Below are 111,902 nucleotides of genomic sequence, written 5' to 3' on the forward strand. Positions count from 1 at the left end.
GCTGGCAACAGCAAGCACTCGATCACAGCCCGGTAACCGACAATGTGCTGGCCAGCATGGCCGAACGCTTGCAGGCCCTGCCCGAAGCCAGTCGCGAGTGCTTGCAGCTGGCTGCCACACTGGGCAAGCACTTTTCGCTACCGCAACTGGCAACCATCAAGCAGCAAGCCCCGGGGCGCATCCGCCGCCTGTTGCAAGCGGCAGTGCAAGCCGACTTGCTGGCACTATCGCGCGACGACGAGGACGGCACCTTCTATCATTTTGTGCATGATCGTATCCAGCAAGCCGCCTACACCCTGTGCGATGACACCGAGCGGCAGCAGCAACACCTGAAGGTTGGCCGCACACTGTTGCAACAACAGGCAGATGATCCGGAACAGCTGTTTGCGGTACTGGCCCACTACAACGCGGCAGAGCTGGTACTGGACGACCCGGCCGAACGCGTGCTGCTGGCCCGGCTTAATACCGAAGCCGGCCAGCAGGCACTACGCACCACGGCCTTCGCCGCAGCGCTGCACCACTTGCAAACTGCCTACCGCTTATTACCGGCAGACAGCCCGCCAGCAATGCAGCGGCCAACCTTGCTGGCACTGTGTGAAGCCGCCAGTTTGTGTGGCGAATGGGCACTGAGCGACAGCCTCTACCCGCAGCTGGATGCACTGGCGGCCAGCCCCGGCGAGCATATCGCCGGCTACCTGATCCAGAGCCGGCAGTACCTGCAACAAGGACGTTTTGCCGAAGCACTGGCCTTGCAACACAAAGGTCTGGCACTGCTAGGCATCCGCCTGCCGCATGACACCGCCAGCCTGCAAGCCAGGCTTCAGCAATCCCCCTTGCTACAACAGGCCGCCGCACCAGACCTGGCGGCACTGCACAAGCTGGGTGACATGGACACTGCCGCCTGTCGCGACGCGATGTCGCTCTTGTTTGGCGTTTGCCACGCCGCCTACCTGTCCGGCCAGCAGGCCCTGGACGCAGTGGCAATCCTGCAGATGACCGAACTGTCTCTGCGCCACGGCCACGATGACCACAGCAGCTTTGCCTACGCCATGTACGCTTTCCTGCTATACGAGCACACGGCACAGCACCACATCGCCCGCCAGTGGGGGCAGTTCGCCCTTGAGCTGGCCAATGCCCGCCCCCACGTCGGCATGCGCGGCGTCACCCAGCTGCTGTTCGCCGCCCTGCTGGGGCACCGGCAACAGCCACTGCGCGACATGCTGCCGCACTACGCAGCGGCCTTGCGCGACAGCAGGCAGCATGGCGACATGCCTAACGTGGCGTATATCTTGGCCATACGCGACGCCGAACTGATCATGCAGGGCGAATACTTGCCCGCTCTGCTGGAACAGGCCGAGCAAGACCTGCACTATCTGCAAGCCCACCATCAACTGCACATGGGTGACTGTATCCGCGTCAGCAGCATCCAGCCGCTGTGCTGCCTGATGGGGCTGACCTATCATTGCCATAGCCTGGACGACGAATCGTTCAGCGAGCAAGACTATTTGGCGCGCTATCAAGACAAGCCACTGCACCTGGCCTACTACTATCACAGCAAGCTGATGCTGGCCTGCCTGCTACAGGCACCGGATACGCTGGCGTTGACCGCACAGCTGGGCCTGATCGCCAGCAATCTGGCCGGCCAGTTCAAAGTAGTCGAGGCCGGCTTTTACTGCGGCATCCTGTTGGCAAGGGCCATTCGCGCCCAGCCGCAAGATGGGCAACAGCCACAATGGCGGGCAGCACTGGCAGCCCGAGTCGATGCGCTGGCGACACGCCGCCAGCTATGCGAGAGCAATATTGCCCCCCGACACGCCTTGCTACTGGCCGAGCAGGCGCGCTGCGAAGGGCAGGCACTGGCGGCCCAGCAGCACTATCAGCAAGCCATCGATCTGGCCAGCCAATACGGTTACGTCCATCTGGCGGCGCTGGCTAACGAATGCTATGGCGACTACTGGCTGGCTGCCGGCCAACACGCCATAGCAAAGCTGTTCCTGCAGCAGGCATGGCAGGGCTATCAGGCGTGGGGGGCCGCCGGCAAATGCGAGCAGCTATTGCAATATGTGCAGCAACGAGGCCTGACCTTGGGCACCACACTGCCGCCGGCCGCGCCCGGCCAGAGCGATAGCCCACCGCCCGCCGGCAATCAGGATGCACTGGACCTGGCCTCCATCCTCAAGGCTACCCGTGCGCTATCCGGCGAACTGGGGCTGGAACGGGTTCTGGCGCGGCTACTGGACATCGTCCGCGAAAATACCGGCGCCCAGTTTGCCCGCCTGCTGCTGCAATACCAGGACCACTGGCTGCTGGAGCAAGGTGCCGGCAAGCCGGAACCGGTACTGCTGGACGCCAGACAACACCCGCTGCTGCCTCTGTCGCTGGTGCGCTACGTGATCCGCAGCGGTGAGACCCTGCTGGAAGACGACCTAGTGCACTCGCAGCGTTTCAACCACGACCCCTACGTCGAGCAACACCAGCCCAGCTCGGTACTGTGCCTGCCTATCTTGCGCAAAGAGCAGGTGATTGGCGTGCTGTATCTGGAAAACCGCCTGATCAGCCATGCTTTCAGCCACGAACGGCTGGCCTTTCTACGCATGCTGGTGCTGCAGGCGCTGGTGTCCATCGACAACGCCCGCCTGTACGACAATCTGGAACGCCAGGTACAGGAACGTACCGAGCACCTCAACCGGGTGCGGCTGGAGCAGCAGGCCATTCTGGATAATGCGCTGGTGGGCATTGCCTTCGTGCGCGACCGCATCATCCTGCGCTGCAACCGTGGCTTCGAGCAGATGCTGGGCTACGACGAAGGCGAACTGACGCAGCAGCCAACGCGACGGCTCTACCTGGATGAAAGCGACTACCAGTTGGTAGGCCACCGTACCCGGCAACAACCGCTGGCAACCGATATGGCCTTGCAGCACAAGAACGGCCACAGCGTGTGGTGTGCCATCCACGCCAAACTGGTTAACCCGGACGACGCCGGTGCCGGCATGGTGGTGGTGATCATGGACATCAGCGCACGCAAGGCGGCCGAGCAAGACATGCTGGCTTCACGTCAGCGAGCTGAAGAAGCCACCCGGACCAAATCGCTGTTCCTGGCCAATATGAGCCATGAAATCCGCACCCCGATGAACGCCATCCTGGGCATGGCCCGGCTGGCGCTGCAACGCGCGCCGGACCTGCAGGTAAGCCACTATCTGCACAAGATCCTGTCCTCCGGCGAAGGGCTGCTGCAGATCCTCAACGATATTCTGGATTTCTCCAAGATAGAAGCGGGCAAGCTGGCGCTGGAAAGCGTGCCGTTCGCGCTGGACGACGTGCTGGAACGGGTGGCAGACGTGCTGCTACTACGCACGCAGGACAAACCGGTAGAGCCGGTATTCCACATTGCGGCAGACGTACCGCAGCGTCTGATCGGCGACCCGCTGCGTCTGGAGCAGATCTTGTGCAATCTGGCCAGCAACGCCGCCAAGTTCACCGAACGCGGACAGATCGTGCTCGATGTCAGCACCTGCCAGCGCGACGCAATCAACGTCACGCTACGTTTCGACCTGCACGATAGCGGCATCGGCATCGAACCGACACTGCTGGAACACCTGTTTCACTCTTTTACCCAGGCAGACGGCTCGGTGACCCGCCGTTATGGCGGCACCGGCCTGGGCCTGGCTATCTGCAAGCAACTGGCCAACCTGATGCAGGCCCAGCTACTGGTAGAAAGCCGGCCCGGTGAAGGCAGCTGCTTCAGCCTGCTACTGACACTGCCATGGCAAGAGCATGCGGCCAAGCTGCCACTACTACCCGCCAAGCGGGTACTGGTGGCCGACGATCACCCGCAAGCCCGCGCCGCCCTGTGCACCATGCTGCAGCAATGGGGCATGACCGTGCTGACATCACACGACGGTATCAGCACCCTGGGGCAGCTGTACCAGGCCGAAGAGCAGGGGCAGCCAATAGACTGGCTACTGCTGGATGCCGACATGCCCGGCTGGACCACCAGCGATACCGTGCAGCGCATCCGCGACGTACCATGGCGCACCCGCCCCGGCATCGTTTTGCTGCAACAAGGGCAACTGCATACCGACAGCGAACTGCACGCCAGCCTGCAAGGCACGCTGTGCAAGCCGGTGTTACCGGCAGCCTTACTGGCCCAGCTGCAAGCACTGGCCGGGCAAGTCAGCACCGCGCCCCCTGCCCCCGACAGCACCCGGCAGTTGGGGCAGCAACTGGCCAGCCTCAGTAGCGTGGCAGGCGGCCGCATTCTGCTGGTAGACGACAACGCCATCAACCGCGAAGTAGTACTGGGCCTACTCGAAAACAGCGGCCTGCTGATCGACGTGGCCGAAAACGGCATTGACGCCGTAGATGCCGTCAACAGCAGCCACTACGACCTGGTACTGATGGACATCCAGATGCCGCTGCTCGATGGTTTTGCGGCCACGCGCCAGATACGCGCCAATCCGGCGCACGCCAGCCTGCCCATCGTGGCACTCAGCGCCCATGCCATGGTCAGCGACCACCACGCCAGCGAAGCAGCCGGCATGAACGATCATCTGGACAAACCCATCGTACCCGAGGCGCTGGTCGCCACTTTGCTGCGCTGGTTACCCGCCCACCCCGTCGCCAAACCGGGTCCGCTACACCTGCCGTCACGACCGCACAACCTGCTACACCGCCTGCAACACCACTTCGTCAACAGTTACCGCCAGCTACCGGTCAAACTGCCGCTGCTGCGCGAGGCGGGAGACTGGGCAAGCATTGAGTACCACACACACAGCCTGAAAGCTGCCGCTGCCTACGTTGACGCACCGCAATTGGCCAATCTGGCCAGCACGATAGAAAGCGCGTTGCGCGACCATCAGCGCCTGAGTGCCGAAGCATTGCTACCAGAAATGGTGGACGAACTGGAGAAAACCCTGCTCCGGCTACAGTGCACCACGGTGCAGATGGTGCCGCCGGCGGCTGGCCCCAGCTCCGGCGCCGAGCAGACACGGTTGATACTGCACCTGCAAGAGCGTATCAAGCACGCCGACTCTCGCGCCGACGAAGCCTTGCAGGCGCTGTTCCATGCCCTACCGCGGGAATGTCATGATCAATTGAGTAATATAGAAAAACTACTCGACCAGATAGAATATGATCAGGCTTACCGACAGTTGCAAACTTTGATCAACACCTTGGACTTGCCCATCGGAAGTAGCACGTGAAGCATCAACAAAAAATCCTGATCGTAGATGATGTGATCATCAATCTGCATCTGCTGGACGGTTTGCTGAAGACCGACTACACGGTACTGATGGCCAAGAACGGCCACCAGGCCATGCTGCTTGCGCGCGAGCACCAGCCCGATCTGGTGCTGCTGGACGTAGTCATGCCCGAAATGGACGGCTTTGCCGTACTGCAGGCACTACGCAACGATGCCCGTACCAAAAACATTCCGGTCATTTTCATTACCGGCCAGGACCGGCCGGAGGACGAAGCGCAGGGTTTGCTGCGCGGCGCAGTGGACTACATTACCAAGCCGCTGAACGAAGTGATCGTCAAGGCGCGTGTGGCCACGCACCTGAAGCTGGAACGCCAACGCCGCATGCTGGAAAGCCTGGCCAATATCGATGGCCTGACCGAGCTGCCCAACCGCCGCCAGCTCGACCAGGCTTACCACGGCGAGTGGGAACGCGCGCGCCGCAACCAGCTGCCGCTGTCGGTGGCCATCCTCGATGTAGACTGCTTCAAGCAATACAACGACCACTGCGGCCATGCCATGGGCGACCGCGTACTACAGCAGCTGGCGCAAGCCATTGCCAGCAACCTGGGGCGCCCGGGCGACCTGGCAGCCCGCTATGGCGGCGAGGAGTTCGTGGTGATCTTGCCGGCTACCCAGCCGCTGGGTGCCTGGCAACTACTGGAAAGCATGCGCCGCACGGTGGAGGCCATGGGCATTCCACACCCGGCTTCCCAGGTCAGCCCCTTCGTCACCATCAGCGCCGGCGTGGCCAGCCTGCGCGCCGGCATTGCCACCCCCGCGGCCTTGCTGCAGCTGGCCGACCAGCGCCTTTACCAGGCCAAACGCAGCGGCCGCAACCGCATCATCGGCGACAGCGGCGTGGAACTGCACCATGACCTCAGTCTGTAGGCCGGACGGGCAAGCGCCTGGCCTTGTGTCGTAAAAACTACAACAGTCGCTCGCTGCGGCGGCGGTACCAGCCTGTTACCGACAAGCGCTGCTGCCGTGCCGGCAGCACCTCGTGCCAGAAGCGGTCCGACAAAAACAATACCAGCGTGCCAGCCTCCGGCGTCACGTCGATGTGGCTCTGGCAGTCCAGGTCCAGATACAGGCGAATCTCGCCGCCCGCGTCCTGCGGCCAACCTTCATTCAGGTAGAACACCGTGGTCAGCGTGCGCGCGTCGTCATCGCGGAAGCGATCGAGGTGCTTTTTGTAGAACGCGCCGGCTGGGTAGACGGCAAAGTGCGACTCCAGCTCGGCCAGGCCCAGATACAGACCGCGGTTCACCGCGTGCATGATGTCGTCCATCGCCGCGTTATAGGCCAGCACCGCAGGCTCGGCTGCTACCTGATCCAGCCACAGTACCGAGTCGCTGCGGATCTCGGCGCGGCGCGCTTGGCCGCCGGCACGGCCGGTGGCGGCCTCGTGAAAGCGGCCGGCGTCCCATACCTGCAGGCAGGTATCGCGCAGCTGCTGCACCAGCTCGGCCGGCAGCGCGTGGGGAATCACCACCCAGCCCTTGTCGGCCAGGGTATCTAGAACGGCATCAAGGTCGAATTGCAGTGCACTCATGGCAAGTTCCGGCAAACACATCAAGGCGGGCTTTGTACCACGCCGGCCCGCCGGCGCCAATGCGCCAGATCAAGTTGCCCGGCTTGCCCACCAGCCATGCAGGCCGCCACCGGCCAGCATGCCCAGCAAAGCCAGCCCCAGCGCCCCGTCGCCGCCGCCCAGCCCGGCCAGTGCCGGTGCCGGGCACACGCCGCACAGCCCCCAGCCGATACCGAACAGCACACCACCGGCCAGCGTGCGGCGCGTCAACGCAAACGGCCGTTGCTGATAGCTGCCACCCAGCCACGGCTGCGCTCGCCAGCGTGGCCATAACTGGAACACCAGCAGGTTAATGCCCACGGCTGCACCCAGTACCAGCAACAGGCCAAGATCACGAAAAGTCAGGAAATCCAGCACGGTTTCCGGCCGTGCCATGCCCGACACCATCAGGCCGGCGGCAAACAGCCCACCCGCGGCCAAGGTGCACACTGCATCGAGAACCTGCTTGTTCATCATCAGCCCCCCGCCTGCATCAGCTGCGCCGTGACGATGGCGCTAGCCAGAAAGGTCAATACCATCACCAGCGAACCGGCCGACAACGATGCCATGCCGCAAATGCCGTGGCCCGAAGTACAACCACCACCCAGCCGGGCACCGAAACCGGCCAGCAAGCCGCCCAGCAATAGTTGCCAGGGCGCCATGGCGGTTGCCGGCAAGCCCCAGCCGGCCAGTGTCAGCAGTGCCCCGCCAGCCAGCATGCCCAGCGCGTACAACAAGCGCCAGTGGCGGCTGTCACGCTGCGCAGGCTGCTGAAAGAACGGCGCCTGGCTGACATAGCTCCAGATAGTGCTGAATACACTGCTGGCACCGCCCTGACGACCGGTGGTGATATACAGCAGCGCGACACCGCTGCCAATGAGTGCACCACCCGCCAGATAGCGCACCATGCCATGGGGAAAATAGAGATCAAACATGAAGGTTGGCCGCAGGCAAAATACCACTATACCAAAATCTTAAGTGTCTGCCGGTACCAGCATGCGCGCCTTTTTTGTTTGCCAATCGGGAAACTGCCGATGCCAGGGCCGATATGGCGTGGCCCGGCTTTGCCGGGTTCGGGCGGTGACAAGCCCTAGTAGTTTTCTACCACCTTGTCGTAAGCGCCCTGCAACCAGGCCAGTACCTGCGGAAAATGGTCGTGCACCGCGTCCGGGTGCGTCAGCAGGCTGACATGGTTGTAATCATGACGATAGCCGGTGCGCCGTGCCAGCAGGTGCACGCGCGACAGGTGGGCGCCGCTCTCGTTGCGAAAATGCTTCACGTCCAGCGGGTTGCCGCGGCACGGGTCGTTCTGCGCCGCCAGGTACAGCGCCGGCGGCAGCGTGTGGCGGCGGGCAGCGGCGGCGTAATCGAAGCCGTCGTCGCTGTCCACCCACGGCCGCACCTTGGCCCAGGCCTTGCTCTGGCGGTGGCTTTTATCGGTTTCGTCGTCGGCACCCAGGCCAATGCGCCGCGCCGGCAGGTAGCCCACGCTGCGGCACAGCAGCCGTGCCACACCGTTCCACATCAGGTCCACTTCCAGCAGCTTGTTCAGATTGCGCGCCCGCACGCTGCGTTTGCTGCCGAAGTACACCAGGCTGGCCACCTCGGCTATTAGCTCGGGGCGGTACAGCAAGGCGCTGTTCATATGCACCCCACCCCAGGAGTGCGCCATCCAGTGCACGCGCTGGCCACCGCTGAGCTGCCGCGCCAGCGCGTGCAGCGCCGGCAGGTCCTCGCGGATGATTTCGGTCTGGCCGTGGCGGCTATCGCGGCCGATGCGCGGCGTGCTGCGGCCGCGACCGCGCAAGTCGGCCACGTACACGTCGTAGCCGTGGCGCGCCAGCCAGTGCGCCAGCCCCTTGCCGCTATCGGAATAAAAAATGCGGCCATTGGCCATCACGCCGTGCACCATCAGCACCGGCTCGCCGTCGCGTTCCGGGTGGCGGATGCGCTTTACATACAGCGTGTCGTGCACGGTAACGGGCAAGAACAGGTCTTCTTCGCGGTTTTTCATGGCAGATGGCAGCAGGCAGCGTTTATCGAACAAGCGCTTGAATGATCAACACCGTCTGCGCTGCCGTCAACCCTGGCGCCACCACAGCGTAGGCTGGTTACCACAGCACAAACCCCGTAGACTGCGCGCTTTACCCCGCAGGCCCGCCTTCATGTCCTTTACCCACCTGGCGCTTGACCCCGCGCTGCAACGCGCGCTGGCCGACGCCGGCTTCGATACCGCCACCCCCATCCAGCAAGCCGCCATTCCGCCGCTGCTGGCCGGCCACGACGTACTGGCCACCGCCCGCACCGGCGCCGGCAAGACCGCCGCCTACTGCCTGCCGCTGCTGCAACGGCACCTGCAGCCCGGCGCCCGCCGCAGCACGCTGATCCTGCTGCCAACGCGCGAACTGGCACAGCAGGTGGGCGATACGCTATGGCAGCTGTCGGCGCACCTGAAACGGCCGAAGATCGTGGTGGCTTATGGCGGGGTATCGATCAACCCGCAGTTGCTGGCGCTGCGCGGCGGTGCCGACTTCATCGTTGCCACGCCGGGCCGCCTGCTGGACCTGATCGCCAATAACGCCGTGCCGCTGGGCGAGATCGGCACGCTGGTGCTGGACGAAGCCGACCGCCTGCTGGCGCTGGGCTTTGCCGACGAGCTGGGCCGCATCCTGACCTTGCTGCCGGCACAGCGGCAGACACTGCTGTTTTCGGCCACCTTTGCGGCCAACGTACAAAAGCTGGCCGCCAGCCTGCTGCGCAACCCGCAGCGGATTGCCATTGCCGATGAGGCGGCACCGGCCATTACCCAGCGCGCCATCGACATCAACGCCGCCGACCGCCGCGCCGTGCTGCTGACCCTGCTGCACAGCGGCGACTGGCCGCAGGTACTGGTGTTCGTCAACAGCAAGCACGACGCCGCCGAGCTGGCGCAATGGCTGCAGCGCGAAGGCATTCGCGCCGCCGCGCTGCACGGCGAACTGGCCCAAGGCCGGCGCGAACGGGTACTGGCCAACCTGAAAGATGGCACCTTGCAGGTGCTGGTAGCCACCGACCTGGCCGCCCGCGGCATCGATATCACCGCGCTGCCGCTGGTGATCAACGCCGAGCTGCCGCGCTCGCCGCAGGACTACACCCACCGCATCGGCCGCACCGGCCGCGCCGGGCTGGCCGGCACTGCCATCAGCCTGATCGACGCCGACAGCCGTGCCCACTTCCGCCTGATCGAAAAACGGCTGGGGCTGAAGCTGGCACGCGAACAGCTGGCCGGCTACCCCGCCACCGATACGCCGGCGCCAAGGTTGGCCGCCGCCGACGACAACGGCGGTATCAAAGGCAAACGGATGAGCAAGAAAGACAAATTGCGTGCCGCCGCTGCCGCAGCCAGCGACAGCAAGCCCTAGCGCGGCGCCGAGTGCTTAGCCGGCGGTGGTAGCAACTGACGGATGTCCAACAGCCGCTCGAAGCTGTCCGCCGTCATCGGGGCACCAAACAGATAACCCTGGAAGCGGGTACAACCGCGCTGTAGCAGGCAGGCGTGCTGCGGCGCGGTTTCTACGCCTTCTGCCAGCACCTCCAGCTGCAGGCTGCGCGCCAGTGCCAGCACCATATCAACGATGGCTGCATCATTGCCTTCGTCCAGCGCACCCTGCACAAAAGAATGATCCAGTTTCAGCTGGTCCAGCGGCAACTGGCGCAGATAGCTCAACGAAGAGTAGCCGGTGCCGAAATCATCCAGCGCAAAGCGCACCCCCAGCCGCCGCAGTGCACGCATCTTGTCGATGCTGTGCACCATGTCGTCCATCAGTACGCTTTCGGTCAGCTCCAGCAACAACTGCGCCGGTGGCGCACCAGTGTGCGTCAGCATGTCCTCGACGCGGGCGACAAAATCTGCCTGCCGCAACTGGCACACACTGACATTGACCGACAGCACCAGACCGGCAGTTTGTGGCTGCGCGGCCCAGCGCACCAACTGGCGGCAGGCTTGCTCCAGTACCCACTGGCCGATGGGCAGGATCATGCCGCTTTCTTCTGCCAGCGGTAAAAAGACGGTCGGCTGCAGCTCGCCCAGCTCGGCACTTTGCCAGCGTAGCAGTGCCTCGGCCCCCAGCACGCGGCCATCCGCCCCCACCTGCGGCTGGTAGTACAGCTGCAGCTCGTCGCGCTGCAGCGCCTGGCGCAGCGCCTTTTCCAGCCGGGCGCGGGCAGTGACGCTGTGTTGCATGGCGGCATCGAAAAAACACACGGCATTACGGCCGGCCGCCTTGGCACTGTACAGCGCCAGATCGGCACGTTTCATCAGGTCTTCACTATGGCGCGGGCCATCGGCAAACAGCGAAATGCCGATGCTGGGCGTGCAATGGTACTCGTGGCCCGCCAGGTCATACGGCTGGTTCATCGCCAGGCGCAAGTTTTCGCCCAACCGCTGCGCCCGCGACGCCGCTTCGGTCAGGCCGCTACCCAACGCCGGCAACAGGATGACGAACTCGTCGCCGCCCAGCCGCGCCACGGTATCGTCTTCCCCGACTTCCTGCAGCAACCTGCGGCCAACCTGCTGCAACAGGATGTCGCCCATATCGTGTCCCAGGGTGTCGTTGAGGGTCTTGAAGTTGTCGAGGTCGATGAACATCAACCCGCCCTCCAGCCCCGGCTGGCCGTGACGCAGGGCTTGTTGCAGGCGCTCCAGCAACAAACGGCGGTTGGGTAGCCGCGTCAGCGGGTCGTAGTAGGCCAGATCGCGGATTTCCTGCTCCTGCGCCTTGCGCTGGGTGATGTCGGTGAGCATGGCCACATAGTGGCTGACCTGGCCGTCCTGGTCTTCTACCGCGGTGATGGTCAGCCATTCGGGGTATACCTCGCCGTTCTTGCGGCGGTTCCACACCTCGCCGCTCCAGCTGCCGTGGCTAAGGAGGTGATGCCACAACTGGCGGTAGAAGTCGGCGTCGTGGCGGCCGGAGCGCAACAGGCGCGGCGTCTTGCCCACCGCCTCGGACGGCCGGTAGCCGGTAATGTCGGTGAAGGCACGGTTGACCCGCAGGATGACACTGCGGGTGTCGGTGACAAAGATACCCTCTTGCGATTCAAAGGCAGCCGCCGCAATGCGCAGGTCTTCTTCGTCACGGGCGCGGGCGCGGGCCAGACGTTCAAAACGCAGGTAGTACAAAGTGGCCAGACCCAGCAACATGGCCAGGGTAATGCCGACGACCAGGGCGGTGCGCCATGCCTCGCGCCGCCAGTCGGCCAGCGCCACGGCCTCGTCCAGCTGCACGCTCACCACAAACGGGTAAGCGCGGGAGGCACGATAGGCCGTCAGCCGGGCCGGGCCGCCAGCGCCGGCAGCTTCGCGATAGCTGTCGGCGTCGGTTTGCGCCAGCCGCGACAATAGCCGGCTGGGACGTAGCGGCAGACCCGGCAACGCATCGGGATCGGTACTGAGCAACAGGCTGCCGTCATAGCGCAGCAGCGCCACACTGCCTTGCTGCGGGCTGATGTGGTTACCGTAAAAGTTGAGAAAATAATCGGTGTTGAGCGCGGCCAGCACGGTACGCCAGCCTTGGTTCGGCTGCGCGACGTCCAGCGCCAGCGGAATGAAGCTAAGACCGTGCAGGGCGCGCGACGGCGGCAGACTGGCGTCGGCAAAGTCACGGCCAACCGTCAACGGGCCGGTACGTAACACCTCTAGCGGGGCGGTGCTTTGCGGCATATAGGCCTGCATCGACACCGGCACGCCCAGGTTGGCCGCACTGCTGCTAACGCGGATATAGCCGTGCTCGTCCAGCAGCGCCAGGCTGCGCAGATACGGCGCCTGCTGCAGGAAGCTTTGCAGGCGGGCGTTATCTGCGCCACTGCTGCCTGCCAGCAGCAGGGTGCGCTCCACCACATTCAGGCTTTGCGTCAGGTGGTCTTCCAGCGCCCGTGCCGTTAGCGTAGCCAGCGCAAACTGGCGTGTTATCGCCTCGCTGCGCAGCCGCCACAGTACCGAAGCGGTGGCAACCGACACGCTGGTGAGCACCACCAGCACAATCAGCAAGAAGGTGGCGCGGTGGCTCAGGGGCGTCAGGCTCTGCAGGCTGGACATGGCTGTGCTGGCTTATCGCTCGGCAATCGGGCCCAACTTGTGACGCTGAATGGCTGCGGCCAGCGTACCGTCCTGGCGTGCTTGCTCCAGAAAACGCGAGACGCGCTGGAACCAGGCATCGTCGCCCTTCTTCATGGCGTAGGCGTAATGGGTGAGGTGATAGGTTTTGGTCGGTGCCACCAGCCGTGCCCAGTCGGTGGTTTCCAGCATGCGGCGGCTGAACGGGTAGTCGGTCATGAACACGTCGGCACGGCCGGCCTGCACCTCCTGCTCGCGGCCTTGCGGCGTGTCGGTGACCAGCAAGGTGGCGTGCTTGAGGCGGGCGCGCATCACCGGCTCGTGCAAGGTGCCTTTGGCCACCGCTACCACCATGCCGGGCTGGTCGATATCGGCCCAGCTTTGCACGCGGCGGTTGCTCTTGGTGGTAATGGCGTAGATGTCGCTAATGAGGTGCGGGCGGGTAAAGCGTAGCTTCTCGCTGCGCTGCGGGTTGATGCCGATGGCGAACATGGCGATGTCGCAACGGTCTTGCTCTACGTCGTCGATCAGGGTGGCAAACGAGCTGTCCACAAACTTCACCGCCACCCCAAGCGACTTGCCCAGCGCCTGCGCCATGTCGATATCCACACCACTGAGCTGGCGGGTTTTGGGGTTACGGTAGGAAATGCCGTAGTAGTCCGGCCAGATGCACACCCGCAGCTCGCGGCTGGTCTGGATGGTATCGAGACGGGCGGCACCAGCCGCCAGCGGCAGGGCCAGCAACAGGCTGGTCAGCAGCTTGCAAGGGGTTTTCATGGTGGGGTTTGTCCGGTGGGGCGATTTCTGACGGCCTCAAACTCGCCAAGCATAGCGGCTTTATCAAGTCAAAACCAGCAGAAATACGCACTTATCATTAATAAATACTATCAAATGATAAACAGTGTTGCCCCCGCCTACCCTGCATCAGATCAAGCTTTCCGACAGTGCTTACTGCCCCCAGCGCGCCTCGCGCCAGATCGCCATTTCTTCCTTGTCCAGATACGTCCACGCCACCACGCGGCTGATCTTGTTGCCTTGCGCCATGTCCAGCGTCACCACGCGGCGGGCGTCGCACATTTCCAGCTCGCGCTGCAGGCCGCGCACGTTGGCCGCCTTGGACACCAGCGAGCTGAACCACGCCACCTGGTGGCCGTAGCTGACGCTCTCGCGCGCCATGGTGGCCAGGAACACTTCTTCGCCGCCATCACACCACAGTTCGTGGTGGCGGCCACCGAAGTTCAGCTCCACATTGCCCATGCGCTGGCCGGTGAGGTTGGCCACCTTGCGGCGCGCGGCGGCGTCGGCCTCGCTGGCCGAGCCGTGGAACGGCGGGTTGCAGATGGTGAGGTCGAAGCGGTCGTCGCGCTTGATGATGCCGTCGAAGATGCTGGCTGGCGTGGTCTGCTGGCGCAGCTTCAGCCCGCTCTTGAGCTGCGGGTTGGCGTCCACGATCAGGCGCGCCATGCGCAGCGCGTCGGCGTCGATGTCGCTGCCGACAAAGCGCCAGCCGTACACGTGGCGGCCGATGATCGGGTAGATGCAGTTGGCGCCCACCCCCACGTCCAGCACGGTGGCGCGCTTGGGGATGGTGCCCTGGTTGCTCTTGGCCAGCAGGTCGGCCGCATGGTGCAGGTAGTCGGCGCGGCCGGGTACCGGCGGGCACAGGTAGCCGGGCGGAATGTCCCAGTACACCACGCCGTAGTGGTGCATCAGCAGCGCACGGTTCAGCGCTTTTACCGCCGCCGGGTTGTGGAAATCCACGGTCTCGATGCCGTGCTCGTTGTGGCGCACGTACTCGGCCAGCTCGGGGTTGGCCGCAATCAGCGCGGCAAAGTCGTAACGGTCACGGTGCAGGCTGCGAAAATGCAGGCCGGGTTTGCCGTCGCCGGCAGGTAGCTTGATGGTCATGGCAGATACCGCAAAATCAATCGGCGGATTGTACGGACTTATTGCAATGAAGTGGGAATGGCTGCATTGGCTGACCGGCCTTGTGCTTTTGCCCTGCTGGTACTCAGGCGAAGATGTCGATGATGTTACCGGCCACCTTCAGGCCGTTGACCACGCTCTCGCCGGTGGCTGACACCGTCTCGTACACCACTTCGGCTGCCTCGACGGCGGTTTCCGCCGCGCCGGCGGCCAGGTTGAAGGCGCCGCCGGCCAGCTCGACCCCGGCTTCGCCCAGGTCGAGCGCCGCCTCGCCGAAATCGGCAGAGACTGCGTCCACCACCGCTTCACCCGCGTGGTACACGCCCTTGCCCAGGCCGACCACCCCTTTCAACATCTGGCTACCGCCCACTGCCATGCCGCTGTAACTCATTTCGCTCTCCCGGATTGCTGCATTCCCGCCGTCAGCATGCCGGGTTGCGGAGGGCAATAGGTAGCCGGATTGTTGCGCTTGGCAACAAAACGCTTACAAACCACCACCAACCTGGCCGGGTAACTGCGTTTCGAACTTGGCCCACACCCGCCGCATGGCGCGGGCCGAGGCAAAACCGCCGCCTTCGGCCGCCCGCTCTACCGCCACGCCTTGCTGCAGCAGCTGGCGCACCAAGGCCACGCGCAGGCGTTGCTGGTATTCCACAATGCTGACGCCGGTCTGCTGGCGGAACAGCCGCGTGAGGTGGCGCGGGCTAAGGTGCACGCGTTCGGCCAGCGCGGCCAACGGCCACGGCTGCGCCGGGTCGCGCGCGATGGCGTCCTGCACGCGGTGCACCGCCGGGTGCAGGTGGTTACGGTAGGCCAGCCACGGCGACAGCTGGGCGTCGTCGCCGGCGCGGCGGCTGTACAGGACCATGCGCCGCGCCACCCGTGCCGCCACGTCGGAACCGGCATGGCGCTCGATCAGCGCCAGCGCCAAGTCCATGCCGGTCGTAATGCCGGCCGAGGTGGCGATGTGGCCATCTTCCACAAACACACGGTTGTCCAGTACCCGCGCGCGCGGCGCAGTGGCGGCCAGCTTGGCCACAATGCTGTGGTGCGTGGTACAGGCGCGGCCATCCAGCAGCCCGGCCATGCCGGCCAGCAAGGCGCCGGAGCACACCGTGGCCAGCGCCACCTGCGGCCGGATGTGCTGGCGCAACCAGGCCACCAGTTGCAGCGCCTGGGGCGTGGCGTAATCGGCGTCCTCATCTACCGTCCCCACCACGATCACCAGGCTGCCGTCGGCCACCGCATCCGGCAGCGGCGCAATGCGCGACACCAGCCCCAGCGAGCAAATGCACTCGGTGGCCGGGCCGGCAATGTGCAGCCGAAACGGCGCGCCCTCGTCCAGCGCCATGCGGAAGGCCTCGGCCGGGCCGACAAAATCCAGCGCCAGATAGCGCGGGGTGAGCAGGAAGTAGATGTCTTTCATGCGGCCAACCTTGTCTGCGGATAGCCGCTTACAGCTCGCCCAGCTTGATGTCCGGCTGGTAGTCGCCGTCCACTTCCTTGACGATGGCCTGGCCGGCGATGACGCGCTCGCCGTTGAAGGTGAGCGTGGGCGCGCCGTGCAGCTGCCAGCCACGGTTCAGCGCCTCGGTGACACGGTGGCAGAAGGCGCTGTCGTCGGGGCCGGTGAGCAAGCGGTACAGTTTCATGGTGTGGGTCCGGTGGTCAGAAGGTATGACGATACACGACAAAGCCGGTCTCCCGCGCCACGCGGTCGTACAGCTGGCGGGCGGCGGCGTTGTCGTGGCGGGTATGCCAGTGATAGCGGCAAATTATCGCTCATGCGGCCAACCTTACGCCGGCTGCGGCTTGCGCCACAGGGCCAGCAGGCGCGGGCCGAACACGTTCACCGCCAGCCCGCCCAGCAGCAGCGCGCCACCGGCCAGCTGCCAGAAGCTGAGGCGCTCGCCCAGCACCAGCGCCGCCGACAGCACGCCGAAAAACGGCACCAGCAGCGAGAACGGCGCCACCACGTTGGCCGCATGACGGCTGAGCAGCTTGCTCCACTGGCCGTAGCCGAACAGCGTGGCCACCAGCGCCAGGTAGGCAATGGCAAACAGGCTTTGCGGCGTGGCCACCTGCGCCCATACGATACGGTCGGCTTCGAACAGGCCGGACAGCGCAAAGAACGGCACGATGGGCGCCAGGCTGCTCCACACCACCAGGCCCAGCATGTCCGGCTTGTAGCCGGCGGCCACGATGCGGCGCACCACCACGTTGGACAGCGCCCAGCTGGCGGCGCCGCACAGCGTCAGCACAAAGCCGGCCAGCGGCAGGCTGGCCGCGCCCAGGCCACCGATCAGGTACAGCCCGGCGCTACCGATCAGCAGGCCGGCCAGCTGCCACGGCGTAAAGCGCTCGCCCAGCCACAGCATGCCGATCAGCAAGGTAAAAAACGCCTGCGACTGCAGCACGATGGACGCCAGCCCGGCCGGCATGCCCAGCTTGATGGCGGTAAACAGACAGGCAAACTGCCCCAGCCCCACGCTGAGGCCATACAGCGCCAGCCAGCGCCACGGGATGGCCGGCCGCCGCACGAACAGCAGGCCCAGGCCGGCGGCAGCGCTGAAGCGCAGCGCCCCCAGCAGGAACGGCGGCACGCCGGCCACGCCCCACTTGATCACCACAAAGTTGAAACCCCATACCGCAACGATCGCCAGCGCGATCAGCCGGTCTTGCCAGTTCATGGCCTGCTCCCCAAGGTTGGCCGCACGCGGCCGGTGGTCAATGACATCGAGCTTACGCCAGCCGGCACGCGCCAGACAGCAACAGTGCGTTCCGATTGACGGGATACAGCTGCCGTCAGCGCCACTCGGGTGGCAAGCCGTCCTGCGCCGCCAGCAGCGCGGCGTGGGCGGCCAGGTCTACCGGCCGGTAGGTGACGGTGCTGGTGGCCGGGTGTACCGCCAGACCGGTACAGCCCACCCATTGCCGCGCCGGGCGGATGGGGCGCGGGGCGAAACCGCCGCCGCAATTGGGGCAGACGTTGTGCAGCACCGCCTCGACACAGCGGGCGCAGAACGTGCACTCGTAGCTACAGATGCGGGCGTCGGGGCTGTGAGGCGGTAGCGGCATGTTGCAGTGTTCGCAGCTGGGGCGCAGTTGCAGCATGGCGTGTGTGCTTTCAGAGGGTGGCCTGGTTGGCCGCATCGGCGTCCAGCCGCGCCAGCACGCTGGCCACGGTATGGATGTCGGCAAAACGGCCGGCCAGCACCAGCTCGGTCCGCTGGCGGATGTCGTCGGCGCTGAACACGCGACCGCTGTGCGGGTGGGTCATGGCAAAGGTCAGCGTGGCCTCGGTAACGTAATCGACGCCAAAGCCCAGGTCGCTGCCGACGCGGGTGGTGGTTTCGCAGCACTGCTCGGTGCGGATACCGCTGACGATCAGGCGGTCGATACCCCGTGCCGTCAGCCACGCCTGCAGGCCGGTATCGGTAAACGCGTTGTGGACGTGCTTGGTAAAAGTGACGTCCGGCGCCGGCGGCAGCCAGGCCATCGGCTGCACGTGGCCGCTGGCGGCGGCAAACGGGCCGTCGCCATCTTCGTGCAGCACGTACACCACCGACACGCCACGGGCGCGGGCGCCAGCGATCAGCGCCAGCAGCGCCTGGCGGAAAGCCGGCAGTTCTCGCTCGTCCCAATACGGGCGGTGCAGGAAGGATTGCTGGACATCGATGACGAGTAAGGCAGAACGGGACATTTCAATACTCCGGGCAGCTGGGTAGACAATCCCTATTCTGCTTGCCGCCAGCAGTAGTGACGAGGCAGCAGGCAGCCAGAATGGGGACCGATCCGGCCATGCTGCGCCATGGCATGGCGCTTTGTATCAAAACCCTTACAAAACCGACAATACCCCTACACAGACACTATCGATACTGACAGCATCGCCAAGAGCGCATGGCACCGGTCTGGCCCAAACGGGCGCAGCCGGTCGCCTGGACAGCCTGCAATGCCGGGCTGGTGGCCCGCCCCGTGCGGCGCCATCCGATAATAAAAACGGAGCCTATCGATGAAGACCTCACTGCTCACACCGGTCTGCGTGTTGCTGAGCCTGGCCGCGCCGCTAACGGCGGCGGCCAACCCTACCGCGCCCCTGCCAGACCCGCAGACGCTGTTCGCCTTGCTACCCGAGACCGATGCCGACGCGAGGCCGACGCAGCCGGTAGCTTTCCGCTGGCCGGCTGCCGTCAAGCTCAACCTGCCGCAGGCACTACGTGCCACCAGCCTGGCAGCACCGTCGCTGCAAGCACCGGCCGAATGGCTGGCGCACATGCAGCGCCTGGGTCGCAGCGACAGTACGACCCCGCCGGCTTCGCCCGATAGTACGCGCCACCCGGTAGCCGTGCCGGGCTGATCCCCCGCTGTGCACGCAAGCAGCATGCGCCCACTTGCGTCAGAATGAACATGACGCCGACCCCGCTACGGGCAACCCGGCGTAGCCAAGGAGCTTTCATGAACGAACACAGCATCCATCTGCTGATCGTTGACGACGACCCCGATATCCGCGACCTGCTGGCGCACTACCTGCAAAGCTACGGCATGCAATGCCTGTGTGTCGGCAATGGCCAGGCCATGCGCGACGCGCTGGCGCACACCAGCTTCGACCTGATCATCCTCGACCTGATGCTGCCCGGCGAAGACGGCCTGTCGCTGTGTCGTCACGTGCGCAGCGTCGGCGATACGCCGATCATCATGCTCACCGCCCGTGGCGAGTCGGCCGACCGCGTGGTAGGCCTGGAGCTGGGCGCCGACGATTACGTGGTGAAACCGTTCGACCCGCGCGAGCTGGTGGCGCGCATCCACACCATCCTGCGCCGCGCCCGTGGCAGCAGCACGCCGGGCGAACAGGACACGGTTCAGTTTGCCGGCTGGCGCCTGAGCCACCTGAAGCGCGAGATCACCACCCCGGCGCAGCTGGTGGTGCCGCTGTCCAACGCCGAATACCGGCTGTTGTGCGCGTTTCTGGAACGCCCGCAACGCATCCTCAGCCGCGAACAGCTGATGGACGCCGCCCGGGGCCGTACCGTAGAAGCCTTCGACCGTAGCATCGACCTGCTGGTATCGCGCTTGCGCCAGAAGCTGGGCGACGACCCGAAACAGCCGCAGTTGTTGAAAACCGTCCGCGGCGAAGGCTATCTGCTGGACAGCAAGGTAGGCTGACATGCGCTGGCGCCCGCGCGATACCCTGTTTACCCGCCTGTTCTGCCTGGTGCTGGCCGCGCTGCTCTGCAGCCACATCATCATGACGCTACTGTTTGCGCTGTTCGGCCCTGGGCCACCAAGCGTGGCAGAGCCGCTGCCCAAAGGGGCCATCACGTCCACAGAGGTAGTGATGATGCCTGCGCCGCAAGACCTGCCGCCTGGGCTGAGGCCAGCACCGCAGCCCAGGCCAGCCCCGTTCGGGCCGGAACAAGGTAGCGCCATGGATGCGCGGCCCCGGATGCCACCGCAGCCACCGGGGCCACCCGGGCCTGGCCGTCTGCCGCCTGAATTCTGGTACGGCTTCGCCCTGCAACTGGTGGCAGTCAGCCTGCTGGCCTGGTACGGCGCACGCCGGCTGGCACGCCCGATCGAACAGCTGACCCGTGGTGCCCGCGAACTGGGCCGCACGCTGGACGCGCCGGCCATTGCCGAAACCGGGCCGCTGGAAACGCGGCAGGCGGCACGGCTGTTCAACACGCTGCAAAGCAAGCTGCGCCAGCAGATGACCGAGCGTAGCCAGTTTCTGGCTGCGGTGTCGCACGACCTGCGCACGCCGCTGACCCGCATCCGCCTGCGCAGTACCCAGGTACAGGACCCGCAATTGCAAACGCGGCTGAACCAGGACATCGACGACATGGCCGACATGCTGAACGCTACCCTCGCCTACCTGCGCGACAACAGCCAGCAAGACGAATGGCAACAGCTGGACATCGAAGCCCTGCTGCAGGCCATGGCCGAAGACGCGCAGGAGCTGGGCCAGCCGGTCAGCTTCAGCGGTCATGCCGACCAGATCCTGACGCTGCCGGCCACACTGCGCCGCTGCCTGGACAACCTGCTGGGCAACGCGCTGCGCTACGGCGAACACGCCGACATCCTGCTGCAACAGAACGCCGACTACGTGGAAATCTGCATTCGTGATTACGGGCCTGGCATTCCGGAAAACCAGCTGGCGCGGGTACTGGAACCGTTTGTGCGGCTGGAAGATTCGCGTAATCGCCACACTGGCGGCACCGGCCTGGGGCTGACCATTACCCGCGACGGCGCACGGCGCATGGGTGGCGAACTGTTGCTGGCCAATGCGCCGCAAGGCGGCTTGCTGGCGACACTGCGACTGCCGCGCTAAGACCGCAGCGTTTGTATCGGCGGCGATACAAACACGATAAATGCCGCTTACAACATCGCCATAAAGTGATACGGCCCGCTACAGGCCGTATCACTTTTTTGTCATGGACGCGCTGCAGGCGGGCCTTTTTACCCCTACAGGGAGATCCATCATGAACAGCATCTCAAGCAGTAGCGGCAGTTATCAAACCGCCGTGATGCAAGGTATGGGCGGGCCGCGTGGCCGGCCCAAACCGGAGGCCAGCGATGTTGCCGCACAGATTTTCAGCAAGCTGGACACCGACAAACAGGGTTATCTGGAAGCCAGCGACTTCACCTCGGCCATTAGCCAGCTGTCCAGCAGCCAGCAACAGGCCAGCGGCGAAGAAGTGTTCTCCAGCCTGGACAGCGATAGCGACGGCAAGCTCACTCAAGACGAACTGACCACCGGCATCCAGGCCTTGCAAGACCAGCTGGACAGCCAGTTCAACGCCATGCGCGTGCAACAGGGCATGGGCGGCATGAATGGCATGCCGCCGCCCCCGCCGCCAGGCGGAGGCCGCGGGGGACAAGGCCAGGACGAAGGTTTCGACCAGGAACAGCTCAGCCTGCTGGCCAGCGCGGCGGAAGAAGCCGGTGACAGCCGTGGTGCCAGCATGTTCAGCGAACTGGCGGACAACTTCGACGAAGCCGACGCAGACGGTGACGGCAAGGTCACCTTCAGCGAAAGCGTGGCCTACCGCGAGCAGCAACAGCAGCAAGCCAGTAGCGAAGACAGCAGCAGCGACACCAGCACCGCCAGCGCCAGTAGCAGCACCAGCCTGAGCCAGGAGATGCAAAGCCGCATTGCCCAGCGCCTGATGGACATGATGCGCGCCTACGACGACAAGCCGCGCAACAGCACGGCAAGCAGCCGCTTTGCTGCCTGATCAGACCTAACCGTGCCAAGGTTGGCCGCAGCGGTGGGCGATGCAGCGCACTGCCAGCAGCTACCCGTAAAAAGCGACCCCGCCTGCCAGGCAAGCGGGGTCGCTTTATCAATGACAAAGACGGTTTACTGGATAGCCAGCGCCACAGCCAGCTGATACCCCTGGCCGCGTACTGCCTTCAGAGCACTGCTGTCACAGCCAGCTTGCACCAGCTTTTTACGCAAGCGTACCAGCTGCACTTCCAGATTGGCCTTGCTGTAGTCTTCCAGCCGCTTGCCCAGTAACTCGATCATCTGCCAGGTTTCCAGTTGCCGCCCGGGGGCGCGACACAGGCCGGCTAGCAGCGCAAACTCGGAGGCGGTCAGCGGTACCACGCCCGCCGGTCCGGAGAGCTGCTGCTGGTCGCTATGCAGCCACCAGGTACGCGCCGCCTCGCGGCTTTCGTGCAAACGACGCGCCAGCGAGCGCACTGCGGCCAACAGCTCTTCCAGCGAACAAGGTTTGGTGAGGTAGATGTCTGCACCGCTGGCATAGCCCTCAACCCGCGCCGCTATGCTATTACGCGCAGTGGTCATGATGATGCCGACCTCCGGCTGGCTGCTCCGCAAGCGACGCGCCAGGCTGATACCGTCTTCGCCAGGCAGGTTGAGGTCGATGATGAACAGGTCAGGCTGCACCGCCAGATCACCCAGTGCCTCGGCGCAATCAACACCATAAACGTGGTAGCCCTGCACACGCAGTGCTTCCATGGTCACTTCGCGCAGTACATCATGGTCTTCCACCACCACTACATTCAACGGATTGTTACGGGTAACCATACTTCAAATCTCACGATATCGGCTTCGGGCCGGTAGGCGATGCGACCCTGCAACAGCGTACACAGGCCCCGCACCAGATAGAGCCCCAGACCGGAACCAGTCTTGCTGTGCGCACCAGGACTTCGATAATACTTTGTAAATACCTTGCTTGCATCCGGCATGCCGGCAGCAGCGGGCTTATTGTCAACCGATAGCCACACACTACTACCGCTAACACCACATTTGACATGCACCTCGCTATTTGAAGGCGAATACTTCAAAGCGTTATCTATCAGATTTGATAATACGATGCGCAAAAGCTGCGTGTCTGTTTGCAACAGTGGCAGCGTCGCCGGCTGCAGTACCAGACGTGACGGCTCGCGGCAGGCCTCGCGGATGTCCGCCAGCAAGTCGGCCAGCACCACGGTCTGGCACTGCAGCGCTTGTTCACCCTGATCAATACGGTCTACCAGCGTACAGCGCTCCACCACGGCATTCATGTCGTCTACTGCGTGCTCGGCGTGCTGCAGCAGGCGCTGCTGGCCCAGTTGCAGCCGCAAGCTGCCCAGGGCCATGCGGATGACCGACATCGGCGTTTTCAGTTCGTGCGTGAGCATGGCCATGAAGCGGCTTTGCTGCTCGCGCTGCTGGCGCTCGATGTCGATCTGCTGCCTGGCCAGCTCCAGCTCCAGCGCGATGGCCCGCCGCTCCTGCCGCAGCTGGCTGGAGCGGCGCTGGAGCAGCACATAAGCCAGCGCACTGGTCAGCAAAGACAGCAATAACTGGCCGTAACGGTTCATTTCCAGCACGTCCCCCACACCCAGCAAGGGCAGCATGGTAATGGCCACCACGGCTATAGACAGCGTATAGAGCACGCGTAACAGACGCCGCAGCGGGTGCGGCGGCACTGCCCACGCAGTGACGGCCATCAACACCACTTGCAGCGTGGCCATGCTGGTATTGGTCTGCATCACGGGTTGCACCACACCTACAGCCAACAGTAAAAACAGCAAGGGGAAGTACACCGGCAACAGGCGCAACAACCAGGCCAGCGGCGCCGGTGGCGCAAAACCCAGCAACAGACGACGGTGAAACAACACACTGGCCAGACAGAACAACGTGGACGTCCAGCTGGTAGCCACATCGGCCAACTGCGGCCAGGCTTTCGGCACCAGCATGCTGTAATAACCCATGAACGCCAGGTTGCAGAGAATGGACAGCAACTGGTAAGGAATGAACAGGCCAACGACGCGGTCTCGACTGTGGCGATAATCGGCAATGGCCCATACCAGCAGCCACAGCAAGACGGCGTAATAGAAAATCTGCCAGCCAAAGTGCCGCGCGTCCTGTTGCAGGGCTTGTTGCAGACTTTGTGCTTCCACGCTCAGCAGGCTGGTACTGGTGGTTTGCAAGCGTAGGTAATACACGCGTTGCGGGCTGTCTTGCTGTAACAGGAAGGCCGGCGTGATGCCAGGATAACTGCGCTGGGCGTAAGGATAGCGATCGCCATCTGCCGCACTGTGCCAGCGCCCGTTGCGGTCTTGCCAGTACAGTTTCACATCATCCAGATAAGCTGGCCGCACGCGCAATACAAAAGGCTCGCTGGCCTGACCATGAGCCACCTGCAAGCGCAACCAGCTGACTTGCGAGGTATACCCGCGCGCCAGTACACCCGGCAACGGGGTGAAGGCTTGCTGCTGTACCTGCTGTACGCTGTAACTACCCAGCGGGTCAGACAGCAAGCCACGCGATAGCACTAGCGTCTGCGCTGCCAACGGCTGCCACAACAGCAACAGCAATACTCCCCACAAGCCACGCCACACGATCTTTGCTACCTCGTACAAAAGCGCGAGTATGGCACAGCAATGGAACTCCCGCTGCCGCCACCTCTCAGAAGCCTGTCGAATCTTGGCGAAAAGCACCATGAGAATACTATCGATACTACTAGGCGCAGTAGCACTGCCAGCATTAGCGGCGAGTAGTGGCCAGCTGTTTCATGACCCGAACTGTGGCTGCTGCGGCAAATGGGCACAGCATATGCAGGCACATCAACTATCGCTGACAGCACAGCCGCGTCAGGACATGGCGGCGCTGAAACAGCAACTGGGTATACCGGCCAACTTGCAAAGCTGCCATACCGCCCGCATTGGCAGCTATCTGATCGAAGGCCATGTACCCGCCGCAATAGTGCAGCGCCTGCTGAAAGAAAAACCGGCCGTTGCCGGCTTGGCAGTGGCAGGCATGCCGATAGGCAGCCCGGGTATGGAGGGGCCGGTGAGCCAGCCTTACAAGGTGATGGCCTTCACCCGTGACGGCAAGCAGTTTGTTTACGCCAACATCAAAGGAAGCAGTTGATGTCAATACGCAAGCGTATCGTGATGATGGTAGCCACGGTGGCGGCACGCTGGGTGTGGCAGAAGCTGAAGCGGCGTCTGTTGCGACGCTGAGCGTGTCACGTGTCAACAAGATTGCGGCCAGCCATGCCTATGCTGCGGCATAGGCTAGCCAGGTGGCGCTATCTTTACCGTAGTTGCGACAAACGGCGGTACCGCCAAACTGCGGCCGTAATGTAGCACGTACATGCCTACCATGGCGGAGCTGGCGTACCAGCCCCTGCCGAGCATAGATTGGCTATCGAACAGGCCGCAGGCCAGAGGAGACACTACAGCCGAAAGCGATCAGACAAATCAGCCAGCTCTTTGCTGGCCCGGCTGATCGCCTCGGCCATGCCGAGTGTTTGTTCGGTCGCTGCGCGGGTGGAGACCGAAATGCTGCTGACTTCGCGCAGGTCACCGCGTATGCCCTGGCTGGTATCGGCCTGCTGTTGTAACACCTGTTCTACGGCCAGCATCTCGCTGCACAGTGCCTCGGTACCACTGCGGATGGTACTGACCGCCATGCCGCCATCCTGGGCTTGCGAAATACCGCCTCGCAGTTGCTCCACCATCTCATCCATGCGCTGCTTGGTCAGCTGGCTGTTGCTCTGGATACTGCCGATCGTGCTGGTAATCTCCCCTGTGGCCTGACTGGTACGCTCGGCAAGCTTGCGTACTTCGTCCGCCACCACGGCAAAACCTCGGCCTTGTTCGCCGGCGCGCGCCGCTTCGATAGCGGCATTCAGGGCCAGTAGATTGGTCTGATCGGCCACGTCGCGGATAACCCCGATCACGGTGGTAATGCTGCCCAAACGGCCAACCAGGTCATCAATACTGGCTTGGGTAGCGCTGACCAAGGTGCCGATTTCATTCAGCCGCTCGATAGCACCGGCAATCACGGTCTGGCCATTGCTGGCATTGATACTGGCGTCGTCGCTCTGCATGCGGGCGGCGTGCGCCTGGCTGGCTGCGGCAGTCACGCGTTGACTGAACTGCTCGGTAGCGGCACGGATGCGTTCAGTCGCATCATTCTGCTGCTGCGCCAGCTGACGGCTGCTGCCGGCCTGCTCCACAATGGCGTTGCTGCTCTGGTTCAGTACATGCACCGACTGCGCCAGATCCCCCAGCAGGCGACGCAATGCCTGCCGCATTTGCAACACCGAGGCATGAATGCTGCCTTCCACCACCGCCTGACCATCATCGACACCGCGCAGGTCGCCTGCCGCTACTCGCTGCACCAGTGCCTGAACCTCGCTGGGCTCGCCGCCAAGCTTGCGTAACAAACCACGTACCGAGAGCAGGATGATGGCAGCGATGCCGGCTACCAGCAGCATCGCAATCAGTACCTGCCAGCGAGCGGTTTGCCAGAAGCGCTGATCAACCTCGGCAAAGCTGATGCCGGTGCCCACCACCCATTGCCAGCGCGGTGTGCGCTGCGCCACCGACAGCAGGTCGACTACCTCGCCGTCACGCACCGCCGTCCACCAGTACTCGGTCAGCTGGCCGCCCGAACGCTGCAATGCGTTACTGAGGATGGCGCCAACGCTGTTGCCATCGGCGTCCTTGAAATCGTTGAAGCTGGTGCCGTGCAGCTGCGGGTCCAGCGGGGTGGCGACAAACAGCAGCTTGTCGTCGGCAACGTACACGTACTCCGACGTGCTGTACTTGTTCTCGCGCAGCAGGCGGGTGGCGATGGCTTTGGCCTGGGCGTCGGTCAGTTGGCCGCTGGCGGCCAGCTGTTCCAGTTGCACGATGCTGGAATAGGTGCTGGACATCAATTGCCGGATGCGGGCGCGGTTATCCAGATCGCTCATGTGGCGCATGGTGTAGGTACCAGCCAGCGCGATGGCTAGCATGCTGATTAATACCAGTAGCGATATCAGCCAGGCTTTGTGTTTGACTTTCATGATTTGCTCCCTGTCGCTGCCAGCGGATGGCGGGTGATGACGAGTCACGATTCTGCCACAGAGGTCTTATATTGGTACTAATTTGGTATTAGCAACGGCAAACACCATGACTTCTATAGGGCTTTTTAGGTCGACAACGACATGGCAATAAAAAACCCCGCCGCAGATGCGACGGGGTTGGTGAAGTTGACCGCAGACCGGGCGTCAGGCTTGCTGCTTGGCGCGGGCGATGTCGGCGATCTTCACGCTCCATTCTGCCGGGCCGGTGTTGTGTACCGAGGTACCACAGGCGTCGACCGCCACGGTTACCGGCATGTCTTTCACTTCAAACTCGTAAATGGCTTCCATGCCCAGATCGGCAAAACCCACCACTTTGGAGGCCTTGATGGCCTTGGACACCAGATAGGCAGAGCCACCCACCGCCATCAGGTACACGGCTTTGTTGTCCTTGATGGCTTCGATGGCTGCCGGGCCGCGCTCGGCCTTACCGATCATGCCCAACAGGCCGGTCTGTTCCAGCATCTGGCGGGTGAACTTGTCCATGCGGGTGGCGGTGGTGGGGCCGGCCGGGCCAACCACTTCGTCACGCACCGGGTCTACCGGGCCCACGTAGTAGATGAAGCGGTTGGTGAAGTCTACCGGCAGCTTCTCGCCCTTGTTCAGCATGTCCACCATGCGCTTGTGCGCGGCGTCACGACCGGTCAGGATCTTGCCGTTCAGCAGCAGCACGTCGCCCGGCTGCCAGCTGGCCACTTCTTCCGGGGTGATATTGTCGAGGTCGACACGCTTGCCATTAGAGGCGTCGTAGGTGATTTCCGGCCAGTCTTCCAGGCTCGGCGGGTCCAGACGGGCCGGGCCGTTGCCGTCCAGGTGGAAATGCACGTGGCGGGTGGCGGCACAGTTGGGGATCATGGCGACCGGCAGGCTGGCGGCGTGGGTCGGGTAATCCAGGATCTTCACGTCCAGCACGGTGGTCAGGCCGCCCAGACCTTGCGCGCCGATGCCCAGCGCGTTCACTTTTTCGAAGATTTCCAGGCGCAGCTGCTCCACGCGGCTCAGCTCGGCACCGCTGGCAGCCTTGGCTTTCAGCTCGTGGATGTCCACGTGGTCCATCAGCGACTCTTTGGCCAGCAGCATGGCCTTTTCCGGGGTACCACCAATGCCGATACCCAGGATGCCCGGCGGACACCAGCCAGCACCCATGGTCGGCACGGTCTTCACGACCCAGTCGACGATGCTGTCGGACGGGTTCAGCGCGTAGAACTTGGACTTGTTCTCGGAACCGCCGCCTTTGGCGGCACAGATCACTTCCACGCCGTCGCCTTCAACAATCTCGAAGTGCACCACGGCCGGGGTGTTGTCCTTGGAGTTCTGGCGCTTTCCCGCCGGGTCCAGCAGCACGGAGGCGCGCAGCTTGTTGTCCGGGTTGTTGTAGGCGCGACGTACGCCCTCGTTCACCATTTCCTGTACCGACAGGGTGCTGTCCCACTGCACCTTCATGCCCACTTTCAGGAACACCACGGCGATACCGGTATCCTGGCAGATCGGGCGGCGGCCTTCGGCACACATGCGGCTGTTGATCAGGATCTGCGCCATGGCGTCTTTGGCGGCCGGGCTTTCCTCGTGCAGGTAGGCCTGGTACAGCGCCTCGATATAGTCTTTCGGGTGGTAGCAGCTGATGTACTGGAAGGCATCGGCAATGCTCTGGATGAAGTCGTCCTGACGGATGATGGTCATTATTGGGTTCTCCAGCGTAGGGGCTGTGTTGGGTTTGCCGCGCTATTTTAGGCGTTTCGCCCCCTGGCCGAAAGCCGCATTGCTGCAACGCGGGAACATAAAACCCGAACAATGCAAAACCGCCGACACAAGGCCGGCGGCTGGGCGAGGCAGATGGCGGCCAACGTTGGCCGCAACACGTCATCAGGCCTGGTGGTAGCCGGTAACGCGCGCCACTTCTTCCTTGGAGCCCAGGAACACCGCCACGCGCTCGTGCAGGCCGTTCGGCTGGATGTCCAGGATGCGCTGGTGGCCGTTGGTGGCCAAGCCGCCCGCTTGCTCGATGATGAAGGCCATCGGGTTGCCTTCGTACATCAGGCGCAGCTTGCCCGGTTTGGCCGGATCACGCGCGTCTTTCGGGTACATGAAGATGCCGCCGCGGGTGATGATGCGATGCACCTCGGCCACCATCGACGCTACCCAGCGCATGTTGTAGTCCTTGCCCAGCGGGCCCTCCTTGCCGGCCAGCAGTTCGCTGACGTAGCGCTGTACCGGGGCTTCCCAGTGGCGCTGGTTGGACATGTTGATGGCGAACTCGCCGGTGGTGGCCGGTACCACCATCTTGCGGTGGGTCAGCACCCAGGAACCCAGCTCGCGGTCCAGCGTGAAACCGTACACGCCTTGGCCAAACGTCAGCACCAACATGTTCTGCGGGCCGTACACGGCGTAGCCGGCAGCCACCTGGCGGTTGCCCGGCTGCAGGAAGTCGGCTTCGGTCGGCTGGGTGTTGCCTTCCGGTGCTTCCAGCACCGAGAAGATGGTGCCAACCGAGATGTTGACGTCGATATTGGACGAGCCGTCCAGCGGGTCGAACATCAGCAGGTAGCGGCCACGCGGCATGTGCCCGGGGATGGAGTGCGGCAGCTCCATTTCTTCCGACGCCATCGCGCCCAGGTTGCCACCCCATTCGTTGGCTTCCAGCAGGATGTCGTTGGCGATTACGTCCAGTTTTTTCTGGGCTTCGCCCTGCACGTTGCCGGTACCGGCATCGCCCAGCACGCCAGCCAATGCACCTTTGTTAACCGAGTGGGCGATGGCCTTGCAGGCACGTGCCACGGTTTCGATCAGCAGGCGCAGGTCCGGCGGCAGCGCGCCGTGCTGGCGCTGTTCTTCAATCAGGAAACGGGAGAGGGAGATACGGCTGCTCATTATTGTCCTCGTATCACGTAGGTCGCAAAAAGGGATGGCCAAGTTTACCACCCTGCCCCAGGCGTCTGGGGTGTTACCTGCGCACTACATGAATCATCCATGAAAAACGCCCGACCAGGGCAAAACGGAAGCCGTTTTGGCGAGTCGGGCGTGGGGCAGAAACGCAACGCTTAGGCGTTCAGTTCCTTGGCCAGGTACAACCAGGTTTCCACCACGGTATCCGGGTTCAGGGACACGGTTTCGATGCCCTCTTCCACCAGCCACTTGGCGAAGTCCGGGTGATCGGACGGGCCTTGACCGCAGATACCTACGTACTTGTCGAGTTTGCGGCAAGCCTGGATCGCCATATGCAGCATGGCTTTCACGGCTTCGTTGCGCTCGTCGAAGGTGGAGGCGATCGGGCCGCCGGAGTCACGATCTACGCCCAGAGTAAGCTGGGTCATGTCGTTGGAACCGATGGAGAAACCGTCAAAGTGCTGCAGGAACTTCTCGGCCAGAATGGCGTTGGTCGGCAGTTCGCACATCATGATCAGGCGCAGGCCGTTTTCGCCGCGCTTCAGGCCGTTGGCGGCCAGGATCTCGATCACTTTTTCGGCTTCGGCCAGGGTACGCACGAACGGGATCATCACTTCCACGTTGGTGAGGCCCATTACGTCGCGCACTTTCTTGATGGCGCGGCATTCCAGCTCGAAACAGTCGCGGAAGCTGTCGGCCACGTAACGCGCGGCACCACGGAAGCCCAGCATCGGGTTTTCTTCGTGCGGTTCGTACAGTTGGCCGCCGATCAGGTTGGCGTACTCGTTCGACTTGAAGTCGGACATACGCACGATCACCTTTTTCGGCGAGAAGGCCGCAGCCAGCGTGGACACGCCTTCGGCGATCTTGTCGACGTAGAAGTCAACCGGGCTGGCGTAACCGGCGATGCGATCGGTGATGGTCGCTTTCAGGTCGGCCGGCAGGCTGTCGAATTCCAGCAGCGCTTTCGGGTGGATACCGATCTGACGGTTGATCACGAACTCCATGCGCGCCAGGCCCACGCCTTCGTTCGGCAGCTGCGCGAAGTCGAAAGCCAGTTCCGGGTTGCCCACGTTCATCATGATCTTCACCGGCGACTTCGGCATCTTGTCGAGTTCGAGCTCGATGATTTCCACGTCCAGCAGGCCATCATAGATGTTGCCGGTGTCGCCTTCGGCGCAGGAAACGGTCACTTGCATGCCATCCTGCAGCAGGTCGGTGGCGTCGCCACAACCTACTACCGCCGGAATGCCCAGCTCGCGCGCAATGATGGCCGCGTGGCAGGTACGGCCGCCACGGTTGGTCACGATCGCGGCAGCGCGCTTCATTACCGGCTCCCAATCCGGGTCGGTCATGTCGGTAACCAGCACGTCGCCGGCTTTGACCTGATCCATCTCGGACGCGTCCTTGATCATGCGCACGGTACCCTGGCCGATCTTCTGACCAATGGCACGGCCTTCACACAGCACGGTGGAGGTGTTTTTCAGACGGTAGCGGCGCAGGGTGTCCTTGCGGTCTTCCTGCGACTTCACCGTTTCCGGACGCGCCTGCAGGATGTAGAGCTTGCCATCCAGGCCGTCGCGGCCCCACTCGATATCCATCGGGCGGGCGTAGTGTTTTTCGATGATCAGCGCGTACTGGGCCAGTTCGGCCACTTCGGCATCGGTGATCGAGAACTGCTTGCGCAGGTCTTCGGCCACGTCCACGGTTTTCACGGAACGGCCGGCTTGCGACGCGTCGGTGAATTCCATCTTTATCAGCTTAGAGCCCATGGTCTTGCGCAGGATGGCAGGACGGCCGGCTTTCAGCGTCGGCTTGTGAACGTAGAATTCGTCCGGGTTCACCGCACCTTGCACCACCGTTTCGCCCAGGCCGTAGGACGAGGTGATGAACACCACGTCTTCAAAGCCGGATTCGGTATCGATGGTGAACATCACGCCCGCAGCGCCGCTGTCGGAACGCACCATGCGCTGTACACCGGCAGACAGTGCCACCACATCGTGGGCAAAGCCTTTGTGCACGCGGTAGGAAATGGCGCGATCGTTGTACAGGGAAGCGAATACGTGCTTCATGGCGTCTTTGACGTTGTCAAGGCCACGGATATTCAGGAAGGTTTCTTGCTGGCCTGCGAACGAGGCATCGGGGAGGTCTTCTGCGGTTGCAGAGGAACGGACTGCTACGGAGATGTCGGCGCCGCCGGCGTCGGCGACCATTTTTTCCCAGGCGGTCTTGATGTCTTCATCAAGTTTGGCCGGGAAAGGCGTGTCGATGATCCATTGACGGATCTCTTTGCCGACACGGGCCAGCTCCGTTACGTCGTCAATATCAAGCTTCGACAACGCCGCATTGATGCGGTCAGCCAGACCATTATGCTGGAGGAAATCCCGGTAGGCATCTGCTGTAGTAGCAAAACCGCCCGGAACGCGCACCCCGGAATGGGCCAGCTGACTGATCATTTCGCCGAGGGAGGCGTTCTTGCCGCCTACTTTCTCGACATCGGTCATGCGCAGGTTCTCGAACCAGATGACGTAGTTCTCTGCCATCACTTCACTTCCTGTGTTGGATTGGACGATAGGGAAGCCCGCATTCTAGCCGAACAAGACCCGCTTTGCGTAGTTACTTTTGCATCGCACAACACAGGGCTTTCCCTGAATTATCAGCACACTGGATAAAAAATATTGTGTATCCCCATGACTTCCAAGGAAGAAATGTAATAGCGGCACTACAATGCCGGCCAGCGCTACAGGCACGGTATTGATCTGGCTGCTTGCCGTCGCCGCTAAAACGGCACAGACTGCTGACAGCCCAACAACCCGCATTACAGGACCTGCCATGCCGCACCGCCGCTCCGCCTTCTTCGTTTCCGACCGCACCGGCATTACCGCCGAGTCGCTGGGTAACACCCTGCTGACCCAGTTCGATACCGAAGAATTCAAACGCGAAACCGTCCCGTTCATCGATACCGTGGAAAAAGCGCAGGAACTGGCGCGTCGTATCGACGAAGTGGCGCAGGAAGACCACGAGAAACCACTGGTCTTCACCAGTATCATCAAGGCGGACGTGCGCGCCGCCCTCAACATCAACAGCGCGCTGGTGATCGACTTCTTCGAAACCTTTATCGGCGAGCTGGAAAAAGAGCTGGGCGAAAAAGCCACCCTGGAAGTGGGCAAGGCCCACGGCATGTCCAATGAAGAGAAATACGACCATCGTATCGAAGCGGTGAACTACTCGCTGAACCACGACGACGGCGTGAAGCTGAAAGACCTGGACGAGGCCGACGTGATCCTGGTGGGCGTGTCGCGCTCGGGCAAAACCCCTACCTGCCTGTACCTGGCGCTGCAATACGGCATCAAGGCGGCTAACTACCCGCTGACGCCGGAAGACCTCAGCAGCCCGACCCTGCCCAAGATGCTGCTGCCGTTCAAGAACAAGATCTTCGGCCTCACCATCGATCCGAACCGCCTGCACTTCATCCGCTCGGAGCGACGCCCGGACTCGCGCTACGCCAGCATGGACAACTGCCGCCGCGAGGTGAACGAAGCGGAATCGATGTTCCGCCACCATTCAGTGCCGTTCATCAGCACCACGCACAAGTCGATTGAAGAGATCGCGTCCACCATCATGCACAAGGCACACCTGGGCCGCCGTTTCTGACCGCGGTTGGCCGCAACGCACACGGGCGGTACGGCCACAATAAACAGGTGCATTTTTCCTGCATGGGTCTATGCTGAATTCAGGTTTGCCCCACCGCAACCCACCTGCAGGAGAAACCATCATGCGACTGGAACACTTCAACCACATCGCCAATCTGATCGGCCTGAAGAAAAAGTCCCGTGAAGCCGTATGGCTCATCGAGATCGACGGCATGACCGGTTACGCCGCATCGCGGCAGCTGGATATCAGCCAGTCTACCGTCTCGCGCGCGCACGCCCGTTTCCGCAAGGCGCTGCACCAGATCAACCAGCTGACACCGCACCTGCCACTATAGGCATACCGCACCACATCAAGGCGGCCAACCCCGGCAACGAGGTTGGCCGCCATGCTTTTACAAGGTCATTAGAAGGCCGCGCTGCGCACCACGCCGTCAAACGCCAGACAGTCGGCCACCCGCTGCCGTTGCACTGGCGACAAGTCATGCAGCGGCGAGTAACGCCAGGCCAGATGTTCGTCGCTCAGCGTCAAGCCGGCCCCCGCCGGCAAACGACAACGAAAGATGCAGGCCTGCGATTCGTACGCTGCGTGATAGTAGACCCCGGTCAGGCAATCTATCTGCACGGCAACGCCCAGCTCTTCTAGGCACTCGCGCTGCAGCGCCTGGTGAATGGTCTCCCCAGGCTCCAGCGCGCCCCCCGGCAAACCCCAGGCCTGCTTGCCGTAACTGGCCTGCAATAGCAGTACCTCGCCTTGCGCGTTCAAAATCACCGCGTGACTGCTAATACGGAAGCGATCGTCGAAAGCCATGCAAGCTCCTGTTTTTGTAGTAGGTTTTGTGTCAATTCGGCGACTCGCTGTCGCCAACCTGCAAAATACTGCCAGATTTTTACAAAAAGGTGTTGACACTCAAAGCGTCCATCCGTATAGTTCGCATCTCTCGCAAGACAACAGTCAAACGAGAACAGCGCACCCGTAGCTCAGTTGGATAGAGTATTTGGCTACGAACCAAAGGGTCGGGCGTTCGAATCGCTCCGGGTGCGCCACAATCTGTCCCCATCGTCTAGAGGCCTAGGACACCGCCCTTTCACGGCGATAACCGGGGTTCGAATCCCCGTGGGGACGCCAGCGCACCCGTAGCTCAGTTGGATAGAGTATTTGGCTACGAACCAAAGGGTCGGGCGTTCGAATCGCTCCGGGTGCGCCACAATCTGTCCCCATCGTCTAGAGGCCTAGGACACCGCCCTTTCACGGCGATAACCGGGGTTCGAATCCCCGTGGGGACGCCAGGATTCGACAAAAAAGCCACCGCAAGGTGGCTTTTTTGTTTTCAGCTTCCACAGCGCATTATGCGTCTGGTAACGCCGCAATCGCGTTGCGTACCGGCTGCAATGCCTCGACCGTCGCCGCCAGCGCCGCCGCCATCTCTGCAACCGTTGCGCCTTGCCTGACCAGGCTTTCCAGTTGCTCTGCCTGCTGGCGTACCGCTTCGGCGCTGACATTGCTGGCAGCGCCTTTCAGTGTATGTGCCAGCAACTGCACCCGGGCAATATCGCCCTGCTGCAATGCCACCGCAGCTTCGTCGCCAAATGTGGCCTGACTGCTGGCAAACAGACGCAACCACTTCAGATAGACCTTGCGCTTGTGCATGGCACGCGCCACGCCTTCATCCACCACCACGCCCAAGGCAACAAGCCGATCCCAAGAGCCAGCCTGGAGGTTGGCCGCATCAGACGACACCGGCAAAGAGGGCTGGCTACTGGTGGCAGACACCGATTTGAGCGCAGTGATACCCAGCTGCGCCAGCACGGCAAACAGTTTGTCAGGGTCGATCGGTTTGCTGACGTAATCATCCATACCGGCGGCCAGTGCTTCTTCGCGGCTGCCCGCCAGTGCATTGGCCGTCAGCGCCACCACCGGGATGGTCGCCCAGTCCGGGTTGGCGCGAATATGGGTGGTAGCGGTAAAACCATCCATTACCGGCATGTGGCAATCCATCAAGATGACGTCGGGGCGATAGCTGGCCAGCAGGTGCAGTGCCTCCTCGCCGTTGGCAGCGTAGCGCACCTCGGCGCCGGCATCCTGCAGGTAGGCGCCAGCCACTTCCTGATTGAGCGCAACGTCGTCCACGACCATCACCCTGCAACCAGCCAGTACCTGATCGATAGCCTTGGCGGCATGTTCCGGCGATGCAAGCGCGCCCTCCAGCAACCTGTGCACCCCCTGACGCAAACGCAACGGGGTCAAGGGTTTGGTCCATACCCCAGCCAGAGGCATGCCATCGGGACGCATGCGTGTCATCTCTTGACCACTGAGATGCCGCCGGCTGAGCAACACGCACTGCGCACCGGCGGGCCAGCTGACGTCCTGAAAAACGTTGGCCCAGCCAGAATGGTCACTATCGATCAACCACAATACCGGCGCTTCCGGCTGCATCAGCGCTGGCAGGGTGGCCTCCACGCCAACCAAGGAGTGACAAGGAATGGCCAGTGCTGCCAATTGCTGCTGTACAACGCGTGCCTGGCTGGGCCGCAAGCCGTAAAGGTAAACGGCAGCCAAACGGCTGCCAGGCCAGTGGACAACGGTATCTGTTGCCAGTAAGGGCAACACGAAACTGAAGCTGCTCCCCACCCCAGGCTGCGATACCACCTCGATACCGCGCCCGCCCATCAACCTTACCAGCTCACTGGAAATCACCAGGCCCAGCCCGGTACCGCCAAAACGGCGCTGGGTGGACACATCCGCCTGGCTAAAGGGCTGAAACAGTTTGCCCACCTGCTCGTCGCTCATCCCGATGCCACTATCGTGCACGCTAAACTGCCAGCCATCAGCGTGCGGCTGGATACTGAGCACGATTTCGCCTTCACGAGTGAACTTCAGTGCGTTACCTAGCAGGTTAAGCAGTACCTGTCCCAGCCGCAGCGGATCGCCCACCAGCACAGGCGGTACCTGTGGTGCCACGTCGAACACCAGCTCCAGCGGCTTGCCTTCCACCCGCATCGACAGCATGTCGGCCAGCGAGCCCAGTACGCTGTCCAGCTCGAAGCGGGTTTGCTCCACTTGCAGGTGGCCGGACTCGATCTTGGAGAAGTCCAGAATGTCGTTGATGATGTCCAGCAGGCCGCGCGCGGACGATAGTACCTTTTGCAGGAACTGCCGCGTACGTTCCGGCAACGCATCGCGCAAGGCCAGGTCCGCCATGCCGATGATGGCGTTCATCGGGGTACGGATTTCGTGGCTCATATTGGCCAGAAACGCGCTTTTGGTCGCTGCGGCAGCCTCAGCGGCCAACTTGGCGGCCTCCATCTGCTGCGCCAGCGCTTTCTGTTCGCTAATGTCTTCCTGCACGCTGACAAAGTGGGTCAGCCGACCGGCGCTATCGCGCATCGGCGAGATCATCTGCATCACCCATAGCGGGGAGCCGTCCTTGCGCTGATTCAGCATTTCGCCGTGCCAGCTGATACCGTTGCGTAGCGACTGCCACAAGCCTTTATAGGTATCCTTGCTGGTAAGCCCGGAGCGGAATAATTGTGGCGTTTGCCCCAGAATCTCTGCCTCGCTATAGCCGGTCATGGCCAGTAAACGGGGGTTGACGTATTCGATGACGCCATTGATATCGGTAATCAGCACTCCGGCCGGGCTTTGCGTGACCGCACGCGACATCTGCTCCAGCCGCGCCTCGCTGGCGCGCTGGGCGCTGATATCGCGGAAGTACAGCACCGCGGCCAGGTCGCCATGCCCTTCCGGCAGCAGGTTCAGCTGATATACCACCGGAAAACTGGCACGCTGCCGGCTACCGAACAGCTCCCACTGGCTGGCGCAAGACTGCCGCAATAGCAGCGCCTGCAACAAGGGGCCGGGTTCCTGATATGCGCGCCCATCCGGGCCGCTGTGGTGCAATACCTGCTCCAGCAACTGCCCTTCCAGCGCCGAAACATCCAGTGCCAGCAAGCTGGCTGCAGCACGGTTACAAAATACGATACTGCCGCTGGTGCTCAGCCCGATGATGCCGTCTTCGATGGCAGCCAGAATGGCCTGCGCTTTCGCTTCTGCATGGCTGGCAGCCAGCTCGGCGCGCGCCAGCCGCTCTTGCTCCAGTGCCTGCAAAGTCGCTGTTTTTTCTTCGAGGATGGATACGTAGTGCGACACATCCTGGATCACCGCCATGCGCCGGCTCAGGGCACCATCGGGCTGCCAGTCATGGCGGCCCATTTCCTGCACGTATTTCACTTGGTCGCCAAACAACAGCCGATAGTTGACGCGGTACTGCCCGACGTGGTCGTCTTCGTATACCGCCAGCACGCGGGCCAAATCCTCCGGATGCACCCGTGCGCGGAACAAGGCCTCACTGGCACCAAATGCCTCCGGATAGGCCAGTAGTGCCGACAACTGGCGCGACCAGGACACGGTGCCACCAAGATGATCGACGATGTAGTAACCCAGCCGGGCCATTTGTTCGGCGTCTTCTAGCTGCTGCTGGCGCTGCAGTAACTGGCCGGTATGCTCGGCCACTTTGGCTTCCAGCTCACAAGCATATTGCCATAGCCGCTTTTGCGCCTCGCCGATCTGCTCGGCCATCAGGTTGAAGCTGTGCCCCAGGCGACCGATTTCATCATCGCCCGTATTGGCCACCCGCACGCCAATGTCGCCGTTACCGAGCCGGGTACTCACCTGCAGCAGGGTATGCAACGGTTGCAGTAGCCGCTTGGTCAGCCACCAACCCAATAGCAGCACGCCTGCCGCAGCCGCGAGCATCAGCAAGAATATCTGCTGCTGCAATTGTCGCAGCGGCTGCATCGCTTCTTGCTGATCTATCTTCACCACCAGGCCCCAGCCCAAGCCGGGTACCGGCTCCCAGGCGGCCAATACCGGTTCACCGCGGTAATCATGGCGCAGGCCGGCCCCACGCCGGCCACGCAGCGCATCAAAAACCGGGTCGAGACGAGCCTCGTCAGCTTTCAGCCGTAGCCGGAATGCCGCTTGCGGCTGCTGACGCAGCGGCCCGAGCACCAGGGCGCGACCGTCGGCCTCGCGTCGTGCCAGTAGCACTTCGCCGGTACGGCCCAAACCAACATCACTATTGAGGATGCGATTCAGCGACTCGGCACTGAGACTGATGATGAAGTAGCCGGCCACGCTGCCGTCCACCACGATGGCCGACAGCCAGAATGCGGTTTCTCGTCGAGCAGGCGGGTAATAGTGATGCGGCACAAAGTAGGTACCCGGGCGCTGCGCGGCGTGGCGCGCCTCTTTGGCCAGGCGGGTGCCGCCAAGCTCGCCCTCGAATAACCAGGCACCAAAATCCAGACGCTGGCGCAGCGTGTAGACAATACGACCGTCCCGGTCGGCCAACAGCACATCATCCAGGCCATCCAGCACCGAAAAATCCAGCGTGGAGCGGCAGACATCGCGCTGACGACGGTACTCGGCCGACAACGGGCCTGCATCACGCATCACCCGCCCCAGCTGGCGGGCACACTGCTGTACCGCCGGGTTGGCCGCCAGCACCCGGACGTGATCCTGCTGGCCGCTTTTCCAGCTGGCCAGCTCGCGCACACGGTCATCTGCCAGCGACTGCACCTGATGAAACAGTGTTTGCTGCATTGCCTGATAAGCCTGGTGATAGGCAAAGTACACAATCAGCACAATGGGCAACAGGCTGCCCAGCAAGAACCACCACAGCAAGCGATGACGAATGGACATGACACTTCCTGTCTGAGCTAGGCGCTACAGCATGACGCCCCGACTCTGGCACGGTAATGGCTACAGATCGGGGAGCGAGGCCAAAGCCTGCTTCAACGCGTCCACACCTCGGGCATCACCACGATAAAGATCCAGCAGCTGGTAGCTGGTTTCTCGCAGTACCGCCATCAATTGTTCTTCCTGCATCTCGGTCAGCCCCAGGTGCATCAGGCTGCGCTCCACCCGGCTAAGCGAAGTTTCCAGATAGGTACTGGCGGCGACCCGATCTTCGCGTCGTTGGGTATCGAGCGCAGCAACACCATCGCGTACGCTTTGCAGCAAGGTATGCAGCTGTGCTTCGCGTTGATGAACGCGCTGTTGCAGGGCCAGTATTTTCAGCCGCTCGGACACCAGTTCGGTCAGCACCGCAAAATGATCGCGCAAGCGGCCGGCGCGGTCGTGATCGTCTACCGGCAGATCGCGAATCAATAGCGTGATACCCTCAAAATTGAACGCCACGCGCTTGCCCAGGCTGGCAAGGCGGCCGCAGTCGGCGATCAGCTGCAGCACCCCGCGCTCCATCTCGCTCACCTCGCCTTCCTGGCTGCGCTCGTAACGTTGGCCGGTCATCCACAGTGCTACGGCGCCGTTTACACCGAAGCCGGACAGCGTATCCAGCAACACCTGCGCTAGCTGTGCCAGCGTACCGCAGGCCATGGCGCGGCGCGAAAAATCTACCACCAAGCCCAGTTCGGCCGCATTGCTCATCGCCGTCATGGCCGTTGCCGTGGCGTAGCTGGCCTGGTTGGCCAGGGCGGCTTTTTCACGCTGCCGACGAAACAGTGCATCAACGCGCGATGACACCACGCTCAGATTCAAGGGTTTGGAGGTGAAATCCTCGCCGCCAGCGTCGTAAGCCGCCATGCGATCCTCCAGCGAGGTCAAGCCGGACAGGAACACTACCGGGATATCGCTGGTTTCGAAGTCGTCCTTCAAGCGTCGGCAAACCTCGTAGCCGTTCATTTGCGGCATGTTGATATCCAGCAAGATCAGCGCCGGCTGCAAGCCGCCCACCTCGGCCAAGGCCTGCACAGGGTTGCTGAAGCACTGCACACGGTACTGGTCTTCGAAACCGTCGCTAATCATCTCGCCGGTCAGTACGTCATCGTCGATCACTACAATCAGGGGCTTGTCGCTCATTTTTACCTGCCATCGTTATATGTTGAACGCGTACGACTGTTGTAGCTTTCATTCTAGTCATAGTTCTTTAAGTAGTAGCCGTTCTAAATCGATAAAAAGCACATGCATAGAACGCGCTATATTCCCGCTTTAGCACCAAAGCGCGCCATATATAGCATATAGATATATATATTCATTCTTTCAGGGAACCGCCCCTCTCCGGTACATTGGCGGTGCCCGGAAAGTCCGGCACGGCGCCTGCCCGGGTGCCGCGATGCCAACAGCCAGAGAATTGAGCGCAAAGATGAATATCAGTCAGGAGAGGCTGACTCACCTCAAGCAACTTGAAGCCGAGTCCATCCACATCATCCGTGAAGTCGCCGCCGAGTTCGACAACCCGGTGATGCTGTACTCCATCGGCAAGGATTCTGCCGTGATGCTGCGCCTGGCCGAGAAGGCCTTCGCCCCCGGCCGCCCGCCGTTCCCGCTGATGCACGTGGACACCACCTGGAAGTTCAAGGAAATGATCGCGCTGCGCGACAAGCAGGCCCGCGAATACGGCTGGGACCTGATCGTGCACACCAACCAGGAAGGTGTGGAAGCCGGCATCAATCCGTTTACCGCCGGTAGTGCCAAGCACACCGACGTGATGAAAACCGAGGCACTAAAGCAAGCACTGAACAAGTACAAGTTCGACGCCGCCTTTGGTGGCGCCCGCCGCGACGAGGAAAAATCGCGCGCCAAGGAGCGCGTGTACTCGTTCCGCGACAAGAACCACCGCTGGGACCCGAAAAGCCAGCGCCCGGAGCTGTGGAACATCTACAACGCCAAGATCAACAAAGGCGAAAGCATCCGTGTGTTCCCGCTGTCCAACTGGACCGAACTAGACATCTGGCAGTACATCCTGCTGGAAAACATCGAGATCGTGCCGCTGTACTTCGCCGCCGAACGCCCGGTGATCGAGCGTGACGGCACGCTGATCATGATCGACGACGAGCGTATCCTGCAGTACCTGAGCGAAGAAGAAAAAGCGCGTATCCAGCACAAGAAAGTGCGCTTCCGCACGCTGGGCTGTTACCCGCTGACCGGCGCGGTGGAATCGGAAGCTGGCACCCTGGCCGATGTGATTCAGGAAATGCTGCTGACCAAGACCTCCGAACGCCAGGGCCGCGTGATCGACCACGACTCGGCCGGCTCGATGGAGAAAAAGAAGATGGAAGGCTACTTCTAAGCCCCGCTTCTTCCTACTGAATATCCTGAGGTTGGCCGCATGCGGCCAACCTAGCTGATGCAAGGCATACGCTCATGGCACACCAATCCGACCTGATCGCCAGCGACATCCTGGCCTACCTGAAGCAGCACGAAAACAAGGACCTGCTGCGCTTCATCACCTGTGGCAACGTGGACGACGGCAAGTCCACGCTGATCGGCCGCCTGCTGCATGACTCCAAGCTGATCTTCGAAGACCAGCTGGCCGCCATCCAGCGCGACTCGAAAAAGTACAACACCACCGACGAGGAGATCGACCTCGCGCTGCTGGTAGACGGCCTGCAAGCCGAGCGCGAGCAAGGCATTACCATCGACGTGGCCTACCGCTACTTCAGTACCGACCGTCGCAAGTTCATCATTGCCGACTGCCCGGGCCACGAGCAGTACACCCGCAACATGGCCACCGGTGCCTCCACCTGCAACCTGGCGGTGATCCTGATCGACGCCCGCTACGGCGTGCAAACGCAGACCCGCCGCCACAGCTACATCGTCAGTCTGCTGGGCATCAAGCACGTGGTGGTGGCCATCAACAAGATGGATCTGCTGGACTTCGACCAGGCCGTGTTCAACCGCATCCGCGACGAATACCTGGCTTTTGCGGCCAACCTGGGTATTGCCGACATCCGCTTCGTGCCGATCAGTGCCCTGCGCGGCGACAACGTGGTCAGCGCCAGCGAGCGTACGCCGTGGTACGACGGCCAGACGCTGATGGGCATCCTCGATAGCGTGGAAGTCGACCACGACGTGGCCCAGAGCGCTTTCCGCCTGCCGGTGCAGTACGTGAACCGCCCCAACCTCGACTTCCGCGGCTTCTGCGGCACCGTGGCCAGCGGTGAAATCCGCCCCGGCGACCGTATCGTGGCGCTGCCGTCCGGTAAGGAAAGCACCGTGGAAAACGTGGTGGTGTACGAAGGCAATCTCGACATCGCCCGCAGCGGCCAGGCCATCACCCTGACGCTGGCCGACGAGATCGATATCTCGCGCGGCGACATGATCGTGCGCGCCGACGAAGCCCGCCCGCTGGTGAGCCAGGCGGTGGAAGCCCACCTGGTGTGGATGGATGAAACCCCGCTGGCGGTGGGTAAGGACTACCTGTTCAAGCTGGCCGGCAAAACCGTTACCGGCCGTGTGGAACGCATCGTGCACCGCGTGGACGTCAACACCCTGGACGCCTTCGAAGCCGAAAAGCTGCAGCTGAACGAAATCGGCCTGGTGCGCATCGCCTTCACTGCCCCGGTGGTGTTCGACGCCTACAGCCAGTGCCGCGCGACCGGCAGCCTGATCGTGATCGACCGCCTCTCCAACGCTACCTCCGGCGCCGGCATGATCCGCGGCGAAGCACAGATCGACAGCGCCAGCCAGGACCAGAGCGACCTCGCCCGCCTGCGCGCGTTCGAGATCGAGTTCAACGCGCTGGTGCGCAAGCACTTCCCGCACTGGGACGCGAAAGACATCAGCAAGCTACTTTAAGTCTTGCCCGGCACCCGCAACAACAAAGCCCCGTACGCGAGTACGGGGCTTTGTTGTTGCGGGTGCCGCAGAGCGCGTGCGGCCAACCCGGTTAATCAGTTTGCTGGCCTCGTGCAGCCAAAACGGCCAGAGCTTTATGGTAGACGCTAGCAGCAGCATCTAAGTGGTGGCCCTACCACCGGAGCAACTTGGCACCACCCGGCCTGACCTGTGTTATCCAGATCGGCGGGGCACCGTCGTAAACCCTGCCGGCTGCCAGATTTACAGCCGGCTCAGTTGCCGTGTCTGGCTGGGCGTTTCGCCAAACTGGCGGCGGTAGTCGTAGCTGAAATGGCTGGGGCTAACAAAGCCCCAAGCTGCGGCCAGGTCGTTGATGGGGGTGTCGTCAGCGGGCGTAGTACGCAAGGCCTGACGCACGTGGTGCAGGCGCAGCGCACGCAGCCATTGCAAGGGGCTGGTGGCCACCACTTCCTGAAAACCGTTTTGCAGCGTGCGCCGGGTAACGTGCAGGCGGGCGCACAGCTCGTCCACCGTTGGCAGCACATCGGCCGGGCTGGCCGCCAGCGCACAGGCCGCCTCCACCCAGGCCAGATGGCGCTGCTGGATACTGCTGCGGCACAGCCCGTCAATGCCTTGTGCCTGCAACAGCGCCTGTATCAGCGCGGTAATGCTGGCCTGCGCCAGCCGCGACGGCGCAGCGCTGGCAGCGGGAGTATCCAGGATGCTGTCCAGCGTCTGACACAGCTGGGCGTAGGCGGTAGCGGGCAGCGTCAGCATGCCGCGGTGCCGCCAGCTTGCCGGCGCATGGCTGCCGGTAAGCAGCTGGGCGTGCAGGTCCAGCAGCGCCAGCGGCAGCACCATGCCGTAAATCAGGAAACCCGGCGGGGTACGCAGCGTGAAGTCGCTACCTCCGGGAGACAGCAACACGGTGTAGGCCGGTACGCTGCGGCCACAGTAGCGTAACTGGCCACCGGCGCCCGGGCGCGGAATGCCGAACCACACGGCGTCCGGCCAGGCTTGGCAGTGCTGCCAGGTTTCACAGGACGAGAACTCGCGGAAAACCTGTAGGCGCGGCAGGCATAGCTCATCGAGCCGCCCCTGGTAGCGCCCGCAGGATAGCTGCGCGTAGTGCTGCTGCCAGCCGGTAATAAAGGCGGCGTGATCGGCCGCGTCTTCGGCCATGCGGGTGGTCAGCTGCATGCTGGCCATGCCGGTCAATGCGTGCATGGCGTCCTCCGTTCGCCAAAAACCACACGCCAAGCAAGCAAAAGCCACACCAGCGGCCCGGCATGACATTGGCTATCCAAAACCGGCAAATTCGCCAGCCTTGTGCACGCGTTGGCCGCCGGTTGCGCAAGCCGGGTGCGCCTTGCCGTGCCTGCTGACACGCAGCGCACCATCGCAGTGCATGGCATCGGCACGGCATTTGCTGCAGCGCGGCAAATCATGGCCTGCGCCGCGCCGGTGCGGCGTGCAATTTCCGTTTTGCGATACCGGCCGCCGACAGCCGCTTCCTACCATGGTTGCCAGGGCCTGACAGCGGGTGCTGCAGGCAGGGAGCAAAACAAGCATGGAGCCATCACAATGAGTACAAGCAACCATGGCCTGGCACGCAAGCTGGGCGGCTGGCAGCTCTGGGGCATCGCCGTCGGGCTGGTGATCTCGGGCGAATACTTCGGCTGGAGTTATGGCTGGGCGCAGGCGGGCACGCTGGGCTTTCTGGTGACCACGCTATTCGTGGCACTGATGTATACCGCGTTCATTTTCAGCTTTACCGAACTCACCACCGCCATCCCGCACGCCGGCGGCCCGTTTGCCTACGCCCGGCGTGCCTTTGGCCCGGTGGGTGGCTTTGTGGCCGGTTTTGCCACGCTGTGCGAGTTCGTGTTTGCACCGCCGGCTATTGCGCTGGCGATCGGGGCGTACCTGAATGTGCAGTTTCCGGCGCTGGACCCAAAATGGACCGCCTGCGGCGCTTATCTGGTGTTCATGACGCTGAACATTGTAGGGGTGAGCATTGCTGCCACCTTCGAGCTGTGCGTGACGCTGGTGGCCATTTTTGAATTGCTGGTATTCATGGGCGTGGTGGCGCCGGGCTTTGACTGGGCCAATTTCACTGCCCACGGCTGGGCCGGCAACGATGCCTTCAGCATGGCTGCCATTGGGGGTATCTTTGCTGCCATCCCGTTTGCCATCTGGTTCTTTCTGGCGATCGAAGGTGCCGCCATGGCCGCCGAAGAGGCGCGCGACCCGGTGCGCACCATCCCGCGCGCTTATATTGCCGGCATCCTGACGCTGGTAGCGCTGGCGCTGGGGGTGATGATCATGGCCGGCGGCGTGGGCGACTGGCGCACGCTGTCGAATATCAACGACCCGCTGCCGCAGGCAATGAAGGTGATTGTGGGCGGTGACAGCGGCTGGCTGCATATGCTGGTATGGCTGGGCCTGTTTGGTCTGATCGCCAGCTTCCACGGCATCATCATGGGCTACTCGCGCCAGATCTTTGCGCTGGCCCGTGCCGGCTACCTGCCGCCGGCGCTGGCCGTCGTGCACCCGCGCTTCAAGACCCCGCACCGCGCCATCCTGGCCGGCGGCGTGATCGGTATCGCGGCTATCTTCAGCGATAGCTTCATCCAGATCGGCGGCCTGCCGCTGACCGCCAATATCGTCACGCTGTCGGTGTTCGGTGCCATCGTGATGTACATCGTGTCCATGCTGTCGCTGTTCAAGCTGCGCCGCAGCGAGCCAGGCCTGGCGCGCCCCTATACCGCACCGCTATTCCCACTACTGCCTGCCATTGCACTGGGCTGCGCCCTGGTGTGCTTGGCGGCGCTGGTGTACTACAACACCATGCTGACCGGCCTGTTCCTCGCCATCCTGGTCGCCGGCTTTGCCTACTACCTGGCCACCCACCGCCAGCGTGCCGCCGCCGCGCACGACGCGCTACTGCACGGCGAGGCCGCCGGCGCCGACGTGAAACCGACCTTGGCTACCGAAGCATCCTGATACCCCGTGGAGGCAGGGCCGGCGACGCCGGCCCTGAAGCAGCATGTACCAGATCACCATCGGCCCGCGCCGTTACCCGTTTGCCGATCTCAAAACCCTGCTCGCCCGCGCCTCGCCGCTACGCTCCGGCGACCTGCTGGCCGGCGTGGCCGCTGCCAGCGCCGAAGAGCGCGTGGCAGCGCGCTACTGCCTGGCGGACGTACCGCTGCGCGACTTTCTGCAGCACGCCATCATCCCGTACGAGGAAGACGAGGTCACCCGGCTGATCATCGACAGCCACGATGCCACCGCCTTTGCCACGGTGGCCCACCTCACCGTGGGCGGCTTTCGCGACTGGTTGCTGTCCGATGCGGCCAACCCTGCCACCTTGGCCGCCCTGGCGCCCGGGCTCACCCCGGAAATGGTGGCCGCCGTCAGCAAGCTGATGCGCAATCAGGACCTGATCCTGGTGGCGCGCAAGTGCCGTGTGGTGACCGCCTTCCGCAATACCCAGGGCCTGCCCGGCCACATGGGCGTACGCTTGCAGCCCAACCACCCCACCGACGACGCGCGCGGCATTGCCGCCGCCATGCTGGACGGCCTGCTGTACGGCGCCGGCGACGCGGTAATCGGCATCAACCCGGCCACCGACAGCCCGGAGGCCATCCACACCATGCTGGCGATGATGGACGAGGTGCGCCTGCGTTACGCCATCCCTACCCAAAGCTGCGTGCTGACCCACGTCACCACCACACTGGAACTGATAGGCCGCGGCGCACCGGTAGACCTGGTGTTCCAGTCGGTAGCCGGCACCGAACGCGCCAACAGCGGCTTCGGCATCAACCTGGCCGTGCTGCAAGAAGCCCACGACGCCGCCCGCAGCCTGCAGCGCGGTACGGTGGGCGACAACGTGATGTACTTCGAAACCGGCCAGGGCAGCGCGCTGTCGGCCGGCGCGCACTGGGGTGCAGACCAGCAAACCTGCGAGGCCCGCGCCTACGCCGTGGCACGCCACTTCAGCCCGCTGCTGGTCAACACCGTGGTGGGCTTTATCGGGCCGGAGTACCTGTACGACGGCAAGCAGATCATCCGCGCCGGGTTGGAAGACCACTTCTGCGGCAAGCTGCTGGGGCTGCCGATGGGCTGCGACATCTGCTACACCAACCACGCCGAAGCCGACCAGGACGATATGGATACCCTGCTGACGCTGCTGGGCACCGCCGGCATCCACTTCATCATCGGCGTGCCCGGCGCCGACGACATCATGCTGGGCTACCAAAGCACCTCGTTCCACGACGCGCTGTATCTGCGCGAGCTGCTGGGGCTGAAACGGGCACCGGAATTCGAAGACTGGCTGGAAACGATGGCCATTACCCGCGGCGGCCGTCTGCAGGCGCACGGGCAGCAACCACCACTACTGGGCCTGATGGAGACCGTCGCATGAGCGTGATCCCTTTCCCCGGCCCGGCGGCCAACCCCGACACCATTACCGAAGACAGCTGGCAGGCGCTGGGCCAGCACACGGTGGCGCGCATCGCGCTAGGCCGTGCCGGCGCCAGCCTGCCCACCCGCGAAACGCTGCGCTTTGCCTTGGCGCACGCGCAAGCGCGCGACGCGGTACACACCCCGCTGGATGGCGACGCGCTGGCCGCCACGCTGCAACAGGCCGGCCACGGCGTGCTGCAGGTGCAATCAGCAGCGGCCAACCGGGCGCAATACCTGCAGCGCCCCGACCTCGGCCGCCGGCTGCACCCCGACAGCCGCACGCAGCTGCTGGCACAGCAATCGGACGGCTGCGATGTGCTGTTCGTGGTCGGCGACGGCCTGTCGTCGCTGGCCACCGCCAGCCACGCCGCGCCGCTGCTGGCGGCCACGCTGCCTTATCTGGCCGACGCCGGACTCAGCGTCGGCCCGGTCGTCATCGCCAGCCAGGCCCGCGTGGCGCTGGCCGACGAAGCCGGCGAGTGCCTACATGCCCGGCTGGTGGTGATGCTGATCGGCGAACGCCCGGGCCTGAGCTCGCCGGACAGCCTGGGCGTCTACCTCACCAGCGCGCCCAAGGTTGGCCGCATGGACTCGGAACGCAACTGCATCTCCAATGTGCGCCCGGCCGGCCTGCCCTACCCGCTGGCCGCCTTCAAGCTGGCGTGGCTGATCCGCGCTGCCTTGCAACAGGGCAGCGGCGTGGCACTGAAAGACGGCAGCGCCGCCGACCCCGGCTGGGCCACCTTGCTGGCTGGCACCCAGGCCAGCGCGCTGCCAGCCTGACCATCCCTACCGCCCGCCACACGGCACCGCATTTGCATGCGGTGCCGTTTCGCTTGGCATATCAGCTGTTTACATTCTGCAACAGCAAGGGGAAAGCCCCGATAGCCCTGCTAGCGGCAGATGCTGGTAAACTGCCGCGCTTCCGGTTACCCCTGACAGAGCAAACCATAAAGGACGACGCATCCGGCGCCGGAACGGGCAGCGTCACCGACAACACAGGATTCACCATGAACCTCTCCCGTCTGCCGCACTTGCTGGCCGGCGCCCTGCTGTTGCTGCCTGCGCTTGCGCAGGCCAGCATCAACGGCGGCGAGCTGGCCATTGCCTGGGCACTGCCGTTTGCCGGCATGCTGCTGTCCATCGCCTTGTTACCGCTGTTGGCGGCCAACCTCTGGCACCACCACTTTGGCAAGATTGCTGCCATGTGGTCGCTGTTGTTCATCGTGCCGTTCGCCGCCAGCCACGGCCTGGGCGCAACGGCCTACGAGATGGCCCACACCCTGGTGCTGGAATACGTGCCGTTCATCATCTTGCTGGTGTCGCTGTTTACCGTGGCCGGCGGCATCTACCTGCGCGGCAACCTGCACGGCTCGCCGCTGCTGAATACCGGTTTTCTGGGCGTCGGCACCTTGCTGGCCAGCTTTACCGGCACCACCGGCGCCGCCATGCTGCTGATCCGCCCGCTGCTACGCGCCAACGACAACCGCCGCTACAAGACGCACGTGTTCGTGTTCTTCATCTTCCTGGTGGCCAATATCGGCGGCTCGCTGACGCCGCTGGGCGACCCGCCGCTGTTTCTGGGCTTCCTGAAAGGCGTGGGCTTTGGCTGGACCATGGTACACATGCTGGCCCCGATGGCGCTGGCCAGTGCCATCCTGCTGACGGTGTTCTACTTGCTGGACCGTCACTACTACCACAAGGAAGAAGACCTGCCGCCGCTGCCGGACCCGACGCCGGACTCGCGCGTCAGCATCGAAGGCAAGGTGAACTTCGCGCTGCTGGGCGGCATTGTCGGCGCCGTGCTGCTGTCCGGCTTGTGGAAGCCCGGTATCAGTTGGTACATCGCTGGCCTGGATATCGAGTTGCAGAACGTGGTGCGCGACATCCTGCTGCTGCTGGTAACCGTACTGTCGCTGAAGCTGACGCCGGGCCGCTGCCGCCAGGCCAACGCTTTCAACTGGGGGCCGATGCTGGAAGTAGCCAAGCTGTTCGCCGCCATCTTCATCACCATGATTCCGGTACTGGCCATGCTGAAGGCCGGCAAAGCCGGCGCCTTTGCCGAACTGGTGACCATGGTTACCACCCCGGATGGCGCCCCGGTCAACGCCGCTTACTTCTGGTTGACCGGCGTACTGTCGAGCTTCCTGGACAATGCCCCGACCTACCTGGTGTTCTTCAACCTGGCAGGCGGCGATGCCCAACAGCTGATGGGCCCTGGCGCCAACACCTTGCTGGCCATTTCGATGGGCGCCGTATTCATGGGTGCCAACAGCTATATCGGTAACGCGCCGAACTTCATGGTGAAAGCCATTGTGGAAGAGCGCGGCGTGGCCATGCCCAGCTTCTTTGCCTACATCGGCTGGGCCTGCCTGTTCCTGATTCCCACCTTCGTGCTGCTGACCTTCGTGTTCTTCTAAGCCTGTGCGGCCAACCTGTGAGGTTAGCCGCATAGTTGGCCGCAACAAAAAAGCCCGCGATTGCGGGCTTTTTTTGCGGTGGCAGCCAGGGCAACTACACGCGGTAGCTGGTGGCCGTCATCACCTTGGCAGTGAGCTTCATCAACCCCTTCACCGGCAGCGGCAGCGGCGCGGCGCCGAAGTCGTGCGCCATGTCGGCGTGCTTCAGCTCGTCGTCGCGCATCTGCGCCACGATGGCGCGGCTTTTGGCGTCCTGCTCCGGCAGCTGCTGCAGGTGGCTGTCCAGATGGGCACCCACCTGCTTTTCGGTTTCTTCCAGAAAACCCAGGTTCCACTTGTCACCCAGCAGACCGGCGGTCACACCGATGGCCAGCGAGCCGGTATACCACACCGGGCCCAGCAGGCTGGGGCGGCCGCCCAGCTCGCGGATGCGCTGCTCGGTCCAGGCCAGGTGTTCAACCTCCTCGAAGGCGGCATGACGCAGCGCGTCGCGCGCCGCCGGGTTACGCGCGGTCAGCGCCTGGCCCTGGTACAGCGCCTGGGCGCACACCTCGCCACAGTGGTTGACGCGCATCAGGCCGATGGCGTGCTGCTTTTCGGCGGCAGACAGCTCGGCTTCGGCCACTTCCTTGTCCGGTCGCGGGCGGCTGCTGACGGCGGGCGCAAACAGCGTGCGCAGGCCACGGTCGAATTCGGTGATCAGTCTGTCTAGCATCATGCAAGCTTATGGCGGTCATCAATAGTGGCGATTATACCTTGCCGGCGCTGCTGGTATAATCCCGTGGTTTTTCCCATTGACCGTACCGACACAAGGATACCGAGCATGAATATCGACCTGATCAGCCCGGGCAAGGACATGCCCAACGACATCAACGTCGTGATCGAAATCTCCGCCAACAGCGCCCCGATCAAATACGAGTTCGACAAAGAAACCGGCGCCCTGTGCGTAGACCGCTTCATGGGTACTTCCATGTTCTACCCGGCCAACTACGGTTTCGTGCCGCAAACCATCGCTGGCGACGGCGACCCGGTTGACGTGCTGGTGGTCACCCCGTTCCCGCTGCCGCCGGGCGTGCTGATCCGCGTACGCGCACTGGGCCTGATCAAGATGGAAGACGACGGCGGCGTGGATGCCAAGCTGATCGCCGTACCGGTGGAAAAACTGTGCCCGATGTACAAGGACATCCAGAAACTGGAAGACCTGCCGCAACTGCTGCGCGACCAGATGGTGCACTTCTTCGAGCACTACAAGGACCTGGAAAAAGGCAAATGGGTCAAGATCCAGGGCTGGGGCACGCTGGAAGACGCAACCCGCGAACTGAACGAAGGCATCGAGCGCGCCAAGCAAGGCTAAGCCTGCTGCCGACGCAAAAAAAGCCGGGGTAACCCGGCTTTTTTATTGCCTGCGCCACGGTTGGCCGCATCAGGCGCCGCGTTTGAACTGCGCCGCTTTCTGCGCCAGACGGGCACCGAACAGGCGGGAAGTTTCCAGGTCGGCCGCATCCGGCGTCACCTCGGCCGGTGCATTGTCGGTACGGGTCATCAGGCCCAGCGAGCTGCCGTAACGGTTGATCTCGCTACCGATGGTACCGCCCGGCATCAGGCCGGTGCCAACCCAGATCATGCCGTGCTGGGCAGCAAACACCGACAGCTGCTGCAGCGTGTTCAGCTTGTCGCCGCTGGGGCTGTTGGATACGGTAAAGCCGCCGGCGATCTTGTCTTTCCAGCCCTGGCTGTACCACACCTTGGCGCTGGCATCCATGAAGGCCTTGAACTGGGCCGATACGCTGCCCATGTAGGTAGGGGCACCGAACACGATGGCGTCGCAAGCGGCCAGCTCGTCGATACGGGCGGTGGCTTCTTCGGCGTTGAGCAGCAACACCTCGGCGTGCTCGCGCGCGCCGGCAGCCACAAACTCGGCTACTTTGGCGGTATGGCCGTAGCCGCTGTGGTACACCACGGCAAGTTTGGTAGTCATGACATTTTCCCTCTATGGTTAGAACGGGGGCATAGCATGGACTGCACGTGCCGGGCCCGGCTGACAGCAACGCTAATTCAGAAAATCTGCCCGAACCCGGGCCACAGGAAAACGCACAATGCGTTTCAAAACCAGTGACTTGGGCTGCAACAGACGGTCAAACACAGTATATTGTCGTGACCAGTACGGATATAGCGTTACTTTTTGACTCTTTTTTTCAGATATTCTGAAGATGAAACTTTCTCTCGATGCCTTGATGGTGCTGGATGCCATCGACCGCCGTGGTAGCTTTGCCGCCGCAGCCGAAGAGCTGTACCGCGTCCCGTCGGCCATCACCTACAGCGTGCAAAAGCTGGAGCAAGACCTCAACGTGCAGCTGTTCGACCGCAGCGGGCACAAGGCCAGGCTAACCTCCACCGGCGAACTGCTGCTGAAGGAAGGCCGTTCGCTGCTGGATTCGGCCGCCATGATTGAAAGCCGCGTCAAGACGCACGCCACCGGCTGGGAAGGCGAGCTGCGCATTGCCATGTCCGACCTGCTGTTTTTCGACGACGTGCTGCAGTTACTGGAAGAGTTCAACCAACTGGGCGCCGACACCGAACTGCGCATCAGCCGTGAAGTGTTTGGCGGCACCTGGGACGCGCTGGTCGATGGCCGTGCCGACCTGGCAATTGGTGCCACCGAAAACAGCCAGGGCGGGCACGCCTTCCAGACACGCAGTATGGGCAAAACCCGCTTTGTGTTCTGCGTGTCGCCCGATCACCCGCTGGCCAGCGCCGAAGAGCCCATCCCGCAGCACCTGATCCGCCGCTACCGCGTGGCAGTGGCCGCCGACACGTCACGCAGCCTGCCTCCACGCAGCGTTTCGATACAAGAAGGTCAAAGCCGTCTGACCGTCGCCACAGTAGAAGACAAAATCGCTGTTCAGCGTGCCGGACTTGGGGTAGGTTTTCTACCGCTATGCCGCATTCACGATGATGTTGCAGCCGGCCGCCTGGTCATCAAGGAAGTAGAAGAGAAGCGCACACCGGTCCAGCTACACTACGCTTGGAAAGAAGCGCAGCCAGGCCAGGCGCTGAGTTGGTTCATCAAGCGGCTGCAGACCTTTGAATGGAAACTCAGCTAAATCGTCACCATGCCAGCTTGCCGTCCGGAACGCGATGCCCTGATTCATCGCCTGCAATCCAGTTACCCGGACATTGCCGCGGACGGCGATGATGACATCATCCTTTGGCAGGGCTGGCGCATTCATTGCGCCCCGCTGCCCAGCGCCTTAGCTCCCGTCACCGATATTACCCGGCTGGAACTCTGCCAGCTGTGGCCCCACTCCCCTCTCAACCCCGGCCTGCTGTTGGCCGGTAGCCCTGCGGCTGTCGCGGCCTGTGATCCGCTATGGCACAGCCTGACCGGGACGCCACAAACCTGGCTGTATTGCGGCCCGCTGGGGGCTGCCGGCTTCTGCAAGCGCGTGTTCGACAGCCTGTTCTATCTGGCGAGCCCGGCGCTGATACAACACACGCTGCAGCGCCACGGTGCCGCCCAGCAAGCCGACTGGGCCGCGCTGCTACAACAACATCAGCAACTGGCGGAACGCCTGCAGGCATTGTGCTGGCAATACCTGCACCATCACGGGCTGACAACGCTACCGCAAGATGCCGGCGCGTTGCTGGCGCTGTTCCGTGTGCCACCGCAGCAACAAGACCATTACGCCCTGACGCTCGCCCAACTGCTGGCAACGGCCCTGACGCTGAGCGAGCCTGCCAGGCAACTGCTGGCGGAGTGGAACCCGCTTGCGGTCACCACGCCACCCGTGCGCTAACAAAAGAAAAAGCCCCTGCAAGCAGGGGCTTTTAGCTTCAGCAGCGGGCAAGTGCCACGCTGCTGGTACATCAAGCAGCCGGAGCAGCCGGAGCTTTGCGAGCGCGGCTTACGGCAGCGCTGGCGGCTTTGGCGGAAGTTTCTGCGGCTTCAACGCTGGCTTCGGCGAACTCGGAACCCACTTTCTTGGCGGTCTTCGAAGCGTTTTCGAAAGCCGCGCTGCTGGTGCTCACCAGGTTTTTCAGGGCCTGAACAGCCGGCTCGGAACCCACCGGGGCGGTTTTAGCCAGACGGTCGATGGCTTCCAGTACTTGCTTGTTGGTTTCGGCAACTTGCTCTTCCACGAAGGAAGTCAGCTCGGTCTGGGTTACCAGCGTGGCATCGTACACTTCACGTGCGGTGCTCAGGGCTTTGTCCAGGCTGGGCTGGGCCAGGCCGGCTTGGAATTCGGCGAACGCTTTCGGGTCTTTGATGCTGGACAGCTGCTTCAGGGTTTCCGCGTTGGACGCCAGCACTTTGCGGGCGATTTCCAGTTGCAGGTTGGTCAGGCGCTCGGCGCTGGCCAGGAAGATGGAGGACAGGCGTACGGCTTTGTCGAACTGTGCCTGACCGAAAGCGGAAAATTCTTGTGCATTGGTAAACATGGAGATGATCCTTTTCGAATGAGAGAACTCAGCAGCAAAACCGTGGTTAGTCCTGTTGCTGCATTGCAGCAATTCGGATTTTATATTGCACCGCAACAATGTCAAGCAGATCTGCACTACCTGGCGCGATAAGCATCTATTTTTGCAACAGCTTTTGCAGCAGAATGCCGCCACAACATGACATGATGATTACATGAACTGGTGGTTTTGCAGCATTGCTACAATGCGGTTGCAAGCGATAAAACACCACAGCAAGCCACGATTTGCACGCTGAGTACCGGAAAGCCATGCCCATGCGTTGAAAGCCCAACGCCAAAGCTTTACACTGCACTGATAAATTTAATCTATCCGGTAGCGAAGCCATACAATGAGCCCTGCGGCCAACCTGTTTGATATCAAATCTGCCAGCCTGGACTTGCTGGCAGTCATGCTGCGCACGACCGACTGTGCACAGCTGGAAGCGGCGCTGGATGCACGCTTCGGCAACAAGATCGACGCCTCGCAGAGCGAGGCGTTCCTGCTTGACCTGGACGCCATCGAACAACCGGCACAACTGGATCTGGACCAGATCCGCGCCCTGTTCCTGGCCAAGGGCATCCGCATCATTGCGCTGCGTCACCGCGACATGGCGGTGGCAGAACTGGCCCGCCAGTACGGCCTGGCCTACGTCAACGCCAGTGCCGCGCCACGCAGCGACCTGCCGGCAGTAGAAGCCAGCCCGGCACCGGCACCCGCCGCAGCGGTAGCGCCAGTCGCCGCCAGTACGCTGGTGATTGACCGCCCGGTACGCGCCGGCCAGCAGATCTACGCCAAGGGCGGTGATCTGGTGGTGCTGGCCACGGTCAACGTGGGCGCCGAGCTGATCGCCGACGGCAGCATCCATGTGTACGCACCGATGCGCGGCCGCGCGCTGGCCGGTGCCCGCGGCAATACCCAGGCGCGCATTTTCGTGAAAGCGATGGAAGCCGAGCTGGTATCGATTGCCGGCGTCTACCGCACCATCGAGCAAGCGTTGCCCGACAGCATCCAGGGTAAGCCCACCCAGATTTATCTAGAAAACGAGCGCCTCGTGATGACGGCGCTTGGCGAATAACACGAATCACGACGAAGCAAGGAAGACCATCGTGGCAAAAATCATTGTTGTTACCTCCGGCAAAGGCGGCGTAGGCAAGACCACCACCAGCGCCAGTTTCGCATCCGGCCTCGCCCTGCGCGGCCACAAGACCGCGGTGATCGACTTCGACGTTGGCCTGCGTAACCTCGACCTGATCATGGGCTGCGAACGCCGCGTGGTATACGACCTGATCAACGTGATCAACGGCGAAGCCACGCTGAACCAGACGCTGATCAAGGACAAGCACTGCGACAACCTGTACGTGATGCCGGCGTCGCAGACCCGCGACAAGGACTCGCTGAGCGAAGAGGGCGTAGAGAAAGTACTGAAGGACATGGCTGACATGGGCTTTGAGTACATCGTGTGCGACTCGCCGGCCGGTATCGAAAAAGGCGCGCTGCTGGCGCTGCTGTTTGCCGACGAAGCCATCGTGGTCACCAACCCGGAAGTGTCGTCGGTACGTGACTCCGACCGCATCCTGGGCATTCTGGCATCCAAGTCGCGCCGCGCCATCGAAGGCCGCGAGCCGGTAAAAGAGCACCTGCTGATCACCCGCTACTCGCCGTCGCGCGTAGACAAGGGCGAGATGCTGTCGGTAGACGACGTGAAGGAAATCCTGCGCGTCAACCTGATCGGCGTGATTCCGGAATCGCAAGCCATCCTGCAGGCGTCCAACTCCGGCACCCCGGCCATTCACCTGAAGGGCAGCGACGCCGCCGAAGCCTACGGTGACGTTGTGGGCCGTTTCCTGGGCGAAAACCGCCCGATGCGTTTCCTGGAAGCCGAAAAAGTAGGCTTCCTCAAGCGCCTGTTCGGAGGCTAAGCCATGTCCCTCATCGATATGATCTTCGGCAAACGCCAGAAAACGGCCTCCATTGCGCGCGAGCGCTTGCAGATCATTCTGGCGCACGAACGCAACGGCCGCAGCGCCCCCGACTACCTGCCCGCGCTGCAACGCGAGCTGATGGAAGTGATTTCCAAATACGTGTCGGTCAACCTGGACGACATCAAGGTACAGGTAGAGCGCCAGGACGATTTCGAGGTACTGGAAGTCAACATCGTCCTGCCGGAACACCAGCGCTGACATCATGACCCTGACCGAACTGCGTTACATCGTGGCCGTGGCGCGCGAGCGCCACTTTGGCCGCGCGGCCCAAAGCTGCTTTGTCAGCCAGCCCACGCTGTCCATCGCCATCAAGAAGCTGGAAGACGAGCTCGGCGTTACCCTGTTCGAGCGTGGCGGCCAGGAAGTGAGCGTCACCGAGATCGGCGAGCGCATCATCGAGCAGTCGCAGCGGGTGCTGGAAGAGGCCGAGACGGTCAAACGCCTGGCCGGCGAACACCAGAACGAGCTGGCCGGGCCGCTGAAGCTGGGGGTGATCTTCACCATCAGCCCCTACCTGCTGCCGCGGCTCATCCCGGCCCTGCGCATCCTGGCGCCGGACATGCCGCTGATCCTGGAAGAAAACTACACCTCGCGGCTGGCAGAAATGCTGAAGCGCGGTGAAGTGGACGCCATCATCGTGGCCGACCCGTTCGACGAGCCCGGTACCGAAGCCTACCCGCTGTACGACGAGCCGTTCATGGTAGCCACGCCAAAGGGCCACCCGTGGGAAAAACGCGACTACCTGTTTGCGCAAGACCTGCGCGACGAGAGCGTGCTGCTGCTGTCGCAAGGCAACTGCTTCCGCGACCAGGTACTGCAGGCGTGCAGCGAAGTGGCCAGCAAGCAATACCAAGGCAACAGCCTGGCGTCGATGGTGCAAGGCAGCTCGCTGAACACCATCCGCCACATGGTGGCCAGCGGCATGGGCGTCACCGTACTGCCCGCCACCTCGGTGTCGCCGGCGGACGAAGGCCTGCTGTCGGTCATTCCGTTCCACCCGCCGGTGCCGCAGCGCCGCGTGATGCTGGTGACCCGCCGCCAGTTCTTCCGCAAGAAAGCCATCCAGACGCTGCAGCAGGCGGTGTTCCGCTCCGGCCTGCCCGACGTGTGCATGCTGGAAGACGAAGCCGCCCGCGTCTGAGTGCTTTGCCGTACGACGCAACAAGGCCGCCAGGCATGCCTGGCGGCCTTGTTCTTTGGCAAGACCAGGTTGGCCGCGGCCAACCCTGCCGGCCTTACTGCGCGGCGCGGATCACGCCGGCCAGGCGCTTGATGCCTTCCTCGATGCGCGCCGGCGAGGCGTGGCTGAAGTTCAGACGCAGGTGGCCGATGCCCTCTTCCGGCTTGGCGTAGAACGCCTCGCCCGGCATGAAGGCCACATTGTTTTCTTCCAGCGCCACTTTCAGCAGCGGGCGGGTGTCGCGCGGCTGCTTCAGCTTCAGCCAGAAGAACAGGCCACCCTGCGGCACCAGCCAGTCAGCCAGGTCGGCAAAGTGCGTTTCCAGCGCCTGCTGCATGGCGTCGCGGCCAACCTTGTAGCTTTGCTGCAGCTGCTGCAGGTGGTCCACGTAGTCGCCGCTGTTCAGCCACTGGGTGTTGAACCACTGGCCCAGACGGTTGGTGTGCAGGTCGGCGGCCTGCTTCAGCTTCAGCAGGTAGGGCATCAGCTCCGGCGAGGCCACCAGGTAGCCCACGCGCAGGCCCGGTGCCAGCGTCTTGGAGAACGAACCGCAGTAAATCCACGGCGCGGTTTTCAGGTGCGTTACCAGCGGGCGCGGCGCTTCGCCGTCGTACGCCAGTGCGCGGTACGGGTCGTCCTCGATCACCGGCAAGTTGGCCGCGTCGATCACCTCGGCCAGGCCACGGCGGGTGGTCTCGCTGTAACAGGCGCCGGACGGGTTCTGGAACGACGGAATCAGGTAGGCCAGCTTGGCTTTGCTGCTGGCAATGGCGTCGGCCAGGCGCGCCGGTGGCAATTGGCCCTGCTCTTGCTGCACGGTGGTGATGTCGGCGCCGAACAGCTTGAACACCTGCAACGCGGCCAGGTAGGTCGGGCCTTCGGTAATCACCGGGGTATGCGGGTCGATGAACAGCTTGGCGGCCAGGTCCAGCGCCTGCTGGCTACCGGACAGCACCAGCACTTGCGATGCGTCCACATTCAGGCCGATACGCGCCAGTTCGGCCACGATGGCGGCGCGGAATTCCGGCTCGCCTTCGCTGGTGCCGTACTGGGCCAGTTGCGGCGGCACGCCGCTGAAATCCAGCTCGGGCAGACAGTCCGCCGCGGGCAGGCCACCGGCAAACGAAATCACCTCCGGGCGCTGTGCAGCAGCGAGGATCTCGCGGATCAGCGAGCCGGACAGGCGTTCGATGCGTTCTGAAAACATGTTACTCTCCTTGGCAGACACGTCTTTTATTAGTCAAATTGTTTGACCAAATTAACGCTTTGTGACGAGCACGTCAACATGAAATCCGCAGCCAACCACACATTGTTACGCGATGCGATGAAGGCGTTTTTCCATGCCTATCAGGCTTTTACCGACAAGCCGGACGAAATGCTGGCCAAACGGGGGCTGGCGCGGGTACACCACCGCATCCTGTTCTTCGTGGCACTGCATCCGGGGCTGTCGGTGAAGGACCTGCTGGCCTGCCTGGGCGTCACCAAACAGGCCATCAACATCCCGCTGCGCCAGCTGGTGGAAATGGACCTGATCGAAGCCGGCACCGCCGAGCACGACAAGCGCGTCAAGGCGCTGCGCCTGACCGAAGAAGGCCGCAAGCTGGAAGAAGCGCTACACCGCGAGCAGGCACGCCTGCTGCTGCAAGCGTTCGGCGAAGCCGGCCAGGACGCCACCGAAGGCTGGTTGAAGGTGAACCAGATGATGGCCCGCGCCCAAGCCTGAGCGCCTGGCCCCGCTGCGGCCAACCCTCCCGGCCGCCGACACGGCCCGCCGCCTGCTGTTGCATACAATAGACAGCCAAGCCGGCACCCTCCCCACGACTTTCCGCGTACCACCAGGTGCACACCCGTCGCTGGCCACTTACCGGCGAGTCGCCCCCCAGGCAGCAGCCTTTAATCGCCGATACGCTGGTAACGCACCGCCAGAATCTCGATCTCTTCTTCGCCGTCCGGGCCACGGAAATACACGGTGTCCCCTTCGCGCGCCTTCAGCAGCACGCGGGCGATCGGCGAAATCCAGCTGATGTGGCCGCGCGACAAGTCGATCTCGTCCACGCCGACAATGCTCAACGTCTGCTCGCTGCCGTTGCCGCGCAGGATGTCTACCGTGGCGGCAAAGAACACCTGGTCGCAGGCTTCGCGCCGCTCCGGGTCCACCACTTCGGCGATTTCCAGCCGCTTGGTCAGAAAGCGGATGCGGCGGTCAATCTCGCGCAGCCGGCGCTTGCCGTACAGGTAATCGCCGTTTTCCGAACGGTCGCCATTACTGGCCGCCCAGTTCACCACCTGGGTCATGTGCGGGCGCTCGTGCTTCACCAGCTGGTTCAGCTCCTGGCGCAGCCGCTCCCAGCCGGCGGGGGTGATGTAGTTCTTGGTGGCGGCCGGTAGCCGCTGCTCGGCGGGCAGATCGTCGTCGCCGTCTTCGTCCTGCTCTCGGGTAAATGCCTTGCTCATCTTGCTCTCGTCACGGATACCGTCACCCGGGCGGCCATCATCGTGGGGGCCGCCAGACTGACACACTGACAAAACAAACCCTGTCTGCATGGCAGACAGGGTTGCGGATAACAGCGGCTGTCAACGGGTGACAGCACAGCCCGGCTTAGCCGTTCTTGCCCGGCTTGGCCTGGCCGGTCACGGTCAGGCCGGCCCACTTCATCACGGCCGCTACTTCGGCTTCGTTCAGCTCGTAGTACTGGCCGCGCTTCAGGCGCGGGGGCAGACCGATATTACCAAAACGCACGCGGATCAGGCGGCTGACGGTCAGGCCGAAGTGCTCGAACATGCGGCGCACTTCGCGGTTACGGCCTTCACGGATCACCACGTTGTACCAGCGGTTGGCGCCCTCTTCGGCACCGCCCTTTTCGCTGACGCGCTGGAACACCGCCGGGCCGTCTTCCAACTCCACGCCCTTGGTCATTTCCTGCATCTGCTCGCGGGTCAGCTCGCCCAGCACGCGCACCGAGTACTCGCGGTCGAACTCGAAGCTGGGGTGCATCATGCGGTTGGCCAGTTCGCCACTGGTGGTAATCAGCAGCAGGCCGGAGGTGTTCACGTCCAGACGGCCGATGGCCACCCAGCGGCTGGATTTGGCTTGCGGCAAGCGGTCGAACACGGTGACGCGGCCTTCCGGGTCGTCACGGGTGACGATCTCGCCTTCCTGCTTGTGGTACATGATCACGCGCGGCAGGCGGTCGGCCCACTTCAGCTTGATCGGGTTGCCCTTGGCGGTTACGCGGTCGTGCGGGCCCACCTTGTCACCCAGCGCGGCTTTCTTGCCGTTGATGGTGATGAAGCCGGCCTCGATCCATTCTTCCATTTCGCGACGCGAACCCACGCCCGACGCGGCCAACGCTTTTTGCAAGCGGATCGGCTCGATCTTGCTGTAATCCAGGCGGGTTTCGCGCAGACGGGCGGCGCGGTCGACGATTTCCTGTTTCGGTGCGCGCAGCGCCAGTTTCTTGGCACGCTGTACTTTCGGTGCCGGGCCTTCGCGGCGCGCCTTGCCGAATTCCGGCTGCGGCGCGTCGGTTGCCGGCATGGCGGCGTTCTTGTTGCCGTAGCGGCGTTCGTGCTGCAGGGCGGCCTCGCTGCCAGGGGCGGCGCGGCGGGTATCGTAGTTCACCGGGGCGCGACGGCCTTCCGGGTTGATCGGCGCGGCGTCGCGGCGGGCGGCCGGTGCCGGCTTGCCTTGCGGCGCAGCCGGGGCGTTACGCGGGGTCAGAAAGCTGCCGCCGGTTTTGCCACGGCCACTGGGCTTGCGGCCACCGCCGCTGCGGCCCATATCGGGCTGACGGGGTTGGCCGCTTTCCTGGCCGCGTACGCGGGCTACCGGTTGGCGGGAGGTATTGCGTTGTCCTTTAGACATGGTGTTTCCTGTTCTACGGTGCGGAAGGCAGCTGCATGCGCAGGCTGAATACTGCCTTCCCGGCATGGCCTTGCCCGGCGGGGCCGGTGTGGGCGATGCGCTTACTGGGGCGCCTCATCAGCGAGGGGCTCTTCGTCCGGTGTGGCCGGCTCGCCCACCACCAGGGTGGACAGCTCGGCCAGCGGCGGTAGGTCACGCAGGGTATGGAACCCGAGGTCATCGAGAAACTTGTGCGTGGTGGCGTACAGCCCCGGACGTCCGGGCACGTCCTTGTGCCCGATCACTTCGATCCAGCCCCGCTCCAGCAGGGTCTGCATCACACTGGTGGACACCGATACCCCGCGGATGGCTTCGATATCGCCACGGGTAACCGGCTGTTTATAGGCGATGATGGCCAGCGTTTCCATCACCGCGCGCGAGTAGCGCGGCGGCTTTTCCGGCGCCAGACGCGCCAGGTAAGGGGTGAACTCGGCGCGGGCGCGAAAGCGCCAGCCGGAAGCCAGCTTCACCAGCTCCACCCCCCTGCCTTTCCAGTTCTGCTGGATCTCGTCCAGGATGTCGTTGATCAGTGCCGCTTTCACGTCTTCGGTAAACAGCTTTTTCAGCTGGTTCACGGTCAGCGGTTCCTGCGCGGTCAATAGCGCGGTTTCCAGCACGATCTTCAGGTAATTGAGGTCGGTAATGGTCGACATGACAGCCACAAAACGGGCACAACAGAACGGAAGGCGCGGATTTTACACGATTTTTCCGCGGCATGTGCCGCTTTGACGCCCGGCCGGCCGTGCAGCCAACCATGGTCAGCCGCTATCGCCGCATGCCGCCGTTAGCAGCGCCGCGCCGGCAGGTGATAAAAACGCAACCACGGCTCGCCCGGCCCCTGCGCGGTGGCGGTCAGCAACACGCCGCCGGCGCGGCTGATCACACGTTGCGAGGCGGCGTTATCGTCGTCGCAGGTCATCAGCCAGCCGCCGTCCAGCTGCGGCGCACCGTGGCGCTGCACGTATGCCAGCAGGCCACCGGCCACGCCCCGCCCGCGGGCCGCCGGGTGCACCTCGTAACCGATATGGCCACTGTGATCGAGGATGAACGGCGTGCAGCCGTGACGCAGGCGGATGGCGCCCAGAATGACGCCGTGCGCGTCCAGCGCAAACCAGGTTTCGGTAGGCAGCTGCCCTGGCGGCAGCTGGCGACCGGCGGCGCGGTCCAGCACGCGCTGGTAGAACACCGCCGCGCTGTCATCGCTATCGCGGTAATGGCTGCAACCGGCAGCCCGGCATTGCTGGAAATAATCGGTATAGGCGTGGCTGTGCAGCACGCTGGCGGCTTCGATACGCATGACGGACATCCGCTGGGCATTTATCGATATCGTAGCCGCGCCCCGCCTGCGGCGACAAGTCAGCCCCGTGGCGCCAGCATGATCACCAGCATGCCGGCCAGACACAGCGCCACGCCGGCCGCGTCCCACAAGGTTGGCCGCACACCGTCCACCGCCCACAACCACAACAGCGCCACGCTGACGTACACCCCGCCATAGGCAGCGTAAATACGGCCGGACGCGTCCGGGTGCAGCGTCAGCAACCAGGCAAACAGCGTCAGGCTGGCCGCCGCCGGCAGCAACACCCACACCGACGCCCCCTGCTTCAGCCACAGCCACGGCAAATAGCAACCGATGATTTCGGCCAGGGCAGTCACGACAAACAGGGCAAAGGTACGCATGGGGCTTGTGTTCCGGTGGTGCAGAGAGATGGCAGGAAATGACCGTGCCGTGTGGCGGCGTCGGATTGGATGATGCCACGACCAAGAGAATGTTCGCGAGCAGGGGGGCCACGGCAAGGTTGACTGCCCGGCGGTTTGCCCGCATGGCATTTGACGATATCATCAAACGGATAGCCAGGCGTAGATGCCGTCTTGCATGAAGGAAACCGAATGGCACCCAGCCCCCACATCAAGTCATTCCCCTGACGCATGACGAGGCAAGAACCGCCGCCATCGCATACCTCGAGGCGCTTACGACAGACTTCAGCTTACCGGTAAGCCCTTGTTCTTTCGCTTCACTGCAGGTCGTCAGCATCAACGGACAGCCGCTTCCGGATGGCAGTTTTACTAACGGCAACGGGTCTTCAGCAGATGCCGGCACCGCCATGCTCGCCGATTATCTGCAGGCACGGCACGTCACCGAGCTACTGGTTCGGGAACCTTATCTGGATATTGCTGAAGCCGACTTGCCCGCCCATCTGATAGACGGTGAGATCTACTACCTGTATTCGGGCGTGCGGCTTCTGAAGCAAACGCTGATCACAGCCGTAGCCGAAAACTGCGTCCCTTGGCTTTTCTTTGCACTGGCGCACTTACTCAGCGGCAAGACACTGATGATCGTGGGTGCCTATGATGGTGAAGGTTTTCTGATTTTTGAAAAAATGCCGATAGCAAGTAGGATTGGCAAAGCGCAGCGTGCCCACCGGCATGACAGTTTGGCTTGAGCGCAGGGAAGCCCAACCTTGAGCGCGCTGAATAAGGTCTCATCCTGCGCGGAATGTATTACGAATCGCGGTAAACGTTGGGCTTCATTTCATTCAGCCGTAACCTACGGTTCTAAAACGGTAACGCCACACCCATACATCACACGAAATAAATCATGATAAAATATATAGAATGTGCGGCACGTGAAATTGAAGAGCAATCGTTCGAACTGACAAAGCAATACCTGAAAGCAAATTCAATACAAAAAGAAAAAAATCAATATGCCATTGAGCGAATTTCGGAGCAAACCGAAGACGTCACGATTTATTTCAAGCTATACAGAGAAAAATACTTCCTCGGCATCTGCATCGACAAGAAAACAATAGAAGTCACTTGGGTTTTCATTGAAAACAGCAACGAATGCCATTTAACAGCAAGTTCTGACTGCCTTAGCCTGGAGGAGCTCTCTTGTTACTTGCCCTTTAAATACAGCAAAGGTTGGTCAAAAGGTGAGATCAGCAACGATGGCAAATCACGCTATGCATTTAGCCGCATTTTCTTTGAGATACTACCTTCGCACTGCTACGACACCGAAGAAGCATTAAGCCTGTTATTGGATCAGTTGGCCAGACACAAAGAACAAGTCGACAAACTATCCAACGTCTCAAATCTATGCATTAGCATCTGCAAACATCAATACCTGTCCGCCAACGCCGGACTGCACCTCAACACCGACCTGATCAGGCGATTAAGCGAATTCAATTTGGCCGTAGACATAGATACCTACATTGTTGGCCAGCCAATCATATCGTAAGCAACACATAGGGTAAGTACAGTGTAGCGTGCCCACCATTCGACACGAGATTGGTGGGCACGGCCTTCAGCCTTAGCCCACCCTACGATAATGACCCTACCCAACAATCGGCACGGTGGCTTGGGTTGAGGGCAGCGAAGCCCAACATTGACCGCGCAACAATAGCCTCCCCGGATGCGGCTGCGCCTTATCCGGGCTACCACGGGTTACCGCTACACCAGCGCCAGGCGCACGTAGATGGGTTGGTACGGTTCGTCCTGGCTGACTTTGATCATGCCCTCTTTCACCAGCTCCAGCACGGCGATGAAGTTCACTACCAGGTGGGCGACGCCTTTGTGGATGTCGAACAGCTCTTCAAACGCCACGTAGTCGCGGCCGTCCAGGTAGCGCAGGATCCAGCTCATCTGCTCGCGTACCGATAGCTCGTCTTTTTCCACCTTGTGGTGACGGTTGTGCTTGGCACGCGACAGGATGGACAGCCAGGCCTGGCGCAGGTCCAGCGCTTGCACTTCCGGCAGACGCTGCTCGGCCGATTGTTCGATCAGCACCGCCAGCCAGGCAAAGTCGCGGTCGGCCTGCGGCAGCTTGTCCAGTTCCAGCGCGGCCAACTTCATTTGTTCGTATTCCAGCAGGCGGCGTACCAGCTCGGCGCGCGGGTCGTCCGGCTCGCCGTCTTCGTCCAGCTGCGGGCGCGGCAGCAGCAGCCGCGACTTGATTTCGATCAGCAGCGCCGCCATCAGCAGGTATTCGGCGGCCAGCTCCAGCCGGCCGTCGCGCATGGCGTCGATATAGGCCATGTACTGCGCGGTGACATCGGCCATCGGGATGTTCAGCACGTCCAGGTTCTGCTTGCGAATCAGGTACAGCAGCAGGTCGAGCGGGCCTTCGAAGCTTTCCAGGATCAGCTGCAGGGCGTCGGGCGGGATGAACAGGTCTTGCGGTACCTCCAGCACCGGCTGGCCAAACACGTGCGCAATGGGCGTGGCGGGGGGCAGGTCGGGCGGGGTGAGCTGGAAGTCGGTATCGGTCATGGTGTCTCGTGTCTGCCGCAGTAGGGCCGGCGGGCAGGCGGGGTGCATTTATGGAACAGGCGCGGCGCGAAAAACCCCGCGCCATACTGGGCCGGTCGCCATTGTACGCCACCTTGCCCATGACTCCGCTACGCCTGTTCTTGCCGCTGCTGGCCCTGTTGCTGGCGGCCTGCGGCCAACCTTCTACGGCTACCGATCAAGCCGACCAGACGTCGGCGCCGCCACGCGCCCTGCCCGCCTACGGCCGCTTTGTGGCGGTGTACCAACGTGCGCAGTCGGCCGCGCTGGCGCCACTGGCACAACAGATCAGAACCGAACGCTGGCTGGACGAGGCGGTGGCCAACCTGAACCAGCAGTTTCGCCTGCCACGCGATATTGACGTGAATACCGCCGAGTGCGGTGACAGCAATGCCTTTTTCGACCCGGCCAGCCACAGCATTACGCTGTGTTACGAGCTGATAGCCGAGCTGCAACAGCAGGCCGCCACCACCGACTGGCCGCCTGCCGAGCGCGACGAGTACGTGGATGGCGTACTGAGCTTCGTGTTCTTGCACGAGTTGGGCCACGCACTGATTCATGAGCTGGCGCTACCGATTACCGGGCGCGAGGAGGACGTGGCCGACCAGCTGGCGGTGGCGTCGCTGCTGGGCGATGCGGACGCCGTCAGCGAGCACGAGTTTGCTACCAGCGTGGCGCAGATCGGCCACGTGGCCAGCTGGTTCCAGCTGAACGCGGCCGGCGAATACGAGATGGAGGCGCTAGCCGACACCCATGCGCTGGACGAGCAACGCTTTTACAACGTGATGTGCTGGCTGTACGGCGCACAGCCGGCGGCATTTGCCGATATGGTGAAGGATGGCGAGCTGCCGGCCGAACGGGCCGAGGGCTGCGCCGACGAGTACCGCCAGATCCTCAACAGCTGGGATACGCTGCTGGCGCCGCACCGGCTGAAGTCCGCCCGTTAGCGGTGTGCAGATGCAACAAGGCCGCTGCCGGCATGTGCCGGCAGCGGCCTTGTGACGTTAACCGGGTTGGCCGCATCGACGCTGCGGCCAACGCTGACTACCGTCTAGTAACCCAGGCCCATCGCCTGGCGCACGTCGTTCATGGTGGCGCGCGCCACTTGCTCGGCCTTCGCATTGCCTTCGGCCAGAATCTCCTGCACCAGCTTGGGGTTGCTCAGGTATTTCTCGGCGCGCTCGAACATCGGTTGCTGCTCGCGCACCACGGCGTCGATCACCGGCTGCTTGCAGTCCAGACAGCCGATGCCGGCGCTGGTACAGCCGGCTTTCACCCATTCCTTGGTGGCGCCGTCGCTGTACACCTCGTGCAGCTGCCATACCGGGCACTTGGCCGGGTTGCCGGCGTCGGTGCGGCGCACACGCGCCGGGTCGGTAGGCATGCCACGGATTTTCTTGGTTACCGCCTCCGGCGCTTCGCGCATGGTGATGGTGTTGCCGTAGGACTTGGACATCTTCTGCCCGTCCAGGCCCGGCATTTTGGAGGCGGCGGTCAGCTTGGCCTCGCACTCCGGCAGGATGATCTTGCCCTTGTTTTCCAGCCAGCCCATCAGGCGCTCGCGGTCGGCGCCGCCCAGGTTCTGGCTTTGTGCCAGGATTTCGCGTGCTTTTTCCAGCGACTCGGCGTTGCCGTCCTGCAGGTAGGCGGTGCGCAGCTGCTCGAACTGCTTGCCGGCCTTGCCGATTTTCTTCACCGCCGCCTTGGCCAGCTCTTCAAAGTTCGGCTCGCGGCCGAACATGTGGTTGAAGCGGCGCGCCACTTCACGCGTCAGTTCGATGTGCGGCACCTGGTCTTCGCCCACCGGCACCAAGCCGGCCTTGTACACCAGGATGTCGGCGGCCTGCAGCAGCGGGTAGCCGAGGAAGCCGTAGGTGGTGAGGTCCTTGTGGCTCAGCTTGTCCATCTGGTCTTTGTAGGTGGGCACGCGCTCCAGCCAGCCCAGCGGTGTCACCATCGACAGCGCCAGGTGCAGCTCGGCGTGCTGCGGCACCTTGGACTGCACGAAGATGGTGGACTTTTCCGGGTCCACGCCGGAAGCCAGCCAGTCGATGACCATCTCGTTGATGGATTTGCCGATGATGGACACATCGTCAAAGTTGGTGGTCAGCGCGTGCCAGTCGGCCACCATGAAGAAGCATTCGTGGCTGTGCTGCAGTTCCACCCAGTTCTTGATCACGCCGTGGTAGTGGCCCAGGTGCAGGCTGCCGGTGGGGCGCATGCCGGAAAGGATACGGTTGGCAAACATGTATGGCTTCCAGAAAAGGTCAGGCTCTTACCAGCAGGTAGAGCAGGTTGTATACGAGATCGATAAAGGGGCGCAGGATGGGCGATAGCAAGCCGGTAACGACCAGCGCCAGCAGAATCCACATGCCGTAGGGTTCGATACGGGAAAACCGGTAAGCCAGGCCAGGTGGCAGCAGGCTTTCCACGATGCGGCCGCCGTCCAGCGGCAGCAGCGGCATCAGGTTCAGCACCATCAGCACCACGTTGATGCCGATACCGGCCTGGCTCATCAGTGCCAGCGGCTCGCTGTAGCCGTTGTTCATCACCACCGCCAGCTTGAACAGCAGCACCCACATCACCGCCATGGCAAAGTTGGCCAGCGGGCCGGCCGCCGCTACCCAGCGCATGCCGGCGCGTACATTGCGCAGGTTGCCAAAGCGTACCGGCACCGGCTTGGCCCAGCCAAACAGGAAGCCGCCCACTGCCACACACAGCAGCGGCAGCAGGATGGTGCCCACCGGGTCGATGTGGCGCAGCGGGTTCAGCGACACGCGGCCCAGGTTGTAGGCGGTATTATCGCCCCAGTACTTGGCGACGTAAGCATGTGCGGCTTCGTGCAGGGTAATGGCAAACAGTACCGGCAGCGCGTACACCGATATTTTCTGGATCAGATTGAGTTCTTCCAAGATGCGTTCCTAGCAGGTTACAGGCCGACGCGTGCCGGGTCGCCTTTGCCGGCGCGCACCAGCGACACGCCGTCGGTCATGTCGATGACGGTGGTGGGCTCTGTGCCGCACCAGCCACCATCGATCACCAGATCGACCAGATGTTCCAGCCGCTCGCGGATCTCGTACGGGTCGGTCAGCGGCGCGTCGTCGCCCGGCAGCTGCAGCGTACAGGACAAAATCGGCTCGCCCAGCTCTTCCAGCAGCGCCAGCGCCACCGCGTGGTCGGGCACGCGCAGGCCGATGGTGGCGCGTTTGGGGTGCAGCGTCCGCTTGGGCACCTCGCGGCTGGCTTCCAGAATGAAGGTAAAGCTGCCCGGCGTGGCCGCCTTCAGCAGGCGGAACTGCGCGTTGTCCACGCGAGCATAGCTGGCCAGCGACGACAGGTCGGCGCACACCAGCGTCAGGTGGTGCTTGAGGTCGATCTGGCGGATGGCCAGCAGGCGTTCCATCGCTTTCTTGTCGCCCAGGTGGCAGCCCAGCGCGTAACAGGAGTCGGTGGGGTACACCACCACACCGCCGTCGCGGATGATCTTGGCCGCTTCACGGATCAGGCGCGCTTGCGGGTTTTCCGGGTGAATCACAAAGAACTGGGACATGGCATTAGCTCGCTAGTTTGGCCGCGGGGTTGGCCGCAGGCTGCAGCACGCGGTGCGCCAGCGCCTGCCAGACGGGCTGGCAGATCGGCGGCAGCGGCTGGGTACTGCCCACGTCGCGGCCGCCCTCGCCTGGCGCATGAAAGTCGCTGCCGGCGCTGGCGTACAGGCCGTGGCGCTGGGCGTGCAGCGAAAACTTGATCATGTCGTCCAGGCTGTGGCTGCCGCTGGCAATTTCGATGGCTTCGCCGCCGGCGGCTTTGAAGTCCAAGATCAGGCGCTCGATCAGCGTGCGCCCCATATCGTAACGGCCGGGGTGGGCGATCACCGCCATGCCGCCGGCGGCGCGTATCCACGCTACCGCGTCTTCCAGGCTGGCCCACTCGTGCGGCACGTAGCCCGGCTTGCCGGCGGTAAGGAATTTGCGGAACACGGTTTTCACATCTTTGACTTCACCGCTTTGCACCAGATAGCGGGCAAAGTGGGTGCGGCCCACCATATCGGGGTTGCCGGCAAAGCGCATGGCGCCGTCAAAAGCGCCGTGAATGCCGGCCTTTTCCAGCGACGCCGACATCTGGCGCGCGCGCTCGACGCGGCCGTCGCGGATGGACTGCAAGCCGGCTTGCAGCACCGGGTTGGCCGCATCGATACCCAGGCCAACGATGTGCACGGTATGGCGCTGCTGCCAGCTGACCGAGATTTCCACCCCGTTCAGGAACGGCACGCCGCATTCCGCGGCGGTGGCCGCCGCTTCGGCCAAGCCGGCGGTACAGTCGTGGTCGGTCAGCGCCAGCAAGGTGGCGCCGCGCTCGGCCGCACGGCGGATCACCTCGGCCGGGGCCAGGCCGCCATCGGAAGCAGTGGAATGAAAATGCAGGTCAATCGGCGTCATGCTTGGCCCTCGCCAGTGGTGCGCGCCTGGCGTGCCGCTTCACGCTGTTGCCAGGCCGCCAGTTTCTGGCGGTACTCGGCCAGTGCCGCGTCGTACAGGTCCCACACGCAGGGCTGGCAGCCGCTGTGACAGCAGGCGTAATCGTCCGGCGTTTCCGGGGCTTCCGGCTGCGGGTCGAATTCGTCGTCGAAGTCGGCCGCGCCGTGCTCGGGCAGCGTACTCACTGCGCGGCCACCACCTTGATGGTGAAGCCGTCACCCGACACCACCTGACCCACACGGATCTTGTTGGTCTTGCGCAGCTCCACCTGGCCGTCCACCAGCACATTGCCCTCGGCAATGAAGTGTTTGGCCATGCCGCCGGTGTCGCACACACCGCAGGTTTTCAACAGGTCACACAGCGGGATGTAGTCGCTGTCCAGTTCGTAGATTTCGTTCATCGCCATCTTTCGGTTTTGCACACCGGCTTTTGACAGCCCTGTGCGCGGCCTGTGGACAAAGGCCACAAGCTTTTGTTTTACAGTTATTTTTTACGACTGATTATTTTTTAATCAGCACGCTTTTGTCTTTCCACACCCCGGCTGGACAGGCTTGTGTACCGGCTGTGGACAACCGCAGCAAGTGACTGATCTGCAAGCCAAAGGCGGCTACTGCCTAAAAAACAGGCAACGCCAATCCTGCGTCGCACAGCGCCTGCCACGCGGCGGCCAACCTGGCGTCGCCGTGGCCGCTGACCAGCCGGTAATCCACAGCGGCATCGTCCAGCGCCTGCCGGTACAGGCCCAGCAGCCAGTCGCGCGCCTCGGGGTGGCTGCGCAACGGGTCTGGTTGCCACGGCAGGTCGGCAGCAGCCAAGAGCGTCAGCGTGTAATCCTGCGGCCGGTTCAGCGCCAGCAACGCCGGCTCGGCCTGCCCGAAGGCCACCTCGGCCCAGATGCGGCAGGTCAGCACCGTGGTATCGCACAGCAGGATGTCGGCACCGGCGGCGAGGGCGGCCTGCTCGGCGGCCAGTTGGCCGCGGGCAATCGCCAGGATGTGTTGCGGCGTCGGCTGGTAGGGCCGGTGGGCGTAGTAGTCGCGGGCGTACTCGGCCACCACGGCAACGCGCTGGCCCTGCTGCTGCCAACGCTGCGCCAAGGCAGCGGCCAACGTGCTTTTGCCGCAGGATTCCGGCCCCACGATGGCGATGCGCCAAGGCATGCGTTTATCGATCATGGGCTTTGCATTATACGCGCCAAGCGCGCTGCCCTGTTACCTGCCTGCCCTGCGGCGCAGGTCGCGGCGTGTAGTTGCAGAAAAAATGCCCACACGCGACGGTAACAAGCATGTGAACCGGCTGTGGATAAAGTACGCAAGACACTGAATTGGCAGAAACTTATCGATGCCGATTAAATTTTAAGCAATACACAGCAGCAGCCAGCACAGCCTGCGGCCAACCCTACGCACTAACGTGCCAAGCCACACCCGACAGCAAAACGCCCACACCCTGTGGGAGCAAGGGTGTGGGCGGGCTGTGGAAAATCAAGGCAAGTGCCTGATCCTACAGGGGCATTTTACCGCTGATTATTTTTTAATCAGCCGCTACCATTTATGCACGCCCCGGCTGGAAAGCATTGTGGGCGGGCTGTGGACAACATGGCTAAGCCCCTGTTTTGGCGATGCTTTGCACCGACTGATTATTTTTTAATCAATGCGCACTCAGTTCACCGCGCAGGTCGCGTGCGACCGCAGCACGCACGGTGGCCGCATCCAGCCCCTGTGCCAGCAGGTACAACAGCTTGGCGTTGGCCGCTTCCGGCGTCATGTCGGCACCCGCCACGGCGCCGGCCTGCGCCAGCGGCTGGCTGGCGGCGTAGGCACCCACTTCCACCGCGCCGTGCACGCACTGGGTGAGGTTGACCACCACGCAACCGCGCGCACTGGCCTGGCGCACGCCGTCCAGCAAGGCGGCGTCTGCAGGCGCATTGCCGTTACCGTAACTCAGCAGAATGGCTGCCTGCGGGGTATCTGCGGCCAACCATTGGCCAAACTCGGCCGCCATGCTGCCCGGCAGCAGCAAGCCGCTGCGGATGCGCGCCGGCTGCGGCGCGACCGCGCGGAACGCACCACTGCCACGACGCCATTGCGTCTTGTCCCACGCGGCCTGAATGCCGAAGCGTGCCAGCGGCGCGGCGTTGGGGCTGTCAAAGCCGGCAAAGCTGGCCGCGTCCACCTTGCGCGCACGGCAGCCGCGCAGCAGCAGGCGGTTGAAGGCAATGGCCACTTCGTGCAGGTCCGGCTGGCAGGCCGCTTCGATGGCGTCGGCTAGGTTGCCCCAGCCGTCGCTGCGCGGGTGGCCCAGCGGCAGCTGCGAGCCGGTCACGATCACCGGCTTGGCCAGGTTTTCCAGCGCAAACGCCAGCACGCTGGCGGTATAGGCCATGGTGTCGGTGCCATGGATCACCACAAAGCCGTCGTAACGGTCGTACGCTGCCGCCAGGTCGGCGACCAGCTTTTGCCAGTCGGCCAGCGTGATGGCGGAAGAGTCGATCAGCTGCGGGTATTCAACCACGTCCCAGCTGACGCCATCGCGCGCCAGCCGCTGCAGCTGGGCCGGCAAATAACCGGGCAACGGGGCCAGGCCGGCCGGCGTCGGCGCCATGCCGATAGTGCCGCCGGTATACAGAATTAACAGTTTGCTCATGTGCACAGGCTTTCTCATTGATCTGCGGCGAGGCTGACGGCGCCCGCTGCCGCCTCGCTGGATACGAAATACAGTGCGCAAAAATAGCATGCCGCGGCGCGGCAGGCAGCTTTGCCGAGCACCCGCCAGCCCAGCAAGGCATCTCATGCCAGCCACCCGCCAAAGCCGGCCGTAAACCACTACGTGTGCGCACTAGCCGGCCACAGCCTGCCCCTACCGCGCAGACGGCTGCCACACGGGGGCCGCCCCCCGCTGACGGCAACACGCAGTCGTGGTATGGTGTGCACTGTATTTCGTATACAAACCGCCAGCAGGCTACGCCGCTGGCGGTTCTGGCTTTATAGAGCCAGTGCGTTCTGCCATACGCCCGCCGTACGCTGCGGCCAACCTCTGTTGCGCACGATGCAGGCCGATGGCCAGCCTTACCAGGCTGCTGCAGGAACTTGCCGCGCGCTACCCGCCGTGGCAGGCCCGGCAACGAACGCGATGATCGTGCTGCCTGCTTACCGGCATGCAGTGCGCCAGCGCGGGGTGGCTACCGCCAGCCCGGTTCGTTTCCGTTTTCAAAGTGAAGTCTGTATGTCTAGATCGCAATGGGGCTCGCGCCTCGGTTTCATTCTTGCAGCGGCTGGTTCCGCTATCGGCCTTGGGGCCATCTGGAAATTTCCTTACGTCGCCGCCACCAACGGTGGCGGTGCCTTCCTGTTGATTTACCTGCTGATCTGCATGAGCGTCGGCCTGGCGCTGATGCTGGCAGAGATGGCCATGGGCCGCGCTGCCAACAGCAATGCTGTAGGCAGCTTTCGTCAGCTGGGTGGCAAACCGTGGCCCATCGTCGGCATGGTGGGCGTGCTGGTCTGCTTCCTGATCTACTCGTTCTATAGCGTGGTCGGCGGCTGGACCATCGCCTACATCGGCAAATCGCTCAGTGGTAGCATTCTGACCAGCGACGCCAAAGTATTGAGCGATACCTTTACCGGCTTCATCACCGACCCGCTACAGCCGCTGATCTTTCACGGCCTGTTTGCCGGCCTCACACTGGCCGTGGTACTGGGCGGCGTGCAGAAGGGTATCGAAAACCTGTCCAAATTCCTGATGCCGGCGCTGTTCGTGCTCATGCTGGTACTGATCGTGCGCGGTCTGACGCTGCCGGGTGCGGTGGATGGTTTGCTGTACTTCATCACTCCTGACCTGTCCAAGATCACCGGCGACATGCTTGTCGACGCCATGGGCCTGGCCTTTTTCTCGCTGTCGCTGGGTATGGGCATCATGATTACCTACGGCTCCTACGTTGGCCGCGACACCCAGCTTTTGGGCTCGTCGCTATGGGTCATCGCGCTGACGGTACTCACCTGCTTCCTGGCCGGCCTGATGGTGTTGCCGGCAGTCTTTGCCTTCGGTTTCGACCCGTCCGCCGGCCCCGGCCTCACCTTCATCACCATGCCAGCGGTGTTTGCCCAGATGGCTGGTGGCCAGCTGTTTGCCGTACTGTTCTTCTGCCTGCTGCTGGTGGCGGCACTGACCTCGTCGGTTTCGTTGCTGGAAGTGGTGGTCAGTGCCGTCATGGACGAGCTGAAAATGCCGCGCCGCAAGGCAGCGCTGCTGGTGACGCTGGCGGTGTTCCTGCTGGGCATTCCGGCGTCGCTGTCGCTGGGCGTCTGGAGCGAATACACCCTGTTCGGCAAAAATTTCTTTGACCTGCTGGACTACCTCACGTCCAACCTGCTGATGCCGCTGGGCGAGGTACTGCTGGCGTTGTTTGTCGGCTGGAAGGTGTGGCCCAAGGTCGAGGCTGAACTGGCGCCGCACGGCCAGAAACCGGCATGGCTAGGTGCCATGCGCGCTTTCTGCCGCTACGTGGCGCCCGTACTGATTCTGGGCATTCTGGTACATAACCTGTAAACACGCCTTAAACCGGCGGCCCGTCTGACACGGCTGCCAACAAACGATCAGGCCCGCTTGCACCCCAAGCGGGCCTGATCGTTGGTACGCCGGCACCCTCACCGGCGCAGGCTTGCCTGCAAGAGCCGCAGTGCGTATACTCGCGCTTCGCTTTTGCGCGGGTGTAGCTCAATGGTAGAGCAGAAGCTTCCCAAGCTTACGACGAGGGTTCGATTCCCTTCACCCGCTCCATCCCGCCTCCAGACAATCACGCCGCAGAACCAATGCCTATGAAATGGAACTCTGGCCGGCTATGGCTCAAAATCGCAGTGTACGGTTTGCTGACCCTGCTCAGCCTGCTGGCGATCGGCCTCATCCTGTTTTTCTTGCGCTTTGACAGCCAGAGCGTACGCCATAACCTGCAAAAATCGCTGGACGATACCCAACGCACCGTCACCATCAATGGCAGCATTTCACCCATGCTATTCCCCTCGCCGGGGCTATCGCTGGGCAAACTGCAAATCAGCGAGCCGGGCCAGCCGGCCACTTTTGCCAGCATTGGTGAAGTGGAAGCGCGCCTGGCCTGGTTGCCGCTGCTGTTCGGTGAACTGGAAATCACCCACCTGGCCTTGCATGACACTCAGCTCAACGTCGTCCGCGCTACCGATGGCAGCCTGAACTTTGCCGATTTGCTGCAACGGCGCAAGACCAGCCGCTTCAAGCTCGATCTCGATACCCTCACCCTGCGCGGCACGACCATCACGCTAGCCGACCGTGTCAACGGCCGTATCAGCCGCCTGGAAGAAGGCAGCATGGATGTCGAAGGTCTGAAAGCAGACGCCAGACTATCGTTTGGCGGCCGGCTGGTCAGCGGCAACCGCATGCTGAGCCTGGCAGTAAAAGCACCGTTCACCCGTCAGGACGACTTGGTCAGCATCGACCAGCTGGACGCACTGGCCATCGGCAGCAGCGATCGCCTGGGTGAAGTACGCCTGCGCGCCGAAGGCCGACTCAAGCTCAACTTCGCCACGCTGCTGGCCAGCGGCGACGATATCAAACTGACACTGGACACCTCGCTGCCCAAAGGCCATGCCGAAGCGCGGCTGCCGCAGATCAGCGCCAGCCTCACCGAGCTGACCACCCCAGCCGCCACGCTCACCGGCACCGTGGACTACGCGCGCACCCAGTACCGTTTTTCCAGCCAGCTGGCCGAAATCCGCCTTAACCGCGATGGTGCCTTTGCCGACCAGATGCTGGGCAATTTTGCCTGGAGCGTCGGCGGCCACTCGCTGAACATGAACCTGCGTGCACCGCTGAGCCTTGCCGGCTATAACCTGCTGCGCATGGAACCACTGACGCTAACTACCCACTTGAAAACGCCAGTACTGCCACGCGGCCAACTACAGGCCTCGCTGCAAGGGGCGCTGGATGGCGACCTGAATGACAGCCGCCTCAACTTGCGCGTGGCCGGCCAGCTGGATGGTGCCTCGCTGGCTGCCACCGCCACCCAGTACGGCTTCCTGCAGCCACGCCACGAGGCCACGCTGACAGTAGGCAAGCTCGACCTCAACCGCTATCTGCCGGAAAACCAGGCTGCAAAAGCTGTAGCGCTGTTCCAGAACAACACGCCGTTCCGTCTGGACTGGATGGACTTCCTCAACCTGGATGGCAAGCTATCGGTAGGCGAACTGGCTGTGGGCCGCTTCCGGGTCAAAGGGGTGACCGCCGACATCAAGGCCAGGCCGGAGAGCATCCAGCTGGACCAGTTGGGCGCCGAAATCTACGACGGCAAACTGCAGGGCAATATCAAGCTGCTGCGCGAGAAAACACCGCGTATCGAAATGTCGCAACAACTGACCGGCATGCAGATTCACCCGCTGCTGATCGACCTGTTCGACTTCAATCGGGTAGAAGGCGCGGGTAACGGCTGGGTACAGCTAACCGCCAATGGCAACTCGCCTGCGGCACTGCGTGACACGCTAAGCGGTAAAGTGGCAGTACGGCTGGAAAAAGGGGCACTGACCGGTATTGATCTGGTTTCGGCCCTGCGTGATCTGCCGGGCGAGCTGAAAGACTGGAATAACAGCACCGTGGTGGCCAAAGCCGATCAAAAAACCACCTTCTCGGCACTGTCCGCCGGTTTTGAACTGGAAAACGGCGTGGCCCGCAGCCAGGACCTGAAACTGGCCTCGTCGCTGGTCAACGTCAACGGTGGCGGCAAGTTCGATCTGACGCAGAGCATTGTCGACTTCAACCTCAACGTCCGCGCCAACCAGCAGGCCTTCAAGCAACTGGGCGGCATTAATGTCCCGCTGAAGATTACCGGTCAGATCAACAAGCCCACTTACTCGCTGGACTTTAACGCCATAGTGAAAGGCAAGAAAACCGAAGGCGAGAAGCAACAAGCGCTGAAGAAAGAGCTGACCAAACAAATCACCACCATCCTGCCTGGCAACAAGTAAACGCCACCGCAAGCAAAGCCCGACCCGCGAGATGCCGGTCGGGCTTTTTCATGGCCGCAGGCTACGCTGCGGCCAACCTTGGTCGCTAACCTTGCAGCAATAATGTCTCGGCGTTCAGCAATTGCTCTGGCTTGGCCAACAGCACCAGCACGTCGCCTTCTTGCAGCTCGAAATCGGGCGTCAGCTCGGTGTAACGGGTATGACCACGGCGCACCGCCTTGACTTCTACCCCACCGTCAGCCAATCGCATCTCGCCCAGCGGCGAACCAATGGCATGCGCTCCCCTAACCAGCTGCACGCTGTGCAGGCGCGACATCTGGCTGTCGTCGATACCGTCCACTTCGTCGCTGGCGCCACGGAAGAAGCCCTTGAACAGGTTGTAGCGTTCTTCGCGCACGCTGCGGATACGGCGCAGCACGCGGCCCAGCGGCACGCCCAGCACCACCAGCGCGTGCGAGGCCAGCATCAGGCTGCCTTCCATCACCTCGGACACCACTTCGTCGGCACCGGCCTGACGCAGCTGTTCGATATCGCTGTCGTCGATGGTACGCACGATGACCGGCAGGTCGCTGCGCAGCTGGCGCACCACGTCGATGATGCGCTCGGAAGCGTGGGTATCGGCAAAGGTGATGACCACCGCCTTGGCACGCATGGCGCCGGCAGCCATCAACACCTCGCGCTTGGCTGCGTCGCCGAACACTACCGGATCGCCGGCCTCGCCCGCTTCGCGCACACGCTCCGGGTCCAGGTCGAGGGCGAAGAAGGCGATGTCCTCGCTATCCAGCAAACGCGCCAGATACTGGCCGCTACGGCCGTAACCGCAAATGATGACGTGCTCGCTCTTGCTCATGGTCTGCACCAGGATCTGGTGCAGATCCACCGCCTGCAGCGCCCAGTCCTGCTTGATCAGGCGCTTGGCAATACGGTCGGCGTACTGGATGAGGAACGGCGCCACCAGCATCGACAGCAGGATGCCGGCGATGGCCGCCTGCTCCAGCGCCGGCGGCAGCAGCTGCAAACTGCCGGATAGCGACAGCAGCACAAAGCCGAACTCGCCCCCCTGCGCCAGCGCCAGTGCGGCCTTCAGGCTGTCGTTGGCACGGTGCCCCAGCGCGCGCGCCAATGCAAACACCACCAGCAGCTTAACCGGCAACAGCAGCACCAGCATCAACAATACCGTGGCGGATTGCTCGAACAGCACACCAACGTCCAGCCGCATACCGACGGTTATGAAGAAGAAGCCTAACAAGATATCGCGGAACGGCTTGATGTCCTCTTCCACCTGAAAGCGGTATTCGGTTTCCGAGATCAGCATGCCCGCCACAAAGGCCCCCAGCGCCAACGACAGCCCGGCCTGCTGCGTAATGAACGCCACGCCCAGCGTAATCAGCAGCACGTTGATCATGAACAGCTCGCTGGAGCGCTGCCGCGCCACCAAGTGGAACCACGGCCGCACCAAGCGCTGGCCGAATACCAGTAGCAGGCTGAGCACCAGCACCACCTTCACCGCTGCCAGCCCCAGGTCTACCGCCAAGTGGCTGGAGTTGGCCGCAAACGCCGGCAGCAAGATCAGCAGCGGCACCACGGCGATATCCTGAAACAAGAGCGTACCCATGGCGATCTGACCATGCGGCTGCGCCAGCTCCAGACGTTCGGCTAGTAGCTTGCTGACAATGGCCGTGGACGACATGGTCAGCGCTGCGCCAATGGCGAAGCCGGCCAGCAGGTTGCCAGTCAGCCAGCCTACCGCCAGCATGATCAGCAGCAGCGTGATTACCACTTGGGCGAGGCCGACACCAAACACCAGATGTTTCATGGCTTTAAGCTTGGCCAGCGAGAACTCCAGCCCAATGGAAAACATCATGAATACGATGCCGATCTCGCCCATGAATTCGGTCTCAGGCCCTTCCGGAATCAGGTGCATGACACCTGGACCGGCCAGGAAACCGACAACCAGATAGCCCAGCATGGGCGGCACACGCAAACTGCGGCAGGCAGTGACTGACAACACAGCAACCAGCAAAACGACAACAATGGGAAACAGGGAATGCATCGTGGGGGGCGTCTCCTCGCGACAAGTGGTCCGACCAAGCAAAACTTGCACCCGGCGGATAAGGACGAAGGATTATAAGCTGATATACTGCAAGTCTATGGATATTGAGCACAAACAACAGCGACTGGCGCTGGCGCGTGAAGTCCTGCACATCGAAGCTGACGCCCTGCGCAGCATGGCAGCCCGGCTGGAATACAGCTTCTTGGCGGCGGTCGATCTGATTCTCGCCTGCCACGGCCGCGTGGTAGTTACCGGCATCGGCAAGTCTGGCCATATCGGTAACAAGATTGCCGCCACGCTAGCCAGTACCGGCACGCCTTCGTTTTTCATGCACCCTGCCGAGGCCGCACACGGCGACTTGGGCATGGTGACTACTCACGACCTGATCCTGGCGCTATCCAACTCTGGCGAAAGCGACGAAATCATTGCCCTGCTGCCGGCGTTGAAACGCAAAGGCATTCCGATCATCGCCATGACCGGTCGTCCGCAGTCCACACTGGCACGGCAGGCAGATGTGCACCTGGACGCAGCGGTGGAAAAAGAAGCCTGCATCCTGGGCCTGGCCCCCACAACCAGCACCACGGCGGCACTGGCCTTGGGCGACGCACTGGCGGTCACCCTGCTGGAAGCCCGTCAGTTCAAACCAGAAGACTTTGCGCTATCGCACCCCGGCGGCAGCCTGGGCCGACGTCTGCTGGTACACATCAGCGACCTGATGCACAGCGGTGATGCCCTGCCGGTAGTAACACTGGGTACCTCGCTGAAAGACGCCCTGCTGGAAATGACGCGCAAAGGCCTGGGCATGACCGCCGTTCTGGCGGCAGACGGCAACCTGGCCGGCATCTTTACCGATGGCGACCTGCGCCGTACGCTAGACCGTACGCTGGACTTGGCCGGCCTGACCATCGATGACGTCATGCACCCGCAGCCGCGCACCATTGCGGCCAACCTGCTGGCCACTGAAGCTGCCAAGGAAATGGAACTACGCAAGATCAACGGCTTGCTGGTGGTGGATGAACACGGCCGCCTGATCGGGGCCCTCAATATGCACGACCTGCTGAAGGCAGGCGTGGTGTAAGGATAGTCATGCAGAAAATCAGCGAACTGGCCAAGCGTACCCGCCTGTTGATCCTGGACGTGGACGGTGTACTGACAGATGGCCGCATTTACATCACAGCCAGTGGTGAGGAATTCAAAGCCTTCAATACGCTGGATGGTCATGGCCTGAAGATGCTGCAATCCACGGGCGTTCAGCTGGCCATCATCACCGGCCGCGCCGCCCCCAGCGTGGCGCACCGCGCCCGCGGCCTGGGCATCGACCACTACTACGAAGGTGTGCACGACAAGCGCACGGCGTTTGCCGAGCTGCTGGCCAAAACCGGCATTGCCGCCGAAGACTGCGCCTACATCGGTGACGACGTCATCGACCTGCCGGTAATGAGCCGCGTTGGTCTGGCGGTAGCCGTGCCGGACGCCCCAAGCTTCGTACGCCAGCATGCCCATTTCGTCACCGGCAACCGCGGCGGTCGCGGTGCAGTGCGCGAGCTGTGCGAACTGATCATGCAGGCACAAGATAATTATGATCGCGTGATGGCGAGCTATCTGGCATGAACCGTGTTGCCCGACTCTTTCCCATCGGCCTGATGCTGGGCATGGGGCTGCTGGCGTTCTGGCTAAACGTACTGACCGAGTGGCGTGCACCGGCACAACGACAGCTGAACCCTAACGAACCCGAATACACCATCGAACGGCTGACCGCCACCCGCTTTGATGAACAAGGCCGCCTGCAACAACAACTGGCTACCGGCAAGATGTGGAAGCTGCCGGAGCAAGAACAGGTATACCTGCAACAGATGGACGTGAAGCAGTTTCGTGATGGCCAGCTGGACTACCAGCTGCGCGCCGAGCGTGGCGTGTACAACCGCCGTAATGGCGAAGGCCAGTTCGACGGCAACGTCAATCTGGTACGCCAGGCGCGGGCCGACCAGCGCGCCGTCTACCTGCAAACCGCCACCCTGCAGCTGAACACTCAGACCGGCATTATGCGCAACCAGGCGCCGGTCGCTATAGACGATGGCCTGTCACGCATCCGCTCCAACGGTTTTTACTACAATCACCCGGCTGGACAACTCAAACTGCTGTCCAGCGTAAGGATTACCTATGCACCATAGATTGCTGCTCGCGCTGCTGCTGAGTGCAACCGCCCCCGCTGCGCTAGCCGAAAAGGCAGACAGCAGCAAGCCGATCGAAGTCAATGCCGACAGTGCTGCGCTGGACCAGAAACAGGGCGTCAATGTCTTTGAAGGCAATGTGGTGATTACCCAGGGTACGCTGAGCTTGCGTGCCGACAAAACTGTCACCACCCGTGATGCCAGTGGCCGCCAGAAACTGGTTGCCACCGGCAACCCGGTGCACTTCCGCCAGAAGCTGGACGGCCAGACCGAGTACGTTGATGGCCGTGCCGCACGTGTCGATTACGACTCTGCCAGCAACACTGTCATCCTCACCGGGAAAGCGGTAGTCACCCGCGGCAAAGACATGGTGGCTGGCGAGCTGATCAGCTACAACACCGTGACCGAGGTGTACCAGGTCAAAGGCCAGGGCGCGACCAGCACGGCGCCCAAGGGCAGGGTCACCATTATTCTGCAGCCGCAGGAGAAGCCATGACTCATAGCCGGCTAAGCATCCAGCACCTGAAGAAGACGTTCAAGAAACGTACCGTGGTGCGTGACGTATCGATGGACATCGCCAGCGGCGAGGTTATTGGCCTGCTGGGCCCCAACGGCGCCGGCAAAACCACCAGTTTTTACATGGTGGTTGGCCTCATCGCTGCCGAAGCCGGCGAGATCCTGCTGGATGGCAACACCATTACCCATTTGCCCATCCACAAACGCGCCCGCTTGGGCCTGGGCTACCTGCCGCAGGAAGCGTCGATCTTTCGCAAGATGACGGTAGAAGAAAACATCCAGGCGGTACTGGAAGTCGCCGGCCTGTCCGGCGAAGCACTGGACAAAGAACTGCAGCTGCTGCTGGACGACCTCAATATCGGCCACTTGCGCGAAACTAACGCCATGGCGCTGTCCGGTGGCGAACGTCGCCGCGTGGAAATCGCCCGCGTATTGGCCACCAAGCCGCGCTTCATCCTGCTGGACGAACCATTTGCCGGCGTGGACCCGATAGCCGTAATCGACATCCAGAAAATCATTTCCTTCCTGAAAGAGCGCGGCATCGGCGTGCTGATTACCGACCACAACGTGCGCGAAACACTGCGCATCTGCGACCGTGCCTACATCATCTCCGAAGGCCGCGTACTGGCCTCCGGCTTGCCGGACGAACTGGTCAACAACGAACAGGTTCGCCAGGTTTACCTGGGCGAGCATTTCCACCTGTAAGCGAAATGAAGCAAACCCTCCAGCTCAAAGTCAGCCAGCAACTCACGCTCACCCCGCAACTGCAGCAATCGATCAAGCTGCTGCAGATGTCCACGCTGGAGCTAGCCAGCGAACTGGAACGCTATCTGCTGGACAACCCGCTACTGGAACGCAGCGACGGCAGCGACAGCCCCAATGGCGACGCAGAAGCACCGGTAGCGGAAAGCAGCAATGACACTGCAGAAGACCGTAGCCAGGACAGCATGGAGCTGTCCGACTGGGGCAGCGGCAGTGGCGGTGGCAGCCATGACGGTGACGACGAGTTCGACCCGATACTGAACGCGCCGTGCCGCCCCACCCTGCGCGAACACCTCACCGCGCAAATGGGCGAAACCCAGCTGGGCCGGCGCGACAGCGCGCTGATGGCGCTGCTGATCGACGAGCTGGATGAAGACGGCTACCTGGTTACAACGCTGGAAGACATCGCTGCGGAACTGCCGTTGGAGCTGGATGTCGAGGTAGAAGAGCTGGAAACGCTGCGCAAGCTGATGATGCAGTTCGAGCCCGCCGGCATCGGCAGCCGCCATCTGGGCGAGTTCCTGTTGTTGCAGCTGACAGCACTGCCCGCCAGCACGCCGTCGCTGCCGCTGGCGCGTACGCTGGTGGCCGAACATCTGACGCTGCTGGGCAACCGAGATTATGCCCGCCTGAAAAAACTGCTGGGCCTGGGCGAAGCTGAACTGCGTGCTGCCCACGCCCTGATTGCCACTTTGCGCCCGCGGCCAACCAGCGGTTTTGACCAGGGCGAGACACATTATGTGGCGCCAGACATCCATGTGGTACGGCGCGGCGGACGCTGGGTTGCCCAGCTAAACCGGGCATCGGTGCCAAAACTTCAGGTAAATCAGCTGTATGCAAACATGCTGCAGCAAAAGGATAGCAGTCACAACCTTTCAGGGCAGTTGCAGGAGGCCAGATGGCTGGTAAAAAACATCCAGCAACGGTTTGACACTATCCTGAAAGTGTCGGAATCTATAGTCGAAAGGCAGCAAGCGTTCTTTGAACACGGTGAAGTGGCCATGCGCCCGCTGATCCTGCGCGATATCGCAGACGAGCTGGGATTGCATGAATCCACCATTTCCAGGGTGACGACGCAGAAGTACCTGCTGTGCAGCCGCGGGCTGTTCGAGCTGAAATACTTCTTCGGCAACGCACTGGAAACGGACAGTGGCGGAGAGTGCTCTGCCACCGCCATCAAGGCGCTGATCCGCCAGATCATCGATGCCGAAGACAGCAAGAAGCCGCTGTCGGACAGCGCCATCGCCGACAAGCTCACGGCACAGGGCATACAGGTTGCCAGACGCACTGTCGCCAAGTATCGTGAAGCTATGCAGATTCCGCCAGTTAGCCTTCGCAAGGCCCTATAGCAGTGCCAAAAACACCGGTGCGGCCAGCCCGACCGCACCGCTAACAGAAGGAGTCAGGGTATGAACCTCAAAATTACCGGTCTGCACCTCGAAGTTACCCCATCCATCCGTGAATACATCGAGAGCAAACTCGAACGCATCACCCGCCACGTCGACAATGTGATTGGCATTACGGTGACGCTATCGGTAGATAAACTGGTACAAAAAGCGGAGGTCAATGTGCATCTGGCAGGTAAAGACATCCATGTCGAATCGGAAGAAGCTGACATGTATGCCGCCATCGATACACTGATGGACAAACTGGACCGCCAGGTTCTGAAGTTCAAGGAGAAACAAACCGAGCATCGCGTCAGTGCACAGCAGATCAGTGCCGAACTGTAAGGTGATGCAGTAACTTTAACGGGAGCCAGTGGCTCCCGTTTTGCATTGGTGCACGCGGGCAGGAATTCTATTGCCGGCGATGGGTCTGAAGCCATAACACGTGACATCCCCCACAACGACTGTACCGCACACCCTGCTGCCCTATTGCAAACAGCAGACTCGGCGTAGAATGGCGGACGGTTTTTTCTGGCAAATGCAAATCATGAGCTTGATCGGCAAGATTCTTCCCCAGCAGAACGTGCTGGCCGATGTGGATGTATCCAGCAAGAAGCGCCTGTTCGAACAGGTAGGTTTGTTGGTGGAAAACAGTCACGGTATCGCGCGCAGCGAGATCTTTGACAGCCTGTTTGCCCGCGAGAAGCTGGGCTCCACCGGCCTGGGGCAAGGCGTGGCCATCCCGCACGGGCGGGTCAAGGGTCTGAAAGAAGCCACCGGCGTGTTCATCCGCCTGGCCAGCCCTATCCCGTTCGACGCACCGGACGGCAAACCGGTAAACCTGCTGTTCGTGCTGCTGGTACCGGAACAAGCGACCGACTTGCACTTGCAGGTGCTGTCCGAGCTGGCCCAGCTGTTTTCCAGCCGCAGCCTGCGCGACAAGATGGCAGTATGCGATACCGACACCTTGTACGCCCTGCTGACCGGAAACCCCGCCCATGCCTAATATCAGCGTGCGCCGGCTGTACCAGGACAACAAACACAAGCTCAGCCTGAGCTGGGTTGCCAGCCGTGCCGGGTCGGACAACCTCATTTCCAACGAGGAACAGCGCCCGACACAGGCACTGGTCGGCCACCTGAACTTCATCCACCCCAACCGGGTGCAGGTACTGGGCCTGGCCGAATCCGAATACCTGAACAAACTGGAACAAGCTGCCGCCCGCACCGCACTGGACCAGCTGTTCCACAAAAACATGGCTGTGGTCATCGTGGCCAACGGCCAACCGGTGCCGCGCCTGCTGCAAGATTACTGCCAGACCCACAATGTGCCGCTGATGAGCACGCCACTGGAAAGCCCGTACCTGATGGACGTGCTGCGCATCTATCTGGCGCGCGCGCTGGCGGTGTCCACGGTGATGCACGGTGTGTTCCTCGACGTGCTGGAAATCGGCGTGCTGATCATGGGCGATTCGGCGATGGGTAAAAGCGAGCTGGCGCTGGAGCTGATCTCGCGTGGCCACGGTCTGGTCGCCGATGACGCGGTGGAGCTGTACCGCATCGGCCCGGAAACGCTGGAGGGCCGCTGCCCGCCACTGCTGCGCGACTTCCTGGAAGTACGTGGCCTGGGCATCCTGAACATCCGCACCATCTTTGGCGAAACCGCCGTACGGCCGAAAAAGGTACTGAAGCTGATCATTCACCTGATCAAAGCGAACGACCAAGCCATGCAGGCGCTAGACCGACTGAACATCCAGTCCGAGACACAAGACATCTTGGGTGTCACCGTGCGCAAGGTTATCCTGCCGGTAGCCGCTGGCCGCAACCTGGCCGTGCTGGTGGAAGCAGCAGTACGCAACTACATCTTGCAACTACGCGGCATCGACAGCACGCGCGAGTTCATTGATCGTCACACCAACCTGTTACGGGACCAGGAACATGCAGCTGATTCTGATTAGTGGCTTGTCCGGCTCCGGCAAATCCGTCGCGCTACGGGTGCTGGAAGACAGCGGCTACTACTGTGTCGACAACCTGCCGCCCACCATGCTGGCCGACGCCATCGCGCTGTACCACGAGCACGGCCATAGCCAGATTGCCATCAGCGTCGACACCCGTTCCGCCTCCACGTTGGCCGCACTGCCCGACGCCATCAAGGCGCTGCGCGCACTGGACGTTGACGTGCGCCTGCTCTACCTGGAAGCCAGCAGCGAAGTGCTGGTCAAGCGCTTCTCCGAGACCCGTCGCCGTCACCCGCTATCCAACGGCAGCCTGACGGTAGAAGAATGCATCCGGCTGGAGCGCGAGATGCTGGAGCACGTCGGCGAGCTGGGCCACCGCATCGACACCAGCCATCTGTCGGCCAATGCGCTGCGCGGTTACGTCAAGCTGCTGGCCGGTGCCGACGGTAGCCGCATGACCGTGGTGTTCGAGTCGTTCGGCTTCAAGCACGGCATTCCGCTGGACGCGGACTTCGTATTCGACGTGCGTTGCCTGCCCAACCCGTACTACGAAGAAGCGCTGCGCCCGCTCACCGGGCGCGATCAGGCCATTTGCGATTTCTTTGCCGGCGAACCGGAAGTACAGCAAATGGAAGACGATATCCGGACCTTTCTGGCCACCTGGCTGCCGCGCTTCAAGCAGGACAACCGCAGCTACGTCACCATCGCCATCGGCTGCACCGGTGGCCAGCACCGCTCGGTCTACCTGACCGAACGCCTGGCGGCCAGCTTCCCCGACGAACAGGTGCTGATCCGTCACCGCCAACTGGGCGGTCGCCAGGGCGACCATTGATGCGCCTGGCGAGCATACGGATCGGCGACCTGTTGCTACTCGGCGCGTTGGCCGCAAGCTGCTTCGGCAGCTTTTACTTTTTATGGCTACGCCCCGGCATCGCCAGCCACGTGCTGCTGTTCCAGAACGGCCAGCAGGTGCTGCGCTGGCCGTTGCGGCTGGAACGTACTGTCACGCTGCAAGGCCCGCTGGGGCAAACCATTGTCGAGATCCGCGCGGGCCGCGCCCGTATTGCGGCCGACCCCAGCCCACGCCAGTACTGCGTACAGCAAGGCTGGCTGCAGCGCCCCGGCAGCACCGCGCTGTGCCTGCCCAACCGTACCGCCATCACGCTGGAAGGAGACAGCGGCCATGACTCGCTGGCCTTCTAGCCTCCGTGTCAGTGCACAAGACCATACGCTGGCCAGGTTGGCCGCGCTGGGCATCGTCATTGCCCTGCTGGAAAGCGCCATTCCGTCACCACTACCTGGTGTCAAACCCGGCCTGGCCAATCTGGTCACGCTGATCGCGCTGCAGCAGCTGGGCTGGCGTGCCGCCTGCTGGGTCAGTTTGCTGCGCATTATCGGTAGCGGCCTGCTGCTGGGTAGCCTGTTCAGCCCCGGCTTCTGGCTCAGCCTTAGCGGCGGATTAGCCAGTCTGCTGAGTCTGGCCCTGGCCAGCCGCCTGCCGGTGCGCTTTTTCGGCGTACTCAGCCATAGCCTGCTGGCCGCTATGGGCCATCTTGCGGGACAATTGCTGCTAGCCAGGCTGTGGCTGATGCCGCACGATGGCGTGTGGCTGCTGCTACCGCCACTGATGCTGTCCAGCCTGCTGGGCGGCGTCGCCACCGGTTTGCTTACCCTCAACCTGTTGCAAAGGCTTGCCTCATGCCCACACCCCACACCGTCACCGTTGCCCTGACCGGCGCCTCTGGCCTGCCCTACGGCCTGCGCCTGATCGAATGCCTGCTCGCCGCTGGCGTCCGCGTCTGGGTGCTGTACTCGCAAGCGGCTCAGGTGGTGGCGCAGCAGGAGATGAACCTCACGCTACCGTCCCGCCCTGCGGCCTTCGAGCAATGGTTGAGCGAGCAATATCACCCTGCCGACGGCCTGCTGCGCGTATACGGCCGCGAAGAATGGTTTGCGCCGCCGGCTTCCGGCTCCAACCCGGCCGACGCCATGGTGGTGTGCCCGTGCTCGATGGGCACGTTGGCCGCCATCGCCGCCGGCAGCAGCGACAACCTGATCGAGCGCGCCGCCGACGTCAGCATCAAGGAGCAGCGCAAGCTGGTGCTGGTGCCCCGCGAGGCACCGCTATCGGCCATCCACCTGGAAAACATGCTGAAGCTGGCCCGGTTGGGCGTTTGCATCCTGCCACCCAGCCCCGGCTTCTATACCCACCCGCAAAGCGTGCAGGACATGGTGGACTTTGTCGTGGCACGCATCCTGGACCAAGTCGGCGTGGCGCACAGCCTGCTGCCACGCTGGGGAGAACAACGCGCATGAACCACCCTGCCCTGAGCGACTTGCTCGATCTACGCGGCCTGCGCCAGCTGGAGCTGGCAGCCGAACACGCCGGCCTGGCGCTGATGCCGCGCGCCGCCGCGGCCATTGCCGACTGCTGCCGCCAGCACATCCCGCCCGGCAGCACGCTACTGGTAGCCGCCGGGCCGGGTAACAACGGCGGCGATGCCCTGCTGGCGGCCAGCCTGCTACAGCAAGCCGGCTACGTGGTTGACGTGCTGCTGCCGCAAGCGCCGACCAGCCCGGCAACCCAGGCTGCGCTAGCCGCGTGGCAAGCGCGCGGCAGCAGCGTGCGGCCAACCCTGAGCGATGCCCGGCCCGACTGGCTGCTGGACGGTCTGTTCGGCGTTGGCTTGTCGCGCCCGCTGCAAGGTGCCTGGCTACGGCTGATCCGCCAGCTGGACGACCTGCCGTGCCGTCGGCTGGCCATCGACGTGCCCAGCGGGCTGGATGCCTACACCGGCCAGCCGCAGGGCGCCGCCGTACGTGCCGACCTGACACTGACGCTGCTGGGTGCCAAACCCGGCCTGTTTACCGGCCAGGGCCGCGACTACAGCGGCAAAGTGCTGATCGATAGCCTGGATTGCCCGCCGGGCCTGTATCCGCCACCCGCGGGTCGCCTGACCGTGCCGTCGGTGCGCCCGCTGCTGCGCCGTCACGCCAGCCACAAGGGCAGCTACGGCACCGTCAGCATTGTCGGCAGCGCCAACGGCATGGGCGGTGCCGCCATCCTGGCCGGCCGTGCCGCGCTGGCGCTGGGCGCCGGCAAAGTCTTTGTGCATGCCCAATCCCCGCTGCCACTGGACCCGCAAGCGCCGGAGCTGATGCTGCGCAGCTGGCAAGACAGCCTGCACATCCCGGCCAGCCATGTGTTACTGCTGGGCCCGGGCCTGGGCCTGAGCGACGATGCCCACGCGCTGATGGCCAAACTGATCCTGCACGACAACACGCTGATCCTGGACGCCGACGCGCTCAACCTGCTGGCTGCCGACCAGTTGCTGCAGGAAAAGCTGCGCCAGCGCCGCTACCCTACGCTGCTGACGCCGCACCCCACCGAAGCCGCCCGCTTGCTGGACAGCGATACCGACACCATCCAGCAAGACAGGTTGGCCGCATGGCAGCAGCTGTGCCTGCGCTATGCCGGCAATGTGCTGCTCAAAGGCAGCGGTACGCTGATCGGCAACGCCAGCCAGCCTTACCGCCTGCTGACACGCGGCAGCCCGGCGCTGGCGGTAGCCGGCCAAGGCGACTTGCTGGGCGGCGCCATTGCCGCCTTGCTGGCACAAGGCCTGTCGCTGCTGGACGCCGCCCATCTGGCCGCCGAGCTGCACGCCAGCGCCGGCGAGCACTACGAACAGGCGCAGGGCGGCCCGATCGGCCTGAGCGCCAGCACCACCCTGCAACTGATGACCCAAGAACTGAACCTGCGCCTGAAACAGGCCGGAGCCCCTGCATTTTGACTTCGCAACACAAAGCCTACGCCTGCGGCTTATCCGCCGTGCTGGCCTGGTCCACCGTGGCCAGTGCCTTCAAACTCAGCCTGGCCCATCTGAGCCCGGCGCAGCTGGTACTGTATGCCAGCGCCTTTTCCCTGCTGTCGCTGCTGGCCATCCTGGGCTGGCAGCGCCGCCTGGACGAGCTGTTCCCGGCGCTGCGCCAGCACTGGCGCCGCAGCGCCATCCTGGGCGCGGTCAACCCGTTTGCCTATTACCTGATCCTGTTCCAGGCCTACGCGCTGCTGCCGGCACAAGAAGCGCAGGCCATCAACTACACCTGGGCGCTGACCATGACGCTGCTGGCGGTACCGGTACTGAAACAGAAGCTGAAGCTGCAGGACAGCCTGGCTGCCCTGGTGTGCTACAGCGGCGTGCTGACCATCGCCACCCGCGGCGCGCCGCTGGCGCTGGAGTTCAGTAATCTGGCCGGCGTCGGCTTTGCCTTGCTGTCTACGCTGCTGTGGGCCGGCTACTGGCTGTTCAACGCCAAAGACGAGCGCGAGCCGGTGCTGGGGCTGACGCTGAACTTCCTGCTGTCGCTGCCGATGATCGTGCTGTGGTGCGCGTTAACAGGCGAGTTGCGCCCGGTAGCGTGGCAGGGCATCGCTGGCGCCGCCTACGTCGGTGCGCTGGAAATGGGCTTTACCTTCGTGCTGTGGTTGGCCGCGATGAAGCTCACCAGCAGCACGGCACGCATTGCCAACCTGATCTTCCTGTCGCCGATCCTGTCGCTGATGCTGATCAGCACGCTGCTGGGCGAGCCCATCCTGCCCAGCACCCTCGCCGGCCTGGGCCTGATCCTGGGCGGGCTGGTGCTGCAAAAGCTGCCGCTGCCGTTCCTGCGACCGGCACAAGCGCATTAGCACGCGCCAGCAGCATGAAAAAAAGCCAGGCACTCGGCCTAATGCCAGTCAGTTAGCGCTGACTGGCGTTTTTTTGGTTAGGGATTTGTTGCGTTGAAGTACGCTAGTGTGTCCGCTATGCGGACGACGATTAGATGCCGGTTCCGCCCGGCAGACGGGAAAGGGGGCGGATTGCCGCCCCCTTTTCATTCCCCCGCAACCCGGGGCTGCTCGAAACCCCGGTCAAAACGGCACGCCCCAGGCGCCGCCGAACTCGCTCCTCGCTAACGGCTCGGAGCTCAAACAAATCGGCGTCTTAAAACCTGGGGCGAACCATTTTGACCGGCTCGCGCCAACGGGATGGGGCGCTTCACTTACGTCCTGCTACGTGAAAACCAAGCACATTCGCCTAACTGACAGGCATTAGGCTCCCGGCCTGGCTTTTTTGCGTCGGTCAGCCACGATCACGCCTGCGGCTTGATCTCGCGCAGGCCTGGCGGCAAGGCAAAGATGATGTTTTCTTCCACGCCATCCAGCTCGTTAACGCTCTCCGCACCAAAAGCCTGGATCTGCTCGATCACCGCCTGTACCAGCACTTCCGGCGCACTGGCGCCGGCTGTCACGCCAACACGTTGCTTGCCGTCAAACCAAGCCACTTGCAGCTGGCTGGCGTTGTCTACCATATAGGCGTCCACGCCTTTTAGCGCAGCCACTTCACGCAGGCGGTTGGAGTTGGAGCTGTTCGGCGAGCCCACCACCACCACAATGTCGCACTCGTCGGCCAGCACTTTTACCGCGTCCTGGCGGTTTTGCGTGGCGTAGCAGATATCGTCTTTCTTCGGGCTGTGGATGGCCGGAAAGCGGGCCTTCAGCGCTGCGATGATGTCACGAGTTTCGTCCACCGACAATGTGGTCTGGCTAACGTACGCCAGCATTGCCGGGTTCTGTACTTGCAGCGTGGCTACGTCGGCCACCGACTCTACCAGGTACATGCGGTCGCCGACCTGGCCCATGGTGCCTTCCACTTCGGGATGACCCTTGTGGCCGATCATCAGGATCTCCATGCCGGCCTGGTGCATGCGTTTCACCTCGACATGCACCTTGGTCACCAGCGGACAGGTGGCGTCGTATACGGTCAGACCCAGCGCTTCGGCCTCGCGTCGTACCGACAGCGGCACACCGTGGGCGGAATAGATCAAGGTGCTACCTGCCGGCACGTCTTTCAGCTCTTCAATGAAGATGGCGCCTTTTTCGCGCAGGTTATCCACTACAAAACGGTTATGCACCACCTCGTGACGCACGTAGATCGGCGCGCCGTATTTCTCCAGCGCGCGCTCGACGATGGCGATGGCACGGTCCACCCCGGCGCAGAAACCGCGCGGGTTGGCCAGCATGATGGTCTTCGTCATCGGAAATCCTTTGCATGAATGAGGCCGCACGCTGGCGGCCTGTGTACCTGGGTTGGCCGCGTGCGGCCAACCTGCCTGTTTTAACTGCGTGGCTGGCGGAAGCTGTCCAGCACCATCAGCGCAGCGCCGACGCAAATGAAGCTGTCGGCAATATTGAACGCCGGGTAGTACCAGCTGTTGTACCAATGTACCTGGATGAAATCGATGACATGGCCGTGGATCAGCCGGTCGATCACATTGCCCAGTGCGCCGCCCATGATGAAGGCAGCAGCCCAGTTCATCAGCGTGCTGAACTTGCGCTGCACGATGTGCCAGCCCAGCCAACCCGACACCGCGAAGGCAAGACCGGTAAAGAAGTACTTCTGCCAGCCGCCCGCGTCCGCCAGAAAACTGAACGCTGCCCCAGGGTTGTACAACAAGGTGAAGTTCAATACCGCAGGTATCACCTCGCGCTGCTCGCCGTACTGGTAGCTGCCATTGAAGTACACCTTGGTAAGCTGGTCCAGCACGATGATGGCTACCGCTAGCACGAACCACTTGGCCACGCTGCCTTGCTGTTCAGCGGCCGGGGTAGCCTCCCCGGCCATCTTGCCTTGCTCAAGCATGCAGACGCGCCTCGCCGGCACCGTCGATGTTATCGACGCAGCGGCCGCAGACGTGGCCGTGGCCGGCGTAGCTGCCGACGTCGGCTCGGTAGTGCCAGCAGCGGTCACACTTCTCGTGCGCGGACGGCGTTACGGTGATGGCAGTGGCGTCGCCTTCGCTAACGCCAACACGCGATACCATCAGCACGAACTTCAGGTCGTCGCCCAAGCTGGCCAGATGCTGGAACAGCTCATCGGCGGCGGTCACGTCCAGCTCGGCCTGCAGCGAAGAGCCCAGCTGATCGGCGCTACGCAGCGCTTCGATTTCCTTGTTCACCTGGGCGCGGAACTCGCGGATGGCCTGCCATTTGGCCACCAGCGCGGCTTCGGCAGCGGCAGTGGGGTTCGGGAACTCGTGCCATACATGGAACAGCGGCGTTTCTTCTTCGCTGCCCAGCAGCACTTCCCACGCCTCGTCTGCGGTGAAGCACAGAATCGGCGACAGCAACAGCAGCAGGCTGCGGGTGATGTGGTACAGCGCGGTCTGCGCGCTGCGACGGGCGGCGCTGTCGGCTTTGGTGGTGTACAGGCGATCCTTCAGGATGTCGAGGTAGAACGCCCCCAGGTCTTCCGAGCAGTAGGTGACGATTTCCTGCACCGCGTGATGGAAGGCGTAGCGCGGGTACAGTTCGCCGGTGATTTTCTCCTGCATTTCCTTGGCCATCATCAGCGCGTAGCGATCGATCTCGCTCAGGCGCTCGTACGGCACGGCGTGTTCCATCGGATCGAAATCCGACAGGTTGGCCAGCAGGAAGCGCAGCGTGTTGCGCAGGCGGCGGTAGCTTTCGGTCACGCGCTTGAGGATCTCGTCGGAGATCGCCAGCTCGCCGGAGTAGTCGGTAGACGCCACCCACAGGCGCAGGATGTCAGCGCCCAGGCTGTCGTTCACCTTCTGCGGTGCCACCACGTTGCCCTTGGACTTGGACATCTTCAGGCCCTTGCCGTCTACCACGAAGCCGTGAGTCAGCAGTTGCTGGTACGGCGCACGGCCGATGGTGGCGCAACCAGTAAGCAGCGAGGACTGGAACCAGCCGCGGTGCTGGTCGGAGCCTTCCAGGTACAGGTCGGCCGGCCACGCCAGCTCGGCGCGCTGCTTGAGCACGGCAAAGTGGGTGGAGCCGGAGTCGAACCACACGTCCAGCGTGTCGGTGAGCTTGCGGTAGTTGGCCGCGTCGTCGCCCAGCAGCTCGGCGGCGTCCAGGCTGAACCAGGCTTCGATGCCCTGCTTCTCGATGCGCAGCGCCACTTGTTCCAGCAGCTCGGCCGAACGCGGGTGCAGCTCGCCGCTTTCCTTGTGGATGAAGAAGGTCATCGGCACGCCCCAGTTACGCTGGCGCGACACGCACCAGTCCGGGCGGTTGCCGATCATGGCTTCCAGACGGGCGCGGCCCCAGGCCGGGAAGAACTCGGTGCTGTCTACCGCCTGCTTGGCACGTTGGCGCAGTACCTGGCCGTCGTTGCCGGCTTTATCCATGCCGATGAACCACTGCGGCGTGGCTCGGAAGATGATCGGGGTTTTGTGACGCCAGCAGTGCGGGTAGCTGTGCAGCAGCTTGTCCACGTGCACCAGCGCGCCACGCTCGGTCAGCGTCTCGATGACTTTGGGGTTGGCTTCCCAGATGGTGAGGCCGGCAAACAGCTCGGTGCCGGTCTTGTAGCGGCCGTTATCGGCTACCGGGTTGTCTACCGGAATACCGTAGGCCTGGCCGACCTGGAAGTCTTCCAGACCGTGGGCCGGGGCGGTATGCACCAAGCCGGTACCGGCGTCGGTGGTAACGTGATCGCCGCAGATCACCGGTACTTCGCGGGCGTAGAACGGGTGCGCAAAGCGGATCAGCTCCAGTTGCTGGCCGCTGGTTTCGCCCAGCACGGTCCAGCTGTCCACGCCGTAGCGCTTCATGGTGGCTTCCACCAGGTCTTTGGCCAGAATCAGCTTGCCCTTGGCGCTGTCCACCAGCTGGTAGGCCAGCTTGGCGCTAACCGAAATCGCCTGGTTGGCCGGCAGCGTCCACGGCGTGGTGGTCCAGATCACCGCCATGGCGCCGTCAACGTTGGCCACACCAAAGGCGGCGGCCAACTTGTCGGCATCCACCACGCGGAAGCCCACGTCGATGGCCGGCGAGGTCTTGTCTTCGTATTCCACTTCGGCTTCGGCCAGCGCGGAGCCACACTCGATGCACCAGTGCACCGGCTTTTCGCCCTTGATCAGGTAGCCATTCTCGAAGATTTTGCCCAGGGTGCGCACGATGTCGGCTTCGGTCTTGAAGTCCATCGTCAGGTACGGGTTGTCCCAGTCGCCCAGCACGCCCAGACGGATGAAGTCTTTCTTCTGGCGGGCGATCTGCTCGTGCGCGTACTCGCGGCACAGCTCGCGGAATTTGGCGGCGGGAATGTCCTTGCCATGCAGCTTTTCCACCATCAGTTCGATGGGCAGACCGTGGCAGTCCCAGCCCGGTACGTACGGGGCATCGAAACCGGACAGCGTCTTGGAGCGGACGATGATGTCCTTCAGCACCTTGTTCACCGCGTGACCGATATGGATATCACCGTTGGCGTACGGCGGGCCGTCGTGCAGGATGAATTTGGGGCGGCCGGCGGCCAACTTGCGCAGCTTCTGGTAACGCTGCTGCTCGGCCCAGCGCTTCAGCCAAGCGGGTTCGCGTTTGGCCAGGTCACCGCGCATGGGAAACGGGGTGTCCAGCAGGTTGACGGTTTTACGGTAGTCGATGCTCATGCCTGATCTCGTTGCAAACTGGTCAAATAGGTTCTGGCGCTGGCAGCGTCGCGTTCAATCTGCGCTACCAGCTCGTTCAGATCATCATAGCGCGCTTCATCGCGCAGCTTTTTCAGGAAGTGCACCGAGATCCGCTGGCCGTAAAGGTCGCCATGAAAATCGAACAGGTGCACTTCCAGCTTGTAATTCTGGGTATCGGTCACGGTCGGGTTGCGGCCAAGACTGGCGACGCCACCCAGGCGCCCGTGCGGGGTGTCCACTTCGACCACGAAGATGCCTTCCAGTGCCGGCCGGCGATGCGGTAGATGCACATTAGCGGTGGGAAAGCCGATGGTACGGCCCAGCTTCTGCCCGTGCATCACCTTGCCACTGATCTGGTAGGGCCTGCCCAACAAACGGGCGGCGCTGTCCAGGTCGCCAGCGGCAAGTCGGTCTCGCACCAAGGTGCTGGAGGCACGCTCACCAGCCACCAGCACCGACGGCATAGCCTCGGTGACAAAGCCGGCATGCTGCTGCAGCAAGGCAAAATCGCCTTTGCGGTCTGCGCCGAACTGGAAATCATCGCCAATCAGCAGGTAGCGGGTCTGCAGCTCCTGCAACAGAACCTGATCGATAAACTGGCCGGCTGCCATACGCGAAAACGCGTGATTAAAGCGGTAGATGAACACGTAGTCCACCTGCTCGCGCTCGGCCAGGAACAACAATTTGTCGCGCAGCACAGACAACCGGGCTGGCGGGGTACCGCGGGCAAAGAACTCTCGCGGGTGCGGCTCGAAGGTCAACAGGGCAGTGGGCAGGCCGCGCGCAGCCGCTTCTTCACGCAGGCGGGCCAGCATGCGCTGGTGCCCGAGATGGACTCCGTCAAAATTACCGATGGTTAGCGCACACGGCGGCAAGGCAAAGCGGCGGGGGTTCCCCAAAAACGCACGCATGGGCGGCTCAATGATCGATCAAAACACCAGATTTTAACCACCCTACCCCAACATTGCCAGCCATCAGGAAAAACAAAAAAGCCCCGGCAAAACCGGGGCTTTTGCAGAAGATGCAGCAAATTACTGCTGAACTTCCTTGGCGGTTTCCACGTTCACGTCGAAGCGACGGTCGCCAGCCAGGCAAGCGATCAGGTCAGCACGCTTCTTGAACTTCTTGGCAGTGCATTCTGCGGTCAGTTTGGCTTCGGATTCGCCTTTGCCAACAGCAGTCACTTTGTCGGCCGGGATGCCGGCAGCAACGAAGTAGTCTTTAACGGCATTAGCACGTTTTTCAGACAGGGCCTGGTTGTACTTCTCGGAACCCAGGTAGTCGGTATGACCTTCAACAGCAACCGACTTCAGCATCTTGTCGGATTTCAGGCTGGATACCAGGGCTTCCAGTTGCTGGTTGCCAGCAACGATTTGGGCGCTGTTGAAACCGAACAGGCCTTCAGCGGACAGGCTAACGGTCTTGATAACGGTTTGTACTTTCGGTGCAACCACTACCGGAGCCGGTTGCGGCGCCGGAGCAGCTACTACCGGCTTGGCCGGTTCACGATCACCACACTCGACCAGGCCGTCACGAGCCTTGTCGTAGGTGGTCGGCAAACGCCAGCACTCACCGTAAGCATTCTTTACTACCGGGGAGCCTTGAGCCTGGGCATAACCCTGGTTGGCGGCAAAAGCGGTGCTGGTCAGCATCAGGGTAGCCAGCAGAGCGCTCAGCTTGATCGATTTTTTCATTCTAAACTTCCTCTTTGTTGAAACGCGTTCAGCCATGATTTAAACAGACCGTGACAGCCCGCTTAACGCAGCACTACAGAACGTATGTCGAAAATTAGCAACAACTGGTGAATCATGTTTCGTGACTATAGGTAAGCAGCTTGCCGTATGTCAACGCCAAGCGGTCAAAGTTCACACAAAAACACAACACCTTTGAGCCAAAATTTATCGAAACAAACTAGACTCAGTTGCAATCAAACAACAGGCGCAACCCGCCGTTTCAATAAGGGAACCGGTTGTAGCACCGTACCCTGGTACTGTTCGCTGAAATCATTCAGCCCTTGCAAGGCCTGCGCCGCATCACGATCGGCACGTACGGCAAAGGCGTCAAAACCGACTTGTGCCATGTACGACAGCTGATCGCGCAGCACATCGCCAACGGCCCGCAGCTCGCCCTGAAAGCCCAAGCGCTCGCGCAACAGGCGGGCAATGCTGTAACCGCGGCCATCGGCAAAGCCCGGGAAGTCTATGGCGATCAGCGCCAGCACGGAAAGCTTGTCGCCCAGCACGGCGGGGTCATGATCCGGTGCCAGCCACACCGCAGTGCGGCCGCTGCGCGCCGACGGGTTGCTTTCAAGATAGACAGCCAGCGGCAAAATGACATCTTCCTGAGCAGAAAAAGCTTCCTCTGCATCGCGTACCAAGCGCCAGTTATCGTCGCTGACGACGGCGCGATTTTTAATGAGATTTTGCATACACGCGCTCCTTGAACGGCTCGATGCCGATACGGCGTACGGTTTCGATGAAGCGCTCGCCTTCCTGGCGCTGCTCGACGTACAGGGTCATGATCTTTTCAAACGCAGCGGGTACATCCGCCTGCGCGAACGACGGGCCGATCACCTTGCCGATGGCAGTGTAGTTGCCCTGGCTGCCGCCCAAGGTGATCTGGTACCACTCCTGGCCGTTCTTATCGACGCCCAGAATGCCGATGTTGCCAATGTGATGGTGACCACAGGCATTCATGCAGCCGGAGAAGTTGCAGTCGATGTCGCCCAGATCGAACAGGTAATCAAGGTCGTCAAATTTGCGCTGGATGGCCTCGGCCACCGGGATGGAGCGCGCGTTGGCCAGGTCACAGAAGTCACCGCCGGGACAGCAGATGATGTCGGTCAGCAGGCCGATGTTCGGCGTGGCAAAGCCGTGCTCGCGCGCCAGTTGCCACACGGTGTACAGGTCGCTTTCCTTGACGTCCGGCAGAATCAGGTTCTGCTCGTGCGCAGAACGGATCTCGCCAAAACCGAAGCGGTCGGCCATGTCGGCCACCACGTCCATCTGGTCAGCGGTGATATCGCCCGGCGGCACGCCGGTTTTCTTCAGCGACAGCACCACCGAGCGGTAACCAGCACGTTTGTGGGCGCGGGTATTGCGCTCTACCCAGCGGGCAAAGGCGGGTTCGGCCAGTTTGTCGGTAAACTCGGCAGGGTTGGCCGCCAGTGTTTCATACGCAGGGTCAGTAAAGAAGCTGGCGTAGTAAGCCACATCGGCGTCTGTCAGCGTGGACGGGCCGTCTTTCAGATGCAGCCACTCGTCTTCCACCTTGGCAGCAAAGCCTTCCACGGTCATCGCCTGTACCAGGATCTTGATGCGGGCCTTGTACTTGTTGTCACGACGGCCGTAGCGGTTGTACACGCGCAGCACGGCGTCCAGGTAGGTGAGCAGATGCTGCGGCGGCAGGAACTCGCGCACCACTTTGCCGACAATCGGGGTACGGCCGAGGCCGCCCCCCACCAACACGCGGAAGCCGACTTCACCGGCGTCGTTGCGTACCACGTGCAGGCCGATGTCGTGCACCTGGGTGGCGGCACGGTCGTCGGCACTACCGGACACGGCGATCTTGAACTTGCGCGGCAGGTAGGCGAACTCAGGGTGCAGCGTGCTCCACTGGCGGATGATCTCGCAGTAGGCGCGGCCATCAATCAGCTCGTCGGCAGCGACACCGGCAAAGGCGTCGGTGGTGGTATTGCGCACGCAGTTGCCGGAGGTCTGGATGGCGTGCATTTCCACGTCGGCCAGCTCGGCCAGGATGTCCGGCACGCGGCCCAGTTCCGGCCAGTTGAACTGGATGTTCTGGCGCGTGGTGAAGTGGCCGTAGCCACGGTCGTACGTGCGGGCAATGTGGGCCAGCTTGCGCATCTGGCGGCTGGACAGGTGGCCGTAGGGAATGGCGACGCGCAGCATGGGCGCGTGACGCTGGATATACAGGCCGTTCATCAAGCGTAGCGGGCGGAATTCTTCTTCCGACAACTCGCCGGCCAGATAACGCTGGGTCTGGCTGCGGAACTGCTCTACCCGCTCGCGCACCAGGCGGAAATCGACTTCATCGTACTTGTACATGCAAAGCTCTCTCGGTGGGGGTTGGCCGCATACCGCGGCCAACGTATGCCTGTCAGGCCGGGCGCTTGAGCGGGCTGGCTTTTACGTGCAAACCACACTCTTTGGATTCGGGGTTTTCCCACCACCAGCGGCCGGCGCGAACGTCTTCACCGATGGCGATGGGGCGGGTACAGGGAGCACAGCCGATGGACGGCACGTGCTTGTCGTGCAGGGCGTTGTACGGCACATTGTGCTCGCGAATGAAAGCCCAGATGTCTTTTTCGGTCCACTCGATCAGCGGGTTGTATTTCATCAGGCCGTTGTCTGCGTCGTGCTCGCGGTCGCCCAGGTCTTGCCGTGTCGGCGACTGCTGACGGCGCAAGCCGGTAATCCAGGCATCCAGACCGGACAGTGCACGCTTGAGCGGCTCGATCTTGCGGATGTGACAACAGGACTTGCGCAGCTCGACACTGTTGTAGAAGGCGTTGATACCGTTGGCGTTGACGTAAGCTTCCAGCGCGCTGGCGTCCGGGTAGTAAACGCGGATCGGGTAGGCCGGGTAGGCTTCGCCCACCTTCTGCATCAGCTCGTAGGTTTCCACCGGCAGACGGCCGGTATCGAGGCTGAAGATACGGATGGGCAGGGACAGTTTGGCGATCAGGTGGGTCAGCACCATATCTTCGGCGCCAAAGCTGTTAGCCAGGGCCACGCTGCCGTGCGTGCGGGCAATTTCCTGCAGCAGGGCTTCGGTCTGGGCAAGCTTGTCGGCAAGGCTCATCGGGTGCCTCCTGGGCATACGGACAGAGTGTGCCATGGTAGCCAAAGGCTTTAAATCGGAAAAGAATATTGTGTTAGTATTTAATTACTTTCGGTTTTAAAGGGACGCGCGATGAAATTGCAGCAATTACGCTATCTGGTGGAAGTGGCCAAGCAGGGGCTGAACGTGTCGGAAGCCGCCGAAAAACTGCACACCTCCCAACCCGGCATTTCCAAGCAGATCCGTCTGCTGGAGGACGAGCTGGGCATCCAGGTATTCATCCGCAACGGCAAACGCGTGGTTGCCGTGTCCGAGCCGGGCAAAGAGGTGCTGCGCATCTCGGAACGCATCCTGCGCGAAGCACAAAACCTGAAGCGCGTCGGCGACGAGTTTTCCAAGGAAGCCGAAGGCGCGCTGACCATCGCCACCACGCACACCCAGGCCCGCTACGCGCTGCCATCCGTGATCGCCGAATTCGTGCGCCGCTACCCCAAAGTACGTCTGTCGATCAAACAGGGTAGCCCGACCCAGATCTGCGACATGGTGGTATCGGGCGAAGCCGACCTGGCCATCGCCACCGAAGGCATTGCGCTGTACAAGGAACTGGCCATGCTGCCCTGCTACGAGTGGAACCGCAGCATCGTGGCGCCTGCCGGCCACCCGCTGCTGGCGCTGGGCCGCCCGCTGACACTCGAAGACATCGCCAGCTACCCGATCATTACTTACGACTTTGCCTTTGCCGGGCGCTCGCGCATCAACCAGGCCTTCACCGACGCGGGAAAAGCGCCGAACGTGGTGCTGACCGCCATCGATACCGACGTCATCAAGACCTACGTCAAGCTGGGCCTGGGCGTCGGCATCATCGCCAGCATGGCGTTTGAGCCGGAGCGTGATATCGGCTTGCAAGCGCTGGACGCCAGCCACCTGTTCGAGCCGTCCACCACCAAGATCGGCATCCGCAAGGACGCTTACCTGCGCGGCTACGCTTACACCTTCATCGAACTGTTTGCGCCGCACCTACACCGCAAGGAAGTAGACAGCGCACTGCATCACGGCGACGACGAAGAATAAAGCACGCCGTGTCGGGCGCGCCTTACCAGCAAGCGCCCATGAAAAAAACCCGCCACTAGGCTAATGCCAGTCAGTTAGGCGAATGTACTTGGCCATCAATTGGTAGGGCGTGAGTGAAGCGCCCCATCCCGTTGGCGCGAGCCGGTCAAAATGGTGTGCCCCAGGTTTTAAGACGCCGATTTGTTTGAGCCCCGAGCCGTTAGAGAGGGGCGAGTTCGGCGGCGCCTGGGGCGTGCCATTTTGAACGGAGTTTCGAGCAGCCCCGGGTTGCGGGGGAATGAAAAGGGGGCGGCAATCCGCCCCCTTTCCCGTTTGCCGGGCGGAACCGGCATCTAATCATCGTCCGCATAGCGGACGCAAAAGCACTCCTGAGCGCAGCAAACCTCTAGTCAAAAAATGCCAGTCAGCATTAACTGACTGGCATTACGCCACTAGGCGGGTTTTTTTGCAGCTAGCCTTGCGGCCAACCTTACAGCGTCAGACCACCCGTCACTTCGATGGCAGCGCCGTTGATGTAGCTGGCTTCGTCGGAGGCCAGCCAGGCGTACACGTTGGCGATCTCTTCCGGCTGCGCCATGCGCTTCATCGGCACCTTGTCTTCCATGGCCTGGATCACTTTTTCCGGCATGGATTTCAGGATCGGGGTAGCCACGAAGCCCGGGCAAACCGCGTTGGCACGAATGCCCTTCTTGCCCAGTTCTTTGGCCCAGGTTTTCACGAAGCCGATCACGCCGAACTTGGACGCCGCGTAGTTAGTCTGGCCGAAGTTGCCGTACACGCCCACTACCGACGATGCGTTCAGGATGACGCCGGCGCCTTGCTCGATCATGGTATCCACGACCGCTTTGGTGCAGTTGTAAACGCCCTTCAGATTGATGTCGATCACCTTGTCGAACTGGTCTTCGGTCATCTTGATCAGCTGGGCATCCATCACGATACCGGCGTTGTTGACCAGCACGTCAATGCGACCGAACTGGGTTTTCAGCGCGCCAACCATGTCGGCGATCTGGGCCTTGTCGGTCACGTCAACCTTGTAGCCTACTGCTTCGCCGCCGGCAGCTTTCAGCTCTTCCACCACGGCGTTGACGGCGTCCAGATTAATGTCGCACACGGCAACGATGGCGCCTTCTTTAACAAACTTCTCGGCAGTGGCCTTACCGATGCCGCTGGCACCGCCGGTAATGATGGAGACTTTCCCTTTCAAGCGCATAATTCTTCCTTTGCATTCAGTTGCAGGCGACCCGATTGTCGACCGGACTTCATCTCCACCACCGACCATCGTGGGTCGAGTCCCTGTTTTTATTGTCTGTCTTCTCTTGCTTGTGTGTGGCGCGTCACTACAGGACTTTTGCAGTGCACAACCATCTTGCGCTGCAATATAGCGCATGGCGCCATAGGCGGTAAAGCAAACGCTCTATGCCTTCCACAAACGAGGGGGAGCGCTGTGGCGCCTTTATCGCAGCGCAAAAAAAGGCAGCTGCCGCTGCCTTTTTGCTGCCCCTGCACATGCCGTGCAGATGATGCAATCTGATTACTCCAGACCTTTGCTGGCCAGGTAGTCTTCGTAATTGCCGGTGTAGTAGTCGTAGCCGCCATTGCCATCCAGTTCCAGGATATGGGTGGCCAGCGAGCTCACAAACTGACGGTCGTGCGAAACAAAGATCAAGGTGCCCTTGTACTTTTCCAGCGCCATGTTCAGGGCTTCGATGGATTCCATGTCCATGTGGTTGGTCGGTTCATCCATGATCATCACGTTCGGCTTCTGCAGCAGCAGCTTGCCGTACAGCATGCGGCCCTTCTCGCCACCGGACAGTACGCGCACGGCCTTGTCCACATCATTGCTGCCAAACAGCAGGCGGCCCAGCGTACCGCGAATCACTTGTTCGTCGTCGCCTTCCTGGCCCCACTCGCGCATCCATTCGGTCAGCGTACGGTCGGAATCGAACTCGGCTTCGTGGTCCTGCGCGAAGTAGCCGATCTGGGCTTTTTCTGCCCACTTGATCATGCCGGCATCCGCGGTGATGCCCTCGGCCAGCGACGTTTCGAAAGCACCAGCCAGCAGTTTCACCAGTGTGGATTTACCGGCACCGTTCGGGCCGATGATGGCCAGGCGTGCGCCGGCTTCCAGGATGAAGCTCAGGTCTTTCAGCAGCACTTTCTTGTCGTAAGCCTTGCACAGGCCTTCCACCTCCACCGCCTGACGATGCAGCTTGAACTTGTCGTCCATCTCGAAACGGATGAACGGGCTCTGACGGCTGGACGGCTTCACTTCCACCATGTCGGCCTTCAGCTTGTCCACTTGCTTCAGACGGCTGGTGGCCTGACGTGCCTTGGATTTGTTGGCCGAGAAGCGGGCCACGAACTCCTGCAGTTCCTGGATACGTTCCTTGGCCTTGCTGTTGGACGCCAGCTGGCGCTCGCGGGCCTGGGTGGACGCGATCATGTAATCGTCGTAGTTACCCGGGTAGATGCGGATGGTGTTGTAGTCCAGGTCGGCCATGTGGGTGCACACCGAGTTCAGGAAGTGTCGGTCGTGCGAAATGATGATCATGGTGGAGTTGCGCTCGTTCAGCACGTGCTCCAGCCAACGGATGGTGTTGATGTCCAGGTTGTTGGTCGGTTCGTCCAGCAGCAGAATGTCCGGGTTGGAGAACAGTGCCTGGGCCAACAGCACGCGCAGTTTCCAGCCAGGCGCCACTTCGCTCATCGGGCCGAAATGCTGCTCGACCGGAATGCCGACACCCATCAGCAGCTCGCCAGCGCGGGCTTCGGCGGTGTAGCCGTCGTACTCGGCAAACTTGGCCTCCAGTTCGGCGGCATGCATGTAGTCGTCTTCGGTCGCTTCCGGGTTGGCGTAGATGGCATCACGCTCGCTCATCGCTGCCCACATTTCGATATGACCTTGCAGTACCACGTCGATAACGCGCTGGTCTTCGTAAGCAAACTGGTCCTGGCGCAGTTTACCCAGACGCAGGCCGCTTTCGATGGCGACTTCACCGCTGCTTTGCTCCAGGTCGCCGCCCAGGATCTTCATGAAAGTGGATTTGCCGGAGCCGTTGGCACCGATCAGGCCATAGCGGTTACCTTCGCCGAATTTGACCGAAACTTTCTCGAAAAGCGGCTTGGCGCCGAACTGCATGGTAATGTTGCTTGTCGTAATCACGCGGATAATTCCTCTGCCAGTCTCTGAATGTGAACCGGAAAACCGTGCATTTTAGCACAAAATCCCTTGCAATCAGCGTGTTGCGGCCAACGTGCATTGCTTGCGCCGCAATAGCGGAATTCCGCTACAATCAGTCATCCCATTCAATCCACTTCATATAGGCAGAAGCTATGCTTACCGGCAGCCTTGTTGCTCTGGTCACCCCGATGTTCGAGGACGGCCAGGTCGATTTCGAATCGCTCAAGCGTCTCGTAGATTTCCACATCGATAACGGTACCGACGGCATTGTGGCCGTGGGCACAACCGGCGAATCCGCCACGCTGGGCGTGGAAGAACACATCAAAGTAGTCGAGGCCGTGGCCAAGCATGCCGCCGGCCGCGTGACCGTGGTAGCCGGCACCGGCGCCAACTCCACCGCCGAAGCCATCGAACTGGCACGCTTGGCCAAATCTGCCGGCGCCAGCCAAACCCTGTCCGTGGTGCCGTACTACAACAAGCCCACCCAGGAAGGGATTTACCAGCACTTCCGTACCATCGCCGAAGCGGTGGATATTCCGGTAATCCTGTACAACGTGCCGGGCCGTACCGTCGCCGACATGAGCAACGATACCGCGCTGCGCCTGGCCCAGATCGACAACATCGTTGGCCTGAAAGACGCCACCGGCGATATCGGCCGCGCCTGCGACCTTGTAATGCGCGCACCGGCAGACTTTGCGCTGTACTCCGGCGACGACGCTACCGGCATGGCATTCATGCTGTGCGGTGGCCATGGCGTGATTTCCGTCACCGCCAACGTAGCACCCAAGCTGATGAGCCAGCTGTGCGTAGCAGCGCGCGGTGGTGATACCGCCGCTGCCCGCGCCATCAACGATCAGCTGCAAGGCCTGCACAAGCAGCTGTTCTGCGAGCCAAACCCGATTCCAGCCAAATGGGCGCTGCACCGCCTGGGCCTGATGCCGGCCGGCCTGCGCCTGCCGCTGACCCCGCTAAGCGAGGGTGCCGTCGCCACGGTGGAAGCCGCCATGAAGCAGGCTAACGTCCTGTAAACCATGAAGCCCGCAATGAACAAGACCCTGATTTCCGGCCTGCTGTGTGCAGGCTTGCTGAGCGCGTGCGCCAGCAGCTCTTCCGACCTCAAATACGAGTTCAAGTCGGATACGCCCAAAACCAAGACTTCGCTGGAAGTACCGCCAGACCTGACGGCCCCGACCCAGCGCGACCGCTACCCCATTCCGCAAATCGCCACCCAAACGACTGCAACCTCGGTAGCCAGCCCGGCTACTGGCGCGGTAGTTGCCAAAACCGCCACGGTAGAACGTGCCGGCACACAACGCTGGCTGAGCGTACCGGGCAAAAGCCCGGCCGAGATATGGCCACTGCTGAAAGCGTTCTGGCAAGACAATGGCTTCGTTATCCAGAACGAAAACCCGGATATCGGTTACATGGAAACCGACTGGGCGGAAAACCGCGCCAAACTGGGCAGCACCGTGGTGCGCGGCCTGCTGGAAACCGTGGGCTTGGGTAGCGTGATGTCCACACCGGAACGTGACCGCTTCCGCATCCGTATCGAGAAAACCGAAACCGGTACCGATGTGTTCTTCAGCCATCAGGGTATGTACGAGATCTACATCAACGAAGCCAAAGAAGATACCCGCTGGCAGCCACGCCCGACCGATCCGGAAATGGAGGCTGTCTTCCTCAGCCGCTTCCTGGTCCGCCTCGGTGTAGATGAGGCCGACGCCACGAAAGCCGTAGCCCAAGCACAAATCAGCACCCAGGCCCGTGCCCGACTCGACAATGGTGCCATCGTGCTGGACGACAGCTTTGATCGCGCCTGGCGGCGTGTCGGCCTGGCACTGGAGCACAATGGTCTGGCCATTACCGACCGTGACCGCACTCTGGGTGCCTACTTTGTCAAACCGGCAGACGACGAGATACAGAAAGCCAATGCCAACAAGCCTGGCAGTGGCGTGATCTCCAAACTCGCGTTCTGGAAAGACAATGCCCCGGCTGCAACCCCGGTCAGCACCAACCTGCGCGTGCAACTCACCCGCATTGGCGACAGTCAGGTACGCATCGAGGTGCGCAGTGCTGACAACCAGCCCGCTACCGACAAAGGCCTGCAGACCCTGCTGCAGCAAATGGTCAACGAGCTGAAGTAAGTTTCCGGCCCGCTTGCCGGGCCTGACAAAACAAAGCCCGCTGTCGCAAGACAGCGGGCTTTTCTTATGCGGCCAACCCTGGCTCAGATGGTTTTCGAATACCGCGCCGTGGTAGTACGCTCGCGCAGGTGGCGGTCGAACACCATGGCGATATTGCGGATCAGGAAACGGCCTTTCGGCGCCACCATCAGGAAGTCGCCATCGAAGGTCAGCAGCCCTTCTTGCTGGAAAGCACGAATCTTCGGTAACTCGTCGGCAAAGTAGTCGGCAAAATTGATGGCGAAGGTCTGCTCGATAGCCTCTACCGACAGCGAGAAACGGCACATCAGCGCCTGGATCACGCTGCGGCGCAGAATGTCATCCTGGGTCAGCGTCATGCCACGCAGCACCGGCAGGTGGCCGGCATCCAGCGCTGCATAGTAGGCGTCCAGTTCTTTCTCGTTCTGCGTGTAACAGGGGCCGATCTTGCCGATGGACGACACACCCAGGCCGATCATGTCGCAATCGGCGTGCGTGGAGTAACCCTGGAAGTTACGCTGCAGCCGGCCTTGCTGCAGCGCACGGGTCAGCTCGTCGTCCGGCTTGGCAAAATGGTCCATGCCGATGAACACATAGCCGGCTTCGGCCAGTTGCTGTACCGAGTTCTGCAGGATGTCCAGTTTGGTGGCGGCCGACGGCAGCTCGTCCTCATTGATGCGGCGTTGCGGCATGAACACCGACGGCAGGTGCGCGTAGTTGTATAGCGCAATCCGGTCTGGCGACATCGCAATCACCCGACTGACGGTGTTTTCCAGCGAGTGCGCCGTCTGCTTGGGCAGGCCGTAGATCAGGTCCACGCTGATAGACTTGAAACCCGCTTCGCGCGCCGCGTCCATCACCACCCGGGTTTCTTCTTCGCTCTGGATGCGGTTCACCGCCTGCTGTACAGCCGGGTCGAAGTCCTGGATACCGATGCTCATGCGGTTGAAGCCCAGCTGCGCCAAGTGCAGCACGGTGTCGCGGCCAACCTTGCGCGGGTCGATCTCGATCGAGAACTCGCCCTCCGGCAGCAGTTCGAAATGCTGGCGGATGATGCTCATCACCCGGTCAAGCTGCGCGTCGGACAAGAAAGTAGGCGTACCACCGCCAAAATGCAGCTGGATAACCTTCTCGCGACTACCCAGCTTCTGCGCCACCAGGCGGATTTCCTTTTCCAGATAGTCCAGGTAGGCATCGGCGCGGCTTTTGTCTTTGGTGATGATCTTGTTACAGCCGCAGTAGTAGCAAATGGTGTTGCAAAATGGCACATGCACGTACAAAGAGATCGGCCGGTGGTTAGCGCCAATGGCGCGTTGCTCCAGCCAATGCTCGTAATCGCTGACCCCGAAACCGCCATGAAAACGGTCCGCAGTCGGATAAGACGTATAGCGCGGGCCGGAGCCTTCCAACCTTTCGATGAGTTCTCTATCGAATACGCACTGGGTCGGCGTGAAATTTATGGTGGGTGTCATAGTTAATCTGGTTGGAAAACCGGTGGTGGGCTGGTAAATTTGCGGCATTGACACTTTTTTGGCATTGACGCGCATCAAGCGAGGCCGCTTGCTTGGCGAAATTCACGCTATGACTGACCACACCCACACTCTGCACACCCTGAAGGTGTCATGTTCCAATTGCAGCCTGCGCGAGCTGTGCCTGCCGGTAGGCTTGAACCGCGATGAGATGGCGCAACTGGACGCCGTGATCCGTCAAAGCCGCCGCCTGAAGCGCGGTGAATACCTGTTCCGCTCCGGCGAGGGGTTCCGTTCGCTGTACGCGGTACGCACCGGCTATTTCAAGACCTGTGTTTCCAGCCAGGACGGCCGCGAACAGGTTACCGGCTTCCACATGTCTGGCGAGCTGATGGGCCTGGACGGCATCTCGTCCAACCTGCACGGCTGCGACGCCATCGCGCTGGAAGACAGCGAAGTGTGCGAACTACCGTTCAACCGCATGGAAACCCTGGGCCGCGACATCCCCAGCCTGCAACACCACTTCTTCCGCCTGATGAGCCGCGAGATCGTGCGTGACCAGTCGGTGATGCTGCTGCTGGGCAATATGAAAGCCGAAGAGCGCCTGGCGGCCTTTCTGCTGAACCTGTCACAACGCCTGTCGGCGCGCGGCTTTGCCGCCAACGACTTCATTCTGCGCATGAGCCGCGAAGAAATCGGCAGCTTCCTGGGCCTGAAGCTGGAAACCGTCAGCCGTACGCTGTCCAAGTTCCAGCAGCAAGGCTGGCTGGCCGTGGACCACAAACACATCAAATTGCTACAGCCGGAAGAACTGAAACGGCTGGTAGCAGGCTGCTCGCAAGCCCAGCATTAAGCCCCGTTGCTATCAGCATGACACGCCCCGCCAAACGCGGGGCGTTTTGCTGGGTGTTACAACACACCAATGGCCAACGCTGCGGCCAAGGTAGCGCCCAGTTCGGCGGCAGCGGCCAGATCCTCAGCGCCGGGTTGGCCGCGCACACACAAGGTGGGCAGTGCCTGACGCCAGCCGTAGCCGGTGGCAATACGGCTGATGGCACGCTCGGCGCCGCTGCCATCGTTACCGGCACTGATCAGCAAGGCCCAAGGCAGGCCCTCGGTGCGACCTTGCGCCGGGTAATAGGTGCGGTCGAGGAAATCCTTTAGCGCGCCGGACATATAGCCGAAGTTTTCCGGCGTGGCGAGCAATAGCGCCTGGCAGCCCAGCAAGTCGTCGATGCCGGCCTGCAGCGCCGGCAGCATGCGTACCGTCACGCCGTCTTCGGCACCGGCGGCCTTGGCCGCCGCTTCGGCCAGCGCCAGCGTATTGCCGCTCTGGCTACTCCACACCAGCAGCAAGGTCTTCATGGCCCCAGCCTCGCCAGCAACGGTGTCAGCAGCGCGGGTTGCGGCCAACTATCAGGCACCACGAAGCCGCGCGCCACCTCGTACCAGTCGCCGTCGGCGCCCGCTTGCAGCTCGGCCAGCAGCCACGGCGTGTCACTACCGACCAGGCTGGCACGCATGGCCGTTTCGTCCAGCGTCATGCCGACCTCGCAACGGGCCGGCGCCAGCCATTGCAGCCGCGGCAAGGCCCGCCAGCGGCTACCGGGCTGCGCGGGCCAGGTGTCGCCCTGCCGGCGCCACCAACCACGGCAGGCGGCCTCGGAAAGCGCAGCATCGAGTGGCGCGGGATGATCGGGAAAGAACAGCCAGCCGGTGAGCAGACTATAGGCCGGCGCCTCGTCAAACCCTGGCGGCAGCACGGCGGCAGGGTGACGCGATAGCGCCAGCTGCTGGCCCAGTTTGCGGTATTTCAGCCACCAGGCGTCGCGCAGGCCAGGCCCCACCAGCGCGTGGGGCGGCGCGGCCAACTGCAGGTAGAACTTGCTGGCAGTTTCCAGGTGACAGGGTTGGCCGTTGATGCGCAGCAGGAAGTCGAACTCGCCGACGGTACGGCCATCGACGCGCACCGGCAGGTTGGCCGCCACCAGTTCGATATGCGGCGCCAAGCGGCACCAGAACGCCAGCAACGCCTCGGCGTACAAGCCCAGCCGGCGGGTGGGGTGCGCCTCCAGCCAGGCCAGCAGCGGCGCCGGGTTGGCGTCCAGTGCCCGCAGCTGCGGCCAACCCTCGGGTCCCAGCAGGCTACCAGCCGGCAGCGCCGCCCCGCTATGCCACGGCGGTGGCGCGGTCAGCAAATACGCCAGATCGCGCACCGGCTGCTGGCGCAGGGTAAGACACGCCGCCAGCGCCGGTAACACGGTGTTACTCCTGTTCCGGCCGACGCAGCGGTTTGCCGTCGGCGGCACGTTGCACCTGCTTGAAGAAGCCCCGCAGGATGTCGATTTCCTCGCGCAGCACGCCAGCGCGGTTGAACAGGGCGCGCATGCGGCGCATCAGGCGCTCGCTGTTGCGACGCTCGAAGTAGCCGATCTGCGCCATGGTCTGGTCGAGGTGGCCGCACATGCCTTCCACCTCGGCCATGGTGGCGGCCTCGCCTTCCGGCTTCAGGTAGTTGACGTCGAAGCCGGTGTGGCTGAACAGCTCGTAGGTCATCACCTGCACCGCCATCGCCAGGTTCAGCGAGAAGTAATCGGGGTTGCCCGGCACGGTGATCAGGCGGTTGCACAGTTCCACTTCCTCGATCGACAGGCCGAAGGTCTCGTTGCCGAACACCAGCGCCACCTGCTCGCCGTCGCGTGCCCGCGCGATCAGCTCCGGCGCGGTCTCGCGCGGGGTGGACAGCGGGGTGGTGAGTTCGCGGCGGCGGCTGGTCAGCGCGCAGGCCACGGTAACGTCGGCCAGCGCTTCCACCAGCGTCGGCACCACGGTAGCGTGCTGCAGCACATCTACCGCGCCGGAGGCCAACACGTTGGCCTCTTCGCTGGGAAACACTTTCGGTTCAACCAGATACAGGCGGGTGAGGCCCATGGTTTTCATCGCCCGCGCCGCCGAGCCGATGTTGCCCGGGTGATTGGGCCGCGCCAGCACGACGCGAATGTTCTTTAAAAAATCAGGTACTTGGGGTTTATTCATCGGGTAATTTTGAGTAGAATCGCGGGCTATTCAAAAACACTGCGGCCAACGCGGTGTTTTTCGTTCCTTAACCCAGACAGTTTACGACCAGCGCGCAACCCGCAAGGGCGGCGCTTGTCGTCATGATTTTAGAGGCCGTCAATGCATCCAATGCTCAATGTCGCGGTAAAAGCCGCTCGCCGTGCAGCCAACGTTATCCAGCGTGCATCGCTGAACCTAGATACCGTGCGTGTTGAAAAGAAAAAACACAACGACTTCGTGACCGAGGTCGACAAGGCTGCCGAACAAGCCATCATTGAGGTCATCCTGGATGCTTATCCGAAACACGCTATCTTAGCAGAAGAGACCGGCGGCCGCGGTCT

105 protein-coding genes and 5 tRNA genes (2 of these 110 running past the window's edge) are annotated in these 111,902 nt (G+C 62.4%); 54 read left to right on the forward strand and 56 right to left on the reverse strand.

Annotated elements, in window-relative coordinates; translation table 11 throughout:
• Positions 1 to 5,201, forward strand: partial view of a response regulator gene (locus ACK4FZ_RS08275; protein ID WP_409819736.1) — the 3' portion only. The gene continues 1,744 nt to the left of window position 1, outside the view; 5,201 of the gene's 6,945 nt are visible here — the last part of the coding sequence; its start codon lies beyond the left edge, outside the window; the stop codon is at positions 5,199 to 5,201.
• A complete protein-coding gene (locus ACK4FZ_RS08280) occupies positions 5,198 to 6,127 on the forward strand; it encodes a diguanylate cyclase domain-containing protein (protein ID WP_409819738.1) in 930 nt (309 codons plus the stop codon). The genes ACK4FZ_RS08275 and ACK4FZ_RS08280 overlap by 4 nt, the downstream gene beginning before the upstream one ends.
• 37 nt (positions 6,128 to 6,164) lie before the next feature.
• Here ACK4FZ_RS08280 and ACK4FZ_RS08285 read toward each other — a convergent pair whose 3' ends face one another.
• From ACK4FZ_RS08285 to ACK4FZ_RS08300, 4 genes are all read right to left on the reverse strand, one after another.
• Positions 6,165 to 6,791, reverse strand: coding sequence for a 2OG-Fe(II) oxygenase (locus tag ACK4FZ_RS08285; protein ID WP_409819740.1), 627 nt, complete (start codon positions 6,789 to 6,791; stop codon positions 6,165 to 6,167).
• A 69-nt stretch (positions 6,792 to 6,860) separates the two neighbouring features.
• Positions 6,861 to 7,286, reverse strand: a complete 426-nt coding sequence (locus tag ACK4FZ_RS08290; RefSeq protein WP_409819742.1) for a DUF6691 family protein — start codon at positions 7,284 to 7,286, stop codon at positions 6,861 to 6,863.
• On the reverse strand, positions 7,286 to 7,744 hold the full coding sequence (locus ACK4FZ_RS08295; protein ID WP_409819745.1) for a YeeE/YedE family protein: 459 nt from the start codon (positions 7,742 to 7,744) through the stop codon (positions 7,286 to 7,288). Before ACK4FZ_RS08295 ends, ACK4FZ_RS08290 begins: the two co-directional genes overlap by 1 nt.
• Positions 7,745 to 7,899: 155 nt before the next feature.
• Positions 7,900 to 8,823 carry an alpha/beta fold hydrolase gene (locus tag ACK4FZ_RS08300; protein WP_409819747.1) on the reverse strand — a complete coding sequence of 308 codons (924 nt, stop codon included), beginning with the start codon at positions 8,821 to 8,823 and terminating at the stop codon, positions 7,900 to 7,902.
• Between the two features lie 151 nt (positions 8,824 to 8,974).
• Here ACK4FZ_RS08300 and ACK4FZ_RS08305 point away from each other — a divergent pair, with 151 nt between their 5' ends.
• Positions 8,975 to 10,210, forward strand: a complete 1,236-nt coding sequence (locus ACK4FZ_RS08305; RefSeq protein WP_409819749.1) for a DEAD/DEAH box helicase — start codon at positions 8,975 to 8,977, stop codon at positions 10,208 to 10,210.
• Here ACK4FZ_RS08305 and ACK4FZ_RS08310 read toward each other — a convergent pair.
• The 9 genes from ACK4FZ_RS08310 to ACK4FZ_RS08350 form a co-directional block, all read right to left on the reverse strand.
• Positions 10,207 to 12,885, reverse strand: coding sequence for a putative bifunctional diguanylate cyclase/phosphodiesterase (locus ACK4FZ_RS08310; RefSeq protein WP_409819751.1), 2,679 nt, complete (start codon positions 12,883 to 12,885; stop codon positions 10,207 to 10,209). The two genes, ACK4FZ_RS08305 and ACK4FZ_RS08310, sit on opposite strands and share 4 nt — an antisense overlap.
• Before the next feature lie 12 nt (positions 12,886 to 12,897).
• Positions 12,898 to 13,680, reverse strand: coding sequence for a substrate-binding periplasmic protein (locus ACK4FZ_RS08315; protein ID WP_409819753.1), 783 nt, complete (start codon positions 13,678 to 13,680; stop codon positions 12,898 to 12,900).
• A 171-nt stretch (positions 13,681 to 13,851) separates the two neighbouring features.
• Positions 13,852 to 14,811: a 23S rRNA (adenine(1618)-N(6))-methyltransferase RlmF gene (gene rlmF, locus ACK4FZ_RS08320; RefSeq protein WP_409819755.1), complete on the reverse strand. Its 960-nt coding sequence runs from the start codon at positions 14,809 to 14,811 to the stop codon at positions 13,852 to 13,854.
• A gap of 103 nt (positions 14,812 to 14,914) precedes the next feature.
• Positions 14,915 to 15,220, reverse strand: coding sequence for a hypothetical protein (locus ACK4FZ_RS08325; RefSeq protein WP_409819757.1), 306 nt, complete (start codon positions 15,218 to 15,220; stop codon positions 14,915 to 14,917).
• Positions 15,221 to 15,313: 93 nt separating this feature from the next.
• Positions 15,314 to 16,255 carry a GlxA family transcriptional regulator gene (locus ACK4FZ_RS08330; RefSeq protein WP_409819760.1) on the reverse strand — a complete coding sequence of 314 codons (942 nt, stop codon included), beginning with the start codon at positions 16,253 to 16,255 and terminating at the stop codon, positions 15,314 to 15,316.
• A 28-nt stretch (positions 16,256 to 16,283) separates the two neighbouring features.
• On the reverse strand, positions 16,284 to 16,481 hold the full coding sequence (locus ACK4FZ_RS08335) for a DUF1737 domain-containing protein (protein WP_017507177.1): 198 nt from the start codon (positions 16,479 to 16,481) through the stop codon (positions 16,284 to 16,286).
• Between the two features lie 144 nt (positions 16,482 to 16,625).
• Positions 16,626 to 17,519, reverse strand: a complete 894-nt coding sequence (locus ACK4FZ_RS08340; RefSeq protein WP_409819763.1) for an EamA family transporter — start codon at positions 17,517 to 17,519, stop codon at positions 16,626 to 16,628.
• Positions 17,520 to 17,634: 115 nt separating this feature from the next.
• On the reverse strand, positions 17,635 to 17,943 hold the full coding sequence (locus tag ACK4FZ_RS08345) for a DUF1272 domain-containing protein (protein ID WP_409819766.1): 309 nt from the start codon (positions 17,941 to 17,943) through the stop codon (positions 17,635 to 17,637).
• Between the two features lie 13 nt (positions 17,944 to 17,956).
• Entirely contained in the window at positions 17,957 to 18,532 is a 576-nt protein-coding gene (locus tag ACK4FZ_RS08350) for an isochorismatase family protein (protein WP_409819769.1), read from the reverse strand.
• Positions 18,533 to 18,841: 309 nt separating this feature from the next.
• Between ACK4FZ_RS08350 and ACK4FZ_RS08355 the strand changes: the two genes are divergently transcribed.
• The 4 genes from ACK4FZ_RS08355 (at position 18,842) to ACK4FZ_RS08370 (ending at position 22,064) form a co-directional block, all read left to right on the forward strand.
• On the forward strand, positions 18,842 to 19,186 hold the full coding sequence (locus tag ACK4FZ_RS08355) for a hypothetical protein (RefSeq protein WP_409819771.1): 345 nt from the start codon (positions 18,842 to 18,844) through the stop codon (positions 19,184 to 19,186).
• Between the two features lie 98 nt (positions 19,187 to 19,284).
• Entirely contained in the window at positions 19,285 to 19,992 is a 708-nt protein-coding gene (locus ACK4FZ_RS08360; RefSeq protein ID WP_206210924.1) for a response regulator, read from the forward strand.
• Position 19,993: 1 nt separating this feature from the next.
• Entirely contained in the window at positions 19,994 to 21,157 is a 1,164-nt protein-coding gene (locus tag ACK4FZ_RS08365; RefSeq protein ID WP_409819775.1) for an ATP-binding protein, read from the forward strand.
• A gap of 151 nt (positions 21,158 to 21,308) precedes the next feature.
• Positions 21,309 to 22,064 carry an EF-hand domain-containing protein gene (locus tag ACK4FZ_RS08370; protein ID WP_409819777.1) on the forward strand — a complete coding sequence of 252 codons (756 nt, stop codon included), beginning with the start codon at positions 21,309 to 21,311 and terminating at the stop codon, positions 22,062 to 22,064.
• Positions 22,065 to 22,189: 125 nt separating this feature from the next.
• Here ACK4FZ_RS08370 and ACK4FZ_RS08375 read toward each other — a convergent pair whose 3' ends face one another.
• A complete protein-coding gene (locus tag ACK4FZ_RS08375; RefSeq protein WP_409819780.1) occupies positions 22,190 to 22,882 on the reverse strand; it encodes a response regulator transcription factor in 693 nt (230 codons plus the stop codon).
• Complete coding sequence (locus tag ACK4FZ_RS08380) at positions 22,858 to 24,654, reverse strand: 7TM-DISM domain-containing protein (protein WP_409819783.1); 1,797 nt, start codon at positions 24,652 to 24,654, stop codon at positions 22,858 to 22,860. The genes ACK4FZ_RS08375 and ACK4FZ_RS08380 overlap by 25 nt, the downstream gene beginning before the upstream one ends.
• Before the next feature lie 244 nt (positions 24,655 to 24,898).
• On the opposite strand from ACK4FZ_RS08380, the gene ACK4FZ_RS08385 reads away from it, so the two are divergent.
• On the forward strand, positions 24,899 to 25,216 hold the full coding sequence (locus ACK4FZ_RS08385) for a DUF411 domain-containing protein (protein ID WP_409819785.1): 318 nt from the start codon (positions 24,899 to 24,901) through the stop codon (positions 25,214 to 25,216).
• Positions 25,217 to 25,523: 307 nt separating this feature from the next.
• Here ACK4FZ_RS08385 and ACK4FZ_RS08390 read toward each other — a convergent pair whose 3' ends face one another.
• The 4 genes from ACK4FZ_RS08390 to ppsA all read right to left on the reverse strand — a co-directional run bounded on the left by ACK4FZ_RS08390 (position 25,524) and on the right by ppsA (position 32,626).
• Complete coding sequence (locus ACK4FZ_RS08390; RefSeq protein WP_409819788.1) at positions 25,524 to 27,143, reverse strand: methyl-accepting chemotaxis protein; 1,620 nt, start codon at positions 27,141 to 27,143, stop codon at positions 25,524 to 25,526.
• 204 nt (positions 27,144 to 27,347) lie between these two features.
• The gene (locus tag ACK4FZ_RS08395) at positions 27,348 to 28,880 is read right to left on the reverse strand and encodes a fumarate hydratase (protein WP_144371272.1); all 1,533 of its coding nucleotides are present in this window, start codon (positions 28,878 to 28,880) and stop codon (positions 27,348 to 27,350) included.
• A gap of 183 nt (positions 28,881 to 29,063) precedes the next feature.
• Complete coding sequence (locus ACK4FZ_RS08400; RefSeq protein WP_409819791.1) at positions 29,064 to 30,068, reverse strand: class 1 fructose-bisphosphatase; 1,005 nt, start codon at positions 30,066 to 30,068, stop codon at positions 29,064 to 29,066.
• A 170-nt stretch (positions 30,069 to 30,238) separates the two neighbouring features.
• Positions 30,239 to 32,626, reverse strand: coding sequence for a phosphoenolpyruvate synthase (gene ppsA / locus ACK4FZ_RS08405; RefSeq protein ID WP_409819793.1), 2,388 nt, complete (start codon positions 32,624 to 32,626; stop codon positions 30,239 to 30,241).
• 289 nt (positions 32,627 to 32,915) lie between these two features.
• Here ppsA and ACK4FZ_RS08410 point away from each other — a divergent pair, with 289 nt between their 5' ends.
• Together ACK4FZ_RS08410 and ACK4FZ_RS08415 are read left to right on the forward strand one after the other, a co-directional pair.
• Positions 32,916 to 33,737: a pyruvate, water dikinase regulatory protein gene (locus tag ACK4FZ_RS08410; protein ID WP_409819796.1), complete on the forward strand. Its 822-nt coding sequence runs from the start codon at positions 32,916 to 32,918 to the stop codon at positions 33,735 to 33,737.
• A gap of 121 nt (positions 33,738 to 33,858) precedes the next feature.
• A complete protein-coding gene (locus ACK4FZ_RS08415) occupies positions 33,859 to 34,071 on the forward strand; it encodes a sigma factor-like helix-turn-helix DNA-binding protein (RefSeq protein ID WP_144371276.1) in 213 nt (70 codons plus the stop codon).
• Between the two features lie 68 nt (positions 34,072 to 34,139).
• Here the strand turns inward: ACK4FZ_RS08415 and ACK4FZ_RS08420 are convergent, their stop codons facing one another.
• Entirely contained in the window at positions 34,140 to 34,544 is a 405-nt protein-coding gene (locus ACK4FZ_RS08420) for an NUDIX hydrolase (RefSeq protein ID WP_409819798.1), read from the reverse strand.
• A gap of 159 nt (positions 34,545 to 34,703) precedes the next feature.
• Here ACK4FZ_RS08420 and ACK4FZ_RS08425 point away from each other — a divergent pair.
• From ACK4FZ_RS08425 to ACK4FZ_RS08440, 4 genes are all read left to right on the forward strand, one after another.
• Positions 34,704 to 34,780, forward strand: a tRNA-Arg gene (locus ACK4FZ_RS08425).
• Between the two features lie 6 nt (positions 34,781 to 34,786).
• Positions 34,787 to 34,862 (forward strand) — tRNA-Glu (locus ACK4FZ_RS08430).
• Between the two features lie 2 nt (positions 34,863 to 34,864).
• Positions 34,865 to 34,941, forward strand: a tRNA-Arg gene (locus tag ACK4FZ_RS08435).
• Positions 34,942 to 34,947: 6 nt separating this feature from the next.
• Positions 34,948 to 35,023 (forward strand) — tRNA-Glu (locus tag ACK4FZ_RS08440).
• 58 nt (positions 35,024 to 35,081) lie between these two features.
• Here the strand turns inward: ACK4FZ_RS08440 and ACK4FZ_RS08445 are convergent.
• Positions 35,082 to 39,437: a PAS domain-containing protein gene (locus tag ACK4FZ_RS08445; protein WP_409819800.1), complete on the reverse strand. Its 4,356-nt coding sequence runs from the start codon at positions 39,435 to 39,437 to the stop codon at positions 35,082 to 35,084.
• A gap of 60 nt (positions 39,438 to 39,497) precedes the next feature.
• Entirely contained in the window at positions 39,498 to 40,616 is a 1,119-nt protein-coding gene (locus ACK4FZ_RS08450) for a response regulator (protein WP_409819803.1), read from the reverse strand.
• A gap of 283 nt (positions 40,617 to 40,899) precedes the next feature.
• Here ACK4FZ_RS08450 and cysD point away from each other — a divergent pair, with 283 nt between their 5' ends.
• Both cysD and cysN read left to right on the forward strand, forming a co-directional pair.
• Complete coding sequence (cysD, locus tag ACK4FZ_RS08455) at positions 40,900 to 41,826, forward strand: sulfate adenylyltransferase subunit CysD (protein ID WP_409819805.1); 927 nt, start codon at positions 40,900 to 40,902, stop codon at positions 41,824 to 41,826.
• A gap of 74 nt (positions 41,827 to 41,900) precedes the next feature.
• A complete protein-coding gene (cysN, locus tag ACK4FZ_RS08460; RefSeq protein WP_409819808.1) occupies positions 41,901 to 43,334 on the forward strand; it encodes a sulfate adenylyltransferase subunit CysN in 1,434 nt (477 codons plus the stop codon).
• A 261-nt stretch (positions 43,335 to 43,595) separates the two neighbouring features.
• Here cysN and ACK4FZ_RS08465 read toward each other — a convergent pair whose 3' ends face one another.
• Complete coding sequence (locus tag ACK4FZ_RS08465) at positions 43,596 to 44,561, reverse strand: helix-turn-helix domain-containing protein (RefSeq protein ID WP_409819811.1); 966 nt, start codon at positions 44,559 to 44,561, stop codon at positions 43,596 to 43,598.
• Positions 44,562 to 44,918: 357 nt separating this feature from the next.
• Here ACK4FZ_RS08465 and eat point away from each other — a divergent pair, with 357 nt between their 5' ends.
• The 4 genes from eat to ACK4FZ_RS08485 all read left to right on the forward strand — a co-directional run bounded on the left by eat (position 44,919) and on the right by ACK4FZ_RS08485 (position 50,224).
• Entirely contained in the window at positions 44,919 to 46,340 is a 1,422-nt protein-coding gene (gene eat, locus ACK4FZ_RS08470) for an ethanolamine permease (RefSeq protein ID WP_409819813.1), read from the forward strand.
• Between the two features lie 43 nt (positions 46,341 to 46,383).
• Complete coding sequence (locus ACK4FZ_RS08475; RefSeq protein WP_409819816.1) at positions 46,384 to 47,763, forward strand: ethanolamine ammonia-lyase subunit EutB; 1,380 nt, start codon at positions 46,384 to 46,386, stop codon at positions 47,761 to 47,763.
• Entirely contained in the window at positions 47,760 to 48,587 is an 828-nt protein-coding gene (gene eutC, locus ACK4FZ_RS08480) for an ethanolamine ammonia-lyase subunit EutC (RefSeq protein WP_409819818.1), read from the forward strand. The genes ACK4FZ_RS08475 and eutC overlap by 4 nt, the downstream gene beginning before the upstream one ends.
• Positions 48,588 to 48,814: 227 nt before the next feature.
• Positions 48,815 to 50,224: a sodium:proton antiporter gene (locus ACK4FZ_RS08485; RefSeq protein WP_409819821.1), complete on the forward strand. Its 1,410-nt coding sequence runs from the start codon at positions 48,815 to 48,817 to the stop codon at positions 50,222 to 50,224.
• Positions 50,225 to 50,318: 94 nt separating this feature from the next.
• Here ACK4FZ_RS08485 and coq7 read toward each other — a convergent pair whose 3' ends face one another.
• Positions 50,319 to 50,939, reverse strand: coding sequence for a 2-polyprenyl-3-methyl-6-methoxy-1,4-benzoquinone monooxygenase (gene coq7, locus ACK4FZ_RS08490; RefSeq protein ID WP_409820017.1), 621 nt, complete (start codon positions 50,937 to 50,939; stop codon positions 50,319 to 50,321).
• A gap of 108 nt (positions 50,940 to 51,047) precedes the next feature.
• Between coq7 and ppa the strand changes: the two genes are divergently transcribed.
• Positions 51,048 to 51,578 (forward strand): inorganic diphosphatase, encoded by a 531-nt coding sequence (ppa, locus tag ACK4FZ_RS08495; RefSeq protein ID WP_144372577.1) that lies wholly within the window; start codon positions 51,048 to 51,050, stop codon positions 51,576 to 51,578.
• 69 nt (positions 51,579 to 51,647) lie between these two features.
• Here ppa and ACK4FZ_RS08500 read toward each other — a convergent pair whose 3' ends face one another.
• Positions 51,648 to 52,202, reverse strand: a complete 555-nt coding sequence (locus tag ACK4FZ_RS08500; protein ID WP_409819825.1) for a flavodoxin family protein — start codon at positions 52,200 to 52,202, stop codon at positions 51,648 to 51,650.
• 232 nt (positions 52,203 to 52,434) lie between these two features.
• Here ACK4FZ_RS08500 and ACK4FZ_RS08505 point away from each other — a divergent pair, with 232 nt between their 5' ends.
• Both ACK4FZ_RS08505 and ACK4FZ_RS08510 read left to right on the forward strand, forming a co-directional pair.
• Positions 52,435 to 53,328: a LysR family transcriptional regulator gene (locus tag ACK4FZ_RS08505; protein ID WP_170252326.1), complete on the forward strand. Its 894-nt coding sequence runs from the start codon at positions 52,435 to 52,437 to the stop codon at positions 53,326 to 53,328.
• Between the two features lie 9 nt (positions 53,329 to 53,337).
• Complete coding sequence (locus ACK4FZ_RS08510; RefSeq protein ID WP_409819829.1) at positions 53,338 to 54,021, forward strand: hypothetical protein; 684 nt, start codon at positions 53,338 to 53,340, stop codon at positions 54,019 to 54,021.
• 70 nt (positions 54,022 to 54,091) lie between these two features.
• On the opposite strand, the gene ACK4FZ_RS08515 is transcribed toward ACK4FZ_RS08510, so the two are convergent.
• Positions 54,092 to 54,664 (reverse strand): phasin family protein, encoded by a 573-nt coding sequence (locus ACK4FZ_RS08515; protein WP_409819834.1) that lies wholly within the window; start codon positions 54,662 to 54,664, stop codon positions 54,092 to 54,094.
• 367 nt (positions 54,665 to 55,031) lie between these two features.
• Between ACK4FZ_RS08515 and minC the strand changes: the two genes are divergently transcribed.
• From minC to ACK4FZ_RS08535, 4 genes are read left to right on the forward strand one after another with little or no spacing between them, the layout of a single operon-like run.
• Positions 55,032 to 55,757 carry a septum site-determining protein MinC gene (gene minC / locus ACK4FZ_RS08520; protein ID WP_409819836.1) on the forward strand — a complete coding sequence of 242 codons (726 nt, stop codon included), beginning with the start codon at positions 55,032 to 55,034 and terminating at the stop codon, positions 55,755 to 55,757.
• A gap of 31 nt (positions 55,758 to 55,788) precedes the next feature.
• Positions 55,789 to 56,601 (forward strand): septum site-determining protein MinD, encoded by an 813-nt coding sequence (minD, locus tag ACK4FZ_RS08525; protein WP_144372572.1) that lies wholly within the window; start codon positions 55,789 to 55,791, stop codon positions 56,599 to 56,601.
• A gap of 3 nt (positions 56,602 to 56,604) precedes the next feature.
• Positions 56,605 to 56,862: a cell division topological specificity factor MinE gene (gene minE / locus ACK4FZ_RS08530; RefSeq protein WP_017510129.1), complete on the forward strand. Its 258-nt coding sequence runs from the start codon at positions 56,605 to 56,607 to the stop codon at positions 56,860 to 56,862.
• Positions 56,863 to 56,866: 4 nt separating this feature from the next.
• The gene (locus ACK4FZ_RS08535; protein WP_144372571.1) at positions 56,867 to 57,805 is read left to right on the forward strand and encodes a LysR substrate-binding domain-containing protein; all 939 of its coding nucleotides are present in this window, start codon (positions 56,867 to 56,869) and stop codon (positions 57,803 to 57,805) included.
• A 94-nt stretch (positions 57,806 to 57,899) separates the two neighbouring features.
• Here the strand turns inward: ACK4FZ_RS08535 and ACK4FZ_RS08540 are convergent, their stop codons facing one another.
• Positions 57,900 to 59,051: a PLP-dependent aminotransferase family protein gene (locus ACK4FZ_RS08540; RefSeq protein WP_144372570.1), complete on the reverse strand. Its 1,152-nt coding sequence runs from the start codon at positions 59,049 to 59,051 to the stop codon at positions 57,900 to 57,902.
• Positions 59,052 to 59,129: 78 nt separating this feature from the next.
• Between ACK4FZ_RS08540 and ACK4FZ_RS08545 the strand changes: the two genes are divergently transcribed.
• Positions 59,130 to 59,567 (forward strand): MarR family winged helix-turn-helix transcriptional regulator, encoded by a 438-nt coding sequence (locus tag ACK4FZ_RS08545; protein ID WP_144372569.1) that lies wholly within the window; start codon positions 59,130 to 59,132, stop codon positions 59,565 to 59,567.
• A gap of 170 nt (positions 59,568 to 59,737) precedes the next feature.
• On the opposite strand, the gene greB is transcribed toward ACK4FZ_RS08545, so the two are convergent.
• The 5 genes from greB to ACK4FZ_RS08570 all read right to left on the reverse strand — a co-directional run bounded on the left by greB (position 59,738) and on the right by ACK4FZ_RS08570 (position 63,425).
• Complete coding sequence (gene greB, locus ACK4FZ_RS08550; RefSeq protein ID WP_409819840.1) at positions 59,738 to 60,298, reverse strand: transcription elongation factor GreB; 561 nt, start codon at positions 60,296 to 60,298, stop codon at positions 59,738 to 59,740.
• Between the two features lie 145 nt (positions 60,299 to 60,443).
• Positions 60,444 to 61,709 carry a 23S rRNA pseudouridine(2605) synthase RluB gene (gene rluB / locus ACK4FZ_RS08555; protein ID WP_409819841.1) on the reverse strand — a complete coding sequence of 422 codons (1,266 nt, stop codon included), beginning with the start codon at positions 61,707 to 61,709 and terminating at the stop codon, positions 60,444 to 60,446.
• Positions 61,710 to 61,810: 101 nt separating this feature from the next.
• The gene (scpB, locus tag ACK4FZ_RS08560) at positions 61,811 to 62,401 is read right to left on the reverse strand and encodes an SMC-Scp complex subunit ScpB (protein WP_144372566.1); all 591 of its coding nucleotides are present in this window, start codon (positions 62,399 to 62,401) and stop codon (positions 61,811 to 61,813) included.
• Between the two features lie 131 nt (positions 62,402 to 62,532).
• Positions 62,533 to 63,045, reverse strand: coding sequence for a GNAT family N-acetyltransferase (locus ACK4FZ_RS08565; RefSeq protein ID WP_409819844.1), 513 nt, complete (start codon positions 63,043 to 63,045; stop codon positions 62,533 to 62,535).
• Between the two features lie 59 nt (positions 63,046 to 63,104).
• Entirely contained in the window at positions 63,105 to 63,425 is a 321-nt protein-coding gene (locus ACK4FZ_RS08570; RefSeq protein WP_144372564.1) for a YnfA family protein, read from the reverse strand.
• 425 nt (positions 63,426 to 63,850) lie between these two features.
• Here ACK4FZ_RS08570 and ACK4FZ_RS08575 point away from each other — a divergent pair, with 425 nt between their 5' ends.
• Positions 63,851 to 64,189 (forward strand): hypothetical protein, encoded by a 339-nt coding sequence (locus ACK4FZ_RS08575; RefSeq protein ID WP_409819848.1) that lies wholly within the window; start codon positions 63,851 to 63,853, stop codon positions 64,187 to 64,189.
• 155 nt (positions 64,190 to 64,344) lie between these two features.
• Entirely contained in the window at positions 64,345 to 64,983 is a 639-nt protein-coding gene (locus ACK4FZ_RS08580) for a DUF4279 domain-containing protein (protein WP_409819850.1), read from the forward strand.
• A gap of 212 nt (positions 64,984 to 65,195) precedes the next feature.
• Here the strand turns inward: ACK4FZ_RS08580 and ACK4FZ_RS08585 are convergent, their stop codons facing one another.
• On the reverse strand, positions 65,196 to 66,014 hold the full coding sequence (locus tag ACK4FZ_RS08585; protein WP_144372560.1) for a segregation and condensation protein A: 819 nt from the start codon (positions 66,012 to 66,014) through the stop codon (positions 65,196 to 65,198).
• Positions 66,015 to 66,133: 119 nt separating this feature from the next.
• Between ACK4FZ_RS08585 and ACK4FZ_RS08590 the strand changes: the two genes are divergently transcribed.
• Positions 66,134 to 66,979: a DUF4344 domain-containing metallopeptidase gene (locus tag ACK4FZ_RS08590; protein ID WP_409819853.1), complete on the forward strand. Its 846-nt coding sequence runs from the start codon at positions 66,134 to 66,136 to the stop codon at positions 66,977 to 66,979.
• A gap of 104 nt (positions 66,980 to 67,083) precedes the next feature.
• Here the strand turns inward: ACK4FZ_RS08590 and ACK4FZ_RS08595 are convergent, their stop codons facing one another.
• The 8 genes from ACK4FZ_RS08595 to ACK4FZ_RS08630 all read right to left on the reverse strand — a co-directional run bounded on the left by ACK4FZ_RS08595 (position 67,084) and on the right by ACK4FZ_RS08630 (position 73,153).
• On the reverse strand, positions 67,084 to 68,280 hold the full coding sequence (locus ACK4FZ_RS08595; RefSeq protein ID WP_409819856.1) for a tryptophan--tRNA ligase: 1,197 nt from the start codon (positions 68,278 to 68,280) through the stop codon (positions 67,084 to 67,086).
• A 19-nt stretch (positions 68,281 to 68,299) separates the two neighbouring features.
• Positions 68,300 to 68,944: a site-2 protease family protein gene (locus ACK4FZ_RS08600; protein ID WP_409819859.1), complete on the reverse strand. Its 645-nt coding sequence runs from the start codon at positions 68,942 to 68,944 to the stop codon at positions 68,300 to 68,302.
• A 17-nt stretch (positions 68,945 to 68,961) separates the two neighbouring features.
• Positions 68,962 to 69,582 carry an L-threonylcarbamoyladenylate synthase gene (locus ACK4FZ_RS08605; RefSeq protein WP_144372556.1) on the reverse strand — a complete coding sequence of 207 codons (621 nt, stop codon included), beginning with the start codon at positions 69,580 to 69,582 and terminating at the stop codon, positions 68,962 to 68,964.
• Between the two features lie 4 nt (positions 69,583 to 69,586).
• Positions 69,587 to 70,471 carry a 3',5'-nucleoside bisphosphate phosphatase gene (locus ACK4FZ_RS08610; RefSeq protein ID WP_409819862.1) on the reverse strand — a complete coding sequence of 295 codons (885 nt, stop codon included), beginning with the start codon at positions 70,469 to 70,471 and terminating at the stop codon, positions 69,587 to 69,589.
• Positions 70,468 to 70,695 carry an oxidoreductase-like domain-containing protein gene (locus ACK4FZ_RS08615; protein WP_409819865.1) on the reverse strand — a complete coding sequence of 76 codons (228 nt, stop codon included), beginning with the start codon at positions 70,693 to 70,695 and terminating at the stop codon, positions 70,468 to 70,470. Before ACK4FZ_RS08615 ends, ACK4FZ_RS08610 begins: the two co-directional genes overlap by 4 nt.
• Positions 70,692 to 70,910, reverse strand: coding sequence for an RNA-binding S4 domain-containing protein (locus tag ACK4FZ_RS08620; protein ID WP_144372554.1), 219 nt, complete (start codon positions 70,908 to 70,910; stop codon positions 70,692 to 70,694). Before ACK4FZ_RS08620 ends, ACK4FZ_RS08615 begins: the two co-directional genes overlap by 4 nt.
• 214 nt (positions 70,911 to 71,124) lie before the next feature.
• On the reverse strand, positions 71,125 to 71,685 hold the full coding sequence (locus tag ACK4FZ_RS08625; protein WP_409819868.1) for an AAA family ATPase: 561 nt from the start codon (positions 71,683 to 71,685) through the stop codon (positions 71,125 to 71,127).
• A gap of 472 nt (positions 71,686 to 72,157) precedes the next feature.
• Positions 72,158 to 73,153, reverse strand: coding sequence for an asparaginase (locus ACK4FZ_RS08630; RefSeq protein WP_409819871.1), 996 nt, complete (start codon positions 73,151 to 73,153; stop codon positions 72,158 to 72,160).
• A 579-nt stretch (positions 73,154 to 73,732) separates the two neighbouring features.
• Here ACK4FZ_RS08630 and ACK4FZ_RS08635 point away from each other — a divergent pair.
• The 3 genes from ACK4FZ_RS08635 (at position 73,733) to ACK4FZ_RS08645 (ending at position 77,496) form a co-directional block, all read left to right on the forward strand.
• Positions 73,733 to 75,055, forward strand: coding sequence for a sodium-dependent transporter (locus tag ACK4FZ_RS08635; protein ID WP_409819872.1), 1,323 nt, complete (start codon positions 73,733 to 73,735; stop codon positions 75,053 to 75,055).
• A gap of 157 nt (positions 75,056 to 75,212) precedes the next feature.
• Positions 75,213 to 75,286, forward strand: a tRNA-Gly gene (locus tag ACK4FZ_RS08640).
• Between the two features lie 38 nt (positions 75,287 to 75,324).
• Positions 75,325 to 77,496, forward strand: a complete 2,172-nt coding sequence (locus tag ACK4FZ_RS08645) for an AsmA family protein (RefSeq protein WP_409819875.1) — start codon at positions 75,325 to 75,327, stop codon at positions 77,494 to 77,496.
• An 85-nt stretch (positions 77,497 to 77,581) separates the two neighbouring features.
• Here ACK4FZ_RS08645 and ACK4FZ_RS08650 read toward each other — a convergent pair whose 3' ends face one another.
• Complete coding sequence (locus ACK4FZ_RS08650) at positions 77,582 to 79,549, reverse strand: cation:proton antiporter (protein ID WP_409819877.1); 1,968 nt, start codon at positions 79,547 to 79,549, stop codon at positions 77,582 to 77,584.
• Between the two features lie 103 nt (positions 79,550 to 79,652).
• On the opposite strand from ACK4FZ_RS08650, the gene ACK4FZ_RS08655 reads away from it, so the two are divergent.
• From ACK4FZ_RS08655 to ACK4FZ_RS08725, 15 genes are all read left to right on the forward strand, one after another.
• On the forward strand, positions 79,653 to 80,627 hold the full coding sequence (locus ACK4FZ_RS08655; protein WP_409820020.1) for a KpsF/GutQ family sugar-phosphate isomerase: 975 nt from the start codon (positions 79,653 to 79,655) through the stop codon (positions 80,625 to 80,627).
• A gap of 8 nt (positions 80,628 to 80,635) precedes the next feature.
• Positions 80,636 to 81,160: a 3-deoxy-manno-octulosonate-8-phosphatase KdsC gene (kdsC, locus tag ACK4FZ_RS08660; RefSeq protein ID WP_409819879.1), complete on the forward strand. Its 525-nt coding sequence runs from the start codon at positions 80,636 to 80,638 to the stop codon at positions 81,158 to 81,160.
• Complete coding sequence (lptC, locus tag ACK4FZ_RS08665; RefSeq protein WP_409819881.1) at positions 81,157 to 81,720, forward strand: LPS export ABC transporter periplasmic protein LptC; 564 nt, start codon at positions 81,157 to 81,159, stop codon at positions 81,718 to 81,720. The genes kdsC and lptC overlap by 4 nt, the downstream gene beginning before the upstream one ends.
• Positions 81,710 to 82,216: a lipopolysaccharide transport periplasmic protein LptA gene (lptA, locus tag ACK4FZ_RS08670; protein ID WP_409819883.1), complete on the forward strand. Its 507-nt coding sequence runs from the start codon at positions 81,710 to 81,712 to the stop codon at positions 82,214 to 82,216. Before lptC ends, lptA begins: the two co-directional genes overlap by 11 nt.
• A complete protein-coding gene (gene lptB / locus ACK4FZ_RS08675; protein WP_409819885.1) occupies positions 82,213 to 82,941 on the forward strand; it encodes an LPS export ABC transporter ATP-binding protein in 729 nt (242 codons plus the stop codon). The genes lptA and lptB overlap by 4 nt, the downstream gene beginning before the upstream one ends.
• Before the next feature lie 5 nt (positions 82,942 to 82,946).
• On the forward strand, positions 82,947 to 84,347 hold the full coding sequence (locus ACK4FZ_RS08680; RefSeq protein ID WP_409819887.1) for an RNA polymerase factor sigma-54: 1,401 nt from the start codon (positions 82,947 to 82,949) through the stop codon (positions 84,345 to 84,347).
• A 60-nt stretch (positions 84,348 to 84,407) separates the two neighbouring features.
• The gene (gene hpf / locus ACK4FZ_RS08685) at positions 84,408 to 84,728 is read left to right on the forward strand and encodes a ribosome hibernation-promoting factor, HPF/YfiA family (RefSeq protein ID WP_409819890.1); all 321 of its coding nucleotides are present in this window, start codon (positions 84,408 to 84,410) and stop codon (positions 84,726 to 84,728) included.
• A 202-nt stretch (positions 84,729 to 84,930) separates the two neighbouring features.
• A complete protein-coding gene (gene ptsN / locus ACK4FZ_RS08690) occupies positions 84,931 to 85,389 on the forward strand; it encodes a PTS IIA-like nitrogen regulatory protein PtsN (protein ID WP_409819893.1) in 459 nt (152 codons plus the stop codon).
• Positions 85,382 to 86,338 carry an HPr(Ser) kinase/phosphatase gene (gene hprK, locus ACK4FZ_RS08695; protein ID WP_144372540.1) on the forward strand — a complete coding sequence of 319 codons (957 nt, stop codon included), beginning with the start codon at positions 85,382 to 85,384 and terminating at the stop codon, positions 86,336 to 86,338. Before ptsN ends, hprK begins: the two co-directional genes overlap by 8 nt.
• Complete coding sequence (gene rapZ, locus ACK4FZ_RS08700) at positions 86,319 to 87,170, forward strand: RNase adapter RapZ (protein ID WP_409819897.1); 852 nt, start codon at positions 86,319 to 86,321, stop codon at positions 87,168 to 87,170. Before hprK ends, rapZ begins: the two co-directional genes overlap by 20 nt.
• Complete coding sequence (locus ACK4FZ_RS08705; RefSeq protein WP_409819900.1) at positions 87,170 to 87,541, forward strand: NusG domain II-containing protein; 372 nt, start codon at positions 87,170 to 87,172, stop codon at positions 87,539 to 87,541. Before rapZ ends, ACK4FZ_RS08705 begins: the two co-directional genes overlap by 1 nt.
• Positions 87,522 to 88,070 (forward strand): Gx transporter family protein, encoded by a 549-nt coding sequence (locus ACK4FZ_RS08710; protein WP_409819902.1) that lies wholly within the window; start codon positions 87,522 to 87,524, stop codon positions 88,068 to 88,070. Before ACK4FZ_RS08705 ends, ACK4FZ_RS08710 begins: the two co-directional genes overlap by 20 nt.
• Entirely contained in the window at positions 88,037 to 88,654 is a 618-nt protein-coding gene (locus ACK4FZ_RS08715) for a flavin prenyltransferase UbiX (protein WP_409819904.1), read from the forward strand. The genes ACK4FZ_RS08710 and ACK4FZ_RS08715 overlap by 34 nt, the downstream gene beginning before the upstream one ends.
• Positions 88,651 to 90,132, forward strand: a complete 1,482-nt coding sequence (locus ACK4FZ_RS08720; RefSeq protein ID WP_409819906.1) for an NAD(P)H-hydrate dehydratase — start codon at positions 88,651 to 88,653, stop codon at positions 90,130 to 90,132. The genes ACK4FZ_RS08715 and ACK4FZ_RS08720 overlap by 4 nt, the downstream gene beginning before the upstream one ends.
• Positions 90,129 to 91,031: a DMT family transporter gene (locus tag ACK4FZ_RS08725; protein ID WP_409819908.1), complete on the forward strand. Its 903-nt coding sequence runs from the start codon at positions 90,129 to 90,131 to the stop codon at positions 91,029 to 91,031. The genes ACK4FZ_RS08720 and ACK4FZ_RS08725 overlap by 4 nt, the downstream gene beginning before the upstream one ends.
• A 443-nt stretch (positions 91,032 to 91,474) precedes the next feature.
• Here ACK4FZ_RS08725 and ispH read toward each other — a convergent pair whose 3' ends face one another.
• The 8 genes from ispH to ACK4FZ_RS08765 all read right to left on the reverse strand — a co-directional run bounded on the left by ispH (position 91,475) and on the right by ACK4FZ_RS08765 (position 100,642).
• Positions 91,475 to 92,419, reverse strand: a complete 945-nt coding sequence (gene ispH, locus ACK4FZ_RS08730; RefSeq protein WP_409819910.1) for a 4-hydroxy-3-methylbut-2-enyl diphosphate reductase — start codon at positions 92,417 to 92,419, stop codon at positions 91,475 to 91,477.
• A gap of 80 nt (positions 92,420 to 92,499) precedes the next feature.
• Positions 92,500 to 93,006, reverse strand: coding sequence for a signal peptidase II (gene lspA / locus ACK4FZ_RS08735; protein ID WP_409820023.1), 507 nt, complete (start codon positions 93,004 to 93,006; stop codon positions 92,500 to 92,502).
• A gap of 10 nt (positions 93,007 to 93,016) precedes the next feature.
• A complete protein-coding gene (ileS, locus tag ACK4FZ_RS08740) occupies positions 93,017 to 95,797 on the reverse strand; it encodes an isoleucine--tRNA ligase (RefSeq protein WP_409819912.1) in 2,781 nt (926 codons plus the stop codon).
• On the reverse strand, positions 95,794 to 96,729 hold the full coding sequence (locus ACK4FZ_RS08745; protein ID WP_409819914.1) for a bifunctional riboflavin kinase/FAD synthetase: 936 nt from the start codon (positions 96,727 to 96,729) through the stop codon (positions 95,794 to 95,796). The genes ileS and ACK4FZ_RS08745 overlap by 4 nt, the downstream gene beginning before the upstream one ends.
• A gap of 120 nt (positions 96,730 to 96,849) precedes the next feature.
• Positions 96,850 to 97,512, reverse strand: a complete 663-nt coding sequence (locus ACK4FZ_RS08750) for an OmpA family protein (RefSeq protein WP_409819916.1) — start codon at positions 97,510 to 97,512, stop codon at positions 96,850 to 96,852.
• Between the two features lie 233 nt (positions 97,513 to 97,745).
• A complete protein-coding gene (locus ACK4FZ_RS08755; protein ID WP_409819918.1) occupies positions 97,746 to 98,246 on the reverse strand; it encodes a DUF934 domain-containing protein in 501 nt (166 codons plus the stop codon).
• Complete coding sequence (locus ACK4FZ_RS08760) at positions 98,230 to 99,885, reverse strand: nitrite/sulfite reductase (RefSeq protein ID WP_409819920.1); 1,656 nt, start codon at positions 99,883 to 99,885, stop codon at positions 98,230 to 98,232. The genes ACK4FZ_RS08755 and ACK4FZ_RS08760 overlap by 17 nt, the downstream gene beginning before the upstream one ends.
• A gap of 52 nt (positions 99,886 to 99,937) precedes the next feature.
• The gene (locus tag ACK4FZ_RS08765; RefSeq protein ID WP_144372527.1) at positions 99,938 to 100,642 is read right to left on the reverse strand and encodes a phosphoadenylyl-sulfate reductase; all 705 of its coding nucleotides are present in this window, start codon (positions 100,640 to 100,642) and stop codon (positions 99,938 to 99,940) included.
• Between the two features lie 111 nt (positions 100,643 to 100,753).
• Between ACK4FZ_RS08765 and cysB the strand changes: the two genes are divergently transcribed.
• Positions 100,754 to 101,692 (forward strand): HTH-type transcriptional regulator CysB, encoded by a 939-nt coding sequence (cysB, locus tag ACK4FZ_RS08770; protein WP_144372526.1) that lies wholly within the window; start codon positions 100,754 to 100,756, stop codon positions 101,690 to 101,692.
• 469 nt (positions 101,693 to 102,161) lie between these two features.
• Here the strand turns inward: cysB and fabG are convergent, their stop codons facing one another.
• Positions 102,162 to 102,902, reverse strand: a complete 741-nt coding sequence (gene fabG, locus ACK4FZ_RS08775; protein WP_409819923.1) for a 3-oxoacyl-ACP reductase FabG — start codon at positions 102,900 to 102,902, stop codon at positions 102,162 to 102,164.
• Between the two features lie 321 nt (positions 102,903 to 103,223).
• Entirely contained in the window at positions 103,224 to 104,855 is a 1,632-nt protein-coding gene (locus ACK4FZ_RS08780; RefSeq protein WP_409819925.1) for an ABC-F family ATPase, read from the reverse strand.
• 170 nt (positions 104,856 to 105,025) lie between these two features.
• Here ACK4FZ_RS08780 and dapA point away from each other — a divergent pair, with 170 nt between their 5' ends.
• The gene (dapA, locus tag ACK4FZ_RS08785) at positions 105,026 to 105,901 is read left to right on the forward strand and encodes a 4-hydroxy-tetrahydrodipicolinate synthase (RefSeq protein ID WP_409819927.1); all 876 of its coding nucleotides are present in this window, start codon (positions 105,026 to 105,028) and stop codon (positions 105,899 to 105,901) included.
• 15 nt (positions 105,902 to 105,916) lie between these two features.
• Positions 105,917 to 107,017 (forward strand): outer membrane protein assembly factor BamC, encoded by a 1,101-nt coding sequence (bamC, locus tag ACK4FZ_RS08790; protein WP_409819929.1) that lies wholly within the window; start codon positions 105,917 to 105,919, stop codon positions 107,015 to 107,017.
• Between the two features lie 83 nt (positions 107,018 to 107,100).
• On the opposite strand, the gene hemN is transcribed toward bamC, so the two are convergent.
• The gene (hemN, locus tag ACK4FZ_RS08795; protein ID WP_409819931.1) at positions 107,101 to 108,507 is read right to left on the reverse strand and encodes an oxygen-independent coproporphyrinogen III oxidase; all 1,407 of its coding nucleotides are present in this window, start codon (positions 108,505 to 108,507) and stop codon (positions 107,101 to 107,103) included.
• A 109-nt stretch (positions 108,508 to 108,616) separates the two neighbouring features.
• Between hemN and fnr the strand changes: the two genes are divergently transcribed.
• On the forward strand, positions 108,617 to 109,357 hold the full coding sequence (gene fnr, locus ACK4FZ_RS08800) for a fumarate/nitrate reduction transcriptional regulator Fnr (RefSeq protein ID WP_409819934.1): 741 nt from the start codon (positions 108,617 to 108,619) through the stop codon (positions 109,355 to 109,357).
• Positions 109,358 to 109,413: 56 nt separating this feature from the next.
• Here the strand turns inward: fnr and ACK4FZ_RS08805 are convergent, their stop codons facing one another.
• Genes ACK4FZ_RS08805 through ACK4FZ_RS08815 form a run of 3 tightly spaced genes read right to left on the reverse strand, consistent with a single transcriptional unit; the run spans position 109,414 to position 111,540 of the window.
• Positions 109,414 to 109,869: a flavodoxin family protein gene (locus ACK4FZ_RS08805; RefSeq protein ID WP_409819937.1), complete on the reverse strand. Its 456-nt coding sequence runs from the start codon at positions 109,867 to 109,869 to the stop codon at positions 109,414 to 109,416.
• Positions 109,866 to 110,765 (reverse strand): DUF1853 family protein, encoded by a 900-nt coding sequence (locus ACK4FZ_RS08810; RefSeq protein WP_409819938.1) that lies wholly within the window; start codon positions 110,763 to 110,765, stop codon positions 109,866 to 109,868. The genes ACK4FZ_RS08805 and ACK4FZ_RS08810 overlap by 4 nt, the downstream gene beginning before the upstream one ends.
• A 4-nt stretch (positions 110,766 to 110,769) precedes the next feature.
• Positions 110,770 to 111,540 (reverse strand): RNA methyltransferase, encoded by a 771-nt coding sequence (locus ACK4FZ_RS08815; RefSeq protein WP_144372518.1) that lies wholly within the window; start codon positions 111,538 to 111,540, stop codon positions 110,770 to 110,772.
• Between the two features lie 141 nt (positions 111,541 to 111,681).
• Here ACK4FZ_RS08815 and ACK4FZ_RS08820 point away from each other — a divergent pair, with 141 nt between their 5' ends.
• Positions 111,682 to 111,902: the 5' end (the start) of an inositol monophosphatase family protein gene (locus tag ACK4FZ_RS08820; RefSeq protein WP_144372517.1), read on the forward strand. It continues 574 nt past the right edge of the window; the window shows 221 of its 795 coding nt (coding positions 1–221); the start codon lies at positions 111,682 to 111,684; its stop codon lies off the right edge, out of view.

The organism is Vogesella sp. (genome assembly GCF_046297735.1).
Taxonomy (GTDB): domain Bacteria; phylum Pseudomonadota; class Gammaproteobacteria; order Burkholderiales; family Chromobacteriaceae; genus Vogesella; species Vogesella urethralis.

What these genes read in the sequence shown, in the direction of transcription:
- ACK4FZ_RS08285 (WP_409819740.1), bottom strand. Translation starts at nt 6,791, where the DNA reads ATGAGTGCACTGCAATTCGACCTTGATGCCGTTCTAGATACCCTGGCC.
- ACK4FZ_RS08290 (WP_409819742.1), bottom strand. Translation starts at nt 7,286, where the DNA reads ATGATGAACAAGCAGGTTCTCGATGCAGTGTGCACCTTGGCCGCGGGT.
- ACK4FZ_RS08295 (WP_409819745.1), bottom strand. Translation starts at nt 7,744, where the DNA reads ATGTTTGATCTCTATTTTCCCCATGGCATGGTGCGCTATCTGGCGGGT.
- ACK4FZ_RS08300 (WP_409819747.1), bottom strand. Translation starts at nt 8,823, where the DNA reads ATGAAAAACCGCGAAGAAGACCTGTTCTTGCCCGTTACCGTGCACGAC.
- ACK4FZ_RS08305 (WP_409819749.1), top strand. Translation starts at nt 8,975, where the DNA reads ATGTCCTTTACCCACCTGGCGCTTGACCCCGCGCTGCAACGCGCGCTG.
- ACK4FZ_RS08310 (WP_409819751.1), bottom strand. Translation starts at nt 12,885, where the DNA reads ATGTCCAGCCTGCAGAGCCTGACGCCCCTGAGCCACCGCGCCACCTTC.
- ACK4FZ_RS08315 (WP_409819753.1), bottom strand. Translation starts at nt 13,680, where the DNA reads ATGAAAACCCCTTGCAAGCTGCTGACCAGCCTGTTGCTGGCCCTGCCG.
- rlmF (WP_409819755.1), bottom strand. Translation starts at nt 14,811, where the DNA reads ATGACCATCAAGCTACCTGCCGGCGACGGCAAACCCGGCCTGCATTTT.
- ACK4FZ_RS08325 (WP_409819757.1), bottom strand. Translation starts at nt 15,220, where the DNA reads ATGAGTTACAGCGGCATGGCAGTGGGCGGTAGCCAGATGTTGAAAGGG.
- ACK4FZ_RS08330 (WP_409819760.1), bottom strand. Translation starts at nt 16,255, where the DNA reads ATGAAAGACATCTACTTCCTGCTCACCCCGCGCTATCTGGCGCTGGAT.
- ACK4FZ_RS08335 (WP_017507177.1), bottom strand. Translation starts at nt 16,481, where the DNA reads ATGAAACTGTACCGCTTGCTCACCGGCCCCGACGACAGCGCCTTCTGC.
- ACK4FZ_RS08340 (WP_409819763.1), bottom strand. Translation starts at nt 17,519, where the DNA reads ATGAACTGGCAAGACCGGCTGATCGCGCTGGCGATCGTTGCGGTATGG.
- ACK4FZ_RS08345 (WP_409819766.1), bottom strand. Translation starts at nt 17,943, where the DNA reads ATGCTGCAACTGCGCCCCAGCTGCGAACACTGCAACATGCCGCTACCG.
- ACK4FZ_RS08350 (WP_409819769.1), bottom strand. Translation starts at nt 18,532, where the DNA reads ATGTCCCGTTCTGCCTTACTCGTCATCGATGTCCAGCAATCCTTCCTG.
- ACK4FZ_RS08355 (WP_409819771.1), top strand. Translation starts at nt 18,842, where the DNA reads ATGAAGACCTCACTGCTCACACCGGTCTGCGTGTTGCTGAGCCTGGCC.
- ACK4FZ_RS08360 (WP_206210924.1), top strand. Translation starts at nt 19,285, where the DNA reads ATGAACGAACACAGCATCCATCTGCTGATCGTTGACGACGACCCCGAT.
- ACK4FZ_RS08365 (WP_409819775.1), top strand. Translation starts at nt 19,994, where the DNA reads ATGCGCTGGCGCCCGCGCGATACCCTGTTTACCCGCCTGTTCTGCCTG.
- ACK4FZ_RS08370 (WP_409819777.1), top strand. Translation starts at nt 21,309, where the DNA reads ATGAACAGCATCTCAAGCAGTAGCGGCAGTTATCAAACCGCCGTGATG.
- ACK4FZ_RS08375 (WP_409819780.1), bottom strand. Translation starts at nt 22,882, where the DNA reads ATGGTTACCCGTAACAATCCGTTGAATGTAGTGGTGGTGGAAGACCAT.
- ACK4FZ_RS08385 (WP_409819785.1), top strand. Translation starts at nt 24,899, where the DNA reads ATGCAGGCACATCAACTATCGCTGACAGCACAGCCGCGTCAGGACATG.
- ACK4FZ_RS08390 (WP_409819788.1), bottom strand. Translation starts at nt 27,143, where the DNA reads ATGAAAGTCAAACACAAAGCCTGGCTGATATCGCTACTGGTATTAATC.
- ACK4FZ_RS08395 (WP_144371272.1), bottom strand. Translation starts at nt 28,880, where the DNA reads ATGACCATCATCCGTCAGGACGACTTCATCCAGAGCATTGCCGATGCC.
- ACK4FZ_RS08400 (WP_409819791.1), bottom strand. Translation starts at nt 30,068, where the DNA reads ATGAGCAGCCGTATCTCCCTCTCCCGTTTCCTGATTGAAGAACAGCGC.
- ppsA (WP_409819793.1), bottom strand. Translation starts at nt 32,626, where the DNA reads ATGGCAGAGAACTACGTCATCTGGTTCGAGAACCTGCGCATGACCGAT.
- ACK4FZ_RS08410 (WP_409819796.1), top strand. Translation starts at nt 32,916, where the DNA reads ATGCCGCACCGCCGCTCCGCCTTCTTCGTTTCCGACCGCACCGGCATT.
- ACK4FZ_RS08415 (WP_144371276.1), top strand. Translation starts at nt 33,859, where the DNA reads ATGCGACTGGAACACTTCAACCACATCGCCAATCTGATCGGCCTGAAG.
- ACK4FZ_RS08420 (WP_409819798.1), bottom strand. Translation starts at nt 34,544, where the DNA reads ATGGCTTTCGACGATCGCTTCCGTATTAGCAGTCACGCGGTGATTTTG.
- ACK4FZ_RS08445 (WP_409819800.1), bottom strand. Translation starts at nt 39,437, where the DNA reads ATGTCCATTCGTCATCGCTTGCTGTGGTGGTTCTTGCTGGGCAGCCTG.
- ACK4FZ_RS08450 (WP_409819803.1), bottom strand. Translation starts at nt 40,616, where the DNA reads ATGAGCGACAAGCCCCTGATTGTAGTGATCGACGATGACGTACTGACC.
- cysD (WP_409819805.1), top strand. Translation starts at nt 40,900, where the DNA reads ATGAATATCAGTCAGGAGAGGCTGACTCACCTCAAGCAACTTGAAGCC.
- cysN (WP_409819808.1), top strand. Translation starts at nt 41,901, where the DNA reads ATGGCACACCAATCCGACCTGATCGCCAGCGACATCCTGGCCTACCTG.
- ACK4FZ_RS08465 (WP_409819811.1), bottom strand. Translation starts at nt 44,561, where the DNA reads ATGCACGCATTGACCGGCATGGCCAGCATGCAGCTGACCACCCGCATG.
- eat (WP_409819813.1), top strand. Translation starts at nt 44,919, where the DNA reads ATGAGTACAAGCAACCATGGCCTGGCACGCAAGCTGGGCGGCTGGCAG.
- ACK4FZ_RS08475 (WP_409819816.1), top strand. Translation starts at nt 46,384, where the DNA reads ATGTACCAGATCACCATCGGCCCGCGCCGTTACCCGTTTGCCGATCTC.
- eutC (WP_409819818.1), top strand. Translation starts at nt 47,760, where the DNA reads ATGAGCGTGATCCCTTTCCCCGGCCCGGCGGCCAACCCCGACACCATT.
- ACK4FZ_RS08485 (WP_409819821.1), top strand. Translation starts at nt 48,815, where the DNA reads ATGAACCTCTCCCGTCTGCCGCACTTGCTGGCCGGCGCCCTGCTGTTG.
- coq7 (WP_409820017.1), bottom strand. Translation starts at nt 50,939, where the DNA reads ATGCTAGACAGACTGATCACCGAATTCGACCGTGGCCTGCGCACGCTG.
- ppa (WP_144372577.1), top strand. Translation starts at nt 51,048, where the DNA reads ATGAATATCGACCTGATCAGCCCGGGCAAGGACATGCCCAACGACATC.
- ACK4FZ_RS08500 (WP_409819825.1), bottom strand. Translation starts at nt 52,202, where the DNA reads ATGACTACCAAACTTGCCGTGGTGTACCACAGCGGCTACGGCCATACC.
- ACK4FZ_RS08505 (WP_170252326.1), top strand. Translation starts at nt 52,435, where the DNA reads ATGAAACTTTCTCTCGATGCCTTGATGGTGCTGGATGCCATCGACCGC.
- ACK4FZ_RS08510 (WP_409819829.1), top strand. Translation starts at nt 53,338, where the DNA reads ATGCCAGCTTGCCGTCCGGAACGCGATGCCCTGATTCATCGCCTGCAA.
- ACK4FZ_RS08515 (WP_409819834.1), bottom strand. Translation starts at nt 54,664, where the DNA reads ATGTTTACCAATGCACAAGAATTTTCCGCTTTCGGTCAGGCACAGTTC.
- minC (WP_409819836.1), top strand. Translation starts at nt 55,032, where the DNA reads ATGAGCCCTGCGGCCAACCTGTTTGATATCAAATCTGCCAGCCTGGAC.
- minE (WP_017510129.1), top strand. Translation starts at nt 56,605, where the DNA reads ATGTCCCTCATCGATATGATCTTCGGCAAACGCCAGAAAACGGCCTCC.
- ACK4FZ_RS08535 (WP_144372571.1), top strand. Translation starts at nt 56,867, where the DNA reads ATGACCCTGACCGAACTGCGTTACATCGTGGCCGTGGCGCGCGAGCGC.
- ACK4FZ_RS08540 (WP_144372570.1), bottom strand. Translation starts at nt 59,051, where the DNA reads ATGTTTTCAGAACGCATCGAACGCCTGTCCGGCTCGCTGATCCGCGAG.
- ACK4FZ_RS08545 (WP_144372569.1), top strand. Translation starts at nt 59,130, where the DNA reads ATGAAATCCGCAGCCAACCACACATTGTTACGCGATGCGATGAAGGCG.
- greB (WP_409819840.1), bottom strand. Translation starts at nt 60,298, where the DNA reads ATGAGCAAGGCATTTACCCGAGAGCAGGACGAAGACGGCGACGACGAT.
- rluB (WP_409819841.1), bottom strand. Translation starts at nt 61,709, where the DNA reads ATGTCTAAAGGACAACGCAATACCTCCCGCCAACCGGTAGCCCGCGTA.
- scpB (WP_144372566.1), bottom strand. Translation starts at nt 62,401, where the DNA reads ATGTCGACCATTACCGACCTCAATTACCTGAAGATCGTGCTGGAAACC.
- ACK4FZ_RS08565 (WP_409819844.1), bottom strand. Translation starts at nt 63,045, where the DNA reads ATGCGTATCGAAGCCGCCAGCGTGCTGCACAGCCACGCCTATACCGAT.
- ACK4FZ_RS08570 (WP_144372564.1), bottom strand. Translation starts at nt 63,425, where the DNA reads ATGCGTACCTTTGCCCTGTTTGTCGTGACTGCCCTGGCCGAAATCATC.
- ACK4FZ_RS08575 (WP_409819848.1), top strand. Translation starts at nt 63,851, where the DNA reads ATGCTCGCCGATTATCTGCAGGCACGGCACGTCACCGAGCTACTGGTT.
- ACK4FZ_RS08580 (WP_409819850.1), top strand. Translation starts at nt 64,345, where the DNA reads ATGATAAAATATATAGAATGTGCGGCACGTGAAATTGAAGAGCAATCG.
- ACK4FZ_RS08585 (WP_144372560.1), bottom strand. Translation starts at nt 66,014, where the DNA reads ATGACCGATACCGACTTCCAGCTCACCCCGCCCGACCTGCCCCCCGCC.
- ACK4FZ_RS08590 (WP_409819853.1), top strand. Translation starts at nt 66,134, where the DNA reads ATGACTCCGCTACGCCTGTTCTTGCCGCTGCTGGCCCTGTTGCTGGCG.
- ACK4FZ_RS08595 (WP_409819856.1), bottom strand. Translation starts at nt 68,280, where the DNA reads ATGTTTGCCAACCGTATCCTTTCCGGCATGCGCCCCACCGGCAGCCTG.
- ACK4FZ_RS08605 (WP_144372556.1), bottom strand. Translation starts at nt 69,582, where the DNA reads ATGTCCCAGTTCTTTGTGATTCACCCGGAAAACCCGCAAGCGCGCCTG.
- ACK4FZ_RS08610 (WP_409819862.1), bottom strand. Translation starts at nt 70,471, where the DNA reads ATGACGCCGATTGACCTGCATTTTCATTCCACTGCTTCCGATGGCGGC.
- ACK4FZ_RS08620 (WP_144372554.1), bottom strand. Translation starts at nt 70,910, where the DNA reads ATGAACGAAATCTACGAACTGGACAGCGACTACATCCCGCTGTGTGAC.
- ACK4FZ_RS08625 (WP_409819868.1), bottom strand. Translation starts at nt 71,685, where the DNA reads ATGATCGATAAACGCATGCCTTGGCGCATCGCCATCGTGGGGCCGGAA.
- ACK4FZ_RS08630 (WP_409819871.1), bottom strand. Translation starts at nt 73,153, where the DNA reads ATGAGCAAACTGTTAATTCTGTATACCGGCGGCACTATCGGCATGGCG.
- ACK4FZ_RS08635 (WP_409819872.1), top strand. Translation starts at nt 73,733, where the DNA reads ATGTCTAGATCGCAATGGGGCTCGCGCCTCGGTTTCATTCTTGCAGCG.
- ACK4FZ_RS08645 (WP_409819875.1), top strand. Translation starts at nt 75,325, where the DNA reads ATGAAATGGAACTCTGGCCGGCTATGGCTCAAAATCGCAGTGTACGGT.
- ACK4FZ_RS08650 (WP_409819877.1), bottom strand. Translation starts at nt 79,549, where the DNA reads ATGCATTCCCTGTTTCCCATTGTTGTCGTTTTGCTGGTTGCTGTGTTG.
- kdsC (WP_409819879.1), top strand. Translation starts at nt 80,636, where the DNA reads ATGCAGAAAATCAGCGAACTGGCCAAGCGTACCCGCCTGTTGATCCTG.
- lptC (WP_409819881.1), top strand. Translation starts at nt 81,157, where the DNA reads ATGAACCGTGTTGCCCGACTCTTTCCCATCGGCCTGATGCTGGGCATG.
- lptA (WP_409819883.1), top strand. Translation starts at nt 81,710, where the DNA reads ATGCACCATAGATTGCTGCTCGCGCTGCTGCTGAGTGCAACCGCCCCC.
- lptB (WP_409819885.1), top strand. Translation starts at nt 82,213, where the DNA reads ATGACTCATAGCCGGCTAAGCATCCAGCACCTGAAGAAGACGTTCAAG.
- ACK4FZ_RS08680 (WP_409819887.1), top strand. Translation starts at nt 82,947, where the DNA reads ATGAAGCAAACCCTCCAGCTCAAAGTCAGCCAGCAACTCACGCTCACC.
- hpf (WP_409819890.1), top strand. Translation starts at nt 84,408, where the DNA reads ATGAACCTCAAAATTACCGGTCTGCACCTCGAAGTTACCCCATCCATC.
- ptsN (WP_409819893.1), top strand. Translation starts at nt 84,931, where the DNA reads ATGAGCTTGATCGGCAAGATTCTTCCCCAGCAGAACGTGCTGGCCGAT.
- hprK (WP_144372540.1), top strand. Translation starts at nt 85,382, where the DNA reads ATGCCTAATATCAGCGTGCGCCGGCTGTACCAGGACAACAAACACAAG.
- rapZ (WP_409819897.1), top strand. Translation starts at nt 86,319, where the DNA reads ATGCAGCTGATTCTGATTAGTGGCTTGTCCGGCTCCGGCAAATCCGTC.
- ACK4FZ_RS08705 (WP_409819900.1), top strand. Translation starts at nt 87,170, where the DNA reads ATGCGCCTGGCGAGCATACGGATCGGCGACCTGTTGCTACTCGGCGCG.
- ACK4FZ_RS08710 (WP_409819902.1), top strand. Translation starts at nt 87,522, where the DNA reads ATGACTCGCTGGCCTTCTAGCCTCCGTGTCAGTGCACAAGACCATACG.
- ACK4FZ_RS08715 (WP_409819904.1), top strand. Translation starts at nt 88,037, where the DNA reads ATGCCCACACCCCACACCGTCACCGTTGCCCTGACCGGCGCCTCTGGC.
- ACK4FZ_RS08720 (WP_409819906.1), top strand. Translation starts at nt 88,651, where the DNA reads ATGAACCACCCTGCCCTGAGCGACTTGCTCGATCTACGCGGCCTGCGC.
- ispH (WP_409819910.1), bottom strand. Translation starts at nt 92,419, where the DNA reads ATGACGAAGACCATCATGCTGGCCAACCCGCGCGGTTTCTGCGCCGGG.
- lspA (WP_409820023.1), bottom strand. Translation starts at nt 93,006, where the DNA reads ATGGCCGGGGAGGCTACCCCGGCCGCTGAACAGCAAGGCAGCGTGGCC.
- ileS (WP_409819912.1), bottom strand. Translation starts at nt 95,797, where the DNA reads ATGAGCATCGACTACCGTAAAACCGTCAACCTGCTGGACACCCCGTTT.
- ACK4FZ_RS08745 (WP_409819914.1), bottom strand. Translation starts at nt 96,729, where the DNA reads ATGCGTGCGTTTTTGGGGAACCCCCGCCGCTTTGCCTTGCCGCCGTGT.
- ACK4FZ_RS08750 (WP_409819916.1), bottom strand. Translation starts at nt 97,512, where the DNA reads ATGAAAAAATCGATCAAGCTGAGCGCTCTGCTGGCTACCCTGATGCTG.
- ACK4FZ_RS08755 (WP_409819918.1), bottom strand. Translation starts at nt 98,246, where the DNA reads ATGCAAAATCTCATTAAAAATCGCGCCGTCGTCAGCGACGATAACTGG.
- ACK4FZ_RS08760 (WP_409819920.1), bottom strand. Translation starts at nt 99,885, where the DNA reads ATGTACAAGTACGATGAAGTCGATTTCCGCCTGGTGCGCGAGCGGGTA.
- ACK4FZ_RS08765 (WP_144372527.1), bottom strand. Translation starts at nt 100,642, where the DNA reads ATGAGCCTTGCCGACAAGCTTGCCCAGACCGAAGCCCTGCTGCAGGAA.
- cysB (WP_144372526.1), top strand. Translation starts at nt 100,754, where the DNA reads ATGAAATTGCAGCAATTACGCTATCTGGTGGAAGTGGCCAAGCAGGGG.
- fabG (WP_409819923.1), bottom strand. Translation starts at nt 102,902, where the DNA reads ATGCGCTTGAAAGGGAAAGTCTCCATCATTACCGGCGGTGCCAGCGGC.
- dapA (WP_409819927.1), top strand. Translation starts at nt 105,026, where the DNA reads ATGCTTACCGGCAGCCTTGTTGCTCTGGTCACCCCGATGTTCGAGGAC.
- bamC (WP_409819929.1), top strand. Translation starts at nt 105,917, where the DNA reads ATGAACAAGACCCTGATTTCCGGCCTGCTGTGTGCAGGCTTGCTGAGC.
- hemN (WP_409819931.1), bottom strand. Translation starts at nt 108,507, where the DNA reads ATGACACCCACCATAAATTTCACGCCGACCCAGTGCGTATTCGATAGA.
- fnr (WP_409819934.1), top strand. Translation starts at nt 108,617, where the DNA reads ATGACTGACCACACCCACACTCTGCACACCCTGAAGGTGTCATGTTCC.
- ACK4FZ_RS08805 (WP_409819937.1), bottom strand. Translation starts at nt 109,869, where the DNA reads ATGAAGACCTTGCTGCTGGTGTGGAGTAGCCAGAGCGGCAATACGCTG.
- ACK4FZ_RS08815 (WP_144372518.1), bottom strand. Translation starts at nt 111,540, where the DNA reads ATGAATAAACCCCAAGTACCTGATTTTTTAAAGAACATTCGCGTCGTG.